This window comes from Xanthomonas cissicola, assembly GCF_008801575.1.
Classification (GTDB): domain Bacteria; phylum Pseudomonadota; class Gammaproteobacteria; order Xanthomonadales; family Xanthomonadaceae; genus Xanthomonas; species Xanthomonas cissicola.
Genome location: NZ_VZPL01000016.1, coordinates 1 through 90,540, shown reverse-complemented (window position 1 = coordinate 90,540; position 90,540 = coordinate 1). Strand labels below are relative to the sequence as shown.

At 64.7% G+C, this 90,540-nt stretch carries 62 protein-coding genes, 2 tRNA genes, 1 other RNA gene and 6 pseudogenes; 56 read left to right on the top strand and 15 right to left on the bottom strand.

The features are described from left to right. From F7R02_RS09455 to F7R02_RS09445, 3 genes and pseudogenes are all read left to right on the top strand, one after another. A partial coding sequence (locus F7R02_RS09455) for an integrase core domain-containing protein (RefSeq protein WP_151210081.1) occupies positions 1-127 on the top strand: 127 nt, incomplete at its 5' end. Positions 128-159: 32 nt separating this feature from the next. Further along, a pseudogene (locus tag F7R02_RS09450) lies at positions 160-402 on the top strand (integrase core domain-containing protein); the annotation flags it as partial. Positions 403-418: 16 nt separating this feature from the next. Further along, a pseudogene (locus tag F7R02_RS09445) lies at positions 419-916 on the top strand (alpha-amylase family glycosyl hydrolase); the annotation flags it as partial. 128 nt (positions 917-1,044) lie between these two features. On the opposite strand, the gene F7R02_RS09440 reads toward F7R02_RS09445, so the two are convergent. After that, complete coding sequence (locus F7R02_RS09440; protein WP_167521003.1) at positions 1,045-2,166, bottom strand: LacI family DNA-binding transcriptional regulator; 1,122 nt, start codon at positions 2,164-2,166, stop codon at positions 1,045-1,047. Positions 2,167-2,488: 322 nt separating this feature from the next. On the opposite strand from F7R02_RS09440, the gene thrS reads away from it, so the two are divergent. From thrS to F7R02_RS09295, 29 genes are all read left to right on the top strand, one after another. Further along, complete coding sequence (gene thrS, locus F7R02_RS09435) at positions 2,489-4,393, top strand: threonine--tRNA ligase (RefSeq protein WP_078590641.1); 1,905 nt, start codon at positions 2,489-2,491, stop codon at positions 4,391-4,393. 48 nt (positions 4,394-4,441) lie between these two features. Next, positions 4,442-4,984 (top strand): translation initiation factor IF-3, encoded by a 543-nt coding sequence (gene infC, locus F7R02_RS09430; protein WP_077708941.1) that lies wholly within the window; start codon positions 4,442-4,444, stop codon positions 4,982-4,984. Between the two features lie 246 nt (positions 4,985-5,230). Then, positions 5,231-5,428: a 50S ribosomal protein L35 gene (gene rpmI, locus F7R02_RS09425; RefSeq protein WP_002811096.1), complete on the top strand. Its 198-nt coding sequence runs from the start codon at positions 5,231-5,233 to the stop codon at positions 5,426-5,428. Between the two features lie 10 nt (positions 5,429-5,438). Continuing rightward, positions 5,439-5,798, top strand: a complete 360-nt coding sequence (gene rplT, locus F7R02_RS09420) for a 50S ribosomal protein L20 (protein ID WP_003484828.1) — start codon at positions 5,439-5,441, stop codon at positions 5,796-5,798. Positions 5,799-6,048: 250 nt separating this feature from the next. Continuing rightward, the gene (gene pheS / locus F7R02_RS09415; RefSeq protein ID WP_005930228.1) at positions 6,049-7,044 is read left to right on the top strand and encodes a phenylalanine--tRNA ligase subunit alpha; all 996 of its coding nucleotides are present in this window, start codon (positions 6,049-6,051) and stop codon (positions 7,042-7,044) included. A 125-nt stretch (positions 7,045-7,169) separates the two neighbouring features. Further along, the gene (gene pheT, locus F7R02_RS09410) at positions 7,170-9,548 is read left to right on the top strand and encodes a phenylalanine--tRNA ligase subunit beta (protein ID WP_078590639.1); all 2,379 of its coding nucleotides are present in this window, start codon (positions 7,170-7,172) and stop codon (positions 9,546-9,548) included. A gap of 21 nt (positions 9,549-9,569) precedes the next feature. After that, positions 9,570-9,869, top strand: coding sequence for an integration host factor subunit alpha (locus F7R02_RS09405; RefSeq protein ID WP_002811076.1), 300 nt, complete (start codon positions 9,570-9,572; stop codon positions 9,867-9,869). Next, complete coding sequence (locus tag F7R02_RS09400; RefSeq protein ID WP_005914014.1) at positions 9,850-10,206, top strand: MerR family transcriptional regulator; 357 nt, start codon at positions 9,850-9,852, stop codon at positions 10,204-10,206. The genes F7R02_RS09405 and F7R02_RS09400 overlap by 20 nt, the downstream gene beginning before the upstream one ends. A 60-nt stretch (positions 10,207-10,266) precedes the next feature. Beyond that, positions 10,267-10,343, top strand: a tRNA-Pro gene (locus tag F7R02_RS09395). A gap of 470 nt (positions 10,344-10,813) precedes the next feature. Continuing rightward, positions 10,814-11,512, top strand: coding sequence for a polysaccharide biosynthesis/export family protein (locus tag F7R02_RS09390; protein WP_003484841.1), 699 nt, complete (start codon positions 10,814-10,816; stop codon positions 11,510-11,512). Further along, positions 11,494-12,933 carry a GumC family protein gene (locus F7R02_RS09385; protein WP_139371051.1) on the top strand — a complete coding sequence of 480 codons (1,440 nt, stop codon included), beginning with the start codon at positions 11,494-11,496 and terminating at the stop codon, positions 12,931-12,933. Before F7R02_RS09390 ends, F7R02_RS09385 begins: the two co-directional genes overlap by 19 nt. A gap of 242 nt (positions 12,934-13,175) precedes the next feature. Further along, positions 13,176-14,630 (top strand): undecaprenyl-phosphate glucose phosphotransferase, encoded by a 1,455-nt coding sequence (locus F7R02_RS09380; RefSeq protein WP_005920304.1) that lies wholly within the window; start codon positions 13,176-13,178, stop codon positions 14,628-14,630. Between the two features lie 94 nt (positions 14,631-14,724). Next, complete coding sequence (locus F7R02_RS09375; protein ID WP_016848778.1) at positions 14,725-16,014, top strand: hypothetical protein; 1,290 nt, start codon at positions 14,725-14,727, stop codon at positions 16,012-16,014. After that, positions 16,011-17,102: an acyltransferase family protein gene (locus F7R02_RS09370; protein WP_078590637.1), complete on the top strand. Its 1,092-nt coding sequence runs from the start codon at positions 16,011-16,013 to the stop codon at positions 17,100-17,102. Before F7R02_RS09375 ends, F7R02_RS09370 begins: the two co-directional genes overlap by 4 nt. 43 nt (positions 17,103-17,145) lie before the next feature. Continuing rightward, positions 17,146-18,204, top strand: coding sequence for an acyltransferase family protein (locus F7R02_RS09365; RefSeq protein WP_078590635.1), 1,059 nt, complete (start codon positions 17,146-17,148; stop codon positions 18,202-18,204). A 67-nt stretch (positions 18,205-18,271) separates the two neighbouring features. Then, positions 18,272-19,414, top strand: coding sequence for a glycosyltransferase family 4 protein (locus tag F7R02_RS09360; protein ID WP_033485259.1), 1,143 nt, complete (start codon positions 18,272-18,274; stop codon positions 19,412-19,414). After that, on the top strand, positions 19,411-20,460 hold the full coding sequence (locus F7R02_RS09355; protein WP_033485258.1) for a glycosyltransferase: 1,050 nt from the start codon (positions 19,411-19,413) through the stop codon (positions 20,458-20,460). Before F7R02_RS09360 ends, F7R02_RS09355 begins: the two co-directional genes overlap by 4 nt. A 17-nt stretch (positions 20,461-20,477) precedes the next feature. Beyond that, positions 20,478-21,968 carry a lipopolysaccharide biosynthesis protein gene (locus F7R02_RS09350; RefSeq protein ID WP_005930212.1) on the top strand — a complete coding sequence of 497 codons (1,491 nt, stop codon included), beginning with the start codon at positions 20,478-20,480 and terminating at the stop codon, positions 21,966-21,968. A gap of 63 nt (positions 21,969-22,031) precedes the next feature. After that, positions 22,032-23,228: a GumK N-terminal domain-containing glycosyltransferase gene (locus F7R02_RS09345; protein ID WP_078590633.1), complete on the top strand. Its 1,197-nt coding sequence runs from the start codon at positions 22,032-22,034 to the stop codon at positions 23,226-23,228. A gap of 37 nt (positions 23,229-23,265) precedes the next feature. Next, on the top strand, positions 23,266-24,060 hold the full coding sequence (locus F7R02_RS09340; protein ID WP_078590631.1) for a polysaccharide pyruvyl transferase family protein: 795 nt from the start codon (positions 23,266-23,268) through the stop codon (positions 24,058-24,060). A 4-nt stretch (positions 24,061-24,064) separates the two neighbouring features. Then, the gene (locus F7R02_RS09335) at positions 24,065-24,859 is read left to right on the top strand and encodes a WecB/TagA/CpsF family glycosyltransferase (RefSeq protein WP_167521002.1); all 795 of its coding nucleotides are present in this window, start codon (positions 24,065-24,067) and stop codon (positions 24,857-24,859) included. A gap of 34 nt (positions 24,860-24,893) precedes the next feature. Next, positions 24,894-25,355 carry a cupin domain-containing protein gene (locus F7R02_RS09330; RefSeq protein ID WP_016848785.1) on the top strand — a complete coding sequence of 154 codons (462 nt, stop codon included), beginning with the start codon at positions 24,894-24,896 and terminating at the stop codon, positions 25,353-25,355. A gap of 91 nt (positions 25,356-25,446) precedes the next feature. Then, complete coding sequence (locus F7R02_RS09325) at positions 25,447-26,475, top strand: TraB/GumN family protein (RefSeq protein WP_078590629.1); 1,029 nt, start codon at positions 25,447-25,449, stop codon at positions 26,473-26,475. A gap of 200 nt (positions 26,476-26,675) precedes the next feature. After that, on the top strand, positions 26,676-27,674 hold the full coding sequence (locus tag F7R02_RS09320) for a 3-oxoacyl-[acyl-carrier-protein] synthase III C-terminal domain-containing protein (protein WP_078590627.1): 999 nt from the start codon (positions 26,676-26,678) through the stop codon (positions 27,672-27,674). Continuing rightward, positions 27,674-28,522, top strand: coding sequence for an MBL fold metallo-hydrolase (locus tag F7R02_RS09315; RefSeq protein WP_078560297.1), 849 nt, complete (start codon positions 27,674-27,676; stop codon positions 28,520-28,522). Before F7R02_RS09320 ends, F7R02_RS09315 begins: the two co-directional genes overlap by 1 nt. Next, entirely contained in the window at positions 28,519-29,478 is a 960-nt protein-coding gene (locus tag F7R02_RS09310; RefSeq protein WP_078590625.1) for an NAD-dependent epimerase/dehydratase family protein, read from the top strand. The genes F7R02_RS09315 and F7R02_RS09310 overlap by 4 nt, the downstream gene beginning before the upstream one ends. Continuing rightward, the gene (locus F7R02_RS09305) at positions 29,469-30,623 is read left to right on the top strand and encodes a glycosyltransferase family 2 protein (protein ID WP_011051678.1); all 1,155 of its coding nucleotides are present in this window, start codon (positions 29,469-29,471) and stop codon (positions 30,621-30,623) included. Before F7R02_RS09310 ends, F7R02_RS09305 begins: the two co-directional genes overlap by 10 nt. Next, positions 30,613-31,212: a hypothetical protein gene (locus F7R02_RS09300; RefSeq protein ID WP_078590623.1), complete on the top strand. Its 600-nt coding sequence runs from the start codon at positions 30,613-30,615 to the stop codon at positions 31,210-31,212. Before F7R02_RS09305 ends, F7R02_RS09300 begins: the two co-directional genes overlap by 11 nt. Beyond that, positions 31,202-32,458, top strand: a complete 1,257-nt coding sequence (locus tag F7R02_RS09295) for a glycosyltransferase (protein ID WP_078590621.1) — start codon at positions 31,202-31,204, stop codon at positions 32,456-32,458. Before F7R02_RS09300 ends, F7R02_RS09295 begins: the two co-directional genes overlap by 11 nt. Before the next feature lie 34 nt (positions 32,459-32,492). Here F7R02_RS09295 and dxs read toward each other — a convergent pair whose 3' ends face one another. From dxs to F7R02_RS09265, 6 genes are all read right to left on the bottom strand, one after another. Further along, positions 32,493-34,409 carry a 1-deoxy-D-xylulose-5-phosphate synthase gene (gene dxs, locus F7R02_RS09290; protein ID WP_078590654.1) on the bottom strand — a complete coding sequence of 639 codons (1,917 nt, stop codon included), beginning with the start codon at positions 34,407-34,409 and terminating at the stop codon, positions 32,493-32,495. 432 nt (positions 34,410-34,841) lie between these two features. Further along, positions 34,842-35,498, bottom strand: a complete 657-nt coding sequence (locus F7R02_RS09285; RefSeq protein ID WP_007965971.1) for an HNH endonuclease — start codon at positions 35,496-35,498, stop codon at positions 34,842-34,844. A 419-nt stretch (positions 35,499-35,917) separates the two neighbouring features. Further along, positions 35,918-37,711 carry an acyl-CoA dehydrogenase C-terminal domain-containing protein gene (locus tag F7R02_RS09280; protein ID WP_005914047.1) on the bottom strand — a complete coding sequence of 598 codons (1,794 nt, stop codon included), beginning with the start codon at positions 37,709-37,711 and terminating at the stop codon, positions 35,918-35,920. Positions 37,712-37,755: 44 nt separating this feature from the next. Then, a non-coding RNA gene (locus tag F7R02_RS09275) (sX9 sRNA) lies at positions 37,756-37,832 on the bottom strand. Between the two features lie 60 nt (positions 37,833-37,892). After that, positions 37,893-38,369 carry an LEA/WHy family protein gene (locus F7R02_RS09270; protein ID WP_033482445.1) on the bottom strand — a complete coding sequence of 159 codons (477 nt, stop codon included), beginning with the start codon at positions 38,367-38,369 and terminating at the stop codon, positions 37,893-37,895. A 112-nt stretch (positions 38,370-38,481) separates the two neighbouring features. Then, entirely contained in the window at positions 38,482-39,018 is a 537-nt protein-coding gene (locus F7R02_RS09265) for a lipocalin family protein (RefSeq protein ID WP_005930174.1), read from the bottom strand. A gap of 182 nt (positions 39,019-39,200) precedes the next feature. Between F7R02_RS09265 and F7R02_RS09260 the strand changes: the two genes are divergently transcribed. Continuing rightward, a tRNA-Phe gene (locus F7R02_RS09260) sits at positions 39,201-39,276 on the top strand. Positions 39,277-39,526: 250 nt separating this feature from the next. Beyond that, positions 39,527-39,802 (top strand): hypothetical protein, encoded by a 276-nt coding sequence (locus F7R02_RS09255; protein ID WP_005914051.1) that lies wholly within the window; start codon positions 39,527-39,529, stop codon positions 39,800-39,802. A 154-nt stretch (positions 39,803-39,956) separates the two neighbouring features. On the opposite strand, the pseudogene cho reads toward F7R02_RS09255, so the two are convergent. Both cho and F7R02_RS09245 read right to left on the bottom strand, forming a co-directional pair. Further along, a pseudogene (gene cho / locus F7R02_RS09250) lies at positions 39,957-40,707 on the bottom strand (excinuclease Cho). 339 nt (positions 40,708-41,046) lie between these two features. Then, on the bottom strand, positions 41,047-41,247 hold the full coding sequence (locus F7R02_RS09245) for a KGG domain-containing protein (protein ID WP_005914053.1): 201 nt from the start codon (positions 41,245-41,247) through the stop codon (positions 41,047-41,049). Between the two features lie 349 nt (positions 41,248-41,596). On the opposite strand from F7R02_RS09245, the pseudogene F7R02_RS09240 reads away from it, so the two are divergent. Continuing rightward, a pseudogene (locus F7R02_RS09240) lies at positions 41,597-42,168 on the top strand (hypothetical protein). Positions 42,169-42,500: 332 nt separating this feature from the next. Continuing rightward, positions 42,501-44,123, top strand: a complete 1,623-nt coding sequence (locus tag F7R02_RS09235; RefSeq protein ID WP_078537674.1) for a hybrid sensor histidine kinase/response regulator — start codon at positions 42,501-42,503, stop codon at positions 44,121-44,123. 373 nt (positions 44,124-44,496) lie between these two features. Here the strand turns inward: F7R02_RS09235 and F7R02_RS09230 are convergent, their stop codons facing one another. From F7R02_RS09230 to F7R02_RS09210, 4 genes are all read right to left on the bottom strand, one after another. Continuing rightward, complete coding sequence (locus F7R02_RS09230; RefSeq protein WP_005914056.1) at positions 44,497-44,772, bottom strand: oxidative damage protection protein; 276 nt, start codon at positions 44,770-44,772, stop codon at positions 44,497-44,499. A 23-nt stretch (positions 44,773-44,795) separates the two neighbouring features. Further along, positions 44,796-45,869, bottom strand: coding sequence for an A/G-specific adenine glycosylase (mutY, locus tag F7R02_RS09225; protein WP_005920328.1), 1,074 nt, complete (start codon positions 45,867-45,869; stop codon positions 44,796-44,798). Between the two features lie 346 nt (positions 45,870-46,215). Further along, positions 46,216-47,742 (bottom strand): signal recognition particle-docking protein FtsY, encoded by a 1,527-nt coding sequence (gene ftsY / locus F7R02_RS09215; RefSeq protein ID WP_139371050.1) that lies wholly within the window; start codon positions 47,740-47,742, stop codon positions 46,216-46,218. Between the two features lie 205 nt (positions 47,743-47,947). Continuing rightward, positions 47,948-48,664, bottom strand: a complete 717-nt coding sequence (locus F7R02_RS09210) for an AraC family transcriptional regulator (protein ID WP_003484914.1) — start codon at positions 48,662-48,664, stop codon at positions 47,948-47,950. Positions 48,665-48,824: 160 nt separating this feature from the next. Here F7R02_RS09210 and F7R02_RS09205 point away from each other — a divergent pair, with 160 nt between their 5' ends. From F7R02_RS09205 to F7R02_RS09145, 13 genes are all read left to right on the top strand, one after another. Further along, positions 48,825-49,763: a proline racemase family protein gene (locus F7R02_RS09205; RefSeq protein ID WP_005914064.1), complete on the top strand. Its 939-nt coding sequence runs from the start codon at positions 48,825-48,827 to the stop codon at positions 49,761-49,763. 116 nt (positions 49,764-49,879) lie between these two features. Beyond that, positions 49,880-51,040: an NAD(P)/FAD-dependent oxidoreductase gene (locus F7R02_RS09200; protein WP_172397272.1), complete on the top strand. Its 1,161-nt coding sequence runs from the start codon at positions 49,880-49,882 to the stop codon at positions 51,038-51,040. After that, the gene (locus F7R02_RS09195) at positions 51,037-51,282 is read left to right on the top strand and encodes a 2Fe-2S iron-sulfur cluster-binding protein (RefSeq protein ID WP_005914068.1); all 246 of its coding nucleotides are present in this window, start codon (positions 51,037-51,039) and stop codon (positions 51,280-51,282) included. Before F7R02_RS09200 ends, F7R02_RS09195 begins: the two co-directional genes overlap by 4 nt. Then, positions 51,275-52,588, top strand: a complete 1,314-nt coding sequence (locus F7R02_RS09190) for an FAD-dependent oxidoreductase (RefSeq protein WP_029829147.1) — start codon at positions 51,275-51,277, stop codon at positions 52,586-52,588. The genes F7R02_RS09195 and F7R02_RS09190 overlap by 8 nt, the downstream gene beginning before the upstream one ends. Further along, the gene (locus F7R02_RS09185) at positions 52,585-53,493 is read left to right on the top strand and encodes a dihydrodipicolinate synthase family protein (RefSeq protein WP_078590617.1); all 909 of its coding nucleotides are present in this window, start codon (positions 52,585-52,587) and stop codon (positions 53,491-53,493) included. The genes F7R02_RS09190 and F7R02_RS09185 overlap by 4 nt, the downstream gene beginning before the upstream one ends. A gap of 210 nt (positions 53,494-53,703) precedes the next feature. Beyond that, the gene (locus tag F7R02_RS09180; protein WP_033485242.1) at positions 53,704-55,320 is read left to right on the top strand and encodes an aldehyde dehydrogenase family protein; all 1,617 of its coding nucleotides are present in this window, start codon (positions 53,704-53,706) and stop codon (positions 55,318-55,320) included. Continuing rightward, a complete protein-coding gene (locus F7R02_RS09175; protein ID WP_078590615.1) occupies positions 55,317-56,516 on the top strand; it encodes a M24 family metallopeptidase in 1,200 nt (399 codons plus the stop codon). Before F7R02_RS09180 ends, F7R02_RS09175 begins: the two co-directional genes overlap by 4 nt. A 117-nt stretch (positions 56,517-56,633) precedes the next feature. Next, the gene (locus tag F7R02_RS09170) at positions 56,634-58,451 is read left to right on the top strand and encodes a DUF885 domain-containing protein (RefSeq protein ID WP_139371048.1); all 1,818 of its coding nucleotides are present in this window, start codon (positions 56,634-56,636) and stop codon (positions 58,449-58,451) included. Next, the gene (locus F7R02_RS09165; RefSeq protein WP_139371047.1) at positions 58,448-60,325 is read left to right on the top strand and encodes a DUF885 domain-containing protein; all 1,878 of its coding nucleotides are present in this window, start codon (positions 58,448-58,450) and stop codon (positions 60,323-60,325) included. The genes F7R02_RS09170 and F7R02_RS09165 overlap by 4 nt, the downstream gene beginning before the upstream one ends. Before the next feature lie 62 nt (positions 60,326-60,387). Then, a complete protein-coding gene (locus F7R02_RS09160; protein ID WP_078590611.1) occupies positions 60,388-61,974 on the top strand; it encodes an APC family permease in 1,587 nt (528 codons plus the stop codon). Further along, positions 61,964-64,303, top strand: a complete 2,340-nt coding sequence (locus F7R02_RS09155) for a S9 family peptidase (protein ID WP_078590609.1) — start codon at positions 61,964-61,966, stop codon at positions 64,301-64,303. The genes F7R02_RS09160 and F7R02_RS09155 overlap by 11 nt, the downstream gene beginning before the upstream one ends. Next, positions 64,303-65,940 carry a DUF5597 domain-containing protein gene (locus tag F7R02_RS09150; RefSeq protein ID WP_078590649.1) on the top strand — a complete coding sequence of 546 codons (1,638 nt, stop codon included), beginning with the start codon at positions 64,303-64,305 and terminating at the stop codon, positions 65,938-65,940. The genes F7R02_RS09155 and F7R02_RS09150 overlap by 1 nt, the downstream gene beginning before the upstream one ends. Positions 65,941-66,032: 92 nt before the next feature. Continuing rightward, a complete protein-coding gene (locus F7R02_RS09145) occupies positions 66,033-66,329 on the top strand; it encodes a flagellar basal body rod protein FlgC (protein ID WP_005929106.1) in 297 nt (98 codons plus the stop codon). Between the two features lie 691 nt (positions 66,330-67,020). On the opposite strand, the pseudogene F7R02_RS27510 reads toward F7R02_RS09145, so the two are convergent. Both F7R02_RS27510 and F7R02_RS09130 read right to left on the bottom strand, forming a co-directional pair. Then, positions 67,021-67,233: pseudogene (locus F7R02_RS27510) on the bottom strand (hypothetical protein); the annotation flags it as partial. 411 nt (positions 67,234-67,644) lie between these two features. Next, a pseudogene (locus tag F7R02_RS09130) lies at positions 67,645-69,209 on the bottom strand (S53 family peptidase). A 464-nt stretch (positions 69,210-69,673) separates the two neighbouring features. On the opposite strand from F7R02_RS09130, the gene F7R02_RS09125 reads away from it, so the two are divergent. The 7 genes from F7R02_RS09125 to F7R02_RS09090 all read left to right on the top strand — a co-directional run bounded on the left by F7R02_RS09125 (position 69,674) and on the right by F7R02_RS09090 (position 90,248). Then, a complete protein-coding gene (locus tag F7R02_RS09125; RefSeq protein WP_078590607.1) occupies positions 69,674-72,031 on the top strand; it encodes a glucosidase family protein in 2,358 nt (785 codons plus the stop codon). A gap of 472 nt (positions 72,032-72,503) precedes the next feature. Next, positions 72,504-75,320, top strand: coding sequence for a TonB-dependent receptor plug domain-containing protein (locus F7R02_RS09115; protein WP_167521001.1), 2,817 nt, complete (start codon positions 72,504-72,506; stop codon positions 75,318-75,320). 409 nt (positions 75,321-75,729) lie between these two features. After that, the gene (locus F7R02_RS09110; RefSeq protein WP_078590647.1) at positions 75,730-80,088 is read left to right on the top strand and encodes an Ig-like domain-containing protein; all 4,359 of its coding nucleotides are present in this window, start codon (positions 75,730-75,732) and stop codon (positions 80,086-80,088) included. After that, on the top strand, positions 80,085-81,671 hold the full coding sequence (locus F7R02_RS09105; RefSeq protein ID WP_139371045.1) for a family 43 glycosylhydrolase: 1,587 nt from the start codon (positions 80,085-80,087) through the stop codon (positions 81,669-81,671). The genes F7R02_RS09110 and F7R02_RS09105 overlap by 4 nt, the downstream gene beginning before the upstream one ends. A 345-nt stretch (positions 81,672-82,016) precedes the next feature. Next, the gene (locus F7R02_RS09100) at positions 82,017-84,332 is read left to right on the top strand and encodes a S9 family peptidase (RefSeq protein WP_078590603.1); all 2,316 of its coding nucleotides are present in this window, start codon (positions 82,017-82,019) and stop codon (positions 84,330-84,332) included. Between the two features lie 500 nt (positions 84,333-84,832). Further along, complete coding sequence (locus tag F7R02_RS09095) at positions 84,833-87,727, top strand: TonB-dependent receptor (protein ID WP_078590601.1); 2,895 nt, start codon at positions 84,833-84,835, stop codon at positions 87,725-87,727. A gap of 145 nt (positions 87,728-87,872) precedes the next feature. Next, positions 87,873-90,248, top strand: a complete 2,376-nt coding sequence (locus F7R02_RS09090) for a glycoside hydrolase family 127 protein (RefSeq protein ID WP_078590600.1) — start codon at positions 87,873-87,875, stop codon at positions 90,246-90,248. Positions 90,249-90,540 lie beyond the last annotated feature (292 nt).

Below are 90,540 nucleotides of genomic sequence, written 5' to 3'. Positions count from 1 at the left end.
CACCGAAATCGAACGCTGGCGACGCGAATACAACGAGGACCGACCCAAGAAGGCGATCGGCGGCATGACCCCGGCTGCTTATGCCCAACATCTGGCAAACACCGATATCATTACCCCCGGACTCTAAACCAAACCACTACTCAGGGTGGGGGGACGTCGCTACAGTACATCCAGCCGGGAAAGCCAAATCAGAATGCCTTCATTGAGCGCTTCAATCGTACGTTCCGCGAGGAAGTGCTCGACCTGAATCTCTTCGCCTGCCTCGACGAGGTGCGCGAAGCCGCCCACTGGTGGATGATCGACTACAACCAAGCAAGATCCCATGATTCGCTCGGCGGAATGACCCCGGTCGAGTACCGCAACAAGCACACCGGAATCTCTACTTTTGAAGTGTTTGCTTGACGGGGGAGCTTACGCGGTGATCTATTACGGCTCGGAAATCGGCTTCATGCGTGGGCGTGCCGAACATGCCGGCAACCGCAATTACTTCGGCGTCGAGCGCATTCGTACCGCACCGCAGAGCCCGATCTTCGGCCCGCTGCAACGCATCGCCCAGGTGCGTCGCAACACCCCGGCATTGCAGCGTGGCGTGCAGGTCGATGTGCAATTGCACGGCGATCAAGCCGCGTTCCTGCGCGTCTATCAGCATGCCGGCACCACCCAGACCGCGTTGGTGCTGCTCAACAAGGCCGATACGGCCGCAAGCATCGAAGTGAAACGCTTCCTGCAGCCCGGCAGCTGGCGCGATGCGGTGAGTGGCGAGCAGCTGCAGGTGCAACGCAGGTTAGTGGCGCAGGTGCCGGCGCATGGCGTGCGCGTGTTGCTGTCGGATGCGCCGATCACCGACCCGGCCCTGCGCCAGCAGCTCGACCTGCAGATGGCCGAGCAGGCCGCGCGCGACGCGCGCAACAGGTAGGAGCGCACCTGGGCGCGATCAGGTATTACCGGTAACGCGTCGCGCCCGCGGGCGCTCCTACGACGCACCCAGCGGGTTGCGAGATCTCGCAACCCAACCGGAGCGCTGTCCCGGGTCCCGATCCCGAATCAACGCCTGACCGCCCCATCCGCCGCTCGACCCGTCATCGCATCGCCGGCCTCTGCGCTGGACGGCGCCCAACCCAGTGGCGGCTGCAGCCCGCTGCTGCGCGAGGAATCGCGTAGCGCCAGGCGCACCGGAATCGTGCGGCTCTGCGCCGCTTCGCCGCGAATCAAGGCAACCAGACTTTCCACCAGCAGTGTGCCGGCCTGCTTGGTGTCCTGCTGCACGGTCGACAACGCCGGCGCAACCGACGCCGCCAACGCAATATCGTCGAAGCCGCTGACCGCCACGTCCTGCGGCACCCGCAGGCCGCGCTCGCGCAGGGCGCGCATCGCACCGATCGCGATCAGATCGCTGGCTGCGCAGACCGCATCGAACGCATTGCCGCTGTCCAGCAGTGCCAGGCATGCGGTGTAGCCGGACAACTCGGTGGTGATCGCATCGAACTGCAGCGCCGGGTCGGCTATCAGGCCGTGCTGCGCCAGCGCCGTGGCATGGCCGCGGTAGCGTTCTTCGAATTCGGGGTAGTGGTTGGACGCGTGTCCGAGGAACGCGATGCGCCGGCAGCCCTGCGCCAGCAGATGGTCGGTAATGTCCAGCCCGCCCTGGTAATTGTCGCTGCCGATCGAAATGCCGGGCTGGCCGGGCAGGGCCGCGCCCCAGCGCACGAAGTGGGTGCCTTGCTCGACCAGCAGCTGCAGCCGCTGGCGCGATTGCTGATAGTCGCCATAGCCCAGCAGGATGATGCCGTCGGCCTTGTTGCTGTCTTCGTAATCGGCCTGCCAATCTTTGGACAACTGCTGGAACGACACCAGTAGGTCGTAGCCCTGCAGCGCGCAGGCACGGGTGATCGAGCCCAGCATCGAGTGGAAGAACGGGTTGATCAGCGAGTCGTCGGCAGTGGGGTCTTCGAAGAACAGCAGTGCCAGCGTGCCGGCATTGCGCAGCCGTAGCGAGGAGGCGTTCTTGTCGACCTTGTAGTTCAGCTCGCGGGCGATGCGCAGGATGCGCTTGCGGGTTTCCTCGTTGACCATCGGGCTGCCGCGCAGTGCGCGCGACACGGTCGGCTGCGACACGCCGGCCAGGTAGGCGATATCCAGCGAGGTGGCTTTACCCTTGATGGTCATGATTGGCAACGGCAGGACAGGTGGCCGGCATCATGCCATGCGCCTGCCAGCGCCGTGCCGCCGTACGCAGCGGGCGTCTGATTGGTTTACCATTCATGCCCAAGACCCCCTGCGAGAAGGTGGCCCGCGCCCCGCGCCGGCCCAGCGTGCGACATGAGCACTACCACCGCCCACCGCTGATCCCTGCCTGCGTCAGCGCGCAGAGCGCCTGCATGGCGCCGTTTTGCCCCGCCTCCTGCATTCCCCTCCGAGCCTGACCAGCGATGGCCAGATCTCCCATGGCAGCCGACCGCTGCAGCCAGACCAGACCTCATTCTTGCCCATGATCAATATCACGCTCCCCGACGGCAGCCGCCGCGAATTCGAATCCCCCGTCTCGGTGATGCAGGTCGCCCAGTCGATCGGCGCCGGCCTGGCCAAGGCCACCATCGCCGGCCAGGTCGACGGCCAGCTGGTCGATGCCAGCGACGTCATCGACCATGACGCCAGCCTGCGCATCATCACTGCCAAGGACGCCGAGGGCGTAGAGATCATCCGCCACTCCTGCGCCCACCTGGTCGGGCACGCGGTCAAGCAGCTGTATCCCGAGGTCAAGATGGTGATCGGCCCGGTCATCGCCGAAGGCTTCTACTACGACATCTACAGCGAGCGCCCGTTCACGCCCGAAGACATGGCCGCGATCGAGCAGCGCATGCAGGAACTGATCGCGCAGGATTACGACGTGATCAAGAAGGTCACTCCGCGCGCGGAAGTGATGGAGGTATTCGCCCAGCGCGGCGAGGAGTACAAGCTGCGCCTGATCGAGGACATGTCCGAGGACATCACCGCTATGGGCCTGTACTACCACCAGGAATACGTGGACATGTGCCGCGGCCCGCACGTGCCGAATACGCGTTTCCTCAAGGCGTTCAAGCTGACCCGCATCTCCGGCGCCTACTGGCGCGGCGACGCCAAGAACGAGCAGCTGCAGCGCATCTACGGCACCGCCTGGGCCGACAAGAAACAGCTTGACGCCTACATCCTGCGCATGGAAGAAGCCGACAAGCGCGACCATCGACGCATCGGCAAGGCGCAGGACCTGTTCCACCTGCAGGAAGAAGCGCCCGGCCTGGTGTTCTGGCACCCCAAGGGCTGGTCGCTGTGGCAGGTGGTCGAGCAGTACATGCGCAAGGTCTACCGCGACAGCGGCTACGGTGAAGTGCGCTGCCCGCAGATCCTGGACGTGTCGCTGTGGCAGAAATCCGGCCACTGGGACAACTACCAGGACGCGATGTTCTTCACCGAATCGGAGAAGCGCACCTACGCAGTCAAGCCGATGAACTGCCCCGGCCACGTGCAGGTGTTCAACCAGGGCCTGCATAGCTACCGCGACCTGCCGATCCGCTACGGCGAGTTCGGCGCCTGCCACCGCAACGAGCCCTCCGGCGCGCTGCATGGCATCCTGCGCGTGCGCGGCTTCACCCAGGACGACGGGCACGTGTTCTGCCTGGAATCGCAGATCGAATCCGAAGTCACCGCTTTTCACCAGCAGGCGCTGGCGGTCTACACCGCGTTCGGCTTCGACGACATCCAGATCAAGATTGCGCTGCGTCCGGAAAAGCGCCTGGGCGACGATGCCACCTGGGACAAGGCCGAGGCCGCGCTACGCAGCGCGCTGGGCGTGTGCGGGGTGGAATGGCAGGAACTGCCGGGCGAGGGCGCCTTCTACGGCCCCAAGATCGAGTACCACCTCAAGGACGCCATCGGTCGCACCTGGCAGCTGGGCACCATGCAGGTCGATTTCATGATGCCGGGCCGTCTCGGCGCCGAGTACGTGGACGAGAACAGCCAGAAGAAGCATCCGGTCATGCTGCACCGGGCCATTGTCGGCTCGATGGAGCGTTTCATCGGCATTTTGATCGAACACCACGCCGGTGCCTTCCCGTCCTGGCTGGCCCCGGTGCAGGTCGTTGTCGCCAACATCACCGATGCTCAGGCTGAATATGTCGACTCTGTGCGGAAAACCCTTGCAAATCAAGGCTTCCGTGTCAGCGCCGATTTGCGTAACGAGAAGATCGGTTATAAGATTCGCGAGCATACGCTGCAACGCGTGCCATATCTGCTCGTGGTCGGCGACCGCGAGAAGGAAAATGGCGCTGTCGCCGTGCGGACCCGTTCAGGCGAGGACCTTGGGACCATGACGGTCTCGGCCTTCATCGAACGTCTGCAGGCAGAGCAGGCAGCGTGAGCCAACCCCGGCCGGTCTGGATGATCCGGATGCGCCGGTTCGATTCCTCTGGGAGATTGCAATATCAGTACCCCTGACAACAAACAGAACCGCAAGAACCAAGAAATCCGTGTGCCGCGCGTTCGCGTGATCGGCAGCGACGGTGAGATGGTCGGCGTGTTGTCGCGCGACGAAGCGCTCGCCAAGGCCGAAGAAGAAGGCCTGGATCTGGTCGAAATCCAGCCGCAGGCCGATCCGCCGGTCTGCAAGATCATGGATTTCGGCAAGTTCAAGTTCGAGCAGCAGAAAAAGGCCAACGAGGCCAAGAAAAAGACCAAGCAGGTCGAGATCAAGGAACTCAAGTTCCGCCCGGTCACCGACGAGGGCGACTACCAGATCAAGCTGCGCAACATGCGCCGCTTCCTGGAAGAGGGCGACAAGGTCAAGGTCAACATCCGCTTCCGTGGCCGTGAAATGAGCCACCAGGAGCTTGGTCGCGAAATGGCGGCGCGGATCGAGGCCGATCTGGGCGACGACATCGTCATCGAGTCGCGTCCTCGCCTGGAAGGGCGCCAGATGGTCATGATGATCGCGCCCAAGAAGAAGGTCTGAGGATCCGATTCAGCGCTGCAACGGGCCCGGCCGGTCCGTTGCGTCGCAAGCTCAACGATTTGCAACAATTCCCGTTAACGGGTAGACTGCGCGGCCCGGTTTTACCGGGGCGCCGTGCGAGCGGCGCCAGGACCTGTCCGGATCGTGTTCGATCAAGGACTTACAAGCAGGCAAGGGCAAGGATGGAAAGCGTGGTCGCAAGACTGCCGCCCGTGTCAGTGACAAAACACCATCAAGGACATTGCAATGCCCAAGATCAAGACCAACCGGGCGGCGGCCAAGCGTTTCCGCAAGACCGCCTCCGGCAAGTACAAGTGCGGCCACGCAAACCGTAGCCACATCCTCACGAAGAAAGCGACCAAGCGGAAGCGCAACCTGCGGCAGACGAATCACGTCCGTGCCGAGGACGCAGGCCGTCTCGATCGTATGCTTCCCTATCTCTGAGGACTGAACCATGGCACGAGTAAAGCGTGGTGTGCAGGCGCGCCGCCGCCACAAGAAAATTCTGACCCTGGCGAAGGGCTACTACAACGCTCGCCGCAAGGTCTTCCGCGTTGCCAAGCAGGCGGTCATCAAGGCACAGCAGTACGCATACATTGGCCGTAAGCAGAAGAAGCGTAATTTCCGTTCGCTGTGGATCACCCGCATCAATGCGGCTGCCCGCATCAACGGCTTGAGCTACAGCCGTTTCATGAATGGCCTGCTCAAGGCTGGCATCACCCTGGACCGTAAGGTGCTGGCCGATATCGCCGTGCACGACGCCGCCGGTTTTGCCGCGCTGGCCGAGAAGGCAAAGGGCGCGCTGGCGGCATAGTGCGAGTCCCTCGCAAGAGCCCGCACATCCATGTGCGGACTTTTGACAGGGTAGTTTCTCGTAGGGGCTTGCACATTCTTGTGCCGGCTTCTGATGAGGACAAAGCAGATATGCAGGGGGAAGGGCGCGAGTCCTTCCCCTTTTGCGTTTTAGCGAAGTCGCCAAGCGGGCGATGACAGAGCGATGCAGTGACAATGCGTTCCGGTGTATCCGGAAACACCGTTCGGCTAGCAGTTGAGGCGCAAGTGCAATGAGTGAGATTCAATCCCTGACCGAACGCGCGCTGGCCGATGTTGCCGCGGCGCAGACGCCGGACCAACTGGAAGCCTTGCGTGTCGCATTGCTGGGCAAGAGCGGCAGCATTACCGCCCAGCTCAAGCAGCTCGGGACGTTGCCGGCAGAGCAGCGCAAGGCGGCTGGCGAGGCGATCAACCTATCGCGCGATGCGCTGACCGCGGCGTTGTCAGAACGCAAACACACCCTGGAAACCGCCGCGCTGGATGCCCGTCTTGCCGGCGAGCGCATCGATGTCACCTTGCCGGGCCGCCGCAGCGAACGCGGCGGTCTGCACCCGGTGACGCGCACGCTGGAGCGCATCGTCGAAATCTTCGCCCGGCTCGGTTACGAGCTGTCGGACGGCCCGGAAATCGAGGACGACTGGCACAACTTCGAAGCGCTGAATTTCCCGCCGCACCATCCTGCGCGCGCGATGCACGACACGTTCTATTTCGGCGACGGACGCCTGCTGCGCACCCATACCTCCGGTGTGCAGGTGCGCTACATGGATGCGCACAAGCCGCCGCTGCGCATGATCGCGGCCGGCAAGGTGTATCGCTCCGATTCGGATCAGACCCACTCGCCGATGTTCCATCAGGTCGAAGGCCTGTTGGTGGACGAGCATTCCAACTTCGCCGACCTCAAGGGCACCTTGTCCGAGTTCGTGCGTGCGTTCTTTGAACGCGATTTCGAAATGCGTTTCCGCCCCAGCTATTTCCCGTTCGTGGAGCCGGGCGCGGAAGTGGATATCGCCTGGCAGCAGCCTGACGGCAGCACGCGCTGGCTGGAAGTGCTGGGCTGCGGCATGGTGCACCCCAACGTGCTGCGCAGCGTCGGTATCGACCCTGAGCGCTACACCGGCTTCGCCTTCGGCCTGGGCGTGGAGCGCTTCGCGATGCTGCGCTATGGCGTCAACGACCTGCGTGCGTTCTTCGAGAACGATGTGCGTTTCCTTAGGCAGTTCGCCTGATGGCGGGAATCAGGAGTTGGGAATCGGGAATCGTAAGAGCCATGTGCTCCATCGGTTCGCTCCCCAAGGCCTGACAACCCCGCTTTTGCGATTCCCCATTCCCTATTCCCGATTCTCGGCCTCTCATGAAATTCTCTGAAAATTGGCTGCGCAGCCACGTTCCGATCCGGGCCACGCGCGATGAACTTTCCGCGACGCTGACGGCGATCGGTCTGGAAGTCGAAGAGGTCACGCCGCTGGGCGAGTCGCTTGGTCAGGTGGTGGTGGCGCGTATCGTCGAGGCGGTGCGTCATCCCGAAGCAGATCGTCTGCAGGTCTGCAGCGTCGATGCCGGGCAGGGCGAGCTGCTGCAGATCGTGTGCGGCGCGCCGAATGCGCGTGCGGGTCTGGTGGCGCCGTTGGCGCTGGTCGGCGCGAAGCTCGGCGAGCTGACCATCACTGCGGCCAAGCTGCGTGGTGTGGCGTCCAACGGCATGTTGTGTTCGGCCAAGGAACTGGGTCTGGACAGCGATGCGTCGGGCCTGTTCGAGTTGCCGGACGATGCGCCGGTTGGGCAGGCGCTGGCCGAGTATCTGGGCCTGCCCGATGCCAGCATCGAGATCAAGCTCACCCCTAATCGCGCCGATTGTTTCAGCGTACGCGGCATCGCCTTCGACGTGGCCGCCGCGTGCGCCAGCGAAGTGGTGGCGTTCGACGCCGTTGCCGTGGCGCCGGTGTCCACGCGCTCGCTGGCAGTGGAACTGGACGCCGGTAAGGATGCGCCGCGCTATTGCGGTCGTGTGATCGAAGGGATCGACCCGGCCGCCAAGACGCCGGTGTGGCTGGCCGAGCGGCTGCGCCGCAGCGGCGTGCGTCCGGTGTCGTTGCTGGTGGACATCACCCAGTACGTAATGCTGGAGCTGGGCCAGCCGATGCACGCATTCGACCTGGAGACCTTGCACGGCCCGATCGGTGTGCGCCGTTCCCGCGCTGGCGAGCAGCTGGCGCTGCTGGACGGGCGCCAGGTCACGCTGGACGACAGTTTTCTGACCATTACCGATGCCGGGCGTGCGGTTGCTTTGGCCGGCTTGATGGGCGGGCTGGACACGCGCGTCACCGAAACCACGCGCAATGTGTTCCTGGAGTCGGCGTACTTCGACCCTGCGGCCATCATGGGGCGCGGCCGCAAACTCGGCCTGCATACCGATGCCGGGCATCGCTTCGAGCGTGGCGTGGATCCGGCATTGCCGCCGCAGGCAATTGAAGTGGCCACGCGCCTGGTGCTGGAACTGGCCGGTGGTACGCCTGGCCCGGTGGTGCATGCGCAGCTGCCGGAGCATCTGCCGCAGCCGGTCCGTATCCGCTTGCGCCGCGCGCGCATTGCACGCGTGCTCGGTATCCAGATCGACGATGCCGACGTCGTGCGCATGCTGCGTGCGCTCGGCATGCACGTCGAGGCGGTTGCCGAAGGCTGGGAAGTGATGGCGCCGAGCCGTCGCTTCGACATCGCCATCGAAGAAGATCTCATCGAAGAGCTGGCGCGTATCCACGGTTACGACCGGGTGCCGACCACGCTGCCTGGTGGCGCCAGTCGCATTGCGATGCCAAGCGAAACCCAGCTGGACGAGCTCAGCGTGCGGCGCCAACTGGTGGCGCGCGAGCTGCAGGAAACCATCAATTACGCCTTCGTCGATGCCGCCTTGCTGGAGCGTTGGCAGCTCACAGAAGGGCTGGTGCCGCTGGCAAATCCGCTCAGTGCGGAGTTGGCGATCATGCGTCCGCGCCTGTTGCCGGGACTGGTCGCCACCTTGGGCCGCAATGCTGCACGTCAGGCTGGGAGGGTGCGCTTGTTCGAATTGGGCAAGGTGTTCGCGGCTGCGGCCGATACCGGTGCAGTACCCGGGGAATCGCAGCACGTTGCCGCGGCGGTGTGCGGCGATGCGCTGGCGCTGCAGTGGGGCGAACCAGCGCGCAAGGTGGATTTCCACGATTTGAAGGGCGACCTGATGGCACTGGCTGCGGCCAGTGGCGCGCAGCTGGAGTTCCAGCCGTCGATGCAGCCATTCGGGCACCCGGGCCGGTCGGCCGATATCTATCGCGATGGCGTCTGTATCGGCTGGATCGGGCAGGTGCATCCGCGTCTGGCCAAGGCGCTGGACATCGACGTGGACGTGATCGCGTTCGAGTTGCAGCTAATACCCTTGGTCCAGCGGACCTTGCCGCTCGCTGGCGAGCTGTCGCGTTTCCCCTCGGTGCGCCGCGATCTGGCCTTCCTGGTGCCCGACGAGGTGAGCTGGGCGGCAGTGTCGGCCAGCGTACGCACCACGGTCGGGCCATTGTTGCGTGAGGTGCAATTGTTCGACCGCTATGTCGGGCAAGGGGTCGAGCCAGGTTTCAAGAGTCTTGCTATGGGCTTGATTTTGCAGGATAACTCGCGCACTCTCACCGACCGGGACATCGATGCGGTCGTCGCCGATGTGGTGGCCGTGATCGAGCGCGAGCATCGCGCCCGGATCCGGAGTTGAGGCGGTAACCAGGGGGTTGGCATGGCATTGACGAAAGCGGAGATGGCCGAACGTCTGTTCGACGAGGTCGGTCTGAACAAGCGTGAGGCAAAGGAATTCGTCGACGCGTTCTTCGATGTGCTGCGCGATGCGCTGGAGCAGGGCCGTCAGGTGAAGCTGTCGGGTTTCGGCAACTTCGATCTGCGGCGAAAGAACCAACGGCCCGGTCGCAATCCCAAGACCGGCGAAGAAATTCCGATCTCGGCACGGACGGTCGTGACGTTCCGCCCTGGCCAAAAACTCAAGGAACGGGTGGAGGCTTATGCTGGATCCGGGCAGTAATCGCGAGCTACCGCCGATCCCGGCCAAGCGCTATTTCACCATTGGTGAGGTGAGCGAGCTATGCGACGTCAAGCCGCATGTGCTGCGCTATTGGGAAACCGAGTTTCCCAGCCTGGAGCCGGTCAAGCGGCGCGGGAACCGACGCTACTACCAGCGCCACGACGTACTGATGGTGCGTCAGATCCGCGGGCTGCTGTACGAGCAGGGCTATACCATCGGTGGTGCGCGCTTGCGTCTGGAAGGCGAAGGCGCCAAGAGCGAGTCGGCGCTGAGCAATCAGATCATCAAGCAGGTGCGGATGGAGCTGGAAGAAGTCCTGCAACTGCTGCGCCGCTAGGAAAACGTTTCACAAAGCCGCTATAATCGCAGGCCGCCTCGCGGCGGAACGCGGCATCTTCGGGGTATAGCGCAGCCTGGTAGCGCACTAGTCTGGGGGACTAGTGGTCGTCGGTTCGAATCCGGCTACCCCGACCAAACATCAAGCCCATGACGTCCTGTCATGGGCTTTTTTGTTGCGCCGCAACATTGCGTTTTTGTGGCTGTGACCTCTTAGACGGATATGCATATCGGCATATCGCGATGCAGCATGAACGGCGCACTAGCGTCCACTTTCTGCAGTCCGGTTCGCTATGGACTTGGATCACGCAATGGTGCTAAGTGTCCGAAAACACTCTGAAACATTTTCTCCAGATTCAAACGTGGATCACGGTTCGTTAACGCGATATCGACGAACTTGAATCAATAGGCCAACGCTGTCAAAAAAATGGCGTGCGGTCTCTTGCGGTGCGATTTTTCTGTGCGATAGTGCAGTGCAACACGCGTTACCTGTCGTGATCCCGATGTCCTGGGATGAATCCTCTGTCGTACGTTCGTGCTGGCGCGTTTGGCCGGTTGAATGCTGCGCGAGCTCCTGTCCCACCCAACCGAGGCAGCCAGCCACACGCATGAAGAAACTGATCGGACGATTTTGCCAAGCGCTCAGCCTGGCGTTGATCTGCTCGATGACACTGGGCGCTTGCAGCACCGGTAAGGACATGGCGACCTCGTTGCCGCTGCCTGACCCGCTCGCAATGTCGGCAGTGCAGCCCGAGTATCGGCTTTCGCCAGGCGACCTGTTGCTGGTCAAGGTCTTCCAGATCGACGATCTGGAGCGGCAGGTCCGTATCGATCAGAACGGCCATATTTCGTTGCCGCTCATTGGCGATGTGAATGCGGCCGGCATGGGCGTCGGTGAGTTGGAAAAGATGGTGGCCGACCGGTATCGCAACGGTTATCTGCAAAATCCGCAGGTGTCGGTGTTCGTGCAGGAATCCAACGGCCGTCGCGTCACCGTGACCGGGGCGGTCGACGAGCCGGGCATTTATCCGGTGATCGGCGCCAATCTGACCTTGCAGCAAGCCATTGCGCAGGCCAAGGGTGTGAGTACGGTCGCCAGCCGCGGCAATGTCATCGTGTTTCGCATGGTCAACGGGCAAAAGATGCTCGCGCGGTTCGACCTGACCGAAATCGAGAAGGGCACCAATCCGGATCCTGAGATTTATGGCGGCGACATCGTCGTGGTGTACCGCTCGGATGCGCGCGTGTGGTTGCGCACCATGCTGGAACTGACTCCTCTTGTGATGGTGTGGCGCGCTTACCGATGAGCATGAATTCCGACAATCCTTCCTCTTCGTCGCAGCGTCATGGGCATCTCGAACTTGCCGATGTGGGGTTGCTCGATTACTGGCGCGCCCTGGTATCGCAGCGTTGGTTGATTATCGCGATCGCACTGACGGCGTTGCTGCTGGCGCTGGCCATCACGTTGCTCATGCCGGAGAAGTACCGCGCGACCAGCACGCTGCAGATCGAACGCGATTCGCTGAACGTGGTGAATGTCGACAACCTGATGCCGGTAGAGTCGCCCCAGGATCGCGACTTCTACCAGACCCAGTATCAGTTGCTGCAGAGCCGTTCGTTGGCACGTGCCGTGATCCGCGAAGCCAAGCTCGACAAGGAGCCGGCGTTCAAGGACCAGGTGGACGAGGCGCTGGAGAAGGCCGCGGCGAAGAATCCCGAAGCGGGAAAATCGGTCGATTCGCGTCAGGCGATCGTCGAGCGCAGCCTCACCGACACGTTGCTGGCCGGTCTGGTGGTCGAGCCTATCCTCAATTCGCGCCTGGTCTACGTCAATTACGATTCCCCGGCCCCGGTGCTGTCGGCCAAGATCGCCAACACGTACTCAAAGATGTTCATCATCAGTACGCAGGAACGCCGCATGAAGGCGTCCTCGTTCGCGACCAAGTTCCTTGCCGAGCGACTGGAGCAGTTGCGCAGCAAGGTCGAAGACTCGGAAAAGTCGCTGGTTGCATACTCGACCGACGAGCAGATTGTGTCGGTGGGCGACGACAAACCTTCGTTGCCGGCGCAGAACCTGACCGATCTCAACGCCTTGCTCGCTTCTGCGCAGGATGCCCGCATCAAGGCCGAGGCCGCCTGGCGCCAGGCAGCCAGTGGCGATGGCATGTCGTTGCCGCAGGTGCTCAGCAGTCCGTTGATCCAGAGCCTGCGTAGCGAGCAGGTGCGTCTCACCGCCGAATACCAACAGAAGCTATCGACCTTCAAGCCGGACTACCCGGAAATGCAGCGTCTGAAGGCGCAAATCGAAGAGTCGCGTCGGCAGATCAACGCCGAGGTCGTCAATGTGCGCCAGTCGCTGAAGGCGACCTACGATGCGTCGGTGCATCAAGAGCAGTTGCTCAACGAGCGCATCGCCGGTTTGCGGAACAACGAGCTGGATCTGCAGAGCCGCAGCATTCGTTACAACATGCTCAAGCGCGACGTCGACACCAACCGCCAGCTCTACGATGCGCTTCTTCAGCGCTACAAGGAAATCGGCGTGGCAGGCAATGTCGGCGCCAACAATGTGACCATCGTCGATACCGCAGATGTGCCTACGTCGAAGACTTCGCCGAAACTGAAATTGAACCTCGCCTTGGGCCTGATCTTTGGCGTATTCCTAGGTTTGGCTGTGGCGCTCGTGCGGTACTTCTTGCGCGTCAATGGCCAGGAAACGCGGCTGAACTGACATCGTGATGTTGCAAAACGTTGGTTAATTAAAGTGACAACTGATTCAGCGTGGAAAAGGTGGGATCCCGTATGTTTCGGGCTCCTTCGTTTGAAAGTTTGTCTCTGTTGAAACAAAGGGCTGTCGAGTGATCTGGGGTCGGTAGGTTTACCGCGGTGATCGCTTGGCGGAGATGATTGAAAGCTCGCGTGCGATTCGTATGTTCCCCCGCATGCGTCGTATCGAGTTTGGAGGACATCCCCATGCTTTTGGCAGACTTGAGTAGCGCGACCTACACAACTTCCTCGCCGCGATTGTTGTCCAAATATTCGGCTGCGGCCGATCTGGTTCTGCGCGTGTTCGACCTGACCATGGTGGTGGTGTCCGGTCTGGTCGCTTACCGCATCGTGTTTGGTTCCTGGGTGCCGGCGGCGCCGTATCGGCTGGCGATCGCCACCACGCTGCTGTATTCGGTGATCTGCTTTGCGCTGTTCCCGCTGTACCGCAGCTGGCGCGGCCGTGGCTTGTTGAGCGAACTGATGGTGCTGGGCGGTGCGTTCGGCGGCGTGTTCGCGCTGTTTGCCGTGCATGCGCTGATCGTGCAGGTGGGCGAGCAGGTGTCGCGCGGTTGGATCGGCCTGTGGTTCGTCGGTGGCCTGGCCTCGCTGGTGGCGGCACGCACGGTGCTGCGTGGCTTTCTGAACCATCTGCGTACCCAAGGCGTGGACGTGCAACGTGTGGTGGTGGTGGGGCTGCGCCACCCGGTGATGAAAATCAACCACTACCTGAGCCGTAACTCGTGGGTCGGCATGAACCTGGTCGGTTATTTCCGTACCCCATACGACATTGCCGTGACCGAACAGCGTCAGTCGCTGCCGTGCCTGGGCGAGCCGGACGCGCTGATCGACTATCTGAAGGAAAACCAGGTCGAACAGGTCTGGATCTCGCTGCCGCTGGGCGAACGCGACCACATCAAGCAGCTGTTGCAGCGCCTGGACCGTTACCCGATCAACGTCAAGCTGGTACCTGACCTGTTCGATTTCGGTCTGCTGAATCAGTCTGGCGAACAGATCGGCAATGTGCCGGTGATCAATCTGCGTCAGGGTGGTGTGGACCGCGACAATTACTTCGTGGTGGCCAAGGCGCTGCAGGATAAGATCCTGGCCGTCATCGCGCTGCTTGGCCTGTGGCCGCTGATGGCCGCCATTGCAGTGGGCGTCAAGTTGAGCTCGCCGGGTCCGGTGTTCTTCCGCCAGCGCCGTCATGGGCTGGGTGGCCGTGAGTTCTACATGTTCAAGTTCCGCTCGATGCGTGTGCACGACGACCATGGCACGACGATTCAGCAGGCGACCAAGAACGACGCACGTATCACGCGTTTCGGTGCGTTCTTGCGCCGCAGCAGCCTGGACGAATTGCCGCAGATCTTCAACGTGCTGGGCGGCAGCATGTCGATCGTCGGGCCGCGTCCGCATGCTGCTCAGCACAACACGCACTACGAAAAGCTGATCAACCATTACATGCAGCGTCACTACGTTAAGCCGGGTATCACCGGTTGGGCGCAGGTGAATGGTTTCCGTGGCGAGACCCCGGAACTGCGGACGATGAAGAAGCGTATCCAGTACGACCTCGATTACATCCGCCGTTGGTCGTTGTGGCTGGATATCCGCATCATCGTGCTGACCGCTGTACGCGTGCTCGGACAGAAGACCGCGTACTGATGATGGTGGGGAGCGTGCGAGCTGGCGCGTCCGGCGCCGCGGGCGGCTGCATTGCAGCCGCTCCTTTCAAGCGGGCATCTGCATGCTGATTCGAATGAGCGAGGAAACTCGCGTGCGCTGGCATAACCTGCTGATCGAGCTGACGTTGCTGGTCGGCGTGGGTTACAACTTGGTGCTGGCGTTCATCAACGCGAACGTGTTCACCGTGCGGCCGGTGATCACCTACGCGGTCGAGTTCATGGTCTACGCGGCGTGCTTCCTGCTTGGCATGGGTTCGTTGAGCCGCAAGCGCATTGCCCTGATCGTCAGTGGACTCGGGTTAATCGTCACGCTGATGTTCGTGCGGTTTTTGGTGAACTGGCAGATCGACCCCAAGTTCTTCCGCGACGCCCTGGTGGTGTTCGCCTTCGTCGTGCTTGGCTCTGCCTACACCGGCTCGGTGCCCAAGTTGTTCATCCGCATGACCATCATCGTCTCATTGGTTGCCGCGTTCGAGCTGGCGATGCCAGTCAAATACGGCGATCTGATCAATCCAAAGAGCTTCTTTGTCAACGCGCGCGGCATGAGCGCCGAAGGCTTTTGGAACGAAGACAGTAATCTGTTCGTCAGCGCCACCCGACCGGGCGAGCGTAACTTCCTGCCGGGCTCCAATCTGCCGCGTGCCTCCTCGATGTTCATCGAGCCGGTGACGATGGGCAATTACATCTGCTTTTTCACCGCGATCGTGCTGGTGTTCTGGCGTTGGATGCGACCGGCGGCGCTGATCCTGTCGGTGGGGTTGATCGGCTTCATGATCGTCGCCTCAGACGGGCGATTGGCGGCGGGCACCTGTGTCTTGATGGTGCTGCTGACGCCGCTATTGAAACGGCTGGACCAGCGGCTGGCCTTCCTGGTGTTTCTGCTGGTGATCATGAGCGCATGGCTGCTTGTCTGGGTCACGGGCATCACCGCGTACCAGGACACCACGATGGGGCGCGTGTTCTTCACCGTTTATTCGATGAATAACCTGTCGTTCGAATCGTGGATGGGGCTGGATTTTGCACAGGCGTATCGTTACTTCGACAGCGGCATTTCGTACTTCATCGCATCGCAATCGATCGTGGGCGTGCTGGCCTTCCTGCTGGCCTATTCGTTCCTGCTGCTGATGCCGAGCAAGGAAGGGCAGCTGTTCAAGAACCTGGCGATCTTTGCGTTCGCATTGAGCCTGCTTGTCTCCAACGGCTACTTTTCGATCAAGACCTCGGCGTTGTGGTGGTTCGTCTGTGGTTGCATGTGGCACATGCTGCCGACCTGGTCTGCGTCCGGCACGCAGGCTGTCTTGATCAAGGACGATCCAACGGCAGATGGCGCGCAGTTGCCATTGCCTGCGGGAGCGGCACGATGAGCGTGTCGGCAATGCCGGCATCGCCGTCGGCTTTGCCGGCCGCCAACGCATGGGTTGCAACCAGCGGTCGCGTCCGCGACCCGCGCATCGATGCCACCAAGGCCATTGCGATCTTGCTGGTGGTGTTCTGTCATGCAAAGGGCGTCCCACATGGCATGACCTTGTTCGCCTACAGTTTCCACGTGCCGCTGTTTTTCTTGGTATCCGGTTGGCTGGCTGCCGGTTATGCGTCGCGCAATACCGGCTTGACGCAGACGATCAGCAAGCAGGCACGTAGCCTGCTGCTGCCCTACGTCACCTTTTATCTGTTGGGCTATGCCTACTGGTTGCTGACCCGCAATATCGGCGAAAAGGCTGCGCGCTGGGGAGGTCACCCGTGGTGGGAGCCCATCGTGGCGATGTTCACCGGTATCGGCCCGGACCTGTACGTGCAACCTCCGCTGTGGTTTCTGCCGGTCATGTTGGCGACTGTGGTGAGTTACATGGTCTTGCGCCGCCTGATGTCGCCGATCCTGATCGCAGGGCTGGCATTGATCGTGGCATGGTTCTGGATGAACTGGTTCCCGGCCCAGTACGTGCGGATTTTTTTCGGGTTGGACGTGCTACCGGTGTCGCTGTGCTTTTACGCATTGGGCGCCTTGCTGATCTACCTTTCGCCACGCCTGCCGACATCCTTGGCCGGCAGCGCCCTGGCGACGGTCGTGTTGGCATTGGCGGTGGCCTGGCTGGCCGTCGCCAATGGGCGAATCGACGTCAACATGCTCGAATTCGGACACGATCACGCGCTGTTCCTGGTTAGCGCGTTGCTTGGTTCGTTGATGGTGATCTGCGCGGCGCGGCTGGTACAGAGCTGGGCGTGGCTGCAGTGGATCGGCCGCAACACCTTGCTGATTCTCTGTACGCATATGTTGGTGTTCTTCGTGCTGTCCGGTGTTGCGGCCTTGGCTGGTGGATTCGGCGGCGCGCGTCCAGGGCTTGGTTGGGCGGTCTTCGTCACGCTGTTCGCATTGGCCGCCAGCGTGCCGCTGCGTTGGATCCTGATGCGCTTCGCCCCGTGGGCGCTGGGTGCGCGCCCGGTGGCGGCATGAGCGGCGTTTTGGCATGACAAGCGGATTCTCTTCACTACACGACATGAGTGCGCATCACCTCACGGACGCCAATACGGCGCCTGCGCTGACGCGCGATTGGCAGATCGACGCCGCCAAAGCGCTGGCCATCGCGCTGGTGGTGCTGGGCCATGCCAGCGGCATGCCGCCAGCGTACAAGATGTTCGCTTACAGCTTCCATGTGCCGCTGTTTTTCGTGTTGTCGGGCTGGGTTGGCGAGCGTTTTGGACATCGGGCATTGACGGCGGCATCCGTCGCAAAGCTGGCGCGCACGTTGCTGGTGCCGTATCTCGCTTTTTTCATGGTCGCCTATGCGCTGTGGCTGTTGACTGCTGCGATCGATGGGCATGCGGGGCATCCGCAGACGCGCCCGTGGTGGCACCCGCTCACGGGACTGCTGTGGGCCAATGGGTCACGCCTGTATGTGCTTCCCGCGCTGTGGTTTTTGCCCGCGCTATTTGTCACGACGCTGGCTTACATTGCGTTGCGTGCGCGATTGAGTGCGGCCGCGGTGGCGACGATCAGTCTGCCACTAGCGCTGGCATGGGCGGGGTGGTTTCCTTCGCTGCAGCAGCGTTTGCCGCTCGCGCTGGATGTGCTGCCGGTCGCGCTGTTCTTCATTGCCTTTGGCGGTTGGCTATCGCGGTTCGCCGATGCGTTACGATCGCTGCGCGCGCAGGTGTGGGCGCTTGCCTTGTTGCCGCTAGCCGCACTGTGGTGGTGGCTGGCCGGGTGGAACGGGCAGGTGGACGTGAACAACCTGCAGTTCGGGCAGTCGGCTGCCATCTTCCTGCTGGTCAGTCTGCTCGGAACGGCGATGACGTTTTGCGTCGCCTATTTCATTCGGCGTCTGCGCTGGGTGCAATGGATCGGTACCAACACCTTGCTGATTCTGTGCACGCATACCCTGGTTTTCTTGGTGACCACCAGCGTGGTGGCGCGTACGGGCCTGATCGCACGCAGCGCAATCGGCACACCTGCCTGGGCGTTGGGGCTGAGCGCGTTCGCGATTGCTGCAAGCGTGCCGATGCGCGCGGTGCTGGTGCCGATCGCGCCGTGGATGTTGGGGTTGAAACGCAAATGACGAGTTTTCAGAATCATCAGCCGTCGCAGCAACTGAGTGCGCGCCGCTGGCAAAGGAGAGTGGCGTAATGAAAGTGGTGCATGTCGTCCGCCAATTCCATCCTTCGATCGGGGGCATGGAAGAGGTCGTTCTCAATGTTGCCCGCCAACATCAAGCCACTAGTGCCGATACGATCGAGGTCGTGACGCTCGATCGTGTGTTCACCGACCCGGGTGCGCAACTTGCGGCGCAGGACACGCATCAAGGGCTGTCGATCCGGCGGATTGGCTATCGCGGCTCGTCGCGCTACCCGCTGGCGCCCTCGGTGCTTGGTGCGATTCGTTCGGCCGATGTCGTGCATCTGCATGGCATCGACTTTTTTTACGACTATCTGGCATTGACCAGGCCGCTGCACGGCAAGCCGATGGTGGTGTCCACGCACGGCGGGTTTTTCCATACCGCCTACGCATCGCGCATGAAGCAGCTGTGGTTCCAGACGCTCACGCGCACCTCGGCACTGGCCTATGCACGCGTGATCGCCACCAGCGAAAACGATGGCGATCTGTTCGCCAAGGTGGTGGCACCGGCGCGGCTGCGGGTGATCGAAAACGGTGTGGACGTAGAAAAATATGCAGGGCAGGGGGCGACCGCGCCCGGCCGGACCATGCTGTATTTCGGGCGCTGGTCGGTCAACAAGGGGCTGATCGAAACCCTGGAGTTGTTGCAGGCGGCGCTCAAGCGCGACCCGCAATGGCGGTTGATCATTGCCGGCCGCGAATACGATCTGAACGAAGCGGATCTGCGCAAAGCGATCGCCGAGCGCGGGCTGCAGGACAAGGTGCAGCTGAGCATGTCGCCCTCGCAGGAGCAGTTGCGCGCATTGATGCAGCAGGCGCAGTTCTTTGTGTGCCTGTCGCGGCATGAAGGCTTTGGTATCGCGGCGGTGGAGGCGATGAGCGCGGGCCTGATCCCGATCCTCAGCGATATTCCGCCATTCGTGCGGCTTGCCAGCGAATCGGGCCAGGGCGTGATCGTCAACCGCGACAGGATCGAATCGGCAGCAGATCAGGTGCAGGCGCTTGCCTTGCAGTCCGACAGCGATTTCGACACCCGTCGCTCGGCGTCCATGGCCTATGTGAGCCGCTATGACTGGAAGCACGTGGTCGGGCGCTACGTCGACGAATACCACGACGCGTTGGGCATTCCGCGCGTGCAGGAGGCTGTGCGATGAGCGCGCCAGCTTCTGCGTCAATGACGCATGCGGCAACACAGCCGCAGGTGACGGTGCTGTTTTCCACCGAAAAGCCCAATGCCAACACCAACCCGTACCTGACCCAGCTCTACGACGCGCTGCCTGCCCCAGTGCATCCGCGTTTCTTCTCGATGCGCGATGCATTGCTGTCGCGTTACGACGTGTTGCATCTGCATTGGCCCGAATACCTGCTACGCCATCCGAGCACTGCCGGCACCTTGGCCAAGCAGGTCTGCGCTGCGTTGTTGTTGCTCAAGCTGCAGCTGACCGGCACGCCGGTGGTGCGCACCCTGCACAATCTTGCGCCGCATGAGGACCGCGGCTGGCGCGAACGTAGCCTGCTGCGCTGGATCGACCGGCTGACGCGGCGCTGGATTCGCATCAATGCGACCACGCCGTCACGTCCGCCGTTCACCGATACGATTCTGCACGGCCATTATCGCGACTGGTTCGCGACCATGGAGCAGGGCAGCACGGTGCCTGGGCGGCTGCTGCACTTTGGCCTGATTCGCCCGTACAAAGGTGTCGAAACCTTGCTGGAGGTCATGCGCGGGGTGGACGATGCGCGTCTCAGCCTGCGTATCGTCGGCAACCCGGCCACGCCGCAGATGCGCACCTTGGTGGAGGACGCCTGCGCGCAGGATCCGCGGATCAGCGCTTTGCTGGCCTATGTGGATGAGCCGGTGCTGGCGCGCGAAGTCAGCGCGGCCGAACTGGTGGTGTTGCCGTATCGGCAGATGCATAACTCCGGCACGTTGCTGCTGGCGTTGTCGCTGGCGCGTCCGGTGCTGGCGCCGTGGAGCGAATCCAACGCGGCCATCGCCGAGGAAGTCGGCCCCGGTTGGGTGTTCCTGTATGAAGGCGAGTTCGATGCCGCGCTCCTGACGGGCATGCTGGACAAGGTGCGTGCTGCGCCACGCGGCCCGGCGCCGGATCTCTCGCAGCGCGACTGGCCGCGGATCGGGCAGTTGCATTACCGCACCTATCTGGAAGCGTTGGGCAAGGATGGAGATGCCGCGCTGTGACCGCAGAGACACCTACGATGACATCTTCCACACCGCCCCCACCGCCACAGCGCAGTCTGGGCTCGCGCGCTGCCGGCGGCGCAGCGGTGACCATGCTTGGCCAGTCGGCCAAGATGGTGGTGCAGTTCGGCGGCATCATTCTGTTGGCGCGCTTGTTGACGCCCTACGACTACGGTCTGATGGCAATGGTCACTGCCATCGTCGGCGCCGCCGAGATCCTGCGCGATTTCGGCCTGTCGGCCGCAGCGGTGCAAGCCAAGCAAGTGAGTCGCGAGCAGCGCGATAACTTGTTCTGGATCAATAGCGGCATTGGTCTGGCGCTGTCGCTGGCGGTGTTCGCCTCGGCGCATCTGATTGCGAACTTCTACAAAGAGCCGGCCCTGGTGACGATTTCCCAGGCGCTGGCGGTCACCTTCCTGATCAATGGCATGACCACGCAGTACCGCGCGCATCTGAGCCGCGGGCTGCGCTTCGGGCAGGTGGCGCTAAGCGATGTCGGCTCGCAGGTGCTCGGTCTTGGCGCAGCGGTTGCTGCTGCGCTGCTGGGCTGGGGCTACTGGGCGCTGGTGGTACAGCAGGTGGTGCAGGCCGGTGTCAATTTCATCATCGCCGCGAGTTGCGCGCGTTGGTTGCCGGGTGGCTACCAGCGTTCGGCGCCGATGCGCGATTTCATGAGTTTCGGCTGGAACCTGATGGCTGCGCAGTTGCTCGGATATGCCAGTCGCAACGTGGGCCAGGTGATCATCGGTTGGCGGACAGGACCGGATGCGCTGGGCTTGTACAACCGCGCATTCCAGTTGCTGATGATGCCGTTGAACCAGATCAATGCGCCTGCCACCAGCGTGGCGCTGCCGGTGTTGTCGCAGCTGCAGGACGACCGCGAGCGCTTCAGCGCGTTCCTGCTGCGCGGGCAGACCGTGATGGTGCACCTGATCTTCGCGCTGTTCGCGTTCGCCTGCGCACTGGCGATGCCGCTGATCGTGCTGGTACTGGGCGAGCAGTGGCGTGAGGCGGTGCCGCTGTTCCAGGTGCTGACACTGGGCGGTATCTTCCAGACGGCGGCCTATGCGACGTATTGGGTATTCCTTGCGCGGGGACTGATGCGCGCGCAGCTGGTGTATTCGCTGGTCAGCCGCGTGCTGCTGATTGCCTGCATTTTCGTCGGCTCGCGCTGGGGCGCGATGGGGGTGGCGATCGGCTATTCGTTCGGTCTATTGTTGACCTGGCCGCTGTCGCTGCTATGGATCGGCAAGATTTCAGACGCGCCGGTCGGAGCTCTCTTCACCAATGCGCTGCGCGCCATGGTCGCCTACGGGGTAGCGGGTGGCTGTGCGTACTATGCCTCCATCACGGTTGGCGGCCCGCTGTGGGAGCAACTGGCTGTCGGCGCTGTGACGATGCTTGCCGTTTGCCTGCTTGCCTTGGCGATCTGGCCTGCATTCCGCCGCGATGTGATTGCCATCGTCAACATTCGCAAGCTGCTGACGCAGGCCAAGGCACGTCGATGAGTCGACATCGTCTTCGCCTGCAGTCGGTCATGCTTTCTCTCACTCATTCATAGGACACGGCCCATGAGCGACACACCCGCCGCCGCTTCCGGCATCCGCCGGCCTTGCTACCTGGTCTTGTCCGCCCACGATTACCGCACGCCCCGGCGCGCTAATATCCACTTCATCACCGATCAACTGGCATTGCGCGGGACCACGCGGTTCTTCTCGCTGCGTTACAGCCGGTTGTCGCGCATCAAGGGGGATATGCGTCTGCCGCTCGACGAGACCGCAAACACGGTCGTCTCGCACAGGGGCGTCGACTGCTACCTGTGGCGCACGACCGTGCATCCGTTCAATACGCGCCGTCCGTGGCTGCGGTCGGTCGAGGATGCGATGTTCCGCTGGTATGCCGCGCATCCGCCGCGCCAGTTACTCGACTGGATGCGCGAGGCAGATGTGATCGTGTTCGAAAGCGGCATTGCGGTCGCTTTCATCGAACTGGCCAAGCGCGTCAATCCCGCAGCCAAGCTGGTGTACCGCGCGTCAGACGGACTGAGCACGATCAATGTTGCGTCGTATATCGAACGCGAGTTCGACCGCGTGGCACCCAAGCTCGATGTGATTGCACTGGTATCGCCGGCAATGGCAGAAGAAATCGCCAGCCGTGACAATGTCTATCACGTTGGCCATGGTGTAGATCACAACCTGGATCAACTCGGCGACCCGTCGCCGTACGGCGAGGGCATCCACGCAGTGGCCGTCGGTTCGATGCTGTTCGATCCGGAATTCTTCGTGGTTGCCAGCAAGGCTTTCCCGCAGGTGACGTTTCATGTGATCGGCTCGGGCATGGGGCGGCATCCGGGATACGGCGATAACGTGGTGGTCTACGGCGAGATGAAGCACGCCGAGACCATTGGCTACATCAAGCACGCGCGGTTCGGGATTGCGCCGTATGCGTCCGAGCAGGTGCCGGTCTACCTGGCGGACAGTTCGATGAAGTTGTTGCAATACGACTTTTTCGGCTTGCCTGCGGTGTGTCCGAATGCCGTGGTGGGGCCGTATCAGTCGCGTTTCGGCTACACTCCGGGGAACGCCGATTCTGTCGTTGGGGCAATCGGCCGCGCCCTGGAAGCGCCACGCGTGCGTTATCGCCAGTGCCTGAATTGGTCCGACACCACCGATCGCGTGCTGGATCCCAGTGCGTATCCGGAAACTCGGTTGTATCCACAGCAAAGCGCAGCGGTGCATACCTCGTCGGAGGCTGCGCTCTCGCACTGATGCGGCGCACATTTTTTCTTTAGGAGACTCATACGTTATGGCCAACGCCTTGCTGCAGAAATGGATAGAACATGCAGAACGTCGTGCGCTGTTCTGGTGGCAGCCCAAGAACGCTGGCGTGAATATGGGAGATCACCTGTCCAAGGTGATCGTCTCCTGCGTGCTGTCGTTGCAGGACAAAACGCTGATCGAGAAGCGGGATCTGAGCAAGAAGCTGATCGCGATCGGCTCGGTACTGCACTTCGCCAAAGACGGCGACACCGTCTGGGGTAGTGGTATCAACGGCAAGATTCCTGCCGAGCGCAACACCTTCAGTACGCTCGATGTCCGTGCGGTGCGTGGGCCGAAGACGCGCAAGTTTCTGCTCGATCGCGGCATCGCAGTGCCGGAAGTGTATGGCGATCCCGGGCTGCTGACGCCGATGTTCTTCCCGGCCGATGCGCTCGGCGCGATCAACAAGCGCCCGTTCGCCATCGTTCCGCACTTCAACGAGCCGGTCGAAAAGTACAGCGCGTACAAGGACCACCTGGTATTTCCCAGCGTCAAGCCCGCAACCTTCATGAGCGCGTTGCTTGGCGCTGAGTTGGTGATCAGTAGCTCGCTGCACGGCCTGATCCTTGCCGAAGCCTATGGAATCCCGGCGGTGTACCTGGACTGGGGCAACGGCGAAGATCGCTTCAAGTACGACGACTACTACAACGGCACCGGGCGTATGCAGTGGCATTCCGGCAACAGCGTGGAAGAGTGTCTGCAGCTGGGCGGCAACGGCGATTTCGATCTGGAAAGGCTGCAGGCTGGACTGTTGGCTGCCTTCCCCTACGACCTTTGGTGATTCGATGATGCAGGGCCAGCGCGTGGATGTGGAAACAACGGGGATTGCCAGCGGGGCCACGCCACCGGGTGTGGTGATTCCGTTGGGCGGCTTTCCGGTGTTGTCCACTACGCAGGAAGCCCTCGCGCTGGATCTATTTCATGCACTGGCCGCCCGCCAGCCGCGGCGGGTGTTCTTTGCCAATACCAATTTCATCGTGCAGTGCCAGGCGCTGCGGGTGCGCATGCGTGAGCCCAGCGTGCGTATCGTCAACGACGGGATCGGCCTGGATCTGGCTGCGCGGCTGATCCACGGCCGCCGCTTTGCCGGCAACCTCAATGGCACCGACCTGATTCCGTATCTGTGCAGCGAGAGTGCGCAACCGCTGAAGTTCTTTCTGCTGGGCGGCCGTCCGGGCGTGGGCAAGACCGCTGCGGCCACGCTGACCGGGACCTTGGGGCAGCAGGTGGTCGGCATGTGCGATGGTTATGGCGAATTTGCGGCGGCGGGCGAGGGCCTGGCCGAGCGCATCAATCGCTCCGGTGCCGATGTGCTGCTGGTGGCGTTCGGCAATCCGCTGCAGGAGCGCTGGATCCTGGACCACAGCCATGCGCTGAGCGTGCCGCTGGTGTTCGGGGTGGGCGCGTTGCTCGATTTCTTGTCCGGTACCGCCAAGCGTGCGCCCGAGTGGGTGCGACGCCTGCATATGGAATGGATGTATCGGCTGCTCAACGAGCCACGCCGTTTGCTCAAGCGCTATAGCTGGGATCTGCTGGTGTTCTTCCGCACCTGCCTGCGCGCAGGAAAGCAGCTGCCCTGATGCAGGGGGGATGCGTCTGGCCTAGCATGCACGCATGCATCCGACCGCCGCCGCCCTGATCCGCTCGCTGGACCTCGCCCCGCATCCGGAAGGCGGGCACTATCGCCGCGTCTACGCTTCTGCACGTCAGGTGACCGACAACGGCCATACCCGTCCGGCAATGACCGCCATCCGTTTCTTGCTGAGTGCAGGCGAATGCAGTGCATGGCACCGCGTGGATGCGGAAGAAACCTGGCATTGGCAGCTGGGCGATGCGTTGGAACTGCTGATCTATGACACCTGCACCGAGCAAGTGCAGCATGTGATCGTGGATGCCGCCGAACGCGGCGAGCCGATGCATGTGGTGCCGGCAGGCTGCTGGCAAGCGGCACGCTCGCTCGGCGATTTCACCCTGGTGGGCTGCACGGTATCGCCGGGATTTGTCTGGGAAGGATTTGCGCTGCTCGACAAGGCCTCGCCCTTGGCCGCACACCTGGCGACGCTGCTGCCACGCTAATCATCGACGGCGCTTGCGGTTCCGAACGCTTCCCTAACGCGGCTGCTGCCGGCTTGGCGTACTGTCCGCCTCAAACAGGGGGCGACACACCATGCAACGCAAGGTCGCAGGATGGGGAATGGGTCTGACGCTGGTGTCGCTGCTGGCGACCGCCAGTGAAGCCGCGCCGCCCAAGGTGGCGGCGCCGGCACCGGCACCGGCACCGGCAGTGGTGGATCTGGAGGCCATGGTCGTGCGCGGCGTGCAGCCCGGGCCCGGCTTGTGGAAGGTCAGCAAGGGCGATCATGTGTTGTGGATCCTGGGCACCCTGTCGCCATTGCCAAAGCGACTGCAGTGGCAGTCCACCGAAGTGGAGACCATCATCGGCCAGTCCCAGCAGGTGCTGGAAGCGCCAACCGTGCAGGTGGATGCGGACATGGGATTTTTCGGCAAGCTGACCTTGCTGCCGTCGGCCATGAAGGCGATGAAGAATGAAGACGGACGCGAGCTGCGCGACATCTTGCCGGCCGACCTGTATGCGCGCTGGAGCGTGTCCAAGGCGCGCTATCTCGGCAGCGACCGCGGCGTGGAGCGCAAGCGTCCGATGCTGGCCGCCGGCGAGTTGTATCAGGCGGCAATCAAGCGCTCCGGCCTGGCCCGTGCGCCGGTGGTTTGGCCCGTGGTGGAACGCGCGGCCAAGCGCGCGGGGATCAAGCCGACCCCGACCGCGCTGGACTACAAAATCAAGGATCCACGTCAGGCGCTCAAGGAATTCCGTGCGGGCGAAATGGGCGATACCGCGTGTTTCCGCAGCATTCTGGTCACGGTGGAACGCGACCTGCCGACGATGGTGGAGCGCGCCAATGCCTGGTCGGTGGGCGATATCGAGGCCTTGCGTCAGCTGCCACGCGAAGACCCACAGGCCGCCTGCATGGGCGCAATGGCCAGCTCTGGTGCCGCAAAAAAACGCGGCATCGGCGACCTGGAGCGGCGCATGCGCGAGCATTGGCTGGGCATCGCCACCGCCGCGTTGCAACGCAATCGCAGCACGTTCGCGGTGCTGCCGATCAGCCGGCTGACCGCGCCCGACGGCTATCTGGCACGCCTGCAGGCGTTGGGCTATGCCGTGGAAGCGCCTTGAGCCGATGCCGCCGCGTGCGCCTGGCGCGTCATGCTGCGCGCGAGCACCGGAGCTGGCATCGATCCAGTGGATGCGGCAGGCGGCTATTGCGCGGCGTGCGTCGCGGTGCTTGCGCTTAGATGTGTATCGGCATGCATGGCGGTGGGCCTGCCGATGCGGCCACGGTATGCTGCGCGCCTTCACGTTTTGAGAGCTGCGCGTTGAACGCATTGCCGCTGCGCATCCTGGGCACCGGGCGCCATGTTCCGGCGACGGAAGTGACATCGCACCAGTTGGACGAGCGCTGGCAGTTGCCGGCCGGAACAACGTTCGCGCGTCTGGGTGTGCAGACGCGCCATTACGTGGGCGAGGGCGAAACCGCATCGTCGATGGGGGCAGCCGCTGCGCAACAGGCCGTGGCCAGCGCCGGGCTCGATGCCAGTCGGATCGATTGCCTGATCTCCGCCTGCAGCGTCATGGAGCAGCCGATTCCCTGCCAGGCGGTGCTGATCCAACGCGCGCTCGGCCTCGGCGATTCGGGCATCCCCGCATTCGACGTCAATGCCACCTGCCTGAGTTTCCTGGTTGCCCTGGATATGGCGGCCAACGCACTGGCGCTAGGCCGGTACGAGTGCGTGCTGATCGTCTCCAGCGAAGTCGCATCGGCCGGGCTGGACGCAGCGACGACGGCCACGGCCGGCTTGTTCGGCGATGGCGCAGCCGCGGTGGTCGTTGGCCGCAGCGATGCAGGGCAGGGCTCGGCGCTGCTCTCCAGCCGGCTGTCCAGTTATGGCAATGGCGCGGAGCTGTGCCGCATTCGCGGCGGCGGCACGCGTTATCCGCACGGCGAAGACAGCGCGCCCGATGCTTCGCGCGTGTTCTGCATGGACGGACGCGGCGCCTACCGTTTCGCCGCGCGGCATCTGCCAGCGTTCTGGGAACAGCTGCTGCACGAGGCCGGCATCGCCGCCGCAGCGTTGCGCTGCCTGGTACCGCACCAGGCCTCCGGTGGCGGCCTGGATCATGTGGTGCAGACCTTGGGACTGCGCCCCGATCAGGTGGTGCGCATCCTGCAAACCACCGGTAATCAGGTTGCCGCGTCGTTGCCGCATGCGTTGCATCAGGCACGCGTCGACCTGGGCCTGCAGCGCGGCGATCTGGTCGCGCTGCTTGGCACCGGGGCAGGGCTTGCCATCGGCGGCATGGTGTTGCGCTACTGATGCCGGTACGCGTCTCGCTCGAGCTGCTGCGCGTAGGCCACTGTCGCCATTGCGAACGCATGGTGCGCGCCGATGGTCACTGGCACGCGGTGGAATTCCCCGCATTGAGCGTGCTGATCCGGCATCCGCAGCGTGGCGCGCTGTTGTACGACACCGGCTACGCGGCGCATTTTTTTCGTGCCACCGATCCCTGGCCGGAGCGCCTGTACCGCTTGACCACGCCAGTGCGCCTGCCCGCTCACGAAACCCTGGGCGCCCAGCTGAGCAAACGCGGCGTAGCGCCGGATGACATCGCCTGGTGTCTGATTTCGCATTTCCACGCCGACCATGTCGGCGGTCTGCGCGATCTGCCGAATGCGCGCTTCATGTGCCTGCGTGCGGACCACCAGCAGCTGCGCAGCTGCTCGCGCGTGGGCGGGTTGCGCCGCGCCTTGCTGCCGCAGTTGCTGCCCGACGACTTCGACCAGCGGCTGCAGTTTGCCGACCAGGCTCCGCAGCGCGCGTTGACTGGAGCCTGGCAGGGGTTAGGCCCGGCTTACGATCTGTTCGAGGACGGCAGCGTGCTCGCGGTATCGCTACCCGGACACGTGCCCGGCCAGATGGGACTACGCGTTCGCGACCAGCACGACCGCGAGGTGTTGCTGTGTGCGGACGCGGTGTGGTCCTCGGCCACCTGGGCCACGCTGCAATGGCCGGCCTGGCCCACGCGCCTGCTGATGCACGACTGGCACGCATTCCAGCGCACCGTGCATCGCTTGCACGCCTTGTCGCACGCCCATCCGGAGCTGGCGATCCTGCCCTCGCATTGCCAGCCGAGTCTTGACCGTTATCAACCGGAGTGGCGATGAGCCTGCGCATTCTCGTGACCGGCGCGTCCGGTTTTGTCGGTGGTGCGTTCCTGCGGCGCTTTCAGGGGCAGCCGGCTGTCGAGATTCGCGGCATCGGTCGTCGCGCCAGCGATCTGCCCAACTACCATCGCATCGATCTGAGCCGGGCGTTTTCGCTGGACTGGCAACCGGATGTGGTGATTCATGCAGCTGCGTTGGCCTCGCCGTGGGGCACGCGTGCGCAGTTTCAGCTGCACAACGTCCAGGCCACCGCCAATGTCATCGACTTCTGCAAACGCAACGGCTGCCCGCGCCTGCTGTATGTCTCCTCCAGTTCGGTGTTCTATCGCGAAGCGCATCAATACGACCTGGACGAAGACAGCCCGATCGGCCCGGCGTTCGTCAATACTTACGCAGAAACCAAATATCTTGGCGAAACCCTGCTCGATGACTACCCGGGGCAGAAGTGCGTCTTGCGCCCGCGTGCGGTGTTCGGGCCCGGCGACACGGTGCTGTTTCCGCGCGTGATCGCCGCGGCGCGCAAGGGCGCGTTGCCACGTTTCGTCGGCCAGACCCAGCCGGTGATCGGCGACCTGATCTATATCGATACGCTGTGCGATTACCTGTACCGCGCGGCCACCGCGCCGCAGTTGCAGGCTGCTTACAATCTCACCAACGCACAACCGGTGGACCTGCAGCACGTGTTGTTGGAGGTGCTGGCGCGCCTGCAGCTGCCGTTGCCACGGCGCGAGGTACGCATCGGCACCGCATTGCGCATGGCCGGCGCGGTGGAGGCGGTGTATCGCGGGTTGCGGCTGCGGGGCGAGCCGCCAATCACGCGCTTCGGCGTTGGCGTGTTCGCGTATTCCAAGACCTTCGATCCGCGCCGCACGCTTGCCGATCTTGGCCCGCCCAGTGTTGGCCTGGACGAGGGTGTGGACGCCTTCGTGCGCTGGCAGGCAGCGCAGTGGAGTTGATCGTCCCAATCCTGGCAGCGGCGTATCTGGCCGTGCTGCTGGTCAAGACGGCGGCCGCGCTGTGGGTCGTGCGCGGCGAACGGCTGAGGCCAGCGCGCAGTGCCGTTGCGACACCGGCCGACGTGGCGATCCTGCAGCCTATTCTTGGTGGCGATGCGCATTTGCAAGAGGTGCTTGCCGCCAACGTGCAGGCATTGCCGCAGGCGCAGTTCATCTGGTTGCTGGATACCGACGATGGCCCGGGAAACGCCGCTGCCGATGCAGTCGTTGCGCAATATCCGCAGCTGCGTATCGCGCGCATGCTGGTGCCCCCGGCGCCACCTGGCATCAACCCCAAGGCCTGGAAACTCGATTACGCGCTGCCGCACATCGATGCGCCTGTCAGCCTGATTCTCGACGACGATGCGCACCTTGGCGACCGTGCGCTGTCGCAACTGTTGCTGGACCTCGCGCATGCCGATGTGGTCACCGCACTGCCGTATTACCGCGACAGCGCCACGCTGGCCGGGCGCTTGTTGGCGCAGTTCGTCAACAACAATGCCGCGCTCACGTACTTGGGCTGGCTGCCATTCGCAGCGCCGCTGACCATCAACGGCATGTGCTATGCCGCGCGTACCGAACAACTGCGCCGCTGGGGTGGCTTTACTGCATTGCTGGAGCAACTGACCGACGATCTGGCCTTCGCCACCCTGGTGCGCGACCGCGGCGGGCGGCTCTGGCAATCCACTGCGCCGGTGGCGATGCGTACCGACATGCCCGACCTGCGTGGATATGTACGCCAGATGCATCGCTGGATGCTGTTCGCATCGATCCTGCTAGGCCGTCAACGCCTGCGTGTACGCAGTGCCATCGGCGTGTTGCAGGGGCTGCCGCCGGTGCTGCTGCTGGCCATGCTGGTCTGCGCTTGCGTGCAGCACACCTGGCCGGCTGCACTCTGCGTGCTGATCGTTTTGCTGGCACGCGCGCTGCTGCTGTGCGGTGTGCAATGGCGCGTCACCGGCGCCGTTCGCCATCGCCTGCTGCTGTCGCTATGCGCCGAATGTCTGCAGCCGCTGCATCTGCTGCACGCAGCGCTGGTGCGCACGATCCGCTGGCGCACGCGTCGTTACCGTGTGTTACCCGACGGGTGCTTTCGTGCGGAGTGAGTCGAGCCCGCTGCAGATCGCCTTTCTCACCGGGCAAAGCGATCCGGCAAGCTGCGCCTTGAGTACGGAACAGGGCGCATTTCTGCGACAGCTGCAGGGCACAGGCCGGCAGTTGGTGGATTGCAATTATCCGTACCGCCGCAATAGCGCGCCGCACCGGCGCATGCCGGTGTGGCGTGCCAGCCTGTCGAATGCGCGGCAGTATCTTGCGGCCCGACATGCCCGCCTTGCCGAGGCCGACCGCAAGCGTGTGCATGCACTGCTGGATCAGAGGCCGATGACGCTGCTTCTTGCCGGCAGCTGCGGGCTGCAGCTACTGACCGCATTGCAGTTGCCGGATGCGCTGCGCGCGCGTCTGGCGGTTTTTGCTTACGGCCCGGTGTGTGATGCGCCCGCCGTGTTCGGCCAGCTGCGCGTGGTACAGGGCCGCAGCGACTGGATCTCTCGCGCACTGTTCGATGGGCGGGTCGATGCAAGGCCTGCCTGCGGACACATGGCGTACCTACATAACGCCGAGGTGCTTGCCGAGTGCCAGCGCTTTGTCGCGCAGATCGAACGGACGCGACAGGGCGTAGCGCATGCGCATTGATCTGATCGCACCGCCATACAGCGGCCATCTGCATCCCATCCTGGCGATCGCGCAACAACTCACTGCGCAGCACGCGGTATGCGTCATCAGCACGCCTGCCGCGCAGGCGCGCATCGAGGCATGTGGGCTCACCGCTGCCAGCGTGCTGGATGCGCATGCCGATCGTGTGCTGCTTTCCATCGCCAACCCGCCGCATGCAGTGGGCCACAATCCCGTGCGCCTGCGTCGGCAGCTGCACAGCGCACTCGGGCTCATGGCGCAGCTTGGCGAAGCGCTACAGCAGCGCTGGCGCGAGCGGCGGCCGGATCTGGTGATCGTCGACTTCACCCTGCCCAGCGCAGGACTGGCCGCACAGACGATGGGCATTGCCTGGTGGACCAGCATGCCGTCGCCGTGCGTGATCGAAACCACGGATGGGCCGCCCGCCTACTTTGGTGGGTTGCTGCCTGCGACCACGCCCTTGCAGCGTGTCTGGCATGCAGCGGTGCGCGGGCTCACGCGTGGTTTCAAACGGACCCTGCACCGTTGCTATCGGCGCCAGATGCGCGCTTGCGGGTTGCCGGCGATCTATCGCAGCGATCGCAGCGAGGCGGTGTATTCGCCGCAGTGCACCCTGGCTCTGGGAGTCCCGTCGTTCGAGCTGGCGCAGCGTTGGCCGACGGCAGTGCGCTTTGTCGGGCCGCAGTTGTGCACGCCGCCGTCGTCGGTGACGGCGCCCACCTTCATCGACGGTCGCCGGCATGTGCTGGTGACGCTGGGCACGCATCTGCAATGGGTCAAGCAGCGCATGGATGGCGTGTTGCGTGCGCTGGCGCCGCAGTTCCCGGAGGTGGTCTTCCATTTCAGCGACGGCGACACCGGCGCTCCGCTGCAGCCGGGGCAGGGCAACTATCAGCGGCTGCCGTACGTGGATTACGCGCAGCACCTGCACCGCTACGCATTGGTGATCCACCACGGCGGTGCCGGCATTCTCTACGCCTGCCTTGCCGCGGGATTGCCGGCGATCGTCTACCCGCTGGATTACGACCAGTTCGACCACGCCGCGCGCCTGCAGGTGGCAGGTGCTGGCTGGTGGGTGCGCGATCTGGATGGGTTGCCGGCGTCGCTGCGTGAGGCGCTCGTTGCTGACGAGGTACCACACGGCGTGCGTCACCTGCAGGCGGAGCTGCAACTGATCCAATCGCAGGCGCGCATCGTGCACCTGGTGGAAGGTTTTGCGCGTACTGGCGTGGCGCCGCCGGTGTAATGCGGCACGCGCCACAACGAATCTGTCGGCGCGATCAGCCTGCCGCAGCGTTCAACGCAGGCGGCAGGCTGATCATCAGCTGCGGCCAGCGCTTGAGCAAGGAGGCGCGAATGCCGGCTTGGTCGATGCCGGCTTCCGCAAGCAGGTCTTCGCGGCTGGCGTGATGCTGGAAGCTGTCCGGCAGGCCCAGATGCAGCAGCGGCATGGTAATGGCTTCGGCGTTGAGCAGTTCCGACACGCCAGAACCTGCGCCGCCGGCAACCACGTTGTCTTCGATCGTGACGAAGCCATCGTGGGTTTTTGCGAGCTCAAGCAGCAGCGCCTTGTCGAGCGGCTTGACGAAGCGCATGTTCAACACCGTCAGCCCCAGTTCGCGCCCGACCGCCTCGGCCGCATCCACCGTCGCGCCGAAGCCGAGCAGGGCAATGCGGGTGCCGCTGTGGCGCAGCTGCGCCTTGCCGATCGGCAGCGTGGCAAGCGAGGTGTCCAGTGCTGCGCCGGGGCCGGTGCCACGCGGGTAGCGCACCGCTGCCGGACCCTGGTATTGCACGCCGGTGCTCAGCATCTGACGGCATTCGGCCTCATCGGCAGGCGCCATCACCACCATGTGCGGCACGCAGCGCAAAAAGCTCAGATCCAGATTGCCGGCATGGGTGGCGCCATCCGGGCCGACCACGCCGCCGCGATCGATCGCGAACAGCACATCCAGTTGCTGCACCGCCACGTCGTGCACCAGTTGGTCGTAGCCGCGCTGCAGGAACGTGGAATAGATCGCGACCACCGGCTTGGCGCCCTGGGTCGCCATGCCGGCGGCCAGCGTGACCGCGTGCTGCTCGGCAATGGCTACGTCGAAATAGCGCTGCGGATATTGCTTGCTGAAACGCACCAGGCCCGAGCCCTCGCGCATCGCCGGCGTGATCACCAGCAGCTTGGGTTCGGCGGCGGCCATGTCGCACACCCAGTCACTGAAGACGTCGGTGTAGGTCGGCTTCTTGGCGCCGGTCTTGGCGACCAGGCCCTTGCTTGGATCGAACGGGCCAACGGCGTGGTAGCCGATCTGATCGCCTTCGGCCAGTTCGTAGCCCTTGCCCTTGGTGGTGATGACGTGCAGCAGCTGCGGGCCCTTGAGCGTCTGCAGAGTCTTCAGTGCGCCTACCAGGCTGGGCAGGTCGTGGCCATCGATCGGGCCGGTGTAATGGAAGCCCATTTCCTCGAACAGCGTGGATGGCACGAACATGCCTTTCCAGTGTTCTTCCCAACGCCGCACGAAACGCGCGGTGGGGTTGTTCTTCTTGTCGCCGAGGATCTTCTTGCCGCCTTCGCGGATCGCATTGAGCGTGCGACTGCCGCTGGCGCGCCCCAGCATCTTGGTTAGCCCGCCCACTGCTTCGGAGATCGACATGCGGTTGTCGTTGAGGATCACCAGCAGATTCGGTTCCGGGTCCATGCCGCCGGCGTGGTTGAGCGCTTCGTAGACCATGCCGGCGGTCATTGCGCCGTCGCCGATCACCGCCACCACCTTGCGGTCGTCGCCGTTGCGCTGCGCAGCGATGGCCATGCCGAGCGCGGCCGAAATCGAGGTCGACGAATGGCCAACGCCAAAGGTGTCGTAGATGCTTTCCTCGCGCTTGGGAAACGGCGCAACGCCGTCCTTTTGCTTGACCGTGTGGATCTGGTCGCGGCGGCCGGTGAGGATCTTGTGCGGGTAGGTCTGATGCCCGACGTCCCACACCAGCTGATCGACCGGCGTCTGATACAGGTAGTGCAGGGCGACGGTGAGCTCGATCACGCCCAGGCCGGCCGCGAAGTGCCCGCCGCTCTTGCCCACCGATTCGATCAGATAGGAGCGCAGTTCTTCGGCGATCGCGGTCAGCTCGGCTTCGTCGAAGCGGCGCAGATCGTCGGGAGTCTGGATGCGGGACAGGCGCGGATAGCGGGTGGTGTCGATCATCATCGTGTCAATCTTCTGAAGCCGTATTGTCCTCCCCATGCGAAGGCCCGGCAAGCAAACCGGTTCAGCTGTCAGCGGGAAGTGATGGACGCGCGCACCGTGACGCCTGGCGCGCGCGACGCTCGCCCGACACCTGCGGCAATCTGCCGCACCTGGCGATGTGCTGGCTGCGCCGTGTCTCCGCGAGCACTTGGCTCCGCGCCTCTGCGTAGGGGGCCGACACTGCGCCGTATCAGGCGTCTCATGCGTTGGATCGCGGTGGCCGGGTTCGATGTCACCTCGGACACCCGGTGCGTCAGTGAAGCCGCCAACGCTGCTGCCCGAGTGGGCAACGGCACGCGCGTCCAGGCTCAACCACCTGCGGCTGTCTTGGCACTCTTGGAAGCGTGCGTGCCACTGACCAGCCAGCAGCCGCAACAAATGACAGTCGGCTTACAACGACAGCTTGGAGCGCTTGGGCAGCTGCGCGCGCAAAAAGGCCATCTGATCGGACAGGATGTTGCGGTTGGACAGGATCAGGTGCTCGATCCAGCTCGGCCGGTAGGGCACCGCCAGCAGCGGCATATGCGCCTGTTGCGGCGTGCGGTTGGCCTTGCGCGAATTGCACTGGAAACAGGCGGTCACTACGTTCTCCCAACTGTCGCGACCGCCTTTGGACACCGGCATGACGTGGTCGCGGGTCAGGTGCGGGCGGCTGAAATGCTGGCCGCAGTACATGCACAGCTGCGAATCGCGCGCGAACAGCGCGGTGTTGCTGAGGGTCGGGGTCGGGTCCAGCGCGCGCGAACGGGCATGCCCGCGCGCGGCGATGATGGGGTGCAGTTCCAGCGTGCTGCGCTCGCCGGTCAGCCGCGAGATGCCGCCGTGGATCTGCATGCAAGGCTCGCCCAGCGTCCACGACACCGCATCGCGGGCGTACAGGCAGGCGGCGTCTTGCCAGTTGATCCAATCCAGCACGCGGCCGTGCGCATCGAGCGACAGCAGGCGAAGCGTGGGAAGTTGGTGGATTGCAGCGACAGCGCTGCCCGCGTCCGGGGCATAGCTGCCTCCGGGGACGATCACATCACGAACGTGCGTGTCTGTCTCCATCGGGAAAACAGCTTATACCCGATCGTTGACAGTTTGTGTATCACAGCGAACGGCGTCGGCACGTGTCTCCAAAGTATGGCTCAGTAAGTACTGTTGGCCGCGATGCCGTGCCGCCGCGCTGCGGGATCACCCTTCGAACGCAGTGATGGCGTTGGTGAGCCGTCGGAGCGCACCCGGGCGCGACGCCTTGTCGAGCGATACCACCCTGTCGCGGCCAGGTCCTACCCTGTCGCGGCCAGGTCCTACCCTGTCGCGGCCAGGTCCTACCCTGTCGCGACCAGGTCCGCTCCTACGACAGCGGTGTAATCTCGCGGCGTTACCCGTAGGAGCGCACCCGGGCGCGACGCCTTGTCGAGCGACACCGCCCCGTCGCGGCCAGGTCCGCTCCTACGGCAGCGGCAGCGCCGTGATGACGGCGCTCAGCCTTCGCCGAACAGTTCCGCTTCCAGCGTCATCAGCGGTGCGGCGCCACTGCGGATGGCGGCGGCATGGGTCAGGGTGCGTGGCAGGATGCGGGCGAAGTAGAACCGCGCCGTCTCCCGCTTGGCGCGCCTGAAGTCCTCGCCGTGCGCGGATGCGTCGGCAGCGGCCACGCTGCGCGCCCACCAGTACGCCAGCACCACGTAGCCCGAATAAAACAGATAGTCATGGCTGGCGGCGCCGAGTTCGTCCGGGTTGCGCGCGGCGCGATCGAGCACATCGCGGGTCAGCATCGCCCATTCGCTGCACTTGTCGCGCAACGGCTTGATGAACTCGGCCAGCGCGGCGTTGCCGTCCTGCGCGTTGGCGAAGGTTTCCACATCGGCCAGGAACAGCTTCAGCCCGGCAGCCTGGCTGGCGGCGGTCTTGCGGCCGATCAGGTCCAGCGCCTGGATGCCGGTGGTGCCTTCGTAGATGGTGGTGATGCGCGCGTCGCGGGCCAGTTGCTCCATGCCGTACTCGCGGATGTAGCCGTGGCCGCCGAAGCACTGCAGCGCGTGGTAGGTATTCTCGATCGACCATTCGGTCTGGCAGGCCTTGGAGATCGGGGTGAGGAAGCTCACCAGGGTCTCGGCGTCGGCGCGTTCGCGTTCGCTCTCGCCGCGATGGGCGACGTCGACCAGGCTGGCCGCATGCAACGCGAGCAGGCGGCTGCCTTCGGTCAGCGACTTGACGGTCAGCAACATGCGGCGCACGTCCGGGTGCACGATGATCGGGTCGGCCGGTTTGTCCGGGGATTTGGCGCCGCTGAGCGCCCGCGATTGCAACCGCTCGCGGCTGTAGCGCAGGGCGTTTTGGTAGGCGCGCTCGGACAACCCGATGCCTTGCAGGCCCACGCTTAGGCGTGCGGTATTCATCATCGTAAACATCGCCTGCAGGCCCTTGTGCGGCTGGCCGACCAGGTAGCCTTGTGCGCCCTCGAAGTTCATCACGCAGGTCACCGAGCCCTTGATGCCCATCTTGTGCTCGATGGAGCCGCAATGCAGCGCGTTGCGCTCACCCACGGTGCCGTCGCGGTCCACCTTGAACTTGGGAGTGACGAACAGCGAGATGCCCTTGGCGCCGGCCGGTGCGTCCGGCAGCTTGGCCAGCACCAGGTGCACGATGTTGTCGGTGAGGTCGTGCTCGCCGGCGGTGATGAAGATCTTGGTGCCGGTGATGGCATAGCTGCCATCGGCATTGGGTTCGGCACGGGTCTTGAGCAGGCCCAAATCGGTGCCGCAATGCGGTTCGGTCAGGCACATGGTGCCGGTCCAGCGGCCGTCGATCAGGGGTTTGAGGAAGACGTCCTGCTGCCAGGTCTCGCCGTGCTGGCGCAGCGCTTCCATCGCGCCATGCGACAGCAGCGGAAAGTTGCCCCAGGCCAGGTTGGCGGCATTGATCATTTCGCTCAGCGGCACGCCAAGCGTGTGCGGCATGCCCTGGCCGCCGAATTGCGGTTCGGCGGTGAGCCCGTTCCAGCCGCCTTCCACGAATTGATCGTAGGCGGCGCGGAAGCCGGGCGGAGTGGTCACCGCGTGCGTGCTCTTGTCGAACGCGCAGCCGATCTCGTCGCCCACACTGTTGAGCGGCGCCAGCACCTGCGAGGTGAAGCGGCCGGCCTCTTCGAGCACGGCGTCGATGATGTCGGTGCTGGCCTCGGTATAGCCGAGCCGGGCGAACAGGGCTTGCGCGCCGAGCACATCGTGCAGGGCGAAGCGAAAATCGGTCAGCGGGGCGGTGTAGCTGCTCATGCGGGATCCTTGGAAGCGGGGACGGGAGGCGTGCGCCTTAGAGCGGCTAACAAAACGTAGCGAGCAGCTGTCAGGTGGGCGCGGACGGCGCGCTCAGAACCGGAATGTACGAGGGGTACATGCCGATTCCGAGCACCGGCCGCGCCGCCTGGCGGCTGCGCAGTAGTTTTGTTAGCCACTCTTAGCGCAGCACGCCATTGAGGCCGGGGGCCGGGCTGAGCGTATTGCGCGATTCCACACTGAACTGGCGCTGCTTCTTGTCCTGCGGGGTCGCCCAGACGGTGCCCTTGAGCGTATACGGGAACGAGCGGCCGCCGGCCAGCACGTCGGCCACGGTGATACGACCCAGCGAGGTGGGTTGCACGGCGACGGTGACCACATCGGCGGTTTCCGGGCCGATCGACATGCCCACTGCCTGGTCGAGCTTGCCGGCCAATTGGTCGCCGGCAGAGATCTCCAGTGCCACGCGTTCGAACTGCATCGGGATGCTGCTGTAGTTCTGCAGGCGCAGGTCGAGCGACCAGGAGCCGTCGGCGCGCACGGTCAGTTGCTGGATGCTGGCGGCCGGCTCGGACACCCGGCGGACTGCGCCGCCACAGGCGCTCAGCAGCAGCCCGCAGGCCAGCGATACAAGAAGAAGGCGAGAGGCACGACGCATGGACTCGGGTCCTTGGCGGGAATGAGGCGGCGCCAAGAATACTACGCAGTACGGTCGCCGCTCCTGAGCGCGAAGCGGTGGCGCCGGATCTGGGCCGGGGCGCGGGCAGGCCTCACAACAACGGCGCGGCGACAATCAACGGCGACAGGTCGTAGCCCATCTCGGTCGCCTTCGCCTTGAGCCGTTCCAATTGCGCGCGCTGCATCTGCGGCGAGCGCGACAGGATCCACAGGTATTTGCGATCAGGCTCGCCGACCATCGCCCACTGGTAATCCGGGTCGAGCGCGATCACCCAATAGTCGGCCCACACCAGCGGCAACCAAGCGAGCCACTCGGGAGCGAAGCGCACCTGCAACTGCCCGGGCTGGCCATCGACCGGGCGCGCCACGCCGTCGGCCTGGGTCAGGCTGCCATCGGCGGTGCGGCAGCCATTGCGCACGCCGACCAGGCCATCGTCGCGCAAGGTGTAGCTGGCGGTGATGTCGCCGCGGCACTTTTTCTGGAACGACACCGGCAGGTGCGCAATCTCGTGCCACTGGCCCGCGTAGCGCGAGATGTCCAGCTGCGGCACCGCACGCACCGGCTGTTGCGCCAGCGCTGTCAGCGGCAGCAGGGCGACGAACGACAACAGCAGGCGGGGCAGGCGCATGACAATCTCCGGTGGACGCGCGCAGGCTAGGCCATGCACCCGGCCGCGCGGCGTGAACCGGCGCAAGAAACGCCGGCCCCGAGAGCGGCCGGCAACAAAGTTGCTCGCAACGCTTGCCCAAACTGCGCCTGCTCGCTATAGTGCGTGTCCTCGCAACGCAGGCATCGTGTTGCAGGTTAAGTGGCCGAGTAGCTCAGTTGGTAGAGCAGGGGATTGAAAATCCCCGTGTCGGCGGTTCGATTCCGTCCTCGGCCACCATATTCCAAGCCTTCGTTCGCAAGGCTTCCCGGTCATCGCCGGATCTGTCGCTCTCCCTGTCCCTTTCTCGATTGCACGCGCGGTGGGCAGTGATGCGTGTTGCACGCGCGCGCGCTGATTCTGATCTGATCCAGCATGGACACAGACTTGCGCGTTGGTTCGGCTTCTCGGTCGTGCGCGTAGGTGCTACGTGCGCCCGATGCAATCGATTTCGACGTGATCTTCAAATGTGCATGGCGATACTGCGCGCATGACGCACAAGACACTCCGACGCACCCTGATCCACGGTTACTGCGGTGAATTCCGCGTGGAGACCCTGGAAAGCCAGGCGCCTGGCGCGACGTTGTGGCTTTCGACTGCGTTCGTTTACCACCGCGACCGCGCCGCGCCCGTGGCCACGATCGAGGGCGCAGGGCAGGGCGAGTACCGGGGCGACGCGCGCGAGCAGGCGCTGCGCGTAGGTTCTTGTCTGGCGGAGTTTTTGGACCCCAAGGAATACCGCAGCTGCGAAAGGCAGAGCGGCTGAAGAATCGCGGACTCTTGCGTGCGCTTCGAGCGTGCAGGCGTCCGGATCGTGGTTGGTGGAGAACACGGAAGACCGGCGGCAAGTCGCGCGATGCGTTGCATGAACTCGGCGCGTACTGCGAGTGCCGAAGTGGGTGCGCCCACTCATGTCGCGCTTATAGCAACACCACGTTGTGCAGATGCGTTTGCAGGCCCTTGCGCAAAATCCGGTAGCAATCGCGATCGAAGTCGCCGGGTGTGGACTGCAGTTTGCGGGCAGTGGCCAGCGAGGTGGCGCTGCCCAGATAGTGCCAGTTGCGCAGCACGTGAAACTGGCGCAACTGCTTACCTTCTTCCATGAGTGCGACCGCGCCAGGAAACGGCCATACGACCTGTTCCAGGTGCTGGAGGGCAGCGCGTAGACGCGTCTCGTGGTCGCCCAGCGACTCGGCGCCATGGCAGGCACCGGCACAGCGTTCCAACATGGCGCGGAAACACGGGCGACCATCGGTGGCGCGTTCCAGGCCGAGCAGCCCGTAGCAAAGGCGGTCGCGATCGGCCAGCCGCCGCAACGCCTCCTTGGCGGCGCGTGGGCTGGAATAGAGCCCATACAGCCATGGTGTTACCGCCGGATCGCGCTCGGCCGAATGCACGATGGACACCTCGCCGCAATACAGGCGGATCGAAAACTGACGCGGTACGCGACGCAGCTTCTGGTTGTACAGCGGGCGCATCGATTTGATGAGCTGGGATTCCAGCAGCTGCGCACCGAGATCGCCGGCCATTTCGAATACGCTGATGCGCCGGGTCTGGCGCAATAACGAGGCTTCGCGTGGCGTGCGGAAGTGATCCATCACCCGCATCCGCAGGTTGATGCTCTTGCCGATGTACAAGGAGTCCGCTGTCCTTGCCGTGGAACAGATACACCCCGGCAGTCGTTGGCAAGGTTGCGAGCGTGCTGTGCAAATGGTCGGGGTAGGCGTATTCGACCGCGCCGAGCGCGCGGCGAACGCGTTCACTGCGGGCCACGGCGGACCTTGGTCTGCTGCGTGAGCGTATCGACTCGTGCGCAACCACCCAGATGGCGCGGTGCAGCTGTATGCACGGTGGCGTGTGGGAATGCCTGGAAAATCGTTGTCATCGGGCGGCAGCATGCCGATGTGCTGTCGCATCAGCTGAGACGCCGCATGATTCTTGAAAAGAACGCGCTTCCGAAAGAGCTTCAGCTCTTCCGGAAGCGCCGTGGTACCTGCAGTGTTGCGCAGCTCAGCGGTTGTTGCCGCCACCGCTCGCCTGGCCGCCCTTCTTGCCGGCCTCGCGCGCTTCTTCCGAGGTGAACTCGTGGGCATTGCCACTTTCATGGGCCGCCTTGCCGCCCTTGGATGCGATTTCGCGCTGCTTGTCTTCGTCCATCGAAGCAAAGCCGCGGTTGCTGGTGCCACCCTTGTTGTCGTTCTGATTTGCCATTGCGGATTCTCGTTTCGTCAGTTGGGGAATGCACCACTGGACGCCGTGGTGCGAGGCCAGCATCGCGGTGGAGGTATCAATCGGACGTGGGGATTTCGACAGCTAGGCGTGAGCCGGCAAGCGGGCTTGACGAGCGATCTTCACTGCCGAAAAACGCGGTGTGGCGAAGCAATGCTGCAGACGCTCGACAGTATGTCGACTCAACCATGCGCGTGCGCCGCACGGCCCTAGGTCCTGCAATCCGATGCCGGCGCGCGCGACAACGACGGCCGGCCATGCAGGCAACCTCGACGCAGACCAGGACACCGCGATGACGACACCATGCGGATGGTGGGCAACAGTGCTGGCAATGACGGCGACGCTCGCCATGCCAACCGGCGTCACAACGCTACCCGCAGGCGCTGCCGAATCGTTACCTACTATCGGTGGATGGGTGTCGCTAGCGCAGATCTCACCGAGGTGGCCGGCTGGACGACGTGGTTGCGTTGCGTGCATCCGCAGAACAGACGCTGCGTGGCAATGGACATGCGGCACCGCCGCGTACCTTGCTGGTGCTGGTTGCAAACGCGGACAGTGGGTTTGTCGAAGCCGTGCGCAACACGCGGGTGATTTTCAAAGCCGACGAAGGCGGGCAGTGCGATCCGTTTCTGGATAGCGACCAGGGCCTGGTCGCGAAGGGCGCGTATTTCACCGTGCAAAACGGATTGGCGTGCGGACAACACTGGACGGACTGCATCACCTTTCGTTACGACCGCCACCGCGGCGCTGTCGTGTTCCACAAGCGCGTGATCGACGTATGGGAAATGAACACCCAGGACGCGCCGCTGCCGATGCGACGCGCTGCGCCTGAGCGAACACAAAGAAATTGCCGCCGACCCGGGTAAGCCGGTCCTGCTATCTGCCTATACGCCTGCAACGTGATGGCGTCGCTGTGCGTTCATTCGCCCGCGCGTCGCCGGCTCTGCGTGTAGTGCCGGGATCATGGCGAACGTGTCAGTACGCGGCGCGCCGGTGTCCCGGTCGAGCCGGCGGTATTGCACTGAGTCAGCGCAGTTCGCGCAGCGCCGTCGGGCCGGGAACGCCGCCAAACGAGGGGCGGGTGACACCCAGCGCTCACGGGTGCGCAGCTGCAATCGCAGCGCACTGGTTTAGCGGCAGGCGCGGCCGTACGGGAAATGCTCATGGATGTGACGAATCGCCTCACCGGACCCAACTAGACTGTGGCCACGGGAATGGCCCGCGGAGAACATCACTTGAACGATCCCGGTCACGGAGAGCTGCGAGCGCCTCACATCAGCGAATCTCGCAGCCTGCCTGTCGAGAAGCACCGCTCGGACATCTTCTTTGCCGCAGTGGAAACCACGCGCATGCCGATGACGGTGACCGACCCCCATCTTCCGGATAATCCCATCGTGTTCGCCAACCGCGCGTTCCTGGAGATGACCGGCTATGCCGCCGATGAAGTCATCGGCAACAACTGCCGCTTCCTGCAGGGGCCGGAGACCGATCCGGCCAGCATCAGCGATGTGCGCGAATCGATCGAAAGCCGTCGCGAATTTGCCACCGAGGTGCTGAATTACCGCAAGGACGGCTCTTCGTTCTGGAATGCGCTCTTCATCTCGCCGGTGTTCGACGACAAGGGCAACCTGGTGTATTTCTTCGGCTCGCAGCTGGATGTGAGCCGGCGCCGCGATGCCGAAGATGCGCTGCGCCAGGCGCAGAAGATGGAAGCGCTGGGCCAGCTGACCGGCGGCATCGCGCACGATTTCAACAATCTGCTGCAGGTGATGTCTGGACATCTGGAAGTGATCCAGATGATGGCCAGCGCCGGCGGCGGTAGTGCCGAGCGCATTGCCTTCAGTGCCGAACACGCGGCGGCAGCGGCTGCCAAGGCGGCCACCTTGACCCAGCAACTGCTGGCGTTTTCGCGCAAGCAAAAACTGCGCGGGCGGGTAGTGAACCTCAACGGACTGGTGGCCGGCATGACCAACATGGCCGAGCGCGCGCTGGGAGGCGGGGTCACTCTGCGCCAGTCGCTGGAAGAAGGGCTGTGGAACTGCCAGATCGACACCACCCAGGCAGAGGTGGCGCTGTTGAACGTGTTGATCAATGCGCGCGACGCGATGGCCCAGGCCGAACGCAAGGAAGTGACGGTGCAGACCCAGAACGTGGAGATCACCGGCCACGATCTGGCGATGTACCACCAGCTGGCACCGGGCCGCTACGTCAGCATTGCCGTGACCGACACCGGCTCGGGCATGCCGCCGGAGGTGGTCAGCCGGGTGATGGAACCGTTCTTCACCACCAAGGAGGAAGGCCAGGGCACCGGCCTGGGCCTGTCGATGGTGTATGGATTCGTCAAGCAGTCCGGCGGCACCGTACGCATCTACAGCGAGGTGGGCGAGGGCAGCACGGTGCGGCTGTATTTCCCCGCCTCCAGCGAATTCGAAAACGATTTGCAGATAGCCAAGAGTCGCGCCATCGACAAGGGGGGCAACGAAACCATCCTGGTGGTGGAAGACAAGCAGGATGTGGCGGTGGTGGCGCGGATGTTTCTGGAAAATGCCGGTTACCGCATCCTGTCTGCGTCCAGCGGACGCGAGGCGATGGAGATCCTGGAGAAGAGCCCGGAAGTGGATGCGCTATTCACCGACCTGATCATGCCCGGCGGTATGAACGGGGTGATGCTCGCCCGTGAGGCGCGCCGCATGTTGCCGAAGGTCAAGATCCTGCTCACCACCGGCTACGCCGATGCCAGCATCCAGCGTACCGATGTGGGCGGCGCCGAGTTCGATGTGGTGAACAAACCCTATACGCAGAAGGAATTGCTCAAGCGCATCCGCATGTTGCTGGATGGGCCGACCGGGGTTGGTTGAGTCCGACAGATCGCCATTGCGATGCCGCTGCGGCATCGCACTGCAACCGCCGTTGAGCTTCAAGATTGCGGCCGTCCGCTGGCGCAGCGCCCGGAGCAGCAGGCATCGGGCGCTGCCTGGCGACCATGAGGCCCGCGGAGCGCGACGCATGGCGTGTCCGCCAGATCACCCACGTCGTGCGCGGGACATGGGCGGATCGCCAAGCTTATTTTGCGACGGGAACACCACGCCACGTCGGTGAAGGGCCTGGCCGTTCCGGCACTCGCTCTTTTCAGCAGATGCAGCCACCCCATTACTTCTCAGACGCATTGGATGCAGCAAAGGCTGCCACTACTGGTGCAACTCACGACTCCGCAATCCCACATCCGCGCGCTCAGTCACCCACCGGCGCCACATAGCCTTCGGGTTTGTCGGCATTGCGCTCGAACAGGAACTTCTGCAGCTCGGCTTCGAGAAAGGCGCGGTGCTTGGGGTCGCGCGGCGACAGCCGGTTTTCGTTGATCAGCATGGTCTGGTGCGCCAACCACGCTTGCCAGGCGTTCTTGCCGATCTGCGCGAAAATGCGCTGGCCGAGCTCGCCCGGATACGGCACGAAATCCAGGCCTTCGGCGTCGCTTTGCTGGTAGTGGCAGAACACGGTGCGGGACATGCGGACTCCTTTGGAAGACGCGCTTACAACGCGTCGAGCAACTTGCGGATCGGCGCCGGCAGGCCTAGCGATGCAAGATCGGCAGGTGCTACCCAGCGTAGGTCGTCATTGTCGCGCACCGCCGGACGTAGCGCGACCTTGCGCAGGCGCCATGGCTGCAAATGCAGGCGGTAATGGCTGAAGGCGTGCACGATCGGCGGCATCTCGTCGGCGCGCTCGTAGTTGCCGTCGATATGCGCCGCAAACCAGGCGCGCATGCCGCTCTCGGTCTCGGCCTGCGGCAGCGTCCATAGCGAGGCCCAAATGCCGGTTGGCGGGCGTCGCTGCAGCAGGATGTGGCCCTCGGCATTCTGCAGCAGCAGCGCAGTGGCCTCGCGTTCGGGTAGCTGCTTGCCGGGTTTGGGGGTGGGCAACGCGTCGACCAGGCCATTGCGGCGTGCGATGCAATCGGTCTGCAGCGGGCACAGTACGCAGGCGGGCTTGGCGCGCGTGCACAGCGTGGCGCCGAAATCCATCTGCGCCTGGGTGTAGTCGGCCAGGCGGCCAGCGGGGACGTGCGCAACATGGATGATGGCGAGTTGCCATAACTGTTTTTCGATCGCCGGCAGGCCGGGATACCCGGCGATGCCGTGGAAGCGCGTGAGCACGCGTTTGACGTTGCCGTCCATGATCGCAAAGCGATCGTTCCAGGCCTGGCTCAGGATCGCCCCTGCCGTGCTGCGGCCGATGCCCGGCAACGCAAGCAGTGCATCGAAGTCGCGCGGCACTTGCCCGCCGTGCAGCGCGACGCATTGCTTGGCGGCGGCATGCAGATTGCGCGCGCGGGCGTAGTAGCCCAGTCCGGCCCACTGCGCCATCACCGTGTCGTTGTCGGCCGCAGCCAGATCGGCCAGCGCAGGGAAGCGCGCCATGAACTTGTGGAAATACGGAATGACCACCGCGACCTGGGTCTGCTGCAGCATGATTTCCGACAGCCACACCCGATAGGGCGCGCGTGGATGCTGCCAGGGTAGATCATGGCGACCGTGGCCGTCGAACCAGTGCAACAGGCGGTCGACAAAGGCATCAGCGGAGGGAGTGGCGTGGTCGGCTGGCATGAGCGCTGCTGGCGATGGAGGGGGAGGCGAGGGTGGCGGGACGCGAAGCGGGTCTGCTGCGTACGTCGTGCGGCGCGTCCATTCACCGCAGCGGAAACGTCATTCCGACCAGGCACCGTTCGCAGAACCATCCTTCATCGCCAGGTCGATGCGGTGTTGCCGGCGCATGGGCGTCGGCCACTGATGCATCCGCGCGACATTGCTTTCTGAGTGCTGCGGGCGAGGGCTGGGCAAACTCCGGTACGCGTCTTGCCCGGGACCAATCGCGTGACACCTGCCGCACGGTGCAACCTGCCTGTCGCGCCTGCGCGCACAGCGGTTGCAGATGCGCGCAGGCATCTTCCGATCAACCGCCCAACGCGTCCGGCAACAGCGCGTCGACGAAGGCAACCGGGTCGAAGACGCGCAGATCCTCCGGGCGCTCGCCGATACCGGCAAAGCGGATCGGAATATTGAACTCGCGCGCCAGCGCGAACACCACGCCGCCCTTGGCAGTGCCATCGAGCTTGGTCACGACCAGGCCGGTGACGCCCACGGCAGCGTGGAACTGGCGCAGCTGCGAAATGGCGTTCTGGCCGGTGGTGCCGTCGATGACCATCAAGACTTCGTGCGGCGCGGCGGCATCGATCTTGCCGAGCACGCGGCGGATCTTGCCGAGCTCGTTCATCAGCCCGGTCTGGGTATGCAGGCGGCCGGCGGTGTCGGCGATCAACACATCGGTGCCGCGCGCCTTGGCGGCCTGCAGCGCGTCGAACGCCACCGACGCGGCATCGGCGTTTTGCCCCTGCGCGATCACGGCCACGCCATTGCTATCGCCCCAGGCCTGCAATTGCGCCACGGCGGCAGCACGGAAGGTGTCGCCGGCTGCGAGCATCAGACTGTTGCCTTCGTCCTTGAAGCGCTTGGCGAGCTTGCCGATGGTGGTGGTCTTGCCGACGCCGTTGACGCCAACGGTGAGCACCACGAACGGTTTGAGCGAGCGGTCGATCACCAGCGGTTTGGAGACCGGCTGCAGCAGCGCGATGAGATCGGCACGCAAGGCCTTGAACATCGCCTGGGCGTCGACGAATTCGCGCGACTTCATCCGCTTGCGCAGGCCGTCGATCAACGCCGTGGTGGCGCCGATGCCGACGTCGGCGGTGATCAACGCGGTTTCGATCTCGTCGAGCAGGTCGTCATCGAGCTTGGGATTGCGCGAGAACAGGCCGCCGAAACTGCGAGCGAAGGTGCTGTTGCGCAGCCGCTCGCGCCAGCCGGGTTTTCCCGCCGGCGCGGCACTGATGGGCGGCGCGCCGGCTGGAGTTGCAGCAGCCGGTGCAGGCGTCGAGGCCGGCGGAACGGCGACCGGGGGTGCGACCACGGCAGGCGCTGCGCTTTGCAGTGGCGACACCGGCTGTGCAGGCACGGCAGGAGGCGGCGTCGGGACGGTCTGCGGCTGCGCCACGACCGGCGGCGGCACCACGACCGGCGCGCTGGGGGGTATCGGGTCTGGCAGTGCCTGCAATGCGGTCGGCGCAGGCGCCGCAGGAGCTGCGGGCGCGCTCGGGACGGCGGCAATACTCTGCGCCTGGCCAGTGCGTGCAGCGATCTCCTGCGCCAGCTGGTCGGCTGGCGCGGCGGTGATCTGCGGCGGTATCGGCGCCGAGGGCGCTGCAGGCTCGCCGCCTGCCGGAGCAGGCGTGACAGGCGCAACAACCGGCGTTGCGGCCGCTTCGCGTTCTGGCTCGGCATTCGGCACCGCCTCGACCGGCGATGCCGGGGTGGCGGCAGACGGCGCGGTGGGGAATGCGGCTGCCAGTTCTTCCAGGCTGTAGCGCGAGGTACGCGAGCTGTCGGGCGTGGTTGGCTTGTTACGGCGAAAAAAGCTGGCCATTGGCAACGCAGTAGGGGAAACCCGAAATTCTATCATCCGGGCCTCCTGACACCTTGACGCCGCCTTTAGCGCAGCTCCGCGCCCGGGCGTCTCGCATACATCGCACTGCTGTCGGTATGGCGACTCACCTGGGTGCGCTAGCGCGTGGCAAATCCTGCCGAATTCGGCATTTTTGCCAGCGATGTGTCAACGCGAAGTTGTGTCTTTATAACTGACCTTTGAGCGCGCGGTAATCACGCGGCGTCATGCCGACGGTGGCCTTGAACTGGCGCGCGAAGGCACTCTGGTCGGCGAAGCCGCAGCGTTGCCCGATGCTGGCGATGCTGTCGTCGCCGTACAGCAGCCGCATCGCCGATTCGATGCGCAACTTGGTCAGCAATTGCTGTGGGGTGACCTGAAACACGCGGCGGAAGTGACGTTCCAGCTGCGCCACCGACAGCCCGGCCAGGTCGGCCAGGCTTTGCACGCGCAGGTTGTCTCCGAAGTTGGTCTGCATGTGTTCCATCACCTGGCTCAAGCGTTCGTAGGCGGAATGACGGCTGTCGGGCTGGCCCAGATCGCGCGAGATGCCGACCACACCGATCACCTCATTGGCCTCGCACAGCGGGCGTTTGAAGGTCAGGCACCAGCCCGGCAGGCGGTTGGGGTACAGATGCACTTCGAGCTGGTTGTCGATGAGCTCGCCACACAGCACGCGGCGGTCCTGCATCATGTAGCTGCCGCCCAGCGGCAACGGGAACACTTCCAGCGGCGAGCGGCCGATGATCTCGCTGCGCAGCTTGCGTCCCAACCGGCGCACCAGGGTCAGGTTGCAATGGGTGTAGCGCCCCTCGCTGTCCTTGATGAAGAACACCACATCCGGCAGTGCATCGAACAGCGTCTGCATTTCCAGGGCGGGCAGGTTGAGGTCCATCAGGGTCATGGTAGCGGTCACGATTAGACGGTTGCACGACGGTGCAGCCCAGCAATGATCCTAGCGCAAACGCGCGGTTGTGATTCGGGTGGGTGATTGTGCGGATTTCCGCATTTTCACTTGGCATTGAACGCTAGTCGTCCGCAGGTCGGCAGTGGGAGCATGAGCCATGCACACCATCGACGTCATCGACTCCCACACGGCAGGCGAGCCTACCCGCGTTGTCCTTTCCGGTTTTCCAGATCTGGGCGATGGCGATCTGGCGCAGTGCCGCGAACGCTTTCGCAGCGAGTTCGACCACTGGCGCAGCGCCATCGCCTGCGAGCCGCGTGGGTCGGACACCATGGTGGGCGCCTTGTTGCTGCCGCCGCGCGACCCGAGCGCCTGCACCGGGGTGATCTTCTTCAATAACGTCGGCTACCTGGGCATGTGCGGGCACGGCACGATTGGCGTGGTGCGCACGCTGGCCGAACTGGGGCGCATCGCGCCGGGCCAGCACCGGATCGAGACACCGGTCGGCACGGTGGGCGTGGAGCTGGCCGACGACGGCACGGTGTCGGTAGACAATGTCGAGAGCTATCGTTTTGCCAGCGGGGTCGAGGTGGAGGTGCCGGGGCATGGCCGGGTGTGCGGCGACGTGGCCTGGGGCGGCAACTGGTTTTTCATCACCGAGCATGCGCCGTGCGCGCTGGACCTGGCGCACCAGCGCGAGCTGACCGCGTATACCGAGGCGATTCGGCTGGCCCTGGAAGCGGCCGGGATCACTGGCGAGGCCGGTGGCGAGATCGACCATATCGAAGTCAACGGCGCTGCGCCCGACGGTAGCGGCGTGGCGCGCAATTTCGTGCTGTGCCCGGGGCTGGCCTATGACCGCTCGCCGTGCGGCACCGGCACCAGCGCCAAGCTGGCCTGCCTGGCGGCGGACGGCAAGTTGGCCGAAGGCGAGCGCTGGGTGCAGCAAGGCATTCTGGGCAGCGCCTTCGAAGGCAATTATCGGCTGAGCGGGCGCGGCATCGCACCGCGCATCAGTGGGCGGGCGTACATCACCGCGCGCGCGCAACTGGTGATCGACCCGGCGGACCCGTTCGCCTGGGGCATCGTGGCCTGATGGAACCCCAGCGGCCCGTGCCGGTGCTTGCGTCGGTCACGCCGTCTGGCGCAGCAGTGTCTGCTGCGATGACAGGGACTGCCGCTGCAACGCCTGCGTCGGTATCGGCGCCTGGATTGGATGCGGTGACCGAATCCGGGTCCGCCGCGTCTGCCGCAGGCACGCGACGCAGTTACGACCTGATCGTGATCGGCGCCGGCATTGTGGGCGCCGCGTGCGCGGAAGCGGCGGCGGGCGAGGGCCTTCGTGTGGCGATCGTCGAGCCGGGACCGATCGGCGGCGGCTCCACCGCAGCGGCGATGGGGCATTTGGTGGCGATGGACGACGACCCGGCCGAGCTGGCGTTGTCGGCGTATTCGCTGCGGCTGTGGGAGCGCTTCGCCACGCTTAGCGAAGCCGAATTCAGCCGCTGCGGCACGCTGTGGGTGGCCCGCGATGCGCGCGAACTGGCGGAGGTGCCAGCCAAGATCGCACGCCTGGCAACGGCCGGCCTGCATGCCGAAGCGATCGATGCCGCGCAGCTGTACGCGCTAGAACCACAGCTGGTGCCCGGGCTGGCTGGCGGCATGCGCGTGCCCGATGAAGCCGTGGTGTATCCGCCGCGGGTCGCGCGGCATTTGGTGGGCGCGGCATGCACGTCCGGTGCGCGCTTGTTCGCCGGCCGCCGCGTGGTGCAGCTGCAGGAGCATGCGGTGCGTTTGGACGATGGGCAGACGCTCGCCGGGCCGGTGCTGGTGGCCAGCGGTGTGGCCTTGCCGCAGTTGCTGCCCGAGCTGGCATTGCGCCCGCGCAAGGGCCATTTGGTGATTACCGACCGGCACCCGGGGCTGATCCGGCATCAGCTGCTGGAACTGGGCTATGCGGATTCGGCGCATGGAGCCGACGACACCAGCGTGGCCTTCAATGTGCAGCCGCGGCCCACCGGGCAGATTCTGATCGGCTCCTCGCGCCAGTTCGGCGAGCACGACCGCGCCTTGTCGATGCCGGTGCTGCAGCAGATGCTGCAGCGCGCCTTCGCGTACCTGCCAGTGCTGCGCGAACTGCAAGCGATCCGCGTGTGGACCGGTTTGCGACCGGCCACGCCGGACGGGCGCCCGTATTTGGGGAAGGTGCCCGGCCGGCGCGATGTGTGGGTGGCCGCCGGTCACGAGGGGCTTGGGGTCACCACGGCGCTGGGGAGCGCACGGGTGATCGTGGACAGCCTGCTCGGGCGCACCCCGGCCATCGACCCGGCGCCCTACGCACCGGCGCGTGCCGCGCAAGGAGCGCCCGCATGAGCGCGACGGTGCGTCTGCACGTGGATGGGCGCATGGTCGAGGTGCCGGCCGGTGCCAGCGTGGCGGCGGCAGTGGCGCAGGCGACGTTGCAGTTTCGGCAATCGAGCAGTGGGCAAGCGCGCGCCCCCCTGTGCGGCATGGGGGTGTGTTTCGAATGCCGCGTGCGCATCGATGGCGTGGGACAGCAACGCGCGTGCCTGGTGGACGCATGCGATGGCATGCAGGTACGCACCGATGGCTGAGCGCGTGCTGCATTTCGATGTATTGGTGATCGGCGCCGGCCCGGCCGGGCTGGCGGCGGCGCGGGCGGCGGCCAGCCAAGGCGTGCGCGTGGGCGTGGTCGACATGCAGCCACGTACCGGCGGTCAGGTGTGGCGCAGCGATGTGCACTCCGGCGCGCCGGCCGATGCGCGCGCATTGCTGCAGCAGGTGGCGGGCAATGCATCGATCACCGTGCTGACGCGCACGCAGATTTTGCTGGCGCAACCGGGCTGGCTCCTGGCCGATGGCCCCACCGGCACATTGCAGCTGCATTACGCCGCGTTGGTGCTGGCCACCGGTGCGCGCGAATTGCTGCTGCCATTTCCGGGATGGACCCTGCCCGGCGTCACCGGTGCCGGTGCGGCGCAGGCGCTGGCCAAGCAGGGCTGGCCGCTGGCGGGCAAGCGCGTGCTGGTGGCCGGCAGTGGCCCGTTGTTGCTGGCCAGTGCGGCCACGTTGCAACGGCATGGCGCGCACGTGCTCGGCATTCACGAACAGACCTCGCCGGCCGCCTTGCGCCAGTTCGCACTGCAGTTGTGGCGCTGGCCGGGCAAGGCCGCGCAGGCGGTGGCGCTGCGCCTGCAGCTGCGTGCAGTGGCATATCGCGCCGGCAGCATGGTGATTGCCGCGCACGGCGACACGCAGTTGCGCGAAGTGGAACTCGCCGGGCCCAGCGGCCGCACGCGTCTTGCCTGCGATCAACTGGCGGTGGGCTATGGCTTGGTGCCCAATACCGAGCTTGCGCAATTGCTGGGTTGCCAGCTGCAAGCGTACGGCGCGCACCAGCAGGTGCAGGTGGATGCGCTGTTGCGTACCAGCGTCACCCAGATCTTTGCCGCCGGCGAAGTCTGCGGCATCGGCGGGCGCGACTGCGCATTGATTGAAGGTGCGATGGCCGGACATATGGCGGCCGATGCACCGGAGGCGGCGCTGCGCCTGCAGCCACGGCGTCACGCCGCGCGTGCGTTTGCCGATCTGCTGCAGCAGCAATTCGCGCTTGATCCGCGCATCCGCACGCTGGCGCAGGCGGACACGTTGATCTGCCGCTGCGAAGACGTACCGCTGGCCGCCCTGGACAGCTTCAACGATGCACGCGACGCCAAGCTCGTCTCGCGCTGCGGCATGGGCGCCTGCCAGGGCCGCATCTGCGGTGCGGCGCTGGCCGAACTGGGGCGTTGCCCGCCCGATCTTTCCACCGACGCCGGCCGCCGGCCGCCGTTGTTCCCGGTCCGCCTCGCGGCGCTGGCCGACTCGTTCACTTCCGACTCGCAAGGGAAACACCCATGAGCAATGCTGCGTTCTGGCACGGCGTGCTGCCGGCCATCACCACTCCGTTCACCGCTAACGGCGACATCGACCACGACTTCCTCGGCAAGCACGCCAATCAACTGGTGGATGCCGGTTGCACCGCGATCGTGCCGCTGGGCTCGTTGGGCGAAGCTGCGACCTTGAGCGTGGAAGACAAGCTGGCGATCCTGCGCACGCTGGTCACCGCCTTGAACGGTCGCGTGCCGGTGGTGCCGGGCATCGCGAGCCTGGCCACCGGCGAAGCGGTCGCGCTGGCCAAGGCGGCCAAGGACATCGGCTGCGGCGGCTTGATGGTGCTGCCGCCGTACGTGTACTCCACCGACTGGCGCGAAATGGGCGCGCATGTGCGCGCGGTGATCGGCGCAACCGATCTGCCGGTGATCCTGTACAACAATCCGGTCGCCTACAAGACCGATTTCGGCCCGGCGCAGATCGCCGAGCTGGCCGCCGAATTCCCGAACCTGCAGGCAGTGAAGGAATCGTCCGGCGACGTGCGCCGCTTCGCCGCACTGCAGGAATTGCTGGGCGATCGCCTGGCGCTGCTGGTGGGCATGGACGATGCCATCGTCGAGGGCCTGAGCATGGGCGCCAAGGGTTGGATCGCCGGCCTGGTCAATGCGTATCCGAAGGAATCGGTGCGCCTGTTCGAACTCGCCCGCGATGGCGGTTACCCGGCGGCCAGAGAGCTTTACCACTGGTTCCTGCCGCTGCTGCGCCTGGATACGGTGCCCACCTTCGTGCAGCTGATCAAACTGGTGCAGGCCAAGGTCGGCATGGGCAGCGAGCAGGTGCGTGCGCCGCGCCTGGTGGTGGCCGGTGCCGAGCGCGATGCCGCGTTGACGGTCATCGACCATGCCATCGCCACCGCGCCCAAGTTGTCTTGATGGCGCCATGATGCTGCCATCGTCTGTTGCGCCTGCGGGTGAGCGCAGGGTGCGAGTCGTGCGGGTTCGTGCCACGCGCCTTGCCTGCGCGCGGGGCGATGCGTCGGCCGATGCGGATGTGGCATCCAGTGCCGCATCCTCATCGTCTTTCTGGTCGGCCGCCAGCGCACCGAGCGCCGGACCTGCCTCCCTGTCACCGAAGGTGCCGCAATGAACGATACGAACCACTCCATTCCCGCGGCAGCAGCCGAGATCCTGCTGGCAGGCCGATGGCAAGCCAGCCGCGCCGCCACCGGCAGCTTCCGTGCTGCCGACCCGGCCGCCGGCGAACCGATCGGGCCCTACTTTCCGGTCAGTGGCGCGGACGATGTGGAAGCGGCCGTGGTTGCGGCGCAGGCAGTGGCGGCGGAGTTGGCGGCCGCACCGGTCGAGCGGATCGCGGCCTTTCTGGAAGCCTATGCCGATGCGCTGGATGCCGATGCCGATACCCTGGTCGCGCTGGCGCATGCCGAGACGGCGTTACCGGCGCCCACACGCTTGCGCGGTAACGAACTGCCGCGCACCAGCGGCCAACTGCGGCAGGCCGCACGGGCCGTGCGCAGCTACAGCTGGACCCAGCCCATCATCGACAGCGCGGCAGATCTGCGTTCGCACCTGGCGCCGCTGGGCAAACCGGTGCTGGTATTCGGCCCGAACAACTTTCCGTTCGCGTTCAATGCAATTGCCGGCAGCGATTTCGCCTCGGCGATTGCCGCGCGCAACCCGGTCATCGCCAAGGCGCATCCGTTGCATCCGGCCACCAGCCAGCGCATGGCGCAGCTCGCGCATCAGGCCTTGGTCGCGGCCGGTCTACCTGCGGCGGCGGTGCAACTGCTGTATCACTTCGACAATGCCATCGGCCTGCGATTGGCGGGCGATGCGCGGCTGGGCGCGATCGGATTCACTGGCAGCCGTGCCGGTGGGCTGGCACTGAAGGCCGCCGCAGACGCGGCGGGCGTGCCGTTTTATGCCGAGCTTTCCAGCGTCAACCCGGTCTTCCTGTTGCCGGGCGCGCTGGCCGAACGCGGCGATGCGCTTGCGCAGGAATTCTTCGCCTCCTGCACGCTGGGTAGCGGGCAGTTCTGCACCAATCCCGGTGTGGTGGTGGTGCCGCATGGCGCGGCTGGCGATGCGTTCGTTGCGGCCAGCAAGGCGCATTTCGAAGCGGCCATGCCGATGGTGCTGTTCTCCGCCTCTGGTGTAGAAGGCGTGCAACGCGGCGTGGCGAGCCTGCGTGCCGCCGGCGCCGGCATGCTGGCCGGCGGGCACACCGGCGAGGATGGCTACCGCTATGCGCCGACCTTGTTGAGCGTGGATGCGCAAGCCTTCCTCGCCAATCCGCACGCCCTGCAGGCCGAAGCCTTCGGCCCTGTGAGCCTGCTGGTGCGCGCAGCCGATGTGGCGCAGATGGCACAGGTGGCTGCTGCGTTCGAAGGCAATCTGACCGGCACGTTGTACCGCGCGGCCGACGGCCGCGACGATGCCGCGTGGCAGACCATCGCCCCGGTGCTGCGTGCGCGGGTAGGGCGGTTGATCAACAGCAAGATGCCAACCGGCGTGGCCGTGAGCGCTGCGCAAAACCACGGTGGCCCGTTCCCGAGCACCGGGCATCCGGGCTTCACGGCGGTGGGCATGCCCGGCGCCATCCGCCGTTTTGCCGCCTTGCACAGTTACGACGCGGTGCCCGATGCACTGCTGCCCGCCGAACTGCGCCAGCGCAATCCGGGCGGCGTGGCACGTCTGGTCGACGGGCAATGGAGTACGGCCGATCTTGGAGCCGGCGCATGAATCGCCAGATCGGCGGGCTGTCGCTGGAGCAAGCGCGTGCGCAACTCGCGCCGTGGACACAACGCGCCGCGGCAATCGCCGCGGACGAATACGAGCACCGCATCGAGCGTGCACGCAGCCTCATGCGCGGGCATGGCGTGGATGCGCTGTTGATCGGCGCCGGCACGTCGCTGCGCTATTTCACCGGCGTGCCGTGGGGGGCGAGCGAGCGTCTGGTGGCACTGCTGCTGACGCTGGATGGCGATCCGGTGTTGATCTGCCCCGGGTTCGAGGAAGGCTCGCTGGATGCGGTGCTGAAGATCCCGGCGACCAAATACCTGTGGGAAGAGCACGACGACCCGTACGCACTGGTGGTACAGGCCATGGATGAGCGCCATGCGCACGCCCTGGCGCTGGACCCCGGCATCGCGTTCGCCGTGCACACCGGTCTGCGTGCGCATCTGGGCAAGGCGATTCGTGATGCCGGCGCGATCATCGATGGCTGCCGCATGTGCAAGTCGCCAGCCGAGCTGGCATTGATGCAGCAGGCTTGCGATATGACCTTGCTGGTACAGCGGCTGGCGGCCGGTATCGCGCACGACGGGATCGGGACCGATGAACTGGTGCGCTTCATCGATGAGGCGCATCGCGCGCTGGGCGCCGACAACGGATCGACCTTCTGTATCGTGCAGTACGGTCACGCCACTGCGTTTCCGCATGGCATCCCGGGTGTGCAGCACCTGCGCGAAGGCGAACTGGTGTTGATCGACACCGGCTGCACCGTGCAGGGCTACCACTCCGACATCACCCGCACCTGGATCTATGGTGCGGCCAACGACGCGCAGCAGCGCATCTGGGACCTGGAGCAGGCCGCGCAGGCGGCGGCATTCGCAGCGATCCGCCCTGGCGTGGCATGCGAGGCGGTGGATCAGGCTGCGCGCAAGGTGCTGGAAGCAGCCGGGCTCGGGCCCGACTATCGGCTGCCCGGGTTGCCGCATCGCACCGGTCACGGTTGCGGCCTGGCGATTCACGAGGCGCCTTACCTGGTGCGCGGCAATGCGCTGGCGTTGCAGCCGGGCATGTGTGCCAGCAACGAGCCGATGATCGTGGTGCCGGAGCAGTTCGGCGTGCGCCTGGAAGACCATTTCTACGTGACCGACGATGGTGCGCAGTGGTTCACGCCGCCGTCGGTGGCGATCGATCAACCGTTTGCGTGAGTCTGCGAAGGCTCACGCGCGCGTAGGAGCGCACCCGGGCGCGACGGGCATTCCCGAGTGAAGCCATTCGCGCTCAGGCGCGCTCCTACCGCTGTCCTTGCATCTTGGAGTGAATGCATGAAACACCTGCGTCCCGTCGCCATCGGTCTACTCGCCGCCGCCTTGTTCACCGCCTGCAAGCCGGCGCCGCCCGCAGCGGAGCCGGCGGCGTCGCCTGGCTCCGGCTCAACCGGCGAGCAGGCTGCCAAGGCCTTCGATGCGCTGCTGGACAAGCAGTGGCAGTACCAGCTGCAGCACAACCCGGAGTTCGCCAGCATCATCGGCGACAAGCGCTACAACGACCGCTGGAGCGATTACTCGCTGGCGGCCGTGCAAGCAGAGCGCGCCGCAACGGCCGACCTGCTCAAGCAGTTCGAAGCGGTGGATGCCAAGACGCTGGACGAGCAACGCCAGCTCAGCCTGCAGATGATGCTGGGCCAGTTACGCGACAAACTGGAAGGCATCGACCTAAAGACCTATGCAATGCCGCTGGAACCGATCGGCGGCATACAGTTGGCGTTGGCCGGGTACGGCGATGCCTTTCCGTTCGAAAACGCCAAGGATTACCAGGACTACATCAAGCGGCTACAGACGATTCCGACGGTGATCGACCAGGTGATCGCGGTGTCGCGTCAGGGCGCGAACGACGGCCTCACTCAGCCGCGTTATCTGCTGGAGCGCTTACCCGAGCAGATCGACAAGATTGCGGCCTTGACCGGCGAGCAGAGCCCGTTCGCCTCGCCATTGAAAAAGCTCGACGCCACCGTGCCGGCCGACCAACGCGATGTGCTGCGCAAACAGCTGCTCGCAGCGATCGACCAACAGGTACGCCCGGCTTACGGAAAGCTAGCCGCGTTCGTCCGCGACGAATACGCCGCGCAGGGCCGCGCGCAGGAAGGCGTCTGGTCGCTGCCCGATGGCGAGCGCCGTTATCGCTATGCCATCCATACCCAGACCACCACCGACATGGCGCCGGAAGAAATCCACCAGATCGGCCTGAAGGAGGTGGCGCGCATCGAAGGCGAGATGACGCAGATCGCCAAGGCGCAGGGTTTTGCCGATCTGGCGAGCTTCCGCAAGGCCGTGGAGACCGACAAGCGGCACTTCGCCACCTCGGGCGAGCAGATCCTGCAGCAGTACCGCCAATACATCGCAGCGATGGAACCGGAGCTGCCGAAGTTGTTCGGCCATCTGCCCAAGACCCCGCTGGAAGTGCAGGCGATGCCGGCGTTCCGACGTACCGCACCGGGCGCCGAATACTGGCAGAGCAATCCGGAAGGCACCAAGCCGGCGATCGTGAAGGTCAACACCAGCGACTTCGCCAGCCGCACGTTGATCAATATCGAAACCACCGCCTATCACGAAGGCGTGCCCGGGCATCACCTGCAGATTTCGCTTGCGCAGACATTGCCGTTGCCGCCGTTCCGCCAGCAGGCCGGCTACAACGCCTACATCGAAGGTTGGGCGCTGTATGCCGAGCGCCTGGGCAAGGAGATCGGTTTCTTCAAGGATCCGTATAACGACTATGGGCGCCTGTCCGGCGAATTGCTGCGCGCCAACCGGTTGGTGCTCGACACCGGCGTGCACTACAAGCACTGGAATCGCCAGCAGATGGTGGATTTCTTCCACGCACATCCATCCGACGACGAGCCCAGCATCCAGTCCGAAACCGATCGCTACATCGTGTGGCCGGGCCAGGCGCTGGGGTACAAGCTCGGCCAGCTGCAGATCCTGGCGTTGCGTGCGGAAGCCGAGAAAGAACTCGGTGAGCGCTTCGACGTGCGCGCCTTTCACGATGCGGTGCTGGGCGGCGGCGCGATGCCGCTGGCACTGTTGCAGCAACGTGTGCGGCAGTGGATTACGCAGGCCAAGGCGGCGCCGGAGGCACAGCCATGAGCACCACCAGCGCGTTACGCGCGAGCACATTGACTCTGTTGATTGCCGCCAGCCTGGGCGGCCTGGCCTTGCCCGTGCACGCGGCCGAGGCCGAGGCCGAGGCCGCGGCTGCGGCCACGCAGAACACCGCAGCGGCACGCTTCAAGGCCTTGTACACGCGCGAGTGGCGCTGGCGCCAGGCGCAGGCGTCGGGCGCGGTGGATGAAGACAACCAGGCCACGCAGGAGCAACAGGCCGACCATCTGCCCAAGGTCGATGTCGCCACACAAAACCAGCGCACGGCGTATTGGCAACAGGTGTTGAAGGAACTGGATGCCATCCCGCAGGCGCAGTTGTCGGCCGAAGATCAGGTGAGCTACCAGGTGTACCGGCAACAGTTGCAGGTGTTGCTGGACCAGCAGCATTTTCGCGCCTGGGAGATGCCGTTCAACAGCGACTCGGCGTTCTGGAGCGATCTGGGCTTCAGCGCCGAGGCCACGCTGCGCACGCGCGAGGATTACCAGCGTTATCTCAAGATGCTGGCCGACATCCCGCGCTATTTCGCCGAGCACGCCGACAATATGCGCGCCGGGCTGGCACGCGGTTTCACCCAGCCGCGGGTCACGATGACCGGGCGCGACCAATCCATCGCCGATGTGGCGCAGGCCAAAGGCGATGCCAACCCGTTCTACGCGCCGTTCAAGCGGATGCCGGCGACGCTGCCGGCCGATGTGCAGGCGCAACTGCGCCAGCAGGCAGTCAAGGCCATCGATACACAGGTGGTGCCGGCATACGCCAAGCTGCTGGATTTCATCCGCAACGAGTACCAGCCGCGCGCACGCACCACGCTGGCCGGCGAAGCGTTGCCGGACGGGCAGGCGTATTACCGTGCGCAGATTCGCGAGTTCACCACGCTGGACTTGAGCCCCGATCAGATCCATCAGATCGGCCTGCAGGAGGTGGCCAAGCTGCGCACGCAGATGGACCAGACCATCGTGGCCAGCGGCTTCAAGCCGCCGGCCGGGCAGGCCGTGTTCCCGGCGTTTCTGCACTTCCTGCGTACCGATCCGCAGTTCTATGCCAAGACGCCGGAAGAGTTGCTCAAGCAGGCGGCGTGGATCGCCAAGCGCGTGGACGCCAAGGTGGGCGATTACATCGGCCGGCTGCCGCGCCGTCGCTTCGCCATCGAACCGGTGCCACCGGAGCTGGCGCCGTTCTACACCGGCGGTCGCGGTGGGCCGGGCATCTATCTGGTCAACACCTACAACCTGCCGTCGCGGCCGCTGTACAACCTGACCGCGCTGACCTTGCACGAATCCTCGCCCGGTCACGCACTGCAGATGCCGCTCGCGGCAGAGGCGCAAGGCTTGCCGGAGTTCCGCCGTTACGGCTTCATCTCCGCCTACGGTGAAGGTTGGGCGCTGTATTCGGAGTATCTGGGTCAGGAGATGGGCCTGTACGACACGCCCTATGACCGTTTCGGCTACCTGACCTACCAGATGTGGCGCGCCTGCCGCCTGGTGATCGATACCGGCATCCACCACAAGGGCTGGACGCGCGAGCAGGCGCAGGCCTACCTGCGCGACAATACTGCGCTCAGCGAGCACGAAGTCACCACCGAGGTAGACCGCTATATCGCCTGGCCGGGGCAGGCGCTGTCGTACTACCTGGGCGAGCTGAAAATACTGGAGCTACGCCGCAAGGCAGAAGCCGCGCTGGGCGAAAAGTTCGACCTGCGCAACTTCCACGATGCGGTGCTGCAGACCGGCTCGGTGCCTTTGCCGGTGCTGGAAGCGCGCATCGACCGCTTCATCGCCGATGGCGGCGTGTCGCCGTACCCACAGGATGACCAGGCAGAGGCATCGGCAGAGGCGAAGGCCTCCGCCAGCGACTGACACGTGCGCGCACGTGATGGCTTTAAGAGCAGTACCGCGCTTTCCACATTTCGGGGCGACGTATGACCACACACGCTGCGACCACGCAAGGCAAGTTCCACAAGCGCCTCAGCCTGACCGACCTGACCTTTATCGGGCTGGGTTCGATCTTCGGTTCCGGGTGGTTGTTTTCGGCCAGCCACGTCTCATCGATCGCGGGGCCGGCCGGCATCGTGTCATGGATCCTCGGCGGCATCGCGGTGCTGCTGCTTGGGCTGGTGTATTGCGAACTTGGTGCGGCATTGCCGCGCGCCGGTGGGGTGGTGCGCTACCCGGAGTATTCGCATGGCGCCTTGCTCGGTTCGCTGACCGGCTTCATCACCTTGATCGCGTTCTCCAGCCTGATCGCGATCGAAGTGGAAGCGGCGCGGCAATACGCAGCGGCGTGGTTCTCGTGGTTGAGCCAGCCAAACAGCACCCATCCCAGCGTCGTGGGTTGGCTGGTGCAGCTGGCCTTGCTGGTGCTGTTCTTCGTACTCAACTACTTCAGCGTCAAGACCTTTGCGCTGGCCAATAACATCGTCAGCATCTTCAAGTTCCTGGTGCCGATCCTGGTGATCGTGCTGCTGATGCAGCACTTCGATGCCGGCAATCTGAGCGTGCATGGGTTCGCGCCATCGGGCATGGCGGGCGTGGAAGCGGCGATCTCGGCCGGCGGCATCATCTTCGCGTATCTGGGGTTGACCCCGATCGTGTCGGTGGCCAGTGAGGTGCGCGACCCGCAGCGCAATATTCCGATTGCGCTGATCCTGTCGGTGGCGCTGTCCACGGTGATTTACGTGCTGCTGCAGCTGGCGTTCCTGGGCAGCATCCCGGCCGCGCAACTCGCGCAAGGCTGGGCGGGCATCGACAAGGCCTTCTCGCTGCCGTACCACGACATCGCCCTGGCGTTGGGCATGGCGTGGCTGGCCGCGCTGGTGATCTGCGATGCGATGGTGTCGCCCAGCGGCACCGGCAACATCTACATGAATGCCACGCCGCGCGTGGTGTATGGCTGGGCACGCAGTGGCGGGTTCTTGCCGGTGCTGACGCGGGTGGATCCGGCGTCGGGCATCCCGCGTCCGGCACTGTGGTTGAGCCTGGGCTTGTCGATCTTCTGGACGCTGCCGTTTCCCTCCTGGGAAACGCTGATCGGCGTGGTGTCGGCCGCCTTGGTGCTGAGCTATGCGGTGGCGCCGATCACGGTGGCGGCTCTGCGCCGCAGCGCGCCAGACTTGCCGCGCCCATTTTTCGTGCGTGGCCTGCCGATATTGGGGCCGCTGTCGTTCATGGTGGCGGCGTTGATCGTGTACTGGTCCACCTGGCCGACCTTGTCGTGGTTGCTCGGCTTGCAGGTGCTGGCGTTCGTGCTGTACGTGCTATTGCGCCTGCCTTCGCGCCAGGGCCGCGCGCGCCTGGTGCGGCAGGTGCGCGCGTCGTTGTGGCTGATCGTGTTCTTCGTGCTGGTGATGCTGGTGTCGTGGGCGGGGACGTTCGGCGGACATGGCTGGATTGCGCACCCCTTCGATACGTTGGGCGTGGCGGTCATCGCGTTGTGCATTTATCACTGGGGCGCACGCAGCGGTTTGCGCAGCGACGAGCTTGCGCTGGAGGAGGACGATGGTGAGTGATGCGCGCCGCAGCGCATTTGGTTTACGTCGGTGGTCTGCATTGGTCGCCTACGGATTGGTGTTGTCGGGTGCTGTGCAGGCTGCGCCCAGCGTTGCCGATTACCAACGCTCGCTGGGTTTGCGTGAGCAGTGGATCACGCTGACAGAGAATGTCGCCTGGCCGGCGCAGTGGCAGGATGACGGAAGGTTCTACTACCGCAAGACAGTGCCGGGCGGCTTTGCGTTTGTCAGTGCCGATGTGGCCACCTTGCAGAAGCAGCCGGCCTTCGATCAGGCGCGCCTGGCGCAGGGCCTGAGTGCGGCAACCGGGAAACCGTATGCGCCGCTGCGTCTGCCGTTCGAGCAGTTTTCGTTTTCGACCGAGGGCGAACGCAGCGATGGCGCCATTGTCTTCGCACTGGACGATGCGCCCTGGCGTTGCACGCTGACCACCTACCACTGCGCGCCCGATGCACGGCTGCAGCCGACCTCACGCCCACGCGGCTTCGGCGTGGTGCGCGACCCGCTGGTGCCGGCCGACACCACGCCGCGTCGTTCGCCGGATGCCAAGTGGGAGGTGCTGGCCGATGGCTGGAACCTGGTATTGCGTCATCTCGCCGATGGGCAGGTCACCCGGCTCAGCAGCGACGGCCGTGCCGATGATTATTTCGATCCGGAGAGCGTTGCCTGGTCGCCGGACTCGCGGCAGCTGGCGGTCTATCGCGTGCGTCCGGGGCTGGCTCGCCGTGTCACCCGCGTCGAAGCCGCGCCTGCCGGCGGTGGGCAACCGGTGGTGCACACCCAGTTGTATCCCAAGCCGGGCGATGCGGTGGATGTGGAGCGCCCGGTACTGTTTGCGCTGGACGGCACACGTCGCGACGTGGACACGGCGTTGTTCGACAACCCGTATTCGTTGTCGCCGCTGCAGTGGCGCAGCGACGGGCGCAGTGTCGCGTTCGAGTATGTGCAGCGCGGCTTCCAGCGCATGCGCGTGATTGCGGTGGATGCAATCAGTGGGCGCGCGCGCGTGGCAGTCGGCGAAGACGCGCGCACCTTCGTGTATGCCGACCGCAGCTTTCGCCACGACGTGGATGGGCGTGGCGATGAGGTGCTGTGGATTTCCGAGCGCGATGGCTGGCGGCACCTGTATCTGTTCGATGGACGCAGCGGCAAGGTGAAACGCCAGCTCACCCGCGGGCCGTGGGTGGTGCGCGATGTGCTGCGCGTGGACGATGCGCAGCGCCGCATCTGGTTCACGGCCAGCGGGATGGACGCAGGCAAGGACCCATACGATAGACAACTCTACAGCGTGGATTTCGACGGCCGCCGGTTGACCCGCTTGACCCACGCCGAGGCCGACCACGACGTGGCGATTGCCGACGATGGCCTGCATTACGTCGACGTCTATTCGCGTCCAGACCTGCCGCCGGTGATGGAGCTGCGCGCCATCGATGGCCAACTGCTGCATACCGTGGAGCGTGGCACGATCGACAGGCTCCAGGCCGCCGGCTGGCGCGCGCCGGAGACCTTCGTGGCCAAGGGCCGCGATGGCACCAGCGACATCTGGGGCATGGTGGTGCGACCGCGCGACTACGACCCGCGCAAGACCTATCCGGTGATCGAAAACATCTATGCCGGGCCGCACGATTCCTTCGTGCCCAAGACGTTCTGGCCGTTCGGTTATCACTCCGGCGGCGACAAGCAGATCGGCATGCAGGCGCAGGCCGATCTGGGTTTCATCGTGGTGATGATCGACGGCATGGGGACCGCCAACCGCTCCAAGGCGTTTCATGATGTCGCGTGGAAAGACCTGGGCGATTCCGGGTTTGCCGACCGCATTGCATGGCATCGTGCGCTGGCCGCCAAAGACCCGTCTTACGACATCAGTCGCGTCGGCATCTATGGTGCGTCGGCGGGTGGGCAGAGCACGCTGGGGGCGCTCGAGCGTCATCCGGAGTTCTACAAGGTGGGCGTTGCGTTTGCCGGGTGCTACGACAACCGCATGGACAAGATCAGCTGGAATGAGCAGTGGATGGGCTGGCCGGTGGATGCGCACTATGCAGAGGCGTCTGGCGTGGTCAATGCACGCAAGCTGCAGGGCGACCTGCTGCTGATCGTCGGCGAGCAGGACAGCAATGTGGATCCGGCGTCCACCGCACAGGTCGTCGATGCCCTGATCAGGGCCGGCAAGGAGTTCGACCTGCTCAATGTGCCGGGTGGCGAACATTCGGTTGGCCGCTCCAGCGGGCCGATCGATTACGTGCAACGTCGCCAGTACGACTTCTTCGTGCGCCACCTGCGCAACGAACCCACGCCGCACTGGAATTCCCTGCCGTCGGAGGCGCAATGATGCGTTTGTTTGCTCGATTCAAGGCACAGCGGCGCAGCCGGGGGGCGGGTCTGCTGTGGTCGCTGGCGTTGCTGGCTGGTAGCACACCGCTGCTTGCGGCCGCCGAAGAACTGCCGCGCTTCGTCACCAAGGATGGCCGCCATGCGGTGTTTGTCGATGGTGCGCCGTACACCATATTGGCCGCACAGTTGCACAACTCCAGCGCATGGCCGGCGGTATTGCCCCAGGCATTGGACGACGTGGTGGCCCTGCATGCCAACACGGTGGAAGCGCCCGTGTATTGGGAGCAGTTCGAGCCGGAACAGGGCCGCTTCGACACCACCAATGTGGACGCGCTGATTGCCGGCGCCCGCAAGCGCGGCCTGCGCGTGGCCTTGCTCTGGTTCGGCAGCTGGAAGAACGGCCAGATGCATTACGTGCCGGAATGGATCAAGCGCGACGAGGCGACCTACCCGCGCATGCGCGATGCCAACGGTGAGCCGGTGGATGTGTTGTCGCCCCATGTGGCCGCCAACATGCAGGCCGATGCGCGTGCGTTCACCGCGTTGATGCAGCACCTGCGCAAGGTGGATGGCGACCGCCATACCGTGATTCTGGTGCAGGTGGAAAACGAGCCAGGCGCGATCGGTACCGTGCGCGATCACGGCCCCGCAGGGGAGGCGGCGTTCGCGCAACCGGTGCCGGCCCAGATTGCACGCGCACTGGGTAAACCGCAGGGCAGCTGGCAGCAACTGTTCGGCGCCGAAGCTGCCGAAGCGTTCAACGCATATGCAACCGCTGCGTATATCGAACAGGTGGCTGCCGCCGGCAAGCGTGCGTATCGGCTGCCGCTCTACGTCAACACCTGGCTGCGCTACAAGGGCAAGCGCTATCCGGGCATGGACTACCCGTCCGGCGGTGCGACAGTGAACGTATTCGCGCTGTGGCGCGCGGCCACGCCGTCGATCGATTTCATTGGTACCGACATCTACACCAGCGACTACAACGAATACACCAAGGTCATCGGCCAATACGCGCGGCCCGACAACCCGGCCTGGGTCTCGGAAACCGGCTTCGAAGCTGCCACTGCGCCGTATCTGTTCCATGTGCTGGGGCAGGGCGGGATCGGCTTTTCGGTGTTCGGCATGGATGGCAACCAGGACAGCCAGGCCAACCGCGACGCGATCGCTGCGCACGCCGCCAACTTCAAGCTGCTCGCGCCGATGCAGCGGATTCTGGCGCAGGCCGCCTTTGACGGCCGGCTGCAGGCGGTGGCCGAGCAGCCCGGCGCGCCGCAGCGGACGCTACGCTTCGGCGAGTGGGAGGCCAAGGTGTCGTTTGGTGCGCCCATGTGGGGCGATGCGCCGCCCATTCTGCCCGGCAACGACGACCACGCCGGCCGGCTGCTCGTGGCCCAACTGGGGCCGGAGGAGTTTCTGGTGACCGGTATGGCTGCACGCATTGAATTTTTCCGCGAGGCGGCCGATACCCGTCGTGGACAACTGTTGCGGGTGGAGCAGGGGCGGTATGTCGACGGGCGCTGGCAGATGGAAAAGCAGCTCAACGGCGACCAGACCGACTACGGCCTCAACTTCGGGCGTGTGGATGCAAACGGCAAGGTGCCTGTGGTGTTGCGGGTGCGGGTGGGTACTTACTGAGCCTTGCTGATCGTGTCCTTGCCGCCTTCGGCCTGTTGTCTGAAATGAGTTGAGCCTTGTTCGAATCCACTCGCCGCCACGCCGGAGCCATCATGAGCATCAGCAGCATCGCCAGTTCCGGAATGCAGGTCGCCGCGCTGCGCCAACAGGTGGCGGCCAGCAATGTAGCCCGCCAGCCGGTGGACGGTAGCCCGCGTCAGTCTGTCGCGGCCGCTACCCAGGCCAACGGCGGCGTGGCGGCCCGCGTGGTGAATGCCAGCCCCGATCCATCTGCGCCGGCCACCGATCTGGTCGAAGGTCTATCGGCACGCAACGAGTTCCAGGCAAATGCCAATGTGTTGCGGCGCTCCGACGAGATGCTGGGGAGCTTGTTGGACGTGTCGACCTGAGCGGTTCGGCCTACACGACGACGGTCTTCGACCTGTTGCATTGGGTGCAAGGCGTGTCTGGCGAGCGATCGGTGCACCGCGCCGTCCACGCTGCGGGTTTGCTGCAGGGTCCTTGCCTGCCCACCATCGCAGGACACGCTGCAAGTACGTCCATCTAAGCCCCTTGGCGGCATCCATGCCGCCAAGGGACCCGCGAGGGTGGGCGGGCAAGGACCAATCGAGATGGTCGGTGCGCATGGTTCGGCAAAGCAACCGGCAGAGGGCTTTGCCCTTTCCTTCGCTTTCACCAAAACCACCATCCAACGGTTGGGTGCGGTGTCCTCGCCGATTGCGGGCTCGATGGCGGCATGGATGCCGCCATCGAGCCCCAGGGATGGATTCACGGCGCGTCCCGCGAGCTGGCGAGGGCGCCGCGCACTCGAAGTGTCGCGTTTTTTACAATGCAGACCCGAAGAGGGCATCACGTACTCACTAACCAGGCTTCGACCTGGCGCGTCGTGCCGTAATCGCTTTACCCTCGGCCGTCAGTGCCCGTCATCGCCCAACACCTGCGCCGCGTCCACGATATCCACGCCCTGCAGTTGTCCTAGCCAGTGATCGAACCAGGGTTTGTGCATGGCGCCGACCACCGCTAGCACCCGTGCACCGGGCTGCTCGGCAAAGCTGGCACGCACGTTCGATACCATGCGCAGATGATGGTGGGCTTGTAAGCGGCCAAGCGGTCCATCAGCGGTTGCAACCGTGCTGCGCCGATGTCACTGCCCTTGGGCAACTGCGACAGATGCACGCTGCCAAGAACGAGTACCTGCGTGCGTGGCGCGGCCATCTCTGCATCCAACCGCGACAGGTCCACTTGCGCCTGCGCGATGCAGGGCGTGAGCAGCAGCAACGCCGACCACAACACGCGACTACGCAGCACGGCGCGCGCGCACGGCGAGACTGCGGAAGGCGCACCGGCAGTGTCGACGCGTTCTGGTTCGTGCAGGACTGGAACCTGCATGACGCTCCTTGTGGAATGTTTCCATCCGCGCCGCCGTAAGCGCATCCTTGCGGCGGTAGACGTGCGGCGAGTGTGAGCGAGACTGCAGGCATCGGGCCTGGCCTGAAAGTCATGCGTCAAATGGCAGGGGCGTCGGCGAACGCGCACGCCAATGCGCTCGCTTGATGCAGATGTCTCAGGCACAGCGCCTGGCATCCCCACACGCAATGCACCTATGCCAAGCGAGCGTGCAATGGAGTAGCGCCCCACCGGCTTGCACATCGGTTTCCAAGTCGTCCAACGTGTCGCGACGGACGCTCGCACCGGGCGCTCTGCTCAGTTGGGCCGCAATGCCTCAGCCAAGCGCGCACCGTCGGGCACGCCCAACCCGGTATTGGCGTCCCAGCCGGTGGCTGCGCGGAAGCCGGCGTTATCGCCGGCAACGATGTCGCGGAATGCCTCCGGGCGGCCGTACAGGCGCGGCAACACGAAGTGGGGTTGCATGCGGTTTGCGCCGTAGATGCGTGCCAGCAAGGCCGCCCATAACGGTGCGGCAGCGCTGGTGCCGCCCATCACGGCGGGCTGCCCGTTGATCGATAGGTAGTAGCCGGTCTGCGCATCGGCGTTGGCCGCCACATCGGGGACGCCGCGCATGCGCAGGTGGCGTGACCGGTGCTGTGCATCGGTGAGGCGCAGATTGTTCTGCCAGGCAGGACGTGCAAAGAACCTGCTTTCTCCGCCGCCGCCGCTCGCCCAGGCCTGTTCGTTGGCGCTGTCCGCCGTTACCTGGAGCCGAGTGCCGCCGCAGGCGAGCACGAACGGACTGGATGCGGGAAAGCAGACATTCAATCCTGGCTGCCCGTCACTGGCGCCATCGTCGCCAGCGGCAATGCACACGGTGATGCCCATCAACGCAGCGGCCCGAAACGCACAGTCGTAGGCCTGGCGCGATTGCGGCGTCCATTGCGATTCGGTGAAACCCCAGCTGATGGCGATGATGCCAGGTGAGTGCTCTGCATCGTGGATGGCGGCATTGATCGCTTCCAGAAAACCGTTGTCGGTGTTGGGCGCGAAATACATCACCAGTTTCGCGCCCGGCGCGATTGCCCCGGCGATCTGGATATCCATCTGCGCTTCGACATCGGCATCTGCATTGCCGCGACTGACGGCGTTGGTTGCCCCGGGCAACAGCACATCGACCAGTGTCGGCATGGGGACGCGTAGCTGCGCAAAATAGGCGGTCATCTGGTCGCGTGCATAGCCGCCGCCCAGCACGATGATGCCGATGCATTGACCGTGCCCGTCATGCTCGGGAAAGCCGTAGAGCTGCGCCAGCTGCGGCGGCGTGTATTGCATGATCGGACCATCCCGACTGTCGGCCGGTGCAGTGGGCTGTATCGCAGGCGGCAAGGATGCGCTCGCCTCGGGCGCGCTGGGCAGGGTCTGAGCCTGCGGGCGGGCGTCCAGCCCGAGCACGGCGGTGACGATGCCGCCTGTGGAATCGATACCGGGCCGGTGCGTCCGCGATAGCGCATCGCACCATCGATATAGTCGCGCAAGCTGACCTGGAATGCGGCCTCGCACTGCTGCACGGTGCCCTCCAGGATCACGCTACCGCTGTCTGCGTGCGCGTGCTCGATCCTCAAGCCATAACTGGCAGCAAAGTCGGCAACGGCCTGCAGATCTGCCGCACCGGCGGCGAAGCGTTCGCTGAACTCCGCACGCGTGAACGCAACCGGCAGCGTATTGGGCTGCAATTGCAGCAGCGCATCGGCAGCGGCATTCAATGCCGGCATCCGCACCGCGAGCAGGACGCGCAGGCGTTCGTCCTGCCGCGGTTGTCCGGCCTCGATGGTGGAGGGAGCGGTACGGCGCTCACTGCCGGCCAGGATCGTGTGCATGCTGGGGAGAACTCCATCGAAGTGGGTGAGTCAAAGTGGGTTGGTACAGATCCAATCCAGCCGTCGCGTGCTGCGCGACCCACCGCGATACGCACGGCTGCCAGCAGCACGGCAGTGTGCATTCAATGCCATGCGCGGGTTGTCTGTGTAGCGGTGTACCGCGTGCGATGGACGGCAATACGAAGCGCGCACGCATCGATTGGTGGGCTCTTGGTCAATGGCACGCAACGGCAAGCGCTGCAGCAAGATCAGCATCGCCCGCGCGCGCCTCAGATCCTGCGACAGCGCGCCGCGTGGTTGATCGTGCTGACGGCCTGACGCAGCCAGGGCGACGGCGCGTACGACGGCAGGCAGTCACTGCCTCGTCGAGATGTGCAGATTTCCGCACGGGTGTCTGACCGCTGTCACAAGACGTCGTGCATGAACGCGCGCACGATGGGCCACGATCATTCGAGGGAGCAACGATGGACCGTAGAACCTTTCTGCGTCAGGGCATGGCGGCCACCGCGGCGGTCGGTGCAGGTGCCGCGCTGGCAACGCCGGCCGCGGCGTCGGCTGCGAGCACGCTGCCGGCGCCGACACTGCCCCGCCTGGAACCGCTGCCTTCGGCCGCGCATGTCGGTAGCACGCTGTGCAGCTTCACCCACCTGCAGCAGCATTGGACCGTCTACGAACATCTCGACGATGCGCAAGGCCAGCTCACGTTGTGGAGCGACAGCGGCATGCTGCGGCTGGACAAGCGCACCGAGCCGGTCTATCCGGCCGCGGGCACGCCGTACTTCGGGCTGCCGCTGGCGCAGGTGGCCATGGCCGAAGCCGACCTGCTGGCCGACCGCCTGCTGCGCGACGGCGACCCGGACGAGGCGCAGGTGCGCGACGTGGCGCCGCCGCCGGCCTCCTTGCTCGACCCCAAGGACAATGGCGGGCGCTGGCCGTGGACCACCTTTGTCGGAACACGCGAAAGCCTGGACACCATGCCCATCCTGCCCAACGGCCGCAGCCGCACCTCGCGGCCGGAGCACGCGTTCAAGGAGTTGGGCGAAGAGGCGCTGATCAAACGCCGCGAAGAAGGCATGCTCGGCGGCTGGATGCCCGCGGTGCGCAAGGTGATGCGCCGCGAGGGCGAGCCCGACAGCTGGTACGACGTACTGGTGTTTGCCGACGTGCGGGCACGCGATCGCTTTGTGGTGCACACCTGGCACCGCACGATGCAGGTCAAGGCCGGCGCCGTCGTCGCGGTGCACTACACCCACAGCTACCCCGACTTTGCGCCCTCCCGCAGCGCCGCCACCGCCGAACAGTTCTACGCGGCACTGATCGATTTCGCTGCGTATTGGCAGCAGGCGCTGGACGGCACCGTGCAGGCGCAGTTTCCCGATGCCAGTTGGAACGACATGGCGCAGTTCGCGTTCGCGCGCGAGCTGGTGGTGCGCCCCGGCGGCGATTACCCGAAGTATGGCGCGGTGGAACGCGACTACTACGGCAACGAATACGACGGTTTCCAGGACACGTTTACCAGCTCGTTCTACGCCAACCTGGAGTGGGGACGTTTTGCACAAGCTGCGGCGGTGCTCGACAACTACTTCGACGCGTTCGTGCAGGACGATGGCCTGCCGAACATGCGCGGGCCGGAAGTCGGGCAGTTCGGGCTCACCTTGTCGTTGCTGGCGCGGTATCTGCGCTACACCGGCGATGCGCCACGGCTGCGCCGCGTGCTGCCCAAGATCGCGGCCACCGCGCAGGTGTTGTGCGCGTTGCACGACCAGGCGCTGGCACTGCCGCGCACGGCGCATGGCCATGGGTTGCTGCACGGCTGGAACGAATCCGATGCCTGCCTGTTTCCCGATCCATCGCTATGGTGGAAACCGTATTACGCCAACAGCGCGCTGACCATCCGCGGCTGGGAAGATATCGCACAGGTGTGGAGCACGCTCGGTGGCGATGCGGGCCAGGCCACGCAATGGCAACGCCGCGCCACGCAGCTGCGTGCGCGACTGGAAGCCAGCCTGCGTGCCAACGTGCGTCGCGACCTCTCGCCGCCATACGTGGGCCCGTTGCCCGGCACCACATTGACCTTTCGCCAATCGTTGCTGCAGGAAAAGCCCAGCGAACAGCAATGGCCGCACCGTGCATATGCCGAACTGCTGCAGGCCGATGTGTTGCCGCACGACCTGGCCCACTTGGTGATCGACTGCCTGCGTGGCCATGGCGGCACCAGCATTGGCGTGGTGGCCAACATCGCACCGCCGGAGCCGGGCAGCCGCGATCTGCTCGGTTTCATTTCCTATGGCTATGCGCAACAGTTGCTGCGGCTCGATCGCATCGAAGAATATCTGTTGTTCGTCTACGCGCATCGCTATCAGGTGCACACGCGCGGCAGTTGGACGGCTGGGGAAGTCAGCGGCATCACCGGCGGCATGCCGTTGTTCTGCATACCGGCACAGATGACCATCCCCTTGCTGCTGCGCTGGATGCTGGTCAGCGACGACAGCGCCGGCGAGCAGTTGTTTCTCGCGCGTGCGGTACCGCGCGCCTGGCTGGGCAGCGGTGCACCGGTGGGCATCAGCGCGGCCCCAACGCGATGGGGCACGGTCGCCTTGACGCTGCGCACCGACACGGTGGCGCGTTGCATCAATGCCGATGTGCAGTTGCCGGAGCGCGCGCCCGCCCGCACCTGGCTCACCCTGCGTGCACCCGCAGGCACTCGCCTGCAGCGCGTGCTGGTCGATGGCAAACCGGCGAATGCGCAGGGGCCGCATACAGATCGCGTGGCCTTGCCGGGCGCTGCTGCACTGGTGAAGGTGCAGGCGTGGTACGCCTGACAACGGCGCCGCGATGATCGAGCGCCGCCGTTGCTGCAGTGTTGCCGGACATCGCGCACCGCAGTGCCGCCTTGCTGTTCGCATGCAGGTGCTGTGGTCGATAACGGAGACCAGGGCACATCGGATGATCGTGCCGATATGCTGCTGCTTGGGCAATGCAGGCATGCCCGAATGCAGGCCCAAGCACGCGATTTTCCGCACGCGTCCCGACTAAATTCGTCAAGACGGCGCAGTGGGGTTACCGCAAGATTTTTTTAACGTAACGCGTGTGTCAAACCATGCGCTCTCAGGGGAGAGCGGTGTCGTTGCAGTCGCCTTCCTTGCATGCGTAGAGACCTGCCGTTGAGACGGCGGGCCGGTGCAGTCTCCGTCGTGATCGATCCCTCCGTCTGTGCGTTGTGCCGGTGCTGCTTGGCCGTGCGCGGCCGTGTAGGAAGGTGGGCCGTACCCTGTGTCAGCACAAGGATTTCCGATGTCGTCCAGCCGCACTGCTGTTGTTCCCAAACGAGGTGTCTTGCAAACCACCAGGCTCGTCAACGCCCTGCTGTTTGCACTGGCAGTTGCCGCCGTGCCGGCCGCCGCGCAACAGCGTGGCGATGGCGCAGACGATGCCACCCAGACCTTGGATCAGGTCAACGTCACCGGCACCCATCTACGCCGTGTCGACGCCGAAACCGCCAGCCCGGTCGTGGTGATCGACCGGCAGCGTATCGAAGACAGTGGGCAGAACACGCTGGGGCAGTTGCTGCAGCGCTTGCCGATGATGGCCGGCTTCCAGGCCGGGCCTGCACTCAATTCCGGTTTCAGTCACGGCCGCGCGCTGGTGTCGCTACGCAATCTCGGGCCAGAGCGCACGTTGGTGTTGGTCAACGGCCATCGCATGGCGGGGCCTGCCAGCAGCGTGGCGTCGGCGCCCGGCGTGGACGTCAACGCAATCCCCGCAGCGATGGTGGAGCGCGTGGAAGTGCTCACCGACGGTGCGTCGTCGGTGTACGGCCCCGATGCGATCGGCGGGGTGGTCAATGTCATCCTCAAGGACAGATACGACGGATTCGCCGCCACCGTGGACTACGCGCAGAGCACCCATGGCGATGCCAATCGACGCACGCTCGGGCTGGAATGGGGCAAGACCTGGGACCGCGGCGGGCTGATCCTGGGTCTCAGCCGCAATTCGATGAACCCGGTGTTCAATCGCGACCGCAGTTACGCCGCCAAGGCGGTGGAATATCTCGATGGGCAGGTCAGCGAGATTCGCGGCGGCAATACGCGCGCCTTCCTGACCGATGGGCGCCGGGTGACCCCGGTCGATGGCGTGCCGCCCGGGCCGGTGGGCCAGGACGCATTCCGCCCGTATCAACCGGCCACAGACAGCTATAACGTCTACGATGCGCAGTACCTGATCACTCCGATCAAACGCACCAATGCCTCGCTGCACGGCAGTTTCGACTTCACCCCCGGCGTGCAGGGCTACATGGACGTGTTCTGGACCCGCAGCAAGACCATCTCGCGGCTGGATGCGTACGCCATGGAGATGCAGGACGCAGTGGACAACTACTACAACCCGTTCGGCGATGCGCTGGACCGTTACCTGTTGCGCTCCACTCAGGCCAATACGCGCGTCTACACCTCCACCATGTTCCAGACCAATGTCGTGGCCGGCTTGCGCGGGCGCGTGGACGGCAGCAGTTGGCAATGGGATGCGGCGGCCGGCTATGCACGCTACAAGGACACCTTGGTGCGCACCGGTTTTTCGATCACCTCGGCGTTGAATAACGCGGTAGGCGCTTCGTTCCTGGACAGCGACGGGGTGGTGAAGTGCGGCGCGCCGGGCGCCGTGATCGCCGGCTGCACGCCGATCAATATCTTCAACCCCGACGACCCGTCCACCATCGCCGCATTGCGAGACACGCAGCGGCCGGTGGACCTGATCGACGAAAGCCAGATGCGCTTTGTCGATATCAGCGCCAATGGCGATCTGTTCAAACTGCCGGCCGGAATGGTGCAGGCAGCCGTCGGCCTGGTGTATCGCACCAACAAGTTCGCGCAGGGGACGACCAGCGATGTGGCCGCTGCCGATGCCGATGGCAATTGCGACTACAACGACGGCTGCATCCTCAAGCAGGGGCGCGAGGAGTCGGTCAGGGAAGCCTATGCGGAATTGCTGGTGCCGCTGTTGAGGGATGCGCCGTTCGCCAATGTGTTGAACCTGAATCTGGGCTCGCGCTATTCCAACTACGACGCCTGGGGCAACACCACCAACAGCAAGGTTGCGATCGAATGGCGGCCGATCGCGAATCTATTGGTGCGTGCCACCGGCTCGCAGGTGTTCCGGGCGCCGGCGTTGGGTGATTTGTATGGCTCGCCCTACAACAGCGTGGTCGACAACACGGGCGACTTCGAGGACCCGTGCACGGGCTTTACCGGCGCGCCGAATCCGGCCTGCGCAAACGTGCCCAACGATGGCAGCTACACCAACACCGCGCAGTTCAACGTGGTGACATCCGGCGCCAATAACGTGGGCTTCAAGCTCAAGCCCGAGCGTGGCCGCTCTTACAATGTGGGGCTGGTCTACGACCCGGATCGGGTGCGCGGGCTATCGCTCAACGTGGACAGCTGGCGAGTCGTGCTGGACGACATGCTGACCGGTGTCGGCTTGCAGCAGGTCGTCAGCGATTGTTTCGACGGCAGCGAAGCCGCGTTCTGCCCGCTGATTCAACGCGATGCCAACGGACAGCTGACGCGGGTGTCGGTGCCGTTCGCATACAACAGCGGCAAGGTCGATATTCGCGGCTACGACGCTGGCATTCACTACACGCTGGTCTACACCGCCTGGGGCACGTTTGCGATGGGACTGGATGCAACGTTCTTCTCCAGCTATCGCTTTGCGGGCGATCCGCATAACTACGTCGGCGAAAATTCCAGCTGGGGCAACATGCCGCGCTGGCGCGCCGTGGCCAATCTGGCCTGGGACAACGGCCCGTGGCATGCGAGCTGGAACACCCGCTATCTGGGCCGCACCGTCAACGGTAGCCAGTACGAAGATTTTTGCGCGGACACCAATGCCGACGGCAGTTGCGCGTATTTCCGGATTGGCTCGGTGGTGTACCACGACGCCTCGTTGAGCCGGAAGATCGCATCGCTGCATAGCACGCTGGCGGTGGGCATCGACAATCTTGGCGACCGCAAGCCGCCACGGTTCTATAGCTACTCCAATGCTGCCAATACCGAAGCGAGCACCTACGACACGCTCGGGCGCTATGTCTGGAGCCGGCTGCGAGTGGAGTTTTAGAGCGGCAAAAAAGACAGCAAGCAGGTGTCAGGCGGAGTAGACAGCGCACTTGGAACGCAGTGGACGCGCGGCACGTGCCGCACCGAGCAAGGGGGCGCCTGCCTTGCAGAGCGCTTTAGTTGCGCTGCATGACCTGCGTCAGCCGGTAGGCTCGCGGCCGGCCGTTCGCGTCATCTACGACAGTCGCTGCGTGTGGTGGCGAAGGACGCACAGCGCGGTTCGCTTTGCATCGCTGCACTTCGTGTTGGCGCAGGTGTCGCCAGCGCAAACAACTATGGTGAGGCGGCTGCATTGCATCGGCTGCATTGCATCGGTTGCAATGCAGTGGGGAGGATCGCAGCTGTTTATCGTCGATGCGCGCAGCCGCCGCATCGATCGCGCTGTCTTGCACGTCAATGGGATGGATGTCATGAGGGATTTACGCTGGAAATCGTTCCTGGCGCGGCACCGGCGCTGGTTGCGTTTGACCCGACGCATCGGCGCTGCTGCGCTGTTGTGGACATGCATCGTGCTGGGCTGGCCCCTTGCAGTCGCACAGGAAGCGCCGATCGCTCAGCCCAACGCGATGGTCGGCGAGCCGCTGTTTCGCGGCCTGGACCACCCGATGCCTGCCACCGCGGTGCCGTTTGCGCCCGGCGGGCAATTGGCACGGATCTACGCGGCCGATATCGCGCATGGGGCGGGGCAGGCACCTGGCAATGATTTCTGGATCGACCGTATGCTGGCCCGCGAGGGAACTGGCGGTGGCTTCGACGATCACAACGACTGGTTGTTTACGCGTGGTCGCGCCGCGTATCTGAGCTATCACGCGCCCGATGCGCCGGGATTCGTTGGGCAGGTGGCGTATTGGCACGCCACCGATTACGACGCGCTGTTCCGCATCCACGCCACGCTGGGCAAGCGTCGTGTGCAATGGAAGGAACGTGCGCAGCAGCGGCGGCAGACACCGAGCTATTTCACGACGGTGTTCGAAGATGCCGGCGCGGGCGTGCGCATGCGGCTGGTCAAGTACATCACCGAGCAGAACGTGGCAGTCGCCAGCGTCGTGCTGTCCAGCCTGGACGGCGCGGCGCACACGGTATCGCTGCAAGCAGTCTCGCCGATCGCCCAGCACGCCGACGGCAATGAGCTGGCCGGCGCATTCGACGCGTACAACCACATCACGACGGTCTTTCCCCGTCTGTCCGGCGATGGCTTCCATGTCGAGGGACAGCGCCTGGTGCGCGATATCGACATCCCCGCGAGCGGCGAAACCGCGCCAGTCAAGCTGCAGCTCGGCATGCTCACCCGCGAGTTGCCCGACGCCCGCGCCGAGTACACGCGCATTGCCGCGCAAACGCCGCAGCAGGCCTACCAGCAGCATGTGGCCAGCTACAACCGTTGGTGGGTGGACAACCTGCCATACCTGGACACGCCCAACGAGAACATCGGCAAGAGCCTGTTCTATCGCTGGTGGGTACTGCGCTTCAACTTCCTCGATGCCAATGTGCCTGGCAACGACTACCAGTTCCCTGTCGCCATCGAAGGCGTGCTGGGCTACGACAACGCGATCGTGCTGACCGCCGGCATGTTCCTGGACGATCTCAAATACCTGCGTAATCCGCTGTATGCCTATGGCACCTGGCTCAGCGCGGGCGAGACCGCGGGCGGTGGCAAGTACACCGACAACCCTGGCTCGCCGGAGAACTGGTCCAATTCCTACGCGCAATACATCACGGCTGCGGCATGGCGGTCAATGCAGATCCACGGCGGGCCGGCGACGCTGGCGGGCAAGCTGGCGCGCTATGGCAGCGGTGACGTGGACGGCGTGCTGGCGGCCTACGATCTCAACCACAATGGGCTGATCGAGTACGACTGGGCGGCGATGACCGGCAACGACGCCGATGCGGTGTCGTTCGACTGGGCCGACCAGCACGGCCAGATCCGCATGGACCGCACCGAGAGCGCCTACGTCTATGCCAACGCGCAGGCGGCGGCGCAGGCCGCGACGCTCGCGGGCGATGTTGCCACTGCGCAGCGCATGCAGGCCACCGCGCGCCGCATCCGCAAGGCGGTGCTGGAGGTGTTGTGGCAGGATCGCAGCGATGCCCCCGACTCGGTGGGACTGTATGGCGATCTGCTCAAGCATCGCCAGGCCGACGGGCCGCGGCTGGCGGTCGATTGGAAGGAAACCAACAACTACTATCCCTTCAGCGTGGGCTTGATGCCCAGGCAGGGCGATGCCGACTACGACCCCAAGTACGTGCACGCGTTGCGGCTGTTCGCCGACGCGGCCCAATACCCGCTGTTTCCGTTCTATACCGCCAACCAGGTGGACATGCAGGCGCGCGGCAGCGGCGCCGATGTGGGCAGCAATAATTTTTCCACCATCAATGCGACCGTGGCGTTTCGCCTGTTCGGCTCGGCCTTGCGCGATTACCCCAGCCCGTATCTGAACGCGCAGAGCTATCGCAAATTGCTCTACTGGAACGCCTGGGCGCCCTTTATCAACGGCGACAACCGCTATCCGGACCAGAACGAATTCTGGGCCAAGGGCAGTGCCAGCCGCGGCGGCAAGATCGGCTATCGCTCCTGGATCCACCATACCCAGCTGGGTGCGACCAACTTCAGCATGATCGAGGATGCGATGGGCTTTCGCCCGCGCAGCGACGGCAAGATCGAGCTGTATCCGATCGATATCGGCTGGGACCATTTCGCCGCCGACAATCTGCGCTATCGCGACCGCAACCTGAGCATCGTCTGGGATCGCGATGGCAGCCACTACGGTGGCCGAGTGCCGAAGGGCTATAGCGTCTACCTGGACGGTCGCCTGGCGTTCTGCGTGGATCGGCTGGCACACGTGATCTACGACCCGGCCAGCGGGCAGGTCAGTGCCGCGCCGGATGCGGTCAATCGCAATGGCGCAGCGCACGTGCTCCAAGCCCGTCCCGCGGCACTGGCGTCGATGACGCAGGTAGCGTTCGCCGCTGGCACGCGGGTGGCGCAGATCCTGGCCAAGGCCGGCGTGGATGTGACGCTGCCGCCAGCGCGTAGCCGCAACCTGGCGCAGGGTGCGCGTGTCAGCGCCAGTTTTGCCGCTGCCGGGTTGCCGGCGACGGCGGCGGTGGATGGCAGTACCGCCGGTACGCCGTTCTGGGGCACCGCAGGCTCGCCGTCGGCCAGCGACTGGATCGCGCTGGACCTGGGCGGCACGCGCACGCTGGATCAGGTGGTGCTGTACTTCTATCGCAGTTCGTCGCCGGGCGGCGATCAGAACGGCTTTCCGTCCGGAACGCAGCCTGGCTACGCGGCACCGTGGATCTACGCCGTGCAATACCAGGATGGCAGCGGTGCGTGGAAGAACGTTCCCGGGCAGGTACGCGATGCCACGATGGCGGAGGGCAATCGCAATCGGGTGCGCTTTCCGGCAATCCATGCCGCAGCGTTGCGCGTGGTGGTGACGCACGCCGGCACGGCGCGCACCGGCATCAAGGAAATCCAGCTGTTCGACAGCGGTCTGCCGGCACCGGCGTCCGTGGGCAATGCGCCACCGCAGGTGCAGGCATGGCAGCTGGACACGCCTGGCGCCGATGGCGCGGTGGTGGTGCAAGGGCGCGTTGGCGATGACGGCGTGCCCAATGGCACGCTGCAGGTGCGCTGGCGCGTGCAGCAGGCGCCGGAAGGCGGCGATGCCGTGTTTGCCGATGCCGCCGCGCTGCAGACATCCGTGCGTTTTACCCGTGCCGGGCAATACACCTTGCGTCTGGCTGCCAACGACGGGGCGCTGATGGGGCATGCCGATGTGCAGGTCAACGCACCGGCCTCGCGCCCGCTGCAGAGCATTCCATTGCAGGCCGTGGCCAGTGTCAGCGCGCAGCTCACCGGCATGCAGTACCGCGTGCAGGCCTTGAACGATGGGTTCATCCCACAGGCAGGCAGTTTTCCCAGTGGTAGCTTGCGCTGGGGCAGCTATGGGCTCGACCAGCCGGCAACGGTGTGGTTGCAGTACCAGTGGCCGCGCCCGGTGCGGCTGTCGTCCAGTGCGCTCTACCTGTGGAACGACCAGCCCAACGGCGGAGTGGCCGCGCCTGCCAGCTGGAAGTTGCAGATGCTGCAGGACGGACGCTGGCAGGACATCGTCAGCAAGAGCGGCTACCCGATTGCCGCAGCGGCGACCGGCGCGGCGAGTACCGCCAGCTTTGCACCGGTAGTCACCACCGCGCTGCGCGTGGTGTTGACGACGCAGACGACGGCCAACGGACATGCCGCCATTGGGGTGGACGAGTGGCAGGCGCTGTCCGAGCTGCCCAAACAGACGGAGGCCATCGATCTACGCACGGCCCCCGGGCAGGCGCCGACGCTGCCACAAGAGATCACCGCATTCTTTGCCGATGGCAGTGTGCTGCCGGTGGCCGTGCAATGGTCCGAGCTCGCCGCCAGCCGCCTGGGCCGCGAAGGTGCGGTGGAACTGCAAGGCTTGGTCGAAGGCGCGATTCCCGTCAAGGCCACCATCTGGGTACGCGCAACGCCGCCTGGGCAGATCAACACCGTGCAGCCGTTGCCGACGGTGAGCGCGGTGGTCGGGCATGCACCGACGCTGCCGGGTTTCGTGACGGTGCAATACAACGACGGCTCGCGTGAACGCTTGCCGGTGCAATGGCCCACCTTGCGGCCTGCGCGTTACGCACAGCCTGGCGAGATCCAGCTCACCGGCACGGCGCAGGGGCGTGCACCTACCGGTCACGTGTCGGTGCCGCTGGTAATTCAGATCAAGGCGGCAGCGCCATGATGCGTACGTTCTCACGGTTGCCGGTGTTGGCCTGCGGGTTATTGCTGGCCAGCGTTCCGGCCTGTGCCATGCAGCTGCCGCAGGGAACGCGGCTGCACGCACCCGGCAACCCCATCCTCGCCGATGGCAGCGAATATTCCGCCGACCCTGCGCCGCTGGTGGCCGATGGCAAGCTGTACATCATTGCCGGCCGCGACACCGCGGCTCCCAATCTCAATGCGTTCGTCATGCCTGGCTGGCAACTGTTCGTCAGCAGTGATCCGGCCAGCGGCGACTGGACCCACTACCGCGATCTGCTGCGGCCCCGGCAGGTCTTTGCCTGGGCAGACAAGCGGTATGCCTACGCGTCCCAGATCGTGCAGGGCCCGGATGGGCGCTATTACCTGTATGCGCCGGTGCAGCAGCGCGATTCGCCCAATGCCGACCCATTCGCGATCGGCGTGGCGGTGGCCGACAGTCCGCTTGGCCCGTGGACCGATGCGCACCCGCAAGGTCCGGTGGTCTCGCAATCGGTGCCGGGCCGCAACGACATCCAGAACATCGATCCGACCGTGATGGTCGACGACGATGGGCGGGTGTATCTGTATTGGGGCACCTTCGGCGCGTTGTACGGCGTGGAGCTGCAGCGCGACATGGTCACTTTCAAGGGCACCCCGGTCCTGGTGGACACGCTGGACGGTTATTTCGAAGCGCCCTGGCTGTTCAAGCGCAACGGCACCTACTACCTGGCGTATGCGGCCAACAATGCCGGACGTCTTTCGCCATGCACGCCCACGCTGTATCACGCCTGCATCGCCTACGCGAGCGCACCAACACCGCTGGGGCCGTGGACGTACCGCGGCATCGTGTTGCCGCCGGTGTCCTCCACCACCTCGCATCCGGGTATCGTCGAATTTCAGCGGCAGTGGTATCTGGTGTATCACACCGCCGATGCGCAGGGCGGCGGGCATTTCCGCCGCAGCGTGGCGATCGACCGGCTGGAATGGGACGACAGCACCCAACCGGCCAGCATCCGCACGGTGGTGCCGACGCGGCGTCCCACGCCTCCCGCGCCGCCCGTGCGCAATCAAGCGCCATCGGCCTACGCAACCGCGTCCAATGGCCCGGATATTCCGGTGCAGTACTGGATCGCCGCGCTCAACGATGGCGTCGTCAAGGCCAATCCATTGCCACCGGAGATGTGGGCCAGCTGGACGGAGAACAATCCACCGCAGCAATGGCTGCAATACAGCTGGGCGCAACCGATCACCGTGGATCGCACGCGCATCGTGTTCTGGGCCGATCACCCGGCAGGCGCCGATGTCGGCGTGGCACCGCCAGCGCGTTGGCATCTGGAATACCGTCATGCTGGGCGATGGCAGCCCGTGCAGCCGCGCGATCGGTATGGCACGCGTCCCGACCACGACGAAGCGGTGTCGTTCGCGCCGGTGACGACACGTTGCGTACGTGTGGTCATGGACGCCTCTGGCGGTGCTGCCAGCTACGCCGCGCTGGCAGTACAGGAATGGGAAGTGCTGGCCCCCCAGCCACAACGCCTGCCATCTGCCACGGCCGCTGACAGCAAGCGGTGCGATGCGCCGTGACGCAGCTGACCAAGCGCTGCGTGCGGCAGTGGAACGATGGCGGACGGTGCGCAGGCGGTGGAGTGCACTGTTGGGGTCTGACGAAGTAGCTTCCGCGTACTGGCCGCGCGTGCCTTGCGAACGTGTCCTAGGTGTTTCAGTCGCGCTGATGCGCCTGACCCCGCATGGCCAGGAGAGGTTTCGCATTCGTATCGCAGGCGCGCCTGCTCTCCCTGGCGGCCTGCCGCACCGTCCTTGGTGTGTGTCTGTCGCTGCGGTTGCAGTCAGCGGCTCGGCCATCGTCCATCAACGCCATGCTGTCTTCTCAAACCTTCCGTGAGGTCACAGATGCCACACATCCCCGCCATGCGCTTACGCACCATCCCAATCTGGTGCGTGTCTCTTGCACTGGCGCACATCGTGCCGGTGGCGGCGGCGCCACTCCCCGCTCCCACGCCGGCGCAGTACACGCAGGCAATGGGCTTGTCCGATCACTATGCCTCGCTGGTGGACCGGCAGCCTACGGCGCCGGTGTGGGTGGATGCCGGGCATTTTCTCTATCGGCGTGGGGTGGCGCGCAGCAAGCAGCTGCCGGCGATCGAATACCGCTTGGTGGAGGCGGCCAGTGGCCGCAACACACTGGCCTTCGATCACGCGCGGCTGGCCGCAGCATTGACGCAGGCCGGTGCCAAGGCGGTCGACGCAGCGCGACTGCAGCTTGACGAGCCCACCCTGGAACAGCAGCGCCTGAGCTTCCAGTTGGCGAAGCTCGGCTGGCAGTGCGATCTGCTGCGCTATCGCTGCGCGCGTCTGCCCGAACGCGACCTGCCGGCCGAATCGATGGACATGCGCCTGCCGCTCAAGCAGGGCGAACGCCAGGCCATGTTATCGCCGGATGGCCGCTGGCGTGCCTGGGTGGAGCAGGGCAATCTGGTCATCGCGCCGGTCGGCAGTCACGAGCGCAGCGTGCTCAGCCACGATGGCAGCACGGATGATTACTACGCGCTCGACAGCGTGGTGTGGTCCCCGGATTCGCAGCATCTGGCTGCGTATCGGGTCAAGGCACCGCCGCCGCGCATGGTCTATTACATCGAGTCGGCGCCCGCCGATCAGGTGCAGCCGAAGTTGCATCAGCAGGTCTATCCCAAGCCGGGCGATGTGCTGCCGATGATGCAGCCGGTCTTGTTCGACGTCGCCACGCACGCAGCCCATCCGGTGGCGATGACCTTGCTGCCCAATGCCTTTGCCTTGAGCGAGATGGTCTGGTGGAAGGACAGCAGCGGCTTCACCTTCGAATACAACGCACGCGGTCACCAGCTGTACCGGGTGATCGAAGTCGACGCGCGGACGGCCGCCGCGCGCACGCTGATCGAAGAGACATCGCCCACCTTCATTGAATACTCCGAGCTCAGTGGCGAGCATGAAAACGGCGGCAAGCACGCACGCCAGGACCTGGACGATGGCGCGCAGATCGTGTGGGCATCCGAGCGCGATGGCTGGGAGCACCTGTATCTGTACGACGGGCGCAGCGGCGAGGTGATCCGCCAGATCACGCGGGGCGACTGGGTGGTGCGCAAGCTCGATCGCATCGACGAAGCGGCAGGGCAGGTGTACTTCACCGCCTCGGGCATGCAGCCTGGCGAGGACCCGTACTATCGCCATGCCTATCGCATCGGCCTGGATGGCCGCGGGCTCACCGCCTTGACGCCGCTGGCTGCCGATCATGAGGTGCGCTATTCGCCGGATGGAAGGTGGCTACTGGATCTGTATTCGCGCGTGGATCTGGGCCCGGTGCTGGAGCTGCGGCGCAGCGCAGATGGCAGCGTGGCACGCACGGTGGAGCGCACCGACCTGAGCCGCCTGCTGGCCGCAGGATGGCAGGCGCCACTGCCGTTCCACACCACCGGGCGCGATGGCAGGACCGAGATCTGGGGCGTCATCCATCGCCCGCAGCAGCTCGATCCGCAGCAGCGCTACCGGGTCGTCGAAGACATCTATGCCGGCCCGCAGGGCTCGTTCGTCCCCAAGAGCTTTACCACCACCACACCGTCGCTCACCTGGATGGGTTTTGCGGTGGCGTCCATCGATGGCATGGGCACCAACAACCGCTCGCGCGCCTTCCACGATGTGGCCTGGCGCAATCTCAAGGACGCCGGGTTGCCGGATCGTATCGCCTGGCACAAGGCCGCCGCGGCGCAGTACCCGTGGTACGACATCGACGGCGGTGTCGGTGTGTACGGTACCTCGGCGGGCGGGCAGAACGCGTTGGGGGCGCTGCTGTTTCATCCGGAGTTCTATGTGGCGGGTGTGGCCAATTCAGGGTGTCACGACAACCGCATGGACAAGATCTGGTGGAACGAACAGTGGATGGGCTGGCCGGTCGGCCCGTGGTACGCCGCATCGTCGAACGTGGACAATGCCGCGCGCCTGCAGGGGCATCTGTTGCTGGTGACCGGCGACATGGACATGAATGTCGACCCGGCCAGCACCTTCCAGGTGGCCGATCGCTTGATCAAGGCCGGCAAGGACTTCGATCTGCTGGTCGTGCCGGGTGGCGATCACGGTGCCGGTGGCGACTACGGCAGGCGCCGCCTGCTGGATTTCTTCCTGCGCTGGATGCAGCAAGCGCCAACGCCGGACTGGAATCGCACCGCAGCAGCGCCAGCCGCGCCGGCGCCGTGATGCACGTGCGCTGCGGGTGGCATCCGTCGATTTGATCGCGCGAACCGGCGCATCCGAGCTCGATGCGCCGGTTCGCGCGCGAATCCTTGTCGGCTTCATCCGCACCGCAATCGCGCACAGCCGTGCGCATTGCGTGCGGGCTCGAGCGCGCTCCTGCCGCCACGCTTGATCGTTCAGTTGCGAACCATGCTGTTTTCCGCATGCGCGTTCGCCAAATGCGACAAGACGTAGCGTCTGCGCACAGGCACATTGTGACCAACTGATGAAAACTGGAGCGCATAAGCGCATCCAGTGTGGAATGCACCACCTTCCTGCAACACGCGTTGCTGCGCGACTGTTCGGTCGCCTGCGTCGCATGTTGTCTGCGTGTCTGCAACACGAGCGTTGCCAGCGGTTTCGCTGCAGCGTGCGTCTGCCATCTACGTCGCCCTGCGCCGCTGTACGCCGGCACGGGCAGGTATTGCCCACGGTTTGTCTTTCGTAACACTCAGGAGCCCTGCATGCCGATGTTGCCGTTGCCTCTCTCCCGCACGATCAGCGCCACCACGCGGCCGTTACCGAGCATGCTCACTACCGCGCTGTTGCTGGCGCTGTCGGCAGGTGCCGTTGCGCCGGTGTCTGCGCAGCAGGCTGCTGGTGGCGATGCGACGCAGACGCTGGACAGCGTGGTCGTCACCGGCTCGCGCCTGCGTCGCGTGGATACCGAAACCGCCAATCCGGTGGTCATCGTGAGCCAGGAACAGATCGCTGCCACCGGCAAGGCGACCGTGGGCGATCTGCTGCAGGAATTGCCATCCATCGCCGGCAATGCCACCAATCCCTATACCAACAACGGCGGCGGCACCGGCGCCTCGGCGATCTCGCTGCGCGGCCTGGGCGATAAGCGCACGTTGGTGCTGGTCAACGGCATCCGCCTGGCTTACAACGACGTCAACGCCATTCCTTCCAGCATGATCGAACGCATCGAGGTGCTCAGCGACGGCGCCTCTGCGGTGTACGGCTCCGATGCGATCGGCGGGGTGGTCAACTTCATCCTGCGCTCGCGCTTCGACGGCGTGCAGTTCAGCAGCGACTTCGGCACCAGCAGCGAGGGCGATGGCAACCGCCGTAACTTCACCTTGACCGCCGGCAGGACCTGGGAGCGCGGCAGCCTGATCGGCGGCCTGTCGTATCACAACATCGATGCCGTCTCGGCAGCGGCGCGCGATTACTCCAAGGACGCGCTTGCGCTGACCAATGGCCAACCGGTGAAGCAGGGCTCCTCCGCCACGCCCACCGGCTCGGTCAACTTCAATGATGGGTCGGATCAATCGCAGTTGCTTGCACAATCCAATGGCTGCGGGCGCGTCACCCTCAACAGCGGTGTCAGCGGCCGCGCCGGCCCGGGCGATTTCCATTGTTACAACGCTAGCGCAGACTCGTACAACTACCAGCCATTCAACCTGTTGCAGACCCCGCAAAAACGCACCAACGCTTTTTTGCTGGGCACGTACCGCTTCAGCGACAGCGTCGAGGGCTACGTCAACACCTGGTTCAGTAAAACCGAATCGGCATCGATCATTGCGCCGATTCCGATTTTCTCCAATGGCGACAACATCCTGGTGTCGGCGCAGAGTTACTACAACCCGTTCGGCGTCAATTTCGGCACCGATCGCAGCACCGGCACCTCCTACAACGACCTCAACACGCGCGCCACCGTGCTGGGCAATCGCAGCTATCAGTACAACACCTACAACTTCCAGATCAGCCCCGGCTTGCGCGGCCGCTTCGGCGACAGTTCCTGGCAGTGGGATGCCACCTTCAATTACGGCAAGGTCAAGCAAAAGTCGATCAACAACGGCTTTCTCGACTATGCCGCGTTCAATCAAGCCATCGGCCCATCGTTCCTGGACAGCGACGGCACGGTCAAATGCGGCAGCGCAGGCGCAGCGATTGCCGGCTGCACGCCGTTGAATTTCTTCAACCTCAACGACAGCTCCAACCTGGCCACGTTGCAGGGCATGGTGGTCAACCCCATCGTCACCAGCGTGTACACGGTCAAGCAATTCGAGGCCAATGCCAACGGCACGTTGTTCGCGTTGCCGGCCGGCGAGGCCAGCCTGGCGGCCGGCATGTCGTACCGCAAGGAACGCTCCACCACTGCCTCGGACCCGCTGTGGACCGGCGATGAAAACGGGCTGTGCGGCGTAATCGAATTCTGTTCGTCCAGCTTGAGCGGAAGTTTCGATGTCAAGGAAGCCTATGCCGAAGCACTGTTCCCGCTGCTCAAGGATCTGCCTGGCATCAATGCGCTGAACATCACGATCGGCACGCGTTTTTCCGACTACAGCTCGGTGGGCAGCAAGACCAATAGCAAGCTCTCGCTGGAATACCGCCCCATTGAAAACCTGTTGTTGCGCGGCACCGTCTCGCAGGTATTTCGCGCACCCAACATCAACGAGCTGTATGCCGGCGTGGCCGGCGACGCGGCCACCGTCAATGACCCGTGCAACGGCTACACCGGCGGCAACATGGTGGCCTGCGCCAATGTGCCCACCGATGGCAGCTACCAGCAATCGGACGGGCAGGTGTCGGGCAAGGTCTCCGGCGCGGCAGTGGCGGGCTACCAGCTCAAGCCGGAAACCGGCAAGTCCTACGACGTCGGCTTCGTCTACGACCCGCAATGGATCGACGGCCTGTCGCTGAGCGCGGACTGGTGGCGCATCGACCTGGAAGACACCATCACCACGGTGTCGGCGCAGACGGTGCTGAATCAGTGCTTCGCCAACTCGGCCAGCGCGTTCTGCGCGTTGATCCATCGCAACGGCAACGGCACCATCAATTACATCGCCGAGCCCACCGTCAATCTGGGCAAGCTATGGGCCAAGGGCATGGACTTCAACCTGACCTACCGCTTGCCTGCAATGGCATGGGGTAATGTCACCGCCGGCCTCAACGGCACCTATCTCACCCGTTACGACGTGCTGCCCGACACCACCGACCCCAGCTCGGTCACCATCCACAACGTGGGCCGCTACACCCAGGCCTACGGCAATTTCCCGCGCTGGCGCGCACTGGGTACGGTCAGCTGGGCACTGGACGACTGGAGCGCCACCTGGCGCATCCGTTATGTGGGGCATACCGCCATCGGCAATTCGGATCCGGACCAGAGCCTGTCGGCCGATGCCAGCGAACCGACGGTGGTACGCAATATCGGCGCCTACATCTACAACAATCTGCAGCTTGGCTATAACGTGGAGCCATGGCATACGCGCTTCGAAGTTGGTGTGGACAACATCGCCAACAAGCAGCCGCCGTTGTATTACTCCAACAACGTGGGAAATGCGAACACCGACGTGGCCACCTACGATCTGCTCGGCCGCTTCTATTGGGCACGCGCGACGGTGAAGTTCTGAGTGCGCCGTTGTTGCGGCGCTGCGCGGCCGGGTGCGATCGGTCGCGCAGATGCCATGCCACGGCCAGCGTTGCCAGGGGAGCTGCGATCACGTTGTCGCGACCACGCGCGCATGCGTGCGCGCTTTCAGGAGTTAAGCTGATCCCATGACGGAAACGCATGCACCCGAACCGACCTGCAACCACACGCCATCGGTGTCGCGGCGGCGCTTTCTGGCCTGGAGCAGCCTGGCAGTTGCTGCAGGCTTCCTGCGCTTTCCGGCCCAGGCCAACGCTGCGCAACCGGGCAGCGTGCGCGCGGTGCCGCTTGCCCAGGTCCGGCTCACGCCATCGTTGTTCCTGGATGCGCTGCAGACCAACCGGCGCTACCTGATGCGGCTGCAGCCGGACCGGCTGTTGCACAACTTCGTGCTGTACGCCGGCCTCGACCCGAAGGCGCCAGCCTATGGCGGTTGGGAAGCGGACACCATCGCCGGGCATACGCTCGGCCACTATCTCAGTGCGCTGGCACTGATGCACGCGCAAACCGGCGATACGCAGTGTCGCACGCGCACCGGGTATCTGGTCAGCGAATTGGCGCGCTGCCAGGCGCATGCCGGCGATGGCTATGTGGCCGGCTTCACACGCAAGAACGCAGCCGGTCAGATCGAGAGCGGGCGCGCGGTCTTCGACGAGCTCAAGCGCGGCAAGATCGACCCGGCGCCGTTCTATCTCAACGGCAGCTGGGCGCCGCTGTACACCTGGCACAAATTGTTCGCCGGACTGCTCGACGTGCATGCGCATTGCGATAACGCGCAAGCGCTGCAGGTGGCGGTGGCTCTGGCCGGTTACCTGCAGGGCGTCTTCGCTGCGCTCGACGACGCACAATTGCAAAAGGTGCTGTCGTGCGAATTCGGCGGCCTCAACGAATCGTTCGTCGAACTGCATGTGCAAACCGGCGATGTGCAGTGGCTGGCACTGGCGCAGCGCCTGCATCATCACGCCGTGCTCGACCCGTTGATCGCCCAGCGCGACGAACTGGTGCACCAGCATTCCAATACCAATATCCCCAAGCTGATCGGTTTGGCGCGCGAGTACGAAGTCACCGGCGATGCCGCATCGGGCGCCGCAGCGCGCTTCTTCTGGCACACCGTCGCCGACCACCACACCTATGTGATCGGCGGCAACGGCGACCGCGAATATTTTCAGCAGCCGGACAGCATCTCGAAATTCCTTACCGAACAGACTTGCGAGCATTGCGCCAGCTACAACATGCTCAAGCTCACCCGCCACCTGTATCAATGGGGCCCGCAGGCGGAGCTGTTCGATTACTACGAGCGCACGCTGCTCAACCATGTGATGGCACAGCAGCATCCACGCACCGGCATGTTTACCTACATGACGCCGCTGCTGGCCGGCGAAGCGCGTGGTTGGTCGTCGCCGTTCGACGATTTCTGGTGCTGCGTCGGCAGCGGCATGGAAGCGCACGCGCAGTTCGGCGATTCCATCTACTGGCAGGACGGGCAGGGCGTCTACGTCAACTTATACGTGCCCTCCACGGTGCGCGACGCCGCCGGGCTAAACATGACCTTGCACAGCGCCTTGCCGGAGCAGGGCAGCGCCTCGCTGCGCATCGATGGCGCGCCGCCAGCGCAACGCACGCTCGCACTGCGCGTGCCGGGTTGGGCGCAACAACCGCACCTGCAACTCAATGGCCAACCTGTCGATGGCAGCGCCAGCGATGGCTATCTACGCATCACGCGCGTCTGGCAGCCCGGCGATACCCTGAGCCTGTCGTTCGATATGCCGCTGCGCCTGGAATCCACCCCGGACGATCCCGCCTGGGTCTCGGTGCTGCGCGGCCCGCTGGTGCTCGCCGTGGATCTGGGAGATGCCGCCAAGCCGTGGTCGGGCAAGACCCCGGCATTGATCGGCGGCCAGGAAGTTCTGCAACGCCTGCAGCCAGCGCCGGGCAAGCCAGCCTTCGTTTACACCGATGGCGCGCAGCAGTGGCAGTTTTCGCCGTTCTACGCCCAATTCGACCGCCGCAGCGCGGTCTACCTGGAACACCGCGACGCCGCCGCATGGCAACAACGCCAGGCCGAACAGGCGGCAGCAGAGGCGAAGCAAGACGCACTCGACAACCGCGCACTCGATCGCATCGCGTTGGGCGATGAAGCCTCCGAAAAGGCGCATGCACTGCAGGGGGAAAATTCCAACCCGCTCAGCTACCGCCGCCGGCCCGGCCGCGACGTGCGTACCGGCGGCTTCATGGCCTTCACCCTGCGCAATACCGCCCAGGCCCGCATCCTGCGCCTGCGCTACTGGGGCGACGAAACCCGCCGCCGCTTCCGCATCCTCGCCGACGGCGAACTCATCGCCAACGAACGCCTGGATGGCAACCGCGGCCTGGATTTCGTCGATGTGGATTACGCTTTGCCGGCAGCAGTGGCCGGCCGCGCCACCTTGAAGATTCGTATCGAACCGGAGAAAGGCTACTCGGCCGGGCCTGCGTTTGGGTGTTGGGCGTTGGCATCGGCGTGAGTGGCGCAGGCAGCGTGGTTGACGCCGCACGCATGTCGCACGCCGACAAGCATCGCGCAACTGCGCATCATCGGGCGCCGCTGGCCTTTCGCTTCCGCTGGCCTGTCACGCGCGACTTGGTCATCTACGCCCCGGAACCCACCCTCTCGGTCGCGCTGGGCAACCGGGTTCACCCCCGTTTTCACGGACACTTACAAGAAGGCCGATCAAGGCCATGAGGAGTGTTCATGTCAAAGCGCAGGAAGTTCACTGCCGAGTTCAAGCGTGGCGCGGTTGAGCAGGCCAGCCAGCC

Excerpts from the sequence above, each read along its gene's own strand:
- F7R02_RS09440 (WP_167521003.1), bottom strand. The coding sequence starts at position 2,166 with ATGACCATCAAGGGTAAAGCCACCTCGCTGGATATCGCCTACCTGGCC.
- thrS (WP_078590641.1), top strand. The coding sequence starts at position 2,489 with ATGATCAATATCACGCTCCCCGACGGCAGCCGCCGCGAATTCGAATCC.
- rpmI (WP_002811096.1), top strand. The coding sequence starts at position 5,231 with ATGCCCAAGATCAAGACCAACCGGGCGGCGGCCAAGCGTTTCCGCAAG.
- rplT (WP_003484828.1), top strand. The coding sequence starts at position 5,439 with ATGGCACGAGTAAAGCGTGGTGTGCAGGCGCGCCGCCGCCACAAGAAA.
- pheS (WP_005930228.1), top strand. The coding sequence starts at position 6,049 with ATGAGTGAGATTCAATCCCTGACCGAACGCGCGCTGGCCGATGTTGCC.
- pheT (WP_078590639.1), top strand. The coding sequence starts at position 7,170 with ATGAAATTCTCTGAAAATTGGCTGCGCAGCCACGTTCCGATCCGGGCC.
- F7R02_RS09405 (WP_002811076.1), top strand. The coding sequence starts at position 9,570 with ATGGCATTGACGAAAGCGGAGATGGCCGAACGTCTGTTCGACGAGGTC.
- F7R02_RS09400 (WP_005914014.1), top strand. The coding sequence starts at position 9,850 with ATGCTGGATCCGGGCAGTAATCGCGAGCTACCGCCGATCCCGGCCAAG.
- F7R02_RS09390 (WP_003484841.1), top strand. The coding sequence starts at position 10,814 with ATGAAGAAACTGATCGGACGATTTTGCCAAGCGCTCAGCCTGGCGTTG.
- F7R02_RS09380 (WP_005920304.1), top strand. The coding sequence starts at position 13,176 with ATGCTTTTGGCAGACTTGAGTAGCGCGACCTACACAACTTCCTCGCCG.
- F7R02_RS09375 (WP_016848778.1), top strand. The coding sequence starts at position 14,725 with ATGAGCGAGGAAACTCGCGTGCGCTGGCATAACCTGCTGATCGAGCTG.
- F7R02_RS09370 (WP_078590637.1), top strand. The coding sequence starts at position 16,011 with ATGAGCGTGTCGGCAATGCCGGCATCGCCGTCGGCTTTGCCGGCCGCC.
- F7R02_RS09365 (WP_078590635.1), top strand. The coding sequence starts at position 17,146 with ATGAGTGCGCATCACCTCACGGACGCCAATACGGCGCCTGCGCTGACG.
- F7R02_RS09360 (WP_033485259.1), top strand. The coding sequence starts at position 18,272 with ATGAAAGTGGTGCATGTCGTCCGCCAATTCCATCCTTCGATCGGGGGC.
- F7R02_RS09355 (WP_033485258.1), top strand. The coding sequence starts at position 19,411 with ATGAGCGCGCCAGCTTCTGCGTCAATGACGCATGCGGCAACACAGCCG.
- F7R02_RS09350 (WP_005930212.1), top strand. The coding sequence starts at position 20,478 with ATGACATCTTCCACACCGCCCCCACCGCCACAGCGCAGTCTGGGCTCG.
- F7R02_RS09345 (WP_078590633.1), top strand. The coding sequence starts at position 22,032 with ATGAGCGACACACCCGCCGCCGCTTCCGGCATCCGCCGGCCTTGCTAC.
- F7R02_RS09340 (WP_078590631.1), top strand. The coding sequence starts at position 23,266 with ATGGCCAACGCCTTGCTGCAGAAATGGATAGAACATGCAGAACGTCGT.
- F7R02_RS09335 (WP_167521002.1), top strand. The coding sequence starts at position 24,065 with ATGATGCAGGGCCAGCGCGTGGATGTGGAAACAACGGGGATTGCCAGC.
- F7R02_RS09330 (WP_016848785.1), top strand. The coding sequence starts at position 24,894 with ATGCATCCGACCGCCGCCGCCCTGATCCGCTCGCTGGACCTCGCCCCG.
- F7R02_RS09325 (WP_078590629.1), top strand. The coding sequence starts at position 25,447 with ATGCAACGCAAGGTCGCAGGATGGGGAATGGGTCTGACGCTGGTGTCG.
- F7R02_RS09315 (WP_078560297.1), top strand. The coding sequence starts at position 27,674 with ATGCCGGTACGCGTCTCGCTCGAGCTGCTGCGCGTAGGCCACTGTCGC.
- F7R02_RS09310 (WP_078590625.1), top strand. The coding sequence starts at position 28,519 with ATGAGCCTGCGCATTCTCGTGACCGGCGCGTCCGGTTTTGTCGGTGGT.
- F7R02_RS09295 (WP_078590621.1), top strand. The coding sequence starts at position 31,202 with ATGCGCATTGATCTGATCGCACCGCCATACAGCGGCCATCTGCATCCC.
- dxs (WP_078590654.1), bottom strand. The coding sequence starts at position 34,409 with ATGATCGACACCACCCGCTATCCGCGCCTGTCCCGCATCCAGACTCCC.
- F7R02_RS09285 (WP_007965971.1), bottom strand. The coding sequence starts at position 35,498 with ATGGAGACAGACACGCACGTTCGTGATGTGATCGTCCCCGGAGGCAGC.
- F7R02_RS09280 (WP_005914047.1), bottom strand. The coding sequence starts at position 37,711 with ATGAGCAGCTACACCGCCCCGCTGACCGATTTTCGCTTCGCCCTGCAC.
- F7R02_RS09270 (WP_033482445.1), bottom strand. The coding sequence starts at position 38,369 with ATGCGTCGTGCCTCTCGCCTTCTTCTTGTATCGCTGGCCTGCGGGCTG.
- F7R02_RS09265 (WP_005930174.1), bottom strand. The coding sequence starts at position 39,018 with ATGCGCCTGCCCCGCCTGCTGTTGTCGTTCGTCGCCCTGCTGCCGCTG.
- F7R02_RS09255 (WP_005914051.1), top strand. The coding sequence starts at position 39,527 with ATGACGCACAAGACACTCCGACGCACCCTGATCCACGGTTACTGCGGT.
- F7R02_RS09245 (WP_005914053.1), bottom strand. The coding sequence starts at position 41,247 with ATGGCAAATCAGAACGACAACAAGGGTGGCACCAGCAACCGCGGCTTT.
- F7R02_RS09230 (WP_005914056.1), bottom strand. The coding sequence starts at position 44,772 with ATGTCCCGCACCGTGTTCTGCCACTACCAGCAAAGCGACGCCGAAGGC.
- mutY (WP_005920328.1), bottom strand. The coding sequence starts at position 45,869 with ATGCCAGCCGACCACGCCACTCCCTCCGCTGATGCCTTTGTCGACCGC.
- ftsY (WP_139371050.1), bottom strand. The coding sequence starts at position 47,742 with ATGGCCAGCTTTTTTCGCCGTAACAAGCCAACCACGCCCGACAGCTCG.
- F7R02_RS09210 (WP_003484914.1), bottom strand. The coding sequence starts at position 48,664 with ATGACCCTGATGGACCTCAACCTGCCCGCCCTGGAAATGCAGACGCTG.
- F7R02_RS09205 (WP_005914064.1), top strand. The coding sequence starts at position 48,825 with ATGCACACCATCGACGTCATCGACTCCCACACGGCAGGCGAGCCTACC.
- F7R02_RS09195 (WP_005914068.1), top strand. The coding sequence starts at position 51,037 with ATGAGCGCGACGGTGCGTCTGCACGTGGATGGGCGCATGGTCGAGGTG.
- F7R02_RS09190 (WP_029829147.1), top strand. The coding sequence starts at position 51,275 with ATGGCTGAGCGCGTGCTGCATTTCGATGTATTGGTGATCGGCGCCGGC.
- F7R02_RS09185 (WP_078590617.1), top strand. The coding sequence starts at position 52,585 with ATGAGCAATGCTGCGTTCTGGCACGGCGTGCTGCCGGCCATCACCACT.
- F7R02_RS09180 (WP_033485242.1), top strand. The coding sequence starts at position 53,704 with ATGAACGATACGAACCACTCCATTCCCGCGGCAGCAGCCGAGATCCTG.
- F7R02_RS09175 (WP_078590615.1), top strand. The coding sequence starts at position 55,317 with ATGAATCGCCAGATCGGCGGGCTGTCGCTGGAGCAAGCGCGTGCGCAA.
- F7R02_RS09170 (WP_139371048.1), top strand. The coding sequence starts at position 56,634 with ATGAAACACCTGCGTCCCGTCGCCATCGGTCTACTCGCCGCCGCCTTG.
- F7R02_RS09165 (WP_139371047.1), top strand. The coding sequence starts at position 58,448 with ATGAGCACCACCAGCGCGTTACGCGCGAGCACATTGACTCTGTTGATT.
- F7R02_RS09160 (WP_078590611.1), top strand. The coding sequence starts at position 60,388 with ATGACCACACACGCTGCGACCACGCAAGGCAAGTTCCACAAGCGCCTC.
- F7R02_RS09155 (WP_078590609.1), top strand. The coding sequence starts at position 61,964 with ATGGTGAGTGATGCGCGCCGCAGCGCATTTGGTTTACGTCGGTGGTCT.
- F7R02_RS09150 (WP_078590649.1), top strand. The coding sequence starts at position 64,303 with ATGCGTTTGTTTGCTCGATTCAAGGCACAGCGGCGCAGCCGGGGGGCG.
- F7R02_RS09145 (WP_005929106.1), top strand. The coding sequence starts at position 66,033 with ATGAGCATCAGCAGCATCGCCAGTTCCGGAATGCAGGTCGCCGCGCTG.
- F7R02_RS09125 (WP_078590607.1), top strand. The coding sequence starts at position 69,674 with ATGGACCGTAGAACCTTTCTGCGTCAGGGCATGGCGGCCACCGCGGCG.
- F7R02_RS09115 (WP_167521001.1), top strand. The coding sequence starts at position 72,504 with ATGTCGTCCAGCCGCACTGCTGTTGTTCCCAAACGAGGTGTCTTGCAA.
- F7R02_RS09110 (WP_078590647.1), top strand. The coding sequence starts at position 75,730 with ATGAGGGATTTACGCTGGAAATCGTTCCTGGCGCGGCACCGGCGCTGG.
- F7R02_RS09105 (WP_139371045.1), top strand. The coding sequence starts at position 80,085 with ATGATGCGTACGTTCTCACGGTTGCCGGTGTTGGCCTGCGGGTTATTG.
- F7R02_RS09100 (WP_078590603.1), top strand. The coding sequence starts at position 82,017 with ATGCGCTTACGCACCATCCCAATCTGGTGCGTGTCTCTTGCACTGGCG.
- F7R02_RS09095 (WP_078590601.1), top strand. The coding sequence starts at position 84,833 with ATGCCGATGTTGCCGTTGCCTCTCTCCCGCACGATCAGCGCCACCACG.
- F7R02_RS09090 (WP_078590600.1), top strand. The coding sequence starts at position 87,873 with ATGACGGAAACGCATGCACCCGAACCGACCTGCAACCACACGCCATCG.